This window comes from Microbacterium sp. NPDC089695, assembly GCF_044749085.1.
In the GTDB taxonomy this organism is placed as follows: domain Bacteria; phylum Actinomycetota; class Actinomycetes; order Actinomycetales; family Microbacteriaceae; genus Microbacterium.
Window position 1 is genome coordinate 2,564,933 of the sequence record NZ_JBIVHG010000001.1, and the last position, 112,786, is coordinate 2,677,718.

General features: G+C 69.3%; 107 protein-coding genes and 5 tRNA genes (2 of these 112 cut by a window edge). 51 read left to right on the forward strand and 61 right to left on the reverse strand.

The features are described from left to right. From ACIPYT_RS12340 to orn, 3 genes are all read right to left on the reverse strand, one after another. Window positions 1-1,220, reverse strand: partial view of a heavy metal translocating P-type ATPase gene (locus ACIPYT_RS12340; RefSeq protein WP_401074327.1) — the 5' portion only. It extends 841 nt beyond the left edge of the window; only the first 1,220 of its 2,061 coding nucleotides appear in the window; its start codon is at window positions 1,218-1,220; its stop codon lies beyond the left edge, outside the window. Window positions 1,221-1,318: 98 nt separating this feature from the next. Then, window positions 1,319-1,394, reverse strand: a tRNA-His gene (locus ACIPYT_RS12345). 36 nt (window positions 1,395-1,430) lie between these two features. Further along, window positions 1,431-2,057, reverse strand: coding sequence for an oligoribonuclease (gene orn, locus ACIPYT_RS12350; RefSeq protein ID WP_401074330.1), 627 nt, complete (start codon window positions 2,055-2,057; stop codon window positions 1,431-1,433). A gap of 61 nt (window positions 2,058-2,118) precedes the next feature. On the opposite strand from orn, the gene ACIPYT_RS12355 reads away from it, so the two are divergent. Continuing rightward, a tRNA-Arg gene (locus ACIPYT_RS12355) sits at window positions 2,119-2,191 on the forward strand. A gap of 43 nt (window positions 2,192-2,234) precedes the next feature. Here ACIPYT_RS12355 and ACIPYT_RS12360 read toward each other — a convergent pair. Beyond that, window positions 2,235-2,504, reverse strand: a complete 270-nt coding sequence (locus ACIPYT_RS12360; protein ID WP_401074333.1) for a hypothetical protein — start codon at window positions 2,502-2,504, stop codon at window positions 2,235-2,237. 205 nt (window positions 2,505-2,709) lie between these two features. On the opposite strand from ACIPYT_RS12360, the gene ACIPYT_RS12365 reads away from it, so the two are divergent. The 4 genes from ACIPYT_RS12365 (at window position 2,710) to ACIPYT_RS12380 (ending at window position 6,063) form a co-directional block, all read left to right on the forward strand. Beyond that, window positions 2,710-3,267 (forward strand): single-stranded DNA-binding protein, encoded by a 558-nt coding sequence (locus ACIPYT_RS12365; protein ID WP_401074336.1) that lies wholly within the window; start codon window positions 2,710-2,712, stop codon window positions 3,265-3,267. A gap of 64 nt (window positions 3,268-3,331) precedes the next feature. After that, entirely contained in the window at window positions 3,332-3,826 is a 495-nt protein-coding gene (locus ACIPYT_RS12370) for a DUF6993 domain-containing protein (protein ID WP_401074339.1), read from the forward strand. Window positions 3,827-3,889: 63 nt separating this feature from the next. Then, window positions 3,890-5,569, forward strand: a complete 1,680-nt coding sequence (gene ettA, locus ACIPYT_RS12375) for an energy-dependent translational throttle protein EttA (RefSeq protein ID WP_401074342.1) — start codon at window positions 3,890-3,892, stop codon at window positions 5,567-5,569. A 5-nt stretch (window positions 5,570-5,574) separates the two neighbouring features. Then, window positions 5,575-6,063, forward strand: coding sequence for an acyl-CoA thioesterase (locus ACIPYT_RS12380; RefSeq protein ID WP_401074345.1), 489 nt, complete (start codon window positions 5,575-5,577; stop codon window positions 6,061-6,063). Window positions 6,064-6,096: 33 nt separating this feature from the next. On the opposite strand, the gene ACIPYT_RS12385 is transcribed toward ACIPYT_RS12380, so the two are convergent. Next, complete coding sequence (locus tag ACIPYT_RS12385) at window positions 6,097-6,984, reverse strand: acyl-CoA thioesterase (RefSeq protein ID WP_401074348.1); 888 nt, start codon at window positions 6,982-6,984, stop codon at window positions 6,097-6,099. A gap of 50 nt (window positions 6,985-7,034) precedes the next feature. Between ACIPYT_RS12385 and ACIPYT_RS12390 the strand changes: the two genes are divergently transcribed. Further along, window positions 7,035-7,703 carry a hypothetical protein gene (locus tag ACIPYT_RS12390; protein ID WP_401074351.1) on the forward strand — a complete coding sequence of 223 codons (669 nt, stop codon included), beginning with the start codon at window positions 7,035-7,037 and terminating at the stop codon, window positions 7,701-7,703. A 12-nt stretch (window positions 7,704-7,715) separates the two neighbouring features. On the opposite strand, the gene ACIPYT_RS12395 is transcribed toward ACIPYT_RS12390, so the two are convergent. The 4 genes from ACIPYT_RS12395 to pepN all read right to left on the reverse strand — a co-directional run bounded on the left by ACIPYT_RS12395 (window position 7,716) and on the right by pepN (window position 13,544). Beyond that, a complete protein-coding gene (locus ACIPYT_RS12395) occupies window positions 7,716-9,374 on the reverse strand; it encodes an FAD-binding dehydrogenase (protein ID WP_401074354.1) in 1,659 nt (552 codons plus the stop codon). Beyond that, window positions 9,371-9,883 (reverse strand): globin, encoded by a 513-nt coding sequence (locus tag ACIPYT_RS12400; RefSeq protein WP_401074839.1) that lies wholly within the window; start codon window positions 9,881-9,883, stop codon window positions 9,371-9,373. Before ACIPYT_RS12400 ends, ACIPYT_RS12395 begins: the two co-directional genes overlap by 4 nt. Beyond that, a complete protein-coding gene (locus ACIPYT_RS12405) occupies window positions 9,835-10,911 on the reverse strand; it encodes a mechanosensitive ion channel family protein (protein ID WP_401074841.1) in 1,077 nt (358 codons plus the stop codon). Before ACIPYT_RS12405 ends, ACIPYT_RS12400 begins: the two co-directional genes overlap by 49 nt. An 80-nt stretch (window positions 10,912-10,991) precedes the next feature. Further along, window positions 10,992-13,544, reverse strand: coding sequence for an aminopeptidase N (pepN, locus tag ACIPYT_RS12410; RefSeq protein ID WP_401074357.1), 2,553 nt, complete (start codon window positions 13,542-13,544; stop codon window positions 10,992-10,994). Between the two features lie 124 nt (window positions 13,545-13,668). Here pepN and ACIPYT_RS12415 point away from each other — a divergent pair, with 124 nt between their 5' ends. The 5 genes from ACIPYT_RS12415 to ACIPYT_RS12435 are packed head-to-tail and all read left to right on the forward strand — an operon-like array spanning window position 13,669 to window position 18,533. Then, window positions 13,669-14,853, forward strand: coding sequence for a ferrochelatase (locus tag ACIPYT_RS12415; RefSeq protein ID WP_401074360.1), 1,185 nt, complete (start codon window positions 13,669-13,671; stop codon window positions 14,851-14,853). Window positions 14,854-14,889: 36 nt separating this feature from the next. Continuing rightward, on the forward strand, window positions 14,890-15,375 hold the full coding sequence (locus tag ACIPYT_RS12420; protein ID WP_401074363.1) for a ribose-5-phosphate isomerase: 486 nt from the start codon (window positions 14,890-14,892) through the stop codon (window positions 15,373-15,375). Between the two features lies 1 nt (window position 15,376). Beyond that, window positions 15,377-16,375 (forward strand): Fpg/Nei family DNA glycosylase, encoded by a 999-nt coding sequence (locus ACIPYT_RS12425; RefSeq protein WP_401074365.1) that lies wholly within the window; start codon window positions 15,377-15,379, stop codon window positions 16,373-16,375. 23 nt (window positions 16,376-16,398) lie between these two features. Continuing rightward, window positions 16,399-17,040 (forward strand): FMN-binding negative transcriptional regulator, encoded by a 642-nt coding sequence (locus ACIPYT_RS12430; protein WP_401074368.1) that lies wholly within the window; start codon window positions 16,399-16,401, stop codon window positions 17,038-17,040. Then, window positions 17,037-18,533: an amidohydrolase gene (locus ACIPYT_RS12435; protein WP_401074371.1), complete on the forward strand. Its 1,497-nt coding sequence runs from the start codon at window positions 17,037-17,039 to the stop codon at window positions 18,531-18,533. The genes ACIPYT_RS12430 and ACIPYT_RS12435 overlap by 4 nt, the downstream gene beginning before the upstream one ends. Window positions 18,534-18,600: 67 nt before the next feature. Here ACIPYT_RS12435 and ACIPYT_RS12440 read toward each other — a convergent pair whose 3' ends face one another. Continuing rightward, window positions 18,601-19,086: a Dps family protein gene (locus ACIPYT_RS12440; protein WP_401074373.1), complete on the reverse strand. Its 486-nt coding sequence runs from the start codon at window positions 19,084-19,086 to the stop codon at window positions 18,601-18,603. A gap of 140 nt (window positions 19,087-19,226) precedes the next feature. Between ACIPYT_RS12440 and ACIPYT_RS12445 the strand changes: the two genes are divergently transcribed. The 3 genes from ACIPYT_RS12445 (at window position 19,227) to ACIPYT_RS12455 (ending at window position 20,898) form a co-directional block, all read left to right on the forward strand. Beyond that, window positions 19,227-19,763, forward strand: a complete 537-nt coding sequence (locus ACIPYT_RS12445; protein ID WP_401074376.1) for a gamma carbonic anhydrase family protein — start codon at window positions 19,227-19,229, stop codon at window positions 19,761-19,763. A 30-nt stretch (window positions 19,764-19,793) separates the two neighbouring features. Next, a tRNA-Ile gene (locus tag ACIPYT_RS12450) sits at window positions 19,794-19,867 on the forward strand. An 83-nt stretch (window positions 19,868-19,950) separates the two neighbouring features. Then, the gene (locus ACIPYT_RS12455) at window positions 19,951-20,898 is read left to right on the forward strand and encodes a helix-turn-helix domain-containing protein (RefSeq protein WP_401074378.1); all 948 of its coding nucleotides are present in this window, start codon (window positions 19,951-19,953) and stop codon (window positions 20,896-20,898) included. 29 nt (window positions 20,899-20,927) lie between these two features. On the opposite strand, the gene ACIPYT_RS12460 is transcribed toward ACIPYT_RS12455, so the two are convergent. Beyond that, window positions 20,928-22,364 (reverse strand): aldehyde dehydrogenase family protein, encoded by a 1,437-nt coding sequence (locus tag ACIPYT_RS12460; RefSeq protein WP_401074381.1) that lies wholly within the window; start codon window positions 22,362-22,364, stop codon window positions 20,928-20,930. A gap of 184 nt (window positions 22,365-22,548) precedes the next feature. On the opposite strand from ACIPYT_RS12460, the gene ACIPYT_RS12465 reads away from it, so the two are divergent. Next, entirely contained in the window at window positions 22,549-24,567 is a 2,019-nt protein-coding gene (locus ACIPYT_RS12465) for a primary-amine oxidase (protein WP_401074383.1), read from the forward strand. Between the two features lie 72 nt (window positions 24,568-24,639). Here the strand turns inward: ACIPYT_RS12465 and ACIPYT_RS12470 are convergent, their stop codons facing one another. Then, window positions 24,640-26,157 (reverse strand): APC family permease, encoded by a 1,518-nt coding sequence (locus ACIPYT_RS12470; RefSeq protein ID WP_401074386.1) that lies wholly within the window; start codon window positions 26,155-26,157, stop codon window positions 24,640-24,642. Window positions 26,158-26,340: 183 nt separating this feature from the next. Here ACIPYT_RS12470 and ACIPYT_RS12475 point away from each other — a divergent pair, with 183 nt between their 5' ends. Both ACIPYT_RS12475 and ACIPYT_RS12480 read left to right on the forward strand, forming a co-directional pair. Beyond that, on the forward strand, window positions 26,341-26,859 hold the full coding sequence (locus ACIPYT_RS12475; protein WP_401074389.1) for a hypothetical protein: 519 nt from the start codon (window positions 26,341-26,343) through the stop codon (window positions 26,857-26,859). Between the two features lie 90 nt (window positions 26,860-26,949). After that, window positions 26,950-27,168 (forward strand): DUF6458 family protein, encoded by a 219-nt coding sequence (locus ACIPYT_RS12480; RefSeq protein ID WP_401074391.1) that lies wholly within the window; start codon window positions 26,950-26,952, stop codon window positions 27,166-27,168. A 32-nt stretch (window positions 27,169-27,200) separates the two neighbouring features. Here ACIPYT_RS12480 and ACIPYT_RS12485 read toward each other — a convergent pair whose 3' ends face one another. Beyond that, on the reverse strand, window positions 27,201-27,929 hold the full coding sequence (locus ACIPYT_RS12485; RefSeq protein ID WP_401074393.1) for an exonuclease domain-containing protein: 729 nt from the start codon (window positions 27,927-27,929) through the stop codon (window positions 27,201-27,203). Window positions 27,930-28,009: 80 nt separating this feature from the next. Between ACIPYT_RS12485 and ACIPYT_RS12490 the strand changes: the two genes are divergently transcribed. Next, complete coding sequence (locus ACIPYT_RS12490) at window positions 28,010-28,909, forward strand: alpha/beta fold hydrolase (protein WP_401074396.1); 900 nt, start codon at window positions 28,010-28,012, stop codon at window positions 28,907-28,909. Here ACIPYT_RS12490 and ACIPYT_RS12495 read toward each other — a convergent pair. After that, complete coding sequence (locus ACIPYT_RS12495) at window positions 28,881-29,354, reverse strand: Lrp/AsnC family transcriptional regulator (protein ID WP_401074398.1); 474 nt, start codon at window positions 29,352-29,354, stop codon at window positions 28,881-28,883. The two genes, ACIPYT_RS12490 and ACIPYT_RS12495, sit on opposite strands and share 29 nt — an antisense overlap. 169 nt (window positions 29,355-29,523) lie before the next feature. Between ACIPYT_RS12495 and pdhA the strand changes: the two genes are divergently transcribed. Genes pdhA through ACIPYT_RS12510 form a run of 3 tightly spaced genes read left to right on the forward strand, consistent with a single transcriptional unit; the run spans window position 29,524 to window position 32,991 of the window. Further along, window positions 29,524-30,636, forward strand: coding sequence for a pyruvate dehydrogenase (acetyl-transferring) E1 component subunit alpha (gene pdhA, locus ACIPYT_RS12500; RefSeq protein ID WP_401074844.1), 1,113 nt, complete (start codon window positions 29,524-29,526; stop codon window positions 30,634-30,636). A 1-nt stretch (window position 30,637) separates the two neighbouring features. Then, complete coding sequence (locus tag ACIPYT_RS12505) at window positions 30,638-31,648, forward strand: alpha-ketoacid dehydrogenase subunit beta (protein ID WP_401074401.1); 1,011 nt, start codon at window positions 30,638-30,640, stop codon at window positions 31,646-31,648. Further along, window positions 31,645-32,991, forward strand: coding sequence for a dihydrolipoamide acetyltransferase family protein (locus tag ACIPYT_RS12510; RefSeq protein WP_401074404.1), 1,347 nt, complete (start codon window positions 31,645-31,647; stop codon window positions 32,989-32,991). Before ACIPYT_RS12505 ends, ACIPYT_RS12510 begins: the two co-directional genes overlap by 4 nt. Here the strand turns inward: ACIPYT_RS12510 and ACIPYT_RS12515 are convergent. Further along, window positions 32,984-33,577 (reverse strand): TetR/AcrR family transcriptional regulator, encoded by a 594-nt coding sequence (locus ACIPYT_RS12515; RefSeq protein WP_401074406.1) that lies wholly within the window; start codon window positions 33,575-33,577, stop codon window positions 32,984-32,986. The two genes, ACIPYT_RS12510 and ACIPYT_RS12515, sit on opposite strands and share 8 nt — an antisense overlap. A 112-nt stretch (window positions 33,578-33,689) precedes the next feature. On the opposite strand from ACIPYT_RS12515, the gene ACIPYT_RS12520 reads away from it, so the two are divergent. Genes ACIPYT_RS12520 through ACIPYT_RS12540 form a run of 5 tightly spaced genes read left to right on the forward strand, consistent with a single transcriptional unit; the run spans window position 33,690 to window position 39,638 of the window. Further along, a complete protein-coding gene (locus ACIPYT_RS12520) occupies window positions 33,690-35,243 on the forward strand; it encodes a carboxyl transferase domain-containing protein (protein ID WP_401074409.1) in 1,554 nt (517 codons plus the stop codon). A gap of 4 nt (window positions 35,244-35,247) precedes the next feature. After that, a complete protein-coding gene (locus tag ACIPYT_RS12525) occupies window positions 35,248-37,155 on the forward strand; it encodes an acetyl/propionyl/methylcrotonyl-CoA carboxylase subunit alpha (protein WP_401074412.1) in 1,908 nt (635 codons plus the stop codon). Further along, window positions 37,152-38,303 (forward strand): acyl-CoA dehydrogenase family protein, encoded by a 1,152-nt coding sequence (locus ACIPYT_RS12530; protein WP_401074414.1) that lies wholly within the window; start codon window positions 37,152-37,154, stop codon window positions 38,301-38,303. The genes ACIPYT_RS12525 and ACIPYT_RS12530 overlap by 4 nt, the downstream gene beginning before the upstream one ends. Window positions 38,304-38,352: 49 nt before the next feature. Continuing rightward, complete coding sequence (locus ACIPYT_RS12535) at window positions 38,353-38,835, forward strand: MaoC family dehydratase (RefSeq protein ID WP_401074417.1); 483 nt, start codon at window positions 38,353-38,355, stop codon at window positions 38,833-38,835. Continuing rightward, window positions 38,832-39,638: an HpcH/HpaI aldolase/citrate lyase family protein gene (locus ACIPYT_RS12540; protein ID WP_401074420.1), complete on the forward strand. Its 807-nt coding sequence runs from the start codon at window positions 38,832-38,834 to the stop codon at window positions 39,636-39,638. The genes ACIPYT_RS12535 and ACIPYT_RS12540 overlap by 4 nt, the downstream gene beginning before the upstream one ends. A 12-nt stretch (window positions 39,639-39,650) precedes the next feature. On the opposite strand, the gene ACIPYT_RS12545 is transcribed toward ACIPYT_RS12540, so the two are convergent. Next, entirely contained in the window at window positions 39,651-40,238 is a 588-nt protein-coding gene (locus ACIPYT_RS12545) for a histidine phosphatase family protein (RefSeq protein ID WP_401074423.1), read from the reverse strand. Continuing rightward, window positions 40,235-41,074: a Sir2 family NAD-dependent protein deacetylase gene (locus ACIPYT_RS12550; protein WP_401074425.1), complete on the reverse strand. Its 840-nt coding sequence runs from the start codon at window positions 41,072-41,074 to the stop codon at window positions 40,235-40,237. The genes ACIPYT_RS12545 and ACIPYT_RS12550 overlap by 4 nt, the downstream gene beginning before the upstream one ends. Window positions 41,075-41,154: 80 nt before the next feature. Here ACIPYT_RS12550 and ACIPYT_RS12555 point away from each other — a divergent pair, with 80 nt between their 5' ends. Beyond that, window positions 41,155-41,958 carry a TrmH family RNA methyltransferase gene (locus ACIPYT_RS12555; RefSeq protein ID WP_401074428.1) on the forward strand — a complete coding sequence of 268 codons (804 nt, stop codon included), beginning with the start codon at window positions 41,155-41,157 and terminating at the stop codon, window positions 41,956-41,958. A 26-nt stretch (window positions 41,959-41,984) separates the two neighbouring features. On the opposite strand, the gene ACIPYT_RS12560 is transcribed toward ACIPYT_RS12555, so the two are convergent. Then, window positions 41,985-42,815 carry an SGNH/GDSL hydrolase family protein gene (locus tag ACIPYT_RS12560; protein ID WP_401074431.1) on the reverse strand — a complete coding sequence of 277 codons (831 nt, stop codon included), beginning with the start codon at window positions 42,813-42,815 and terminating at the stop codon, window positions 41,985-41,987. Window positions 42,816-42,940: 125 nt separating this feature from the next. Between ACIPYT_RS12560 and ACIPYT_RS12565 the strand changes: the two genes are divergently transcribed. Next, window positions 42,941-44,683 carry a DEAD/DEAH box helicase gene (locus ACIPYT_RS12565; protein WP_401074434.1) on the forward strand — a complete coding sequence of 581 codons (1,743 nt, stop codon included), beginning with the start codon at window positions 42,941-42,943 and terminating at the stop codon, window positions 44,681-44,683. 109 nt (window positions 44,684-44,792) lie between these two features. Continuing rightward, window positions 44,793-45,890, forward strand: coding sequence for a VIT1/CCC1 family protein (locus ACIPYT_RS12570; protein ID WP_401074437.1), 1,098 nt, complete (start codon window positions 44,793-44,795; stop codon window positions 45,888-45,890). 77 nt (window positions 45,891-45,967) lie between these two features. Here ACIPYT_RS12570 and ACIPYT_RS12575 read toward each other — a convergent pair. After that, window positions 45,968-46,050, reverse strand: a tRNA-Leu gene (locus ACIPYT_RS12575). A gap of 112 nt (window positions 46,051-46,162) precedes the next feature. Here ACIPYT_RS12575 and ACIPYT_RS12580 point away from each other — a divergent pair. Both ACIPYT_RS12580 and ACIPYT_RS12585 read left to right on the forward strand, forming a co-directional pair. Then, on the forward strand, window positions 46,163-47,458 hold the full coding sequence (locus tag ACIPYT_RS12580) for a M20/M25/M40 family metallo-hydrolase (RefSeq protein WP_401074440.1): 1,296 nt from the start codon (window positions 46,163-46,165) through the stop codon (window positions 47,456-47,458). Window positions 47,459-47,505: 47 nt separating this feature from the next. Beyond that, window positions 47,506-48,330, forward strand: a complete 825-nt coding sequence (locus tag ACIPYT_RS12585) for an undecaprenyl-diphosphate phosphatase (RefSeq protein ID WP_401074443.1) — start codon at window positions 47,506-47,508, stop codon at window positions 48,328-48,330. A gap of 15 nt (window positions 48,331-48,345) precedes the next feature. Here ACIPYT_RS12585 and ACIPYT_RS12590 read toward each other — a convergent pair whose 3' ends face one another. Continuing rightward, on the reverse strand, window positions 48,346-49,194 hold the full coding sequence (locus ACIPYT_RS12590) for a PAC2 family protein (RefSeq protein WP_401074447.1): 849 nt from the start codon (window positions 49,192-49,194) through the stop codon (window positions 48,346-48,348). Window positions 49,195-49,284: 90 nt separating this feature from the next. Between ACIPYT_RS12590 and ACIPYT_RS12595 the strand changes: the two genes are divergently transcribed. From ACIPYT_RS12595 to lnt, 9 genes are read left to right on the forward strand one after another with little or no spacing between them, the layout of a single operon-like run. Next, window positions 49,285-49,968, forward strand: coding sequence for an HAD family hydrolase (locus ACIPYT_RS12595; RefSeq protein ID WP_401074450.1), 684 nt, complete (start codon window positions 49,285-49,287; stop codon window positions 49,966-49,968). Next, a complete protein-coding gene (locus ACIPYT_RS12600) occupies window positions 49,965-50,984 on the forward strand; it encodes a tRNA (adenine-N1)-methyltransferase (protein ID WP_401074453.1) in 1,020 nt (339 codons plus the stop codon). Before ACIPYT_RS12595 ends, ACIPYT_RS12600 begins: the two co-directional genes overlap by 4 nt. 10 nt (window positions 50,985-50,994) lie before the next feature. Beyond that, on the forward strand, window positions 50,995-51,921 hold the full coding sequence (locus tag ACIPYT_RS12605; RefSeq protein ID WP_401074456.1) for a hypothetical protein: 927 nt from the start codon (window positions 50,995-50,997) through the stop codon (window positions 51,919-51,921). Next, window positions 51,921-52,910 carry a helix-turn-helix transcriptional regulator gene (locus tag ACIPYT_RS12610; RefSeq protein WP_401074459.1) on the forward strand — a complete coding sequence of 330 codons (990 nt, stop codon included), beginning with the start codon at window positions 51,921-51,923 and terminating at the stop codon, window positions 52,908-52,910. Before ACIPYT_RS12605 ends, ACIPYT_RS12610 begins: the two co-directional genes overlap by 1 nt. Beyond that, window positions 52,907-53,896, forward strand: a complete 990-nt coding sequence (locus ACIPYT_RS12615; RefSeq protein WP_401074461.1) for a helix-turn-helix transcriptional regulator — start codon at window positions 52,907-52,909, stop codon at window positions 53,894-53,896. The genes ACIPYT_RS12610 and ACIPYT_RS12615 overlap by 4 nt, the downstream gene beginning before the upstream one ends. A 26-nt stretch (window positions 53,897-53,922) precedes the next feature. Beyond that, window positions 53,923-54,183 carry a Sec-independent protein translocase subunit TatA gene (tatA, locus tag ACIPYT_RS12620; protein ID WP_401074463.1) on the forward strand — a complete coding sequence of 87 codons (261 nt, stop codon included), beginning with the start codon at window positions 53,923-53,925 and terminating at the stop codon, window positions 54,181-54,183. Window positions 54,184-54,237: 54 nt separating this feature from the next. After that, on the forward strand, window positions 54,238-54,996 hold the full coding sequence (gene tatC / locus ACIPYT_RS12625) for a twin-arginine translocase subunit TatC (protein ID WP_401074466.1): 759 nt from the start codon (window positions 54,238-54,240) through the stop codon (window positions 54,994-54,996). Then, window positions 54,993-57,467 carry a DEAD/DEAH box helicase gene (locus ACIPYT_RS12630; RefSeq protein ID WP_401074469.1) on the forward strand — a complete coding sequence of 825 codons (2,475 nt, stop codon included), beginning with the start codon at window positions 54,993-54,995 and terminating at the stop codon, window positions 57,465-57,467. The genes tatC and ACIPYT_RS12630 overlap by 4 nt, the downstream gene beginning before the upstream one ends. A gap of 11 nt (window positions 57,468-57,478) precedes the next feature. Further along, entirely contained in the window at window positions 57,479-59,008 is a 1,530-nt protein-coding gene (gene lnt, locus ACIPYT_RS12635; RefSeq protein WP_401074471.1) for an apolipoprotein N-acyltransferase, read from the forward strand. On the opposite strand, the gene ACIPYT_RS12640 is transcribed toward lnt, so the two are convergent. The 4 genes from ACIPYT_RS12640 to ACIPYT_RS12655 form a co-directional block, all read right to left on the reverse strand. Next, the gene (locus ACIPYT_RS12640) at window positions 59,009-59,392 is read right to left on the reverse strand and encodes an RNA polymerase-binding protein RbpA (RefSeq protein WP_050720988.1); all 384 of its coding nucleotides are present in this window, start codon (window positions 59,390-59,392) and stop codon (window positions 59,009-59,011) included. It abuts the gene before it with no gap. 122 nt (window positions 59,393-59,514) lie between these two features. After that, window positions 59,515-60,288 carry a glycerophosphodiester phosphodiesterase family protein gene (locus tag ACIPYT_RS12645; protein ID WP_401074474.1) on the reverse strand — a complete coding sequence of 258 codons (774 nt, stop codon included), beginning with the start codon at window positions 60,286-60,288 and terminating at the stop codon, window positions 59,515-59,517. Continuing rightward, complete coding sequence (locus tag ACIPYT_RS12650; RefSeq protein WP_401074477.1) at window positions 60,285-61,211, reverse strand: SPFH domain-containing protein; 927 nt, start codon at window positions 61,209-61,211, stop codon at window positions 60,285-60,287. The genes ACIPYT_RS12645 and ACIPYT_RS12650 overlap by 4 nt, the downstream gene beginning before the upstream one ends. A 23-nt stretch (window positions 61,212-61,234) precedes the next feature. Next, window positions 61,235-61,708, reverse strand: a complete 474-nt coding sequence (locus tag ACIPYT_RS12655; RefSeq protein WP_401074480.1) for an NfeD family protein — start codon at window positions 61,706-61,708, stop codon at window positions 61,235-61,237. A gap of 121 nt (window positions 61,709-61,829) precedes the next feature. Here ACIPYT_RS12655 and ACIPYT_RS12660 point away from each other — a divergent pair, with 121 nt between their 5' ends. Further along, window positions 61,830-62,594, forward strand: coding sequence for an SDR family oxidoreductase (locus ACIPYT_RS12660; RefSeq protein ID WP_401074483.1), 765 nt, complete (start codon window positions 61,830-61,832; stop codon window positions 62,592-62,594). An 89-nt stretch (window positions 62,595-62,683) separates the two neighbouring features. Here ACIPYT_RS12660 and ACIPYT_RS12665 read toward each other — a convergent pair whose 3' ends face one another. After that, complete coding sequence (locus tag ACIPYT_RS12665) at window positions 62,684-63,283, reverse strand: HdeD family acid-resistance protein (RefSeq protein WP_401074486.1); 600 nt, start codon at window positions 63,281-63,283, stop codon at window positions 62,684-62,686. Window positions 63,284-63,466: 183 nt separating this feature from the next. Between ACIPYT_RS12665 and ACIPYT_RS12670 the strand changes: the two genes are divergently transcribed. Genes ACIPYT_RS12670 through ACIPYT_RS12685 form a run of 4 tightly spaced genes read left to right on the forward strand, consistent with a single transcriptional unit; the run spans window position 63,467 to window position 67,337 of the window. Then, window positions 63,467-63,865 carry a helix-turn-helix transcriptional regulator gene (locus tag ACIPYT_RS12670; RefSeq protein WP_401074847.1) on the forward strand — a complete coding sequence of 133 codons (399 nt, stop codon included), beginning with the start codon at window positions 63,467-63,469 and terminating at the stop codon, window positions 63,863-63,865. 4 nt (window positions 63,866-63,869) lie between these two features. Further along, complete coding sequence (locus tag ACIPYT_RS12675; protein ID WP_401074490.1) at window positions 63,870-64,280, forward strand: VOC family protein; 411 nt, start codon at window positions 63,870-63,872, stop codon at window positions 64,278-64,280. Between the two features lie 24 nt (window positions 64,281-64,304). Beyond that, complete coding sequence (locus ACIPYT_RS12680) at window positions 64,305-66,653, forward strand: ATP-binding cassette domain-containing protein (protein WP_401074493.1); 2,349 nt, start codon at window positions 64,305-64,307, stop codon at window positions 66,651-66,653. Between the two features lie 27 nt (window positions 66,654-66,680). Continuing rightward, window positions 66,681-67,337, forward strand: coding sequence for a dihydrofolate reductase family protein (locus ACIPYT_RS12685; protein ID WP_401074496.1), 657 nt, complete (start codon window positions 66,681-66,683; stop codon window positions 67,335-67,337). Window positions 67,338-67,353: 16 nt separating this feature from the next. Here the strand turns inward: ACIPYT_RS12685 and ACIPYT_RS12690 are convergent, their stop codons facing one another. The 4 genes from ACIPYT_RS12690 to ACIPYT_RS12705 form a co-directional block, all read right to left on the reverse strand. Then, window positions 67,354-68,199 (reverse strand): class I SAM-dependent methyltransferase, encoded by an 846-nt coding sequence (locus ACIPYT_RS12690; protein ID WP_401074499.1) that lies wholly within the window; start codon window positions 68,197-68,199, stop codon window positions 67,354-67,356. A gap of 66 nt (window positions 68,200-68,265) precedes the next feature. After that, entirely contained in the window at window positions 68,266-68,778 is a 513-nt protein-coding gene (locus tag ACIPYT_RS12695) for an SRPBCC domain-containing protein (RefSeq protein WP_401074502.1), read from the reverse strand. Then, a complete protein-coding gene (locus ACIPYT_RS12700; protein ID WP_401074504.1) occupies window positions 68,775-69,167 on the reverse strand; it encodes an ArsR/SmtB family transcription factor in 393 nt (130 codons plus the stop codon). Before ACIPYT_RS12700 ends, ACIPYT_RS12695 begins: the two co-directional genes overlap by 4 nt. Before the next feature lie 63 nt (window positions 69,168-69,230). Next, window positions 69,231-69,599, reverse strand: a complete 369-nt coding sequence (locus tag ACIPYT_RS12705) for a VOC family protein (RefSeq protein ID WP_401074507.1) — start codon at window positions 69,597-69,599, stop codon at window positions 69,231-69,233. A 100-nt stretch (window positions 69,600-69,699) separates the two neighbouring features. On the opposite strand from ACIPYT_RS12705, the gene ACIPYT_RS12710 reads away from it, so the two are divergent. Then, window positions 69,700-71,025, forward strand: a complete 1,326-nt coding sequence (locus tag ACIPYT_RS12710; RefSeq protein ID WP_401074509.1) for a nitrate/nitrite transporter — start codon at window positions 69,700-69,702, stop codon at window positions 71,023-71,025. Between the two features lie 24 nt (window positions 71,026-71,049). Here the strand turns inward: ACIPYT_RS12710 and ACIPYT_RS12715 are convergent, their stop codons facing one another. The 7 genes from ACIPYT_RS12715 to polA all read right to left on the reverse strand — a co-directional run bounded on the left by ACIPYT_RS12715 (window position 71,050) and on the right by polA (window position 80,386). Further along, window positions 71,050-71,862 (reverse strand): arginase family protein, encoded by an 813-nt coding sequence (locus ACIPYT_RS12715; protein WP_401074512.1) that lies wholly within the window; start codon window positions 71,860-71,862, stop codon window positions 71,050-71,052. 47 nt (window positions 71,863-71,909) lie between these two features. Further along, on the reverse strand, window positions 71,910-72,665 hold the full coding sequence (locus ACIPYT_RS12720) for a formylglycine-generating enzyme family protein (RefSeq protein WP_401074514.1): 756 nt from the start codon (window positions 72,663-72,665) through the stop codon (window positions 71,910-71,912). Continuing rightward, window positions 72,662-73,420, reverse strand: a complete 759-nt coding sequence (locus tag ACIPYT_RS12725) for an SGNH/GDSL hydrolase family protein (RefSeq protein ID WP_401074516.1) — start codon at window positions 73,418-73,420, stop codon at window positions 72,662-72,664. The genes ACIPYT_RS12720 and ACIPYT_RS12725 overlap by 4 nt, the downstream gene beginning before the upstream one ends. Before the next feature lie 41 nt (window positions 73,421-73,461). After that, on the reverse strand, window positions 73,462-74,814 hold the full coding sequence (locus ACIPYT_RS12730; RefSeq protein ID WP_401074518.1) for an MFS transporter: 1,353 nt from the start codon (window positions 74,812-74,814) through the stop codon (window positions 73,462-73,464). Window positions 74,815-74,861: 47 nt separating this feature from the next. Continuing rightward, window positions 74,862-75,893 (reverse strand): LLM class flavin-dependent oxidoreductase, encoded by a 1,032-nt coding sequence (locus ACIPYT_RS12735; protein ID WP_401074521.1) that lies wholly within the window; start codon window positions 75,891-75,893, stop codon window positions 74,862-74,864. 54 nt (window positions 75,894-75,947) lie between these two features. After that, a complete protein-coding gene (locus ACIPYT_RS12740; RefSeq protein WP_401074523.1) occupies window positions 75,948-77,624 on the reverse strand; it encodes a DUF885 domain-containing protein in 1,677 nt (558 codons plus the stop codon). A gap of 131 nt (window positions 77,625-77,755) precedes the next feature. Further along, window positions 77,756-80,386 carry a DNA polymerase I gene (polA, locus tag ACIPYT_RS12745; protein WP_401074525.1) on the reverse strand — a complete coding sequence of 877 codons (2,631 nt, stop codon included), beginning with the start codon at window positions 80,384-80,386 and terminating at the stop codon, window positions 77,756-77,758. Between the two features lie 45 nt (window positions 80,387-80,431). Between polA and ACIPYT_RS12750 the strand changes: the two genes are divergently transcribed. Next, on the forward strand, window positions 80,432-80,854 hold the full coding sequence (locus ACIPYT_RS12750; RefSeq protein ID WP_401074528.1) for a hotdog fold thioesterase: 423 nt from the start codon (window positions 80,432-80,434) through the stop codon (window positions 80,852-80,854). A 59-nt stretch (window positions 80,855-80,913) separates the two neighbouring features. Here the strand turns inward: ACIPYT_RS12750 and ACIPYT_RS12755 are convergent, their stop codons facing one another. Next, the gene (locus ACIPYT_RS12755; RefSeq protein ID WP_141873184.1) at window positions 80,914-81,516 is read right to left on the reverse strand and encodes an ANTAR domain-containing response regulator; all 603 of its coding nucleotides are present in this window, start codon (window positions 81,514-81,516) and stop codon (window positions 80,914-80,916) included. Window positions 81,517-81,632: 116 nt separating this feature from the next. On the opposite strand from ACIPYT_RS12755, the gene ACIPYT_RS12760 reads away from it, so the two are divergent. The 4 genes from ACIPYT_RS12760 to ACIPYT_RS12775 all read left to right on the forward strand — a co-directional run bounded on the left by ACIPYT_RS12760 (window position 81,633) and on the right by ACIPYT_RS12775 (window position 84,714). Then, window positions 81,633-81,718: transfer RNA gene (locus tag ACIPYT_RS12760), tRNA-Leu, on the forward strand. Between the two features lie 49 nt (window positions 81,719-81,767). After that, window positions 81,768-82,721, forward strand: coding sequence for an RNA polymerase subunit sigma-70 (locus tag ACIPYT_RS12765; RefSeq protein ID WP_401074531.1), 954 nt, complete (start codon window positions 81,768-81,770; stop codon window positions 82,719-82,721). A gap of 71 nt (window positions 82,722-82,792) precedes the next feature. Continuing rightward, entirely contained in the window at window positions 82,793-83,404 is a 612-nt protein-coding gene (locus tag ACIPYT_RS12770; protein ID WP_401074534.1) for a dihydrofolate reductase family protein, read from the forward strand. 44 nt (window positions 83,405-83,448) lie between these two features. Further along, window positions 83,449-84,714 carry an alpha/beta fold hydrolase gene (locus ACIPYT_RS12775; protein ID WP_401074536.1) on the forward strand — a complete coding sequence of 422 codons (1,266 nt, stop codon included), beginning with the start codon at window positions 83,449-83,451 and terminating at the stop codon, window positions 84,712-84,714. 62 nt (window positions 84,715-84,776) lie between these two features. On the opposite strand, the gene pyk is transcribed toward ACIPYT_RS12775, so the two are convergent. The 24 genes from pyk to ACIPYT_RS12895 form a co-directional block, all read right to left on the reverse strand. After that, window positions 84,777-86,228: a pyruvate kinase gene (pyk, locus tag ACIPYT_RS12780; protein ID WP_401074539.1), complete on the reverse strand. Its 1,452-nt coding sequence runs from the start codon at window positions 86,226-86,228 to the stop codon at window positions 84,777-84,779. A gap of 66 nt (window positions 86,229-86,294) precedes the next feature. Then, on the reverse strand, window positions 86,295-87,752 hold the full coding sequence (locus ACIPYT_RS12785) for a glutamate synthase subunit beta (RefSeq protein ID WP_401074542.1): 1,458 nt from the start codon (window positions 87,750-87,752) through the stop codon (window positions 86,295-86,297). Next, a complete protein-coding gene (gene gltB, locus ACIPYT_RS12790; RefSeq protein WP_401074849.1) occupies window positions 87,745-92,268 on the reverse strand; it encodes a glutamate synthase large subunit in 4,524 nt (1,507 codons plus the stop codon). Before gltB ends, ACIPYT_RS12785 begins: the two co-directional genes overlap by 8 nt. 137 nt (window positions 92,269-92,405) lie before the next feature. Next, window positions 92,406-93,437 (reverse strand): prolipoprotein diacylglyceryl transferase, encoded by a 1,032-nt coding sequence (lgt, locus tag ACIPYT_RS12795; protein WP_401074545.1) that lies wholly within the window; start codon window positions 93,435-93,437, stop codon window positions 92,406-92,408. A 10-nt stretch (window positions 93,438-93,447) separates the two neighbouring features. Continuing rightward, window positions 93,448-94,251, reverse strand: coding sequence for a tryptophan synthase subunit alpha (gene trpA / locus ACIPYT_RS12800; RefSeq protein ID WP_401074548.1), 804 nt, complete (start codon window positions 94,249-94,251; stop codon window positions 93,448-93,450). Further along, window positions 94,248-95,516 (reverse strand): tryptophan synthase subunit beta, encoded by a 1,269-nt coding sequence (gene trpB / locus ACIPYT_RS12805; protein WP_401074550.1) that lies wholly within the window; start codon window positions 95,514-95,516, stop codon window positions 94,248-94,250. Before trpB ends, trpA begins: the two co-directional genes overlap by 4 nt. Then, entirely contained in the window at window positions 95,516-96,289 is a 774-nt protein-coding gene (gene trpC / locus ACIPYT_RS12810; protein WP_401074553.1) for an indole-3-glycerol phosphate synthase TrpC, read from the reverse strand. The genes trpB and trpC overlap by 1 nt, the downstream gene beginning before the upstream one ends. After that, window positions 96,289-96,534, reverse strand: a complete 246-nt coding sequence (locus ACIPYT_RS12815; RefSeq protein ID WP_401074556.1) for an HGxxPAAW family protein — start codon at window positions 96,532-96,534, stop codon at window positions 96,289-96,291. The genes trpC and ACIPYT_RS12815 overlap by 1 nt, the downstream gene beginning before the upstream one ends. A gap of 47 nt (window positions 96,535-96,581) precedes the next feature. Beyond that, window positions 96,582-97,172: a Trp biosynthesis-associated membrane protein gene (locus ACIPYT_RS12820; protein ID WP_401074559.1), complete on the reverse strand. Its 591-nt coding sequence runs from the start codon at window positions 97,170-97,172 to the stop codon at window positions 96,582-96,584. Next, window positions 97,169-97,528 (reverse strand): phosphoribosyl-AMP cyclohydrolase, encoded by a 360-nt coding sequence (hisI, locus tag ACIPYT_RS12825; RefSeq protein WP_401074562.1) that lies wholly within the window; start codon window positions 97,526-97,528, stop codon window positions 97,169-97,171. Before hisI ends, ACIPYT_RS12820 begins: the two co-directional genes overlap by 4 nt. Next, window positions 97,525-98,286: an imidazole glycerol phosphate synthase subunit HisF gene (gene hisF / locus ACIPYT_RS12830; RefSeq protein WP_401074565.1), complete on the reverse strand. Its 762-nt coding sequence runs from the start codon at window positions 98,284-98,286 to the stop codon at window positions 97,525-97,527. The genes hisI and hisF overlap by 4 nt, the downstream gene beginning before the upstream one ends. Then, window positions 98,286-99,128 (reverse strand): ATP phosphoribosyltransferase, encoded by an 843-nt coding sequence (hisG, locus tag ACIPYT_RS12835; RefSeq protein ID WP_401074567.1) that lies wholly within the window; start codon window positions 99,126-99,128, stop codon window positions 98,286-98,288. Before hisG ends, hisF begins: the two co-directional genes overlap by 1 nt. Window positions 99,129-99,167: 39 nt before the next feature. Next, the gene (locus ACIPYT_RS12840; RefSeq protein WP_401074569.1) at window positions 99,168-99,431 is read right to left on the reverse strand and encodes a phosphoribosyl-ATP diphosphatase; all 264 of its coding nucleotides are present in this window, start codon (window positions 99,429-99,431) and stop codon (window positions 99,168-99,170) included. After that, window positions 99,428-100,108 carry a ribulose-phosphate 3-epimerase gene (rpe, locus tag ACIPYT_RS12845; RefSeq protein WP_401074572.1) on the reverse strand — a complete coding sequence of 227 codons (681 nt, stop codon included), beginning with the start codon at window positions 100,106-100,108 and terminating at the stop codon, window positions 99,428-99,430. The genes ACIPYT_RS12840 and rpe overlap by 4 nt, the downstream gene beginning before the upstream one ends. A 27-nt stretch (window positions 100,109-100,135) precedes the next feature. Then, a complete protein-coding gene (locus ACIPYT_RS12850; protein ID WP_401074574.1) occupies window positions 100,136-101,560 on the reverse strand; it encodes an RsmB/NOP family class I SAM-dependent RNA methyltransferase in 1,425 nt (474 codons plus the stop codon). Further along, on the reverse strand, window positions 101,557-102,486 hold the full coding sequence (gene fmt / locus ACIPYT_RS12855; protein WP_401074577.1) for a methionyl-tRNA formyltransferase: 930 nt from the start codon (window positions 102,484-102,486) through the stop codon (window positions 101,557-101,559). Before fmt ends, ACIPYT_RS12850 begins: the two co-directional genes overlap by 4 nt. 51 nt (window positions 102,487-102,537) lie before the next feature. Then, complete coding sequence (locus ACIPYT_RS12860) at window positions 102,538-104,496, reverse strand: primosomal protein N' (RefSeq protein WP_401074579.1); 1,959 nt, start codon at window positions 104,494-104,496, stop codon at window positions 102,538-102,540. 7 nt (window positions 104,497-104,503) lie between these two features. Beyond that, window positions 104,504-105,697 carry a methionine adenosyltransferase gene (metK, locus tag ACIPYT_RS12865; protein ID WP_401074582.1) on the reverse strand — a complete coding sequence of 398 codons (1,194 nt, stop codon included), beginning with the start codon at window positions 105,695-105,697 and terminating at the stop codon, window positions 104,504-104,506. A gap of 91 nt (window positions 105,698-105,788) precedes the next feature. Next, complete coding sequence (rpoZ, locus tag ACIPYT_RS12870; RefSeq protein WP_091233318.1) at window positions 105,789-106,046, reverse strand: DNA-directed RNA polymerase subunit omega; 258 nt, start codon at window positions 106,044-106,046, stop codon at window positions 105,789-105,791. 66 nt (window positions 106,047-106,112) lie between these two features. Then, window positions 106,113-107,021, reverse strand: a complete 909-nt coding sequence (gene gmk, locus ACIPYT_RS12875; protein WP_401074586.1) for a guanylate kinase — start codon at window positions 107,019-107,021, stop codon at window positions 106,113-106,115. Next, on the reverse strand, window positions 107,014-107,859 hold the full coding sequence (pyrF, locus tag ACIPYT_RS12880; RefSeq protein ID WP_401074589.1) for an orotidine-5'-phosphate decarboxylase: 846 nt from the start codon (window positions 107,857-107,859) through the stop codon (window positions 107,014-107,016). Before pyrF ends, gmk begins: the two co-directional genes overlap by 8 nt. Next, window positions 107,856-111,143: a carbamoyl-phosphate synthase large subunit gene (carB, locus tag ACIPYT_RS12885; protein ID WP_401074592.1), complete on the reverse strand. Its 3,288-nt coding sequence runs from the start codon at window positions 111,141-111,143 to the stop codon at window positions 107,856-107,858. The genes pyrF and carB overlap by 4 nt, the downstream gene beginning before the upstream one ends. Next, window positions 111,143-112,288 carry a glutamine-hydrolyzing carbamoyl-phosphate synthase small subunit gene (gene carA, locus ACIPYT_RS12890; protein ID WP_401074595.1) on the reverse strand — a complete coding sequence of 382 codons (1,146 nt, stop codon included), beginning with the start codon at window positions 112,286-112,288 and terminating at the stop codon, window positions 111,143-111,145. Before carA ends, carB begins: the two co-directional genes overlap by 1 nt. Continuing rightward, window positions 112,285-112,786, reverse strand: partial view of a hypothetical protein gene (locus tag ACIPYT_RS12895; protein ID WP_401074598.1) — the 3' portion only. Its footprint extends 35 nt past the window's final position; only the last 502 of its 537 coding nucleotides appear in the window; the start codon falls outside the window, past its right edge — the gene reads right to left on this strand; it ends in the stop codon at window positions 112,285-112,287. The genes carA and ACIPYT_RS12895 overlap by 4 nt, the downstream gene beginning before the upstream one ends.

A 112,786-nucleotide genomic window follows, 5' to 3' on the forward strand; every position in this document is an offset into this window, starting at 1 on the left:
AGAGGGTGCTCGGAGTCGTTCTCCGCGGCAGCGGCGATCCGCAGCAGGTCATCAGGCGAGATGTCGCTCACCGCCTCGACGGCCGTGACCGCCGGCGCGCCGGTGGTGAGGGTGCCGGTCTTGTCGAACAGCACCGTGTCGACCGTGCGCATGGTCTCGAGCGCGAGTCGATCCTTCACGAGGATGCCGGTGCGCGCTGCGCGTTCCGTCGCGATCGACACGACCAGGGGGATGGCGAGGCCGAGCGCGTGCGGGCACGCGATCACGAGGACCGTGATGGTGCGGATCACGGCGTCGTCGGGGAGCCCGGCGGCGGTCCACACGACGGCGGTGACGACGGCCGCACCCAGCGCGAACCAGAAGAGCCAGGCCGCGGCCCGATCAGCGATGCGCTGCGCGCGGGACGACGACGCCTGCGCCTCCGTGACCAGCTTCTGGATGCCGGCGAGCGCCGTGTCCGATCCGATGGCCGTGATCTCCACGCGGATGGCAGAATCGGTCGACACGGTCCCGGCGACGACGGCGGCTCCGGTCGATCGGACGACGGGACGGGACTCGCCCGTGATCATCGATTCGTCGATGCTCGACGTGCCGTCCGTGATGCGTCCGTCGGCGGGGATGCGCCCGCCGGGGCGCACGAGAACGGTGTCGCCGACGCGGAGGTCTGCGGGGAGGACCACGGTGGTGCCGTGCGCATCGATGCGCTCTGCCTCATCCGGGAGCAGTGCGGCGAGCGAGTCGAGCGCCGATGTGGTCTGGGCGAGCGAGCGCATCTCGATCCAGTGCCCGAGGAGCATGATCACGATCAGCAGCGCGAGTTCCCACCAGAACTCCAGTTCATGGTGGAGGAGGCCGAGGGTCGCTCCCCACGAGGCGAGGAAGGCGACGGTGATGGCGAGCGCGATCAGGAGCATCATCCCGGGTCGGCGGGAACGCAGCTCGGACAGCGCGCCGGTGAGGAAGGGCGCTCCGCCCCACACGAACATGACCGTGCCGAGGACCGGTGCGAGCCACAGCAGGCTGCCGGGCACTGCATAGCCGAAGATCATCGCGAACATCGGCGATGAGAGGATGACCGGGATCGCGACGGCGAGCATGATCCAGAAGAGCCGCCGGAAACGTTCGGCGTGTCCGGTGTGGCCGCCATGCTCGGCGTGGTCGTGATGTTCAGGATTCTCCGGGGTGGAGTGGTGGCCCGCGGCGTGGTGATCGTGCGACATCGGTCTGCTCCGTTCTTTTCTGATCGAGTCAACGTAATACCCTTAGGGGGTATTCCTGCGGGTGTGAAAAAGGCCCGGATCTGAGATCCGGGCCTTCTTGGGGTGAGTAACGGGACTCGAACCCGCGACATCCGGCACCACAAGCCAGCGCTCTACCAGCTGAGCTATACCCACCATGTGCCGATCGGAATCGGCAACCAGACGAGTCTATTACATGTTCGGGGCGAACTCTGACACAGCCCGGGTCGCGATGTCTCGCGCATCGTCACTGGACGGGCCCGGCTCGTCGACGAAGACGGCCTCCCGGTAGTAGCGAAGCTCGCGGATCGACTCGAGGATGTCGGCGAGCGCGCGGTGGCCGCCGTCCTTCGAGGGAGCCTGGAAGAACACCCGCGGGTACCAGCGGCGTGAGAGCTCCTTAATGCTGGACACGTCGACGTTGCGGTAGTGCAGCCACTGATCGACGTCGGGCATGTACTTCGCGAGGAACATCCGGTCGGTGCCGATCGTGTTGCCGGCGAGGGGCGCTTTGCGCTCGACGGGAGCGAATCGCTTGATGTAGGCGAGGGTCTGCGCCTGCGCCTCGGCGAGGGTGACGCCGTCGGAGATCTCTGCGAGCAGCCCGGAGGTCTCGTGCATCGTCGTGACGAAGTCGTTCATGTGATCGAGGGCCGCGGCGCTCGGGCGGATGACCACCTGGAAGCCGGGGTCCACCGGATTGAGCTCGAAGTCGGTGATCACCACGGCGATCTCGACGAGTTCATCCACCGCGAGATCGAGACCTGTCATCTCGCAGTCGATCCAGACGAGACGGTCGTTCTCTGACGCAGATACCATGCCGACATCCTATCGACGGCTCCGACAACGGACTCCGGTGCGCTGTAGGCTAGGGGCACTCGCCTCCGTAGCTCAGGGGAAAGAGCAGGAGCCTTCTAATCTCTTGGTCGCAGGTTCGAATCCTGCCGGGGGCGCATATGAGTCCGGCAGGCATCGATTCCCGGACATCTTCGCGCGCTAGCCGTTCCTCAGTGCGGCGACGGCGTCGTCCGCGCGCCAGAAGTCGCCGACGAGTCGAAAGCTCGCCGTCGGCAGGTGCAGTCGTTCCGCGCGGTAGCGGATGCCCAGGGGGTCGGTGGCGACTCGGAGGTGGCCCAGTACGCGTCCCGTCGCGTCTTGGACCCGCCACAGGTGTGCCGACGCGCGCACGAGGTACTCGCGCTGGGAAGACAGTGGTGGGGTTGCGAACGGAACCTCGGGAGCGGTCAAGATCTGGGTGTCGGACATCGGTTTCTCCTCTCTCATTCGAACATATGACCGACCACCGACATTCCCGTCGCGAAGCCGTGAGGCGATCTGCCGATGCTCTCTGCACATCCGGCGATTGCGCGAACACTCTCCACGGACAGTGCGTTCGCGGTACCCGGAGGTCTGCCGGTGCGCGCAAGCTGAGTGCACCCGGGCGTCGGTCCCGGATCACAGAGGAGCAGACATGCAGGACATCGTGACGATCGTGGGCAATGTGGCGACGGACCCGACCCAGGGGAGGACCACGGGTGGAGCGCCCGTGACGAATTTCCGGCTCGCGAGCACGCACCGGCGATTCGATGACGCGACGCAGACGTGGATCGACGTGACCACCAATTGGTACTCGGTCGCCGCGTTCCGTGGACTCGCGGAGAACGTGACCGCGTCGTTGCGCGCGGGGGACAGTGTGATCGTCACGGGGCGGATCAAGATCCGGGCGTGGGAGAACAACGGCAAGCAAGGCACGAGCGTCGACATCGAAGCCGATGCGATCGGACGCGACCTCCGCTGGGGCACTTCGAACTATCGCCGCGCATCGCGAGCGTCCTCCGACGACGGCGCCCGTGGCCGCTCGGCCGCGCAGTCCGACGGATCCGAGCGCGACCGGACACAGGACGGCGCCGAGGCGGTTGTGGAGGAGGAGATGGACGTCGACATCGCGTGGGCGGATCCCGCGTTGTCCCGGGGCGGTGACGTGCCGTCGATGGCTCTCGCCGGCGAGGATGCGAGCGCATCGCGCTGACCACGATGTGGCGAGCGCATCGACTGCGCGCGCTCGGGAGCGGGTCGCCCCGTAGACTCGGGTCGTGCTTCGACGACCTGCCCCTCCCGTGACGCGCGCGGTCCTTGCAGCAGGCGCACTCGCCGCACTCCTGGCACTCGCCTCCTGCGCGCCCCAGGGCGACCAGTCGCCGTCGCCGAGTCCGGGAACACCCTCGCCGAGTGCGCCGGCAAGTCCGGAGGCGCCCGCGTACGTCGCCGACGGCAGCGCGGCGGACAACCTTCCGCTGTTCACTGCCGTGACCGCGCAGGTCTGGTCGTCGGATCAGCGCGGCGCCGGGCGGGCGTACATCGACGCGCTCATCGCGGCCGGGTTCGACCGAGCGGCGATGCAGGTCACGCAGGACGTCACGACCGTCGGCAACGCCGTCGAGAGTCTGCAGTTCTCCGTGGCGTGGGGCGAGGCCGAGTGCTTGATCGGGCAGGTCGGCCCCTCGACCGGTGAGCCCGTGACGCTCGTGATGCCGCAGCTCGACGGCGGACGCTGCCTCATCGGCACCACACGCGCGATCGACTGGTGACCCCGAGCGGGGCCGGTAGGCTGGGGTGTCGATCCTCGACGCCAACAGAAGGAGCGGTTTTCGGTGGCTGAGTACATCTACTCGATGGTTCGTGCACGCAAGGCGGTGGGCGAGAAGCTCATCCTCGACGATGTGACGATGTCGTTCCTGCCCGGTGCGAAGATCGGCATGGTCGGTCCGAACGGTGCCGGAAAGTCGACGATCCTCAAGATCATGGCGGGGCTCGACACCCCCTCGAACGGTGAGGCGAAGCTCACCCCGGGGTTCACCGTCGGCATCCTCATGCAGGAGCCTGAGCTGGACGAATCGAAGACCGTGCTCGAGAACATCCAGGACGGCATCGCCATCAAGGCCAAGCTCGACCGGTTCAACGAGATCTCGGCTCTCATGGCTGACCCCGACGCGGATTTCGACGCCCTGCTGGCCGAGATGGGGACGCTGCAGGAGGAGATCGACGCGGCCGACGGCTGGGACCTCGACTCGCAGCTCGACCAGGCGATGGACGCCCTGCGCACCCCGCCGGGTGACGCCGCGATCGCCCCGCTGTCGGGTGGCGAGAAGCGTCGTGTGGCACTTGCCAAGCTTCTGCTTCAGAAGCCCGACCTGCTGCTCCTCGACGAGCCCACCAACCACCTCGACGCCGAGAGCGTGCTCTGGCTCGAGCAGCACCTGCAGGCGTACAAGGGCGCAGTGATCGCGATCACCCACGACCGGTACTTCCTCGACCACGTGGCCGAGTGGATCGCCGAGGTCGATCGTGGTCGCCTCATCGGCTACGAGGGCAACTACTCGACCTACCTGGAGAAGAAGGGCGAGCGCCTGGAGATCCAGGGCAAGAAGGACGCGAAGCTCGCGAAGCGCCTCAAGGAGGAGCTCGAGTGGGTGCGCTCCAGCGCCAAGGGACGTCAGACGAAGTCGAAGGCGCGTCTGGCCCGCTACGAGGAGATGGCGGCGGAGGCGGAGCGGACGCGGAAGCTGGACTTCGAGGAGATCCAGATCCCCGCGGGTCCGCGTCTCGGCAACGTGGTGATCGAGGCCAAGAAGCTGCAGAAGGGCTTCGACGGTCGGTCGCTCATCGACGGTCTCAGCTTCAGCTTGCCGCCGAACGGCATCGTCGGCGTGATCGGCCCGAACGGCGTCGGCAAGACGACGCTCTTCAAGACGATCGTGGGGCTCGAGCCGCTCGACGGCGGCGACCTGAAGATCGGCGAGACGGTCAAGATCAGCTACGTCGACCAGTCCCGGGCGAGCATCGATCCCGACAAGACGCTGTGGGAGGTCGTGTCCGACGGGCTCGACTTCATCACGGTGGGCAAGACCGAGATCCCGTCGCGGGCCTACGTCTCGAAGTTCGGATTCAAGGGGCCCGACCAGCAGAAGAAGGCGGGTGTGCTCTCCGGCGGTGAGCGCAACCGTCTGAACCTGGCGCTCACGCTCAAGGAGGGCGGCAACCTGCTGCTCCTCGACGAGCCGACCAACGACCTCGACGTCGAGACCCTGAGCTCGCTCGAGAACGCGCTCCTCGAGTTCCCCGGCTGCGCTGTGGTGATCACCCACGACCGGTGGTTCCTCGACCGCATCGCCACGCACATCCTCGCCTATGAAGGCACCGATGAGAACCCCGACCGGTGGTACTGGTTCGAGGGCAACTTCGAGGCCTACGAGGAGAACAAGATCGAGCGTCTCGGCCCCGACGCCGCGAAGCCGCACCGCTCCACGCACCGCAAGCTGACGCGCGACTGATCGCGATGTCGGACGCCACCCCCGGATCACGCCTGCACATCCCCATCCAGTTGCGATGGGGGGACCTGGACGCCTTCAACCACGTCAACAACACCTCGATGCTCAAGCTTCTCGAGGAGGCGCGGGTGCGAGCGTTCTGGCGGGCTGGTCCGGGGGAGACCGCGCCCTCGACAGCCGTGCTCGACTCGGGCATCGAAGAGGGCATCCTCACGCTCATCGCGCGGCAGGAGATCGAGTACCTCGCACCGGTGCCGTACCAGCGTCGTCCTCTCGAGGTGCAGATGTGGTTCGGCAAGCTCGGCGGGTCGAGCGTCGAGGTCTGCTACGAGGTCCACAACGACCCCGCAGCCGAGCCGCGGGAGATCTATGCCCGCTCGACGGCGGTGATCGTGCTCGTCGATGCCGGAACGGGGCGTCCGACACGACTCACTCAGGAGATGCGCGACGCCTGGGCTCCGTACACAGGTCCGTCGATCGAGTACGCGCACCGCTGACGCGGCCTCGCAGGCCGGGCGCGACGCCGAACGTCAGGTCGTTTCGGGCACCCGGATCATGATCTCCTGGGCGACCGATGCGACGAGCTGACCCTCGCGCGTGTAGATCCGCCCCTGGGCGAGACCCCGTCCGCCCCGCGCGTTCGGCGATTCCTGCACGTACAGCAGCCAGTCGTCCACGCGTGCGGGGCGATGCCACCACATCGCGTGGTCGAGGCTCGCGACCTTGAGGCCGGGGAGCGCCCAGAAGACGCCGTGTGCGCGGAGGATGGACTCCTGGATCGTCATGTCACTGAGGTAGGCGAGCGCCGCGCGATGGATGCGCTGGTCGTCGGGGAGCGGAGCACGCATCCGCATCCATACACCCTGGTGGGCTACCCGTTCGTCATCGCTGGGCAGGAAGAGCGGAGTATCGACGTGTCGGATGTCTGCCGCCCGGTCCGCGAGCATCTTCGCCGTTCCGGGCGGGAGCCCGTCCACGCGCTCCTCATCGGGCAGCAGGGTCTCTGGTGCCGGTACGCCGTCGGGCATCGGCGTCGCGTGCTCGACGCCCGGATCCTCGTCCTGGAACGCGGCGATCATCGAGAAGATCGGCACACCGTTCTGGTAGGCCTGCGAGCGTCGCGTCGAGAAGGAGCGCCCGTCGTGGATGCGGTCGACGGCGATCGTGAGTCCCTGCGACGCATCGCCCGGTCGCAGGAAGTACCCGTGCATCGAATGCACCGCCCTGTCTTCGGGCAGAGTCCGCTCGGCCGCCAGGAGGGTCTGCGCGAGCACCTGGCCGCCGTAGATCCGGCCGGACGGCATCGGGTGCGAGCGCCCGGTGAAGATGTCCTCGGTGGTCCGCGCCTGCGTGGCGTCGAGATCGAGAACCGCCAGCAGCTGCTCGACGGTGCGGATCGCGTGGGCATCGGCGGTCATGGAGTCCTCCCCGCGGCTGGGCTGACCGCTGCGTTGATAGTTTAGATGCTGTGCCCCACCAGCTCGTCCTCGCCGATGCCCCGACGACCAAGGACGTGCTGACGTTCTTCGGACGCGCCGGCCGCATCTCCGACGAGGGCGTCCGTCTGCAGGCTGCGCGCGGGGTGCTCGCTCTCACGAGCGCGGCGCTCGCCCCGCGCGGGCTGTTCGACCACACGCCAACGGTTCTCGGGATGCGCGTGGTCAACGTCGACCCTGAGCTCGAGTGCGACGTGGTGGTCGCGTCACTCACCGAGACCTCTGACGCCCGCGTGCTCGATCTGCCCGAGACGGGGCTCTCGCCGGCCTGGGCGGGCATCGCACCGCCACGAGGGGAGTGGACGACGCTCGGGCAGCTGACGGCATCCGTCATCGCACAGCGCGCCCAGTGGGGGATCAGCGCCGTCGCGCGGGGTGCGACCGACGGGGCCGGCGAGGATGCCGTGCGCGCGCTGCGCGCAGGTATCTGGGGGGAGCCGGATCCTGACCTGCTCGATCTCCCTCGCGGCGTGGCGTTCGCCGCCGATGCGTTCGGCTTCATCTCGGGCGAGGAGGACGTCGCTGTGCTCCGATCGGGACGATGGACCCGCCTCGCGTTCCGTCGTGGACACGTGCTGACCCGCGGTCCGGCCGCGATCGGGATGACCGCGGTGCGCGGAACCGGCGCGACCGCCGACTGACCGGTACGCGGCTCAGCCCGCGGCGGCTCGCCCCGCCTGTCGCCCCGAGAACAGGCATCCTCCCAGGAACGTGCCCTCGAGCGCGCGATACCCGTGCACGCCGCCGCCGCCGAAGCCGCTCGCCTCACCCGCCGCGAACAGTCCGGGGATCGCGTCCCCGTGCGCGTCCAGTGCCCGCCCGTCGAGATCCGTGTTGATGCCGCCGAGCGATTTGCGAGTGAGCACGTGGAGCTTGACGGCGATCATCGGACCGGCCGCTGGGTCTTGCAGTCGGTGGGGAGCGGCCGTGCGGATCAGTCGGTCGCCGCGGTAGCCGCGCATCGACCGGAGCATCCCGATCTGCGCATCCTTGGAGAACTCGTTGTCCATCTCGAGGTCGCGCGCGACGATCTCGCGCCGCACATGGTCGATGTCGAGCAGTTCGCCGCCGTCGTGGCGCCGCATCTGTTCGAGGAGCGACTCGAGATCGTTCTCGACGATGAAGTCGGCGCCCTCGTCCAGGAAGGACTGCACCGGGCCCGTGGGACCCTTCGCGAGACGCGAGCGGAGGAGCAGCCCGATGTCCTTGCCGGTGAGGTCGGGGTTCTGCTCGCTCCCCGACAGCGCGAACTCCTTTTCGACGATCTGCCTCGAGGTGACGAACCAGGAGTGGTCGTGGCCTGTGGAGCGGAGATGGGCGAGCGTGCCGAGCGTGTCGAAGCCGGGGAAGAGCGGCACCGGGAGACGCCGTCCGGTGGCGTCGAGCCACAGCGACGAGGGACCGGGCAGGATGCGGATGCCGTGCGACGGCCACACCGGATCCCAATTGCGGATCCCTTCGACGTAGTGCCACATGCGATCGCCGTTTATGAGCCGAGCCCCCGCTGCGTCGCTGACCGCCTGCATCGAGCCGTCCACGTAGGCGGGCACGCCGGTCAGCATGTGCTCCGGAGGCGTGCCGAGCCGGGCCGGCCAGGCCGCCCGCACGAGGTCGTGATTGCCGCCGATCCCGCCCGAGGCGACGATCGTCGCCGATGCCGTGACGGTGAAGTCGCCGATCACCTCGCGGGATGACTCGACTCCGCGCTCGGCTCCGCTGGAGGCGAGTACCGATCCGCTCGCGCCCGTGACCGTTCCGTCGGTCACGGTCAGCGCGGTCACGCGATGCCGGGGGAGCACCGTCAGGCGCCCCTCGCGCTCGCCCTGCTCGACCGCCGCCTGGAACGGCGCGACGATACCGGGCCCGGTTCCCCAGGTGATGTGGAAACGCGGCACGGAGTTGCCCGGCCCCAGGGCGCCGTATCCGCCACGCTCTGCCCACCCGACCACGGGGAAGAACCCCACGCCGCGCTCGCGCAGCCAGGCGCGCTTCTCGCCGGCGGCGAACTGCAGGTACGCCTCGGCCCAACGGCGCGGCCAGTCGTCCTCCGGGCGATCGAAGCCCGCCGTACCGAACCAGTCCTGCGTCGCGAGCGCGAGCGAGTCGCGGATGCCCATGCGTCGCTGCTCGGGGGAGTCGATGAAGAACAGCCCGCCGAAGGACCACCAGGCCTGGCCGCCGAGGTTCGTGCGAGGCTCCTGGTCGACGAGGATCACCCGTCGTCCGGCATCCAGGGCTTCAGACGCCGCCACGAGCCCGGCCAGCCCCCATCCGATCACGAGGACGTCGGTCGACAGGGGCGTGGTCGTCATGGGGTCTCCGTTGATTCCTGACGGGGGGTCGCGGCTGGCTGAGAGCGGGTCTCGAGAGTGGGGCGACCACCCGCATCGGCGCCGATGCCGGTGGGCTCGAACGTGTTCACCATGGCATAGGCGGCTCGTTCGAGGTAGTCCCAGAGGGTGGATTCGTGCAATGGCGACAACTGCGCCTCGTCGACGGCCGTGCGCATGTGACGCAGCCAACGATCGCGGGCGTCGGGGTCGATGTGGAACGGCAGGTGGCGCATCCGCAGGCGAGGATGCCCTCGGGTCTCGCCGTACGTCGTGGGTCCGCCCCAGTACTGCTCCAGGAAGAGCAGCAGGCGTTCTTCGGCGGGCCCGAGGTCGTCTTCCGGGTACATCGGCTTCAGCACCGGATCGAGCGCGACCTCGCGATAGAACACCGACACGATCTTCGCGAAGGTCTCGCGGCCGCCCACCTCGTCGTAGAACGTCACTTCTGCGGGCTCCCGTCGTCGTTCTGCTGCTTCTTGCGCCGCCAGATACCGCGGTCGGGGATGACAGGGACCCCGGTGACGGCGTTCGGTCGCGTCTTCGGAGGGTTCGCGCCGCGCACGCGCCGAGCGCCGTCGAGGCCCGTGGGGACCACGGTCGCCATGCTGGGCAGCGCGACGTCGGCCTCGAGGAAGGCGGCGCGCAGGCGCTTGCGCAGCTCCTGCGCCACGTCGTCCTTCGCATTCGCCCGCGCCTTGATGACGATGCGCACCACGAGCGCGTCTCCGCCGATCGACTCGAGGCCCCAGAGCTCGGGCTTCTCGATGATGCGAGTGCGCCACTTCGGATCCTTGGCCAGCCCCTGCGCGGTCTCGAGCATGGTCTTCTCGACGAGATCGAGATCGACGTCGAGCGGCATGCCGAGGTCGATGATGGCGCGCGCCCAGCCCTGAGACATGTTGCCGATGCGCGTGACCTCGCCGTTGCGCACGTACCAGAGCGTGCCGTTCACGTCGCGCACCTGGGTGATGCGGACACTCACGTACTCGACCACGCCTGTGGCGAGACCGAGATCGACGACGTCGCCGATGCCGATCTGGTCTTCCGCGACGATGAACATGCCGTTCAGCACGTCCTTGACGATGTTCTGGGCGCCGAAGCCGAGCCCGGCACCGACCGCGGCGGTGAGCAGCGTGAGCGAGCCGAGGAGGCTGTTGTCGAGCGCGTTGACGATCAGCACGATCGCGATCACGACCAGCATGACGTTCACGATGTTCTGCAGGATCGTACCGAGAGTGCGGGTGCGCTGCACGAGCCGCATGTCGGCGAGCGGGCTGCGTTCGAGAGCCTGGGTGTCATCGACGGCGGCCTTGCTCTTGGCGGTGTCGACGATGCGGTGCACGACCCGCCGGATGACGACGCGGAGCACCAAGGCGATGAGTACGCACGACACGATGATGATCGCGACGTTGAGAGCGCGCAGCCCCACGACTCCGAGGACGTTGAGGATGTCGGTCCACCAGACCGGCGGGGCGACCTGTTCGGGCGGGGGAGTGACTTGGAACGGCAGCATCATCATCCCCTCCAGAGTAGCGATCAGGCCTCTGCGCGGGCTGGACGCACCGCGCAGAGGCCTGATCGGGACGGTGAGAGGTGTCAGTCCTCCGCGTCGCGCGACTGCGCGGCGAGGGAGCGCTCGACGTCGGCGAGGTTCTCGAGCACCAGGCGGCGCAGCGCCGCGGGGGCGTCCTGGTTCGCCGCGAGCCATCCGCGGGTCGCATCGCGCAGCGCGACGTCGGCGATCGCGGTCGGGAACAGCCCCACGACCAGGTACTGGGCGATCTGGTAGGTGCGCGACTCCCAGATCGGCAGCAGCATGTCGAAGTACGGCTGCACGAACTCCCGCAGCACCTCGGTGCCGGCGGGGTGCACGAACCCGAGAGCGGCGGAACGCACGATCGTGTTCGGTGCGTCGTCCCGCTCGATCAGCGACGCCCAGGCCGCCTTCTTCGACGCGAGGTCGGGAAGCGCGGCGCGCGCCTGCGCTGCGAACTCCCCGCCCTTGGCCGTGTTGTCGGCAGCGAGCGCTGCATCGATCGCCGCGGCGTCGGTCGCGCCGATCGTGGCGAGCCCCACGAGCAGCTGCCATCCGAGGTCGGCGTCGATCTCGAGACCGGGGAGCGTCTCCTCGCCCGACCGCAGACGCCCGACGATGCCGGCATGCTCGGCGGTGACGAGCGCCCCGGCGAACGCGGTGACGAACTGCAGCTGGCTGTCGCTGCCAGACTCGGCGCCCTCGGCGAGCGTCCACAGCCCGTCGGCGACCTTCTGACGCGCGGCGGCGCGGTCGGCCGGAGCGACGTACAGCGTCGCGGCCGTGCGCAGCTGCGCGAGCGTCGTGCGCACCGTGGTCGACTCGGTCTCACGGCCGATGTTGCCGAGGACGAGGTCGATGTAGTCGGACGCGGCGGTCTCGGCGTCCCGGGTCTGGTCCCACGCGGCACCCCACACGAGCGACCGCGCGAGCGGGTCGCTGATGTCGGCGAGATGGGCGATGGCCGTCTCGAGCGAGCGCTCGTCGAGGCGGATCTTCGCGTAGGCGAGGTCGTTGTCGTTCAGCAGCACCAGATCGGGGCGCTTGCGGCCGACCAGCTCGGGGATCTCGGTGCGGTCGCCGTCGACGTCGACCTCGACGTAGTGGCTGCGCACCAGTGCGCCGTCGGTCAGCGAGTAGAAGCCGATGCCGAGACGGTGCGGACGGATCGTCGAATAGTCGGCGGGCGCGGTCTGCGTGACCGCGAAGCGCGAGATCGTGCCGTCCGCGTCGTCGACGATGAACGGTTCGAGCGTGTTCACGCCGGCCGTCTCGAGCCACTTCTTCGACCACGTGCTGAGGTCGCGCCCGCTCGTGGCCTCGAGCTCGACGAGCAGGTCGCTCAGCTCGGTGTTGCCCCACGAGTGCTTCTGGAAGTACTGCGAGACGCCCGCGAAGAACTGCTCGATGCCCACCCAGGCGGCGAGCTGCTTGAGGACCGACCCGCCCTTCGCGTAGGTGATGCCGTCGAAGTTGACCTGCACGTCTTCCAGGTCGTTGATCTCGGCGACGATCGGGTGCGTCGACGGGAGCTGGTCCTGCCGGTACGCCCAGGTCTTCTCCATGGCGTTGAACGTCGTCCACGCCTCGGTCCACTCGGTGGCCTCGGCGGTCGCGATGGTCGACGCCCACTCGGCGAACGACTCGTTGAGCCAGAGGTCGTTCCACCACTTCATGGTGACGAGGTCGCCGAACCACATGTGCGCGAGCTCGTGGAGGATCGTGACGACGCGACGCTCCTTGACGGCATCCGTCACCTTGCTGCGGAAGACGTAGGTCTCGGTGAACGTCACCGCACCCGCGTTCTCCATCGCGCCGGCGTTGAACTCCGGCACGAAGAGCTGGTCGTACTTCGCGAACGGGTACGGGACGCCGAACTTCGCCTCGAAGTACGCGAAACCCTCGCGCGTCTTGTCGAAGATGTAATCGGCGTCGAGATGCTGCCACAGGCTCTTGCGTCCGTACACGCCCAGCGGGATGACGCGGCCGGAGGCGCTCGTGAGCTCGGAGAACGTCGACTCGTACGGGCCCGCGACGAGAGCGGTGATGTACGAGGAGATGCGCGGCGTCGGCTCGAAGCCCCACGTCGCGACCGTGCCGTCGTCGTGCACGATCGGCTCGGGCGTGGGGGAGTTGGAGACGACCTTCCACGCGGCGGGCGCCGTGACCGTGAACTGGAACGTCGCCTTGAGGTCGGGCTGCTCGAACACTGCGAACACGCGGCGGGAATCGGGCACCTCGAACTGCGAGTAGAGGTAGACCTCGCCGTCGACGGGGTCGACGAACCGATGCAGGCCCTCGCCGGTGTTCGTGTACTGGCAGTCGGCGTCGACCACGAGCACGTTCTCGGCCTGCAGGCCGGTCAGCGCGATGCGCGAGTCCGCGAAGACCTCGTCGGGGTCGAGCTGCTCGCCGTTGAGCGAGAGCTCGCGCACCTCGCGGGCGATCAGATCGATGAAGGTGAAGCTCTCGGGGGTCGCGGTGAAGCGGACGACGCTGCGGGAGCCGAAGACCTCGGCGCCCTTCGTGAGGTCGAGGGACACCTCGTAGGACTGCGTGTCGACGACGTCGCGGCGCTCCTGCGCTTCGATGCGGGTGAGGTTCTCTCCAGGCACAGGTGTACTCCCAGGGGTGAGGGGATGCTGCCGTAACCCGGCGCAGTCGGCACCCACGGCAACCATGACAGCCTACGCCAGCATCGCGGCCTGTCCCTCTCCGTGGAGGTGAAAGGATGGAGAGGTGACTGCGATCGAGCCGAACACCGTGCCCTTTGCCTCTCCCGCCGCCGCCTCCGGCGCCCCTTTCGTGACGACGCCGGTGGCCTATGACGGCATCCTGCTGGCGGGGTTCGGCGGACCGGAGGGACAGGACGACGTGATCCCGTTCCTGCGCAATGTCACCCGCGGCCGCGGAATTCCCGACGAGCGCCTCGAGGAGGTCGCCCACCACTACCGCCACTTCGGCGGCGTGAGCCCGATCAACGGACAGAACCGCATCCTGAAGGACGCGCTCGAGGCGGAACTCGCGCGGCGCGGCATCGACCTGCCCGTGTACTGGGGCAACCGCAACTGGAGCCCGTATCTGGAGGAGGTCGTCACCGAGGCCGCGGATGCCGGGCACACCACTCTCCTCGCCTTCGCGACCAGCGCGTACAGCTCCTTCTCGAGCTGTCGGCAGTACCGCGAGGACTTCGCGCGGGTGCTCACGGACACCGGGCTCGGCGACGTCGTCACGATCGACAAGATCCGCCCGTTCTACGACCACCCCGGATTCGTCGAGTCGTTCGAGACCGGTGTGCGCGAGGCGATCGAGGGCTTCCTCGGCCAGGGCATCGCCGCATCCGACATCCAGATCCTGTTCTCGACGCACAGCATCCCCACCGAGGACGCCGAGCGCTCGGGCGCCCGCGACATCGACTGGGGTGAAGGCGGCGCGTACGCCGCACAGCACCTGGCCGTCGCCGCCTGGGTCATGGATCGCGTGCGCGCCGACGTGCCCGCGGCAGCCGAGGTCTCGTGGGAGCTCGTGTACCAGTCGCGTTCGGGTCCTGCCTCGCAGCCCTGGCTCGAGCCCGATGTGTGCGACGTGATCGGCGAGCTGCCCGCGCGCGGACGCAAGGCTGTCGCGGTCGTGCCCGTCGGGTTCATGAGCGACCACATGGAGGTGCTGTGGGACCTCGACACCGAGGCCGCGGAGGCCGCCGAGGAGGCAGGGCTCGCGTTCACCCGCACGCCCACGCCGGGCGTCGCGCCGTCGTTCGTGGCCGGGATCGTCGATCTGATCCAGGAGCGCCTCGACGGGCGGCCGAACGACGAGCGTCCGCACGTCACGTCGCTCCCCGGCGGATTCGACGTCTGCCGCCCGGGATGCTGCGAGAACATCCGGGCGGGATTCAAGCCCGCAGCCGCGGGCGTCGCCCCGTGATGCCCGGTCGGCGGAGCCGCTCCTAGGATGGGAGCCATGCGCATCCACATCGCCACCGATCACGCCGGTCTCGACTTCTCGACGCAGCTCCAGGAGCATCTCCGCGCCGCGGGGCACGAGGTCGTCGACCACGGCCCGGTCGAGTACGACGCGCTCGACGACTACCCGGCGTTCTGCATCCGTGCCGCTCAGGCGGTCGTGTCGGATCAGGCTGCAGGCGTCGAGACCCTCGGCATCGTGTTCGGCGGCTCCGGCAACGGCGAGCAGATCGCGGCGAACAAGGTCGACGGGATCCGCGCGGCGCTGGTCTGGAACATCTCGACCGCCGAGCTCGCGCGCGAGCACAACGACGCGAACGTGATCTCGATCGGCGCCCGACAGCACACGTTCGACGAGGTCACCTCCTTCATCGACACGTTCATCGCGACGCCTTTCTCGGGCGAGGAGCGGCACGTGCGGCGCATAGCTCAGATCGCGGACTTCGAGCGCGACGGCTCGCTGCTCCCGGATCCGCGGGCCTGACATGCCCGAGGGGCATTCCGTCCACCGCATCGCGCGGCAGTTCGACCGCAACTTCGTCGGCAAGACGTTGAGCGCCTCGAGTCCTCAGGGTCGCTTCGCCGAGGGCGCCGCGGTTCTCGACGGTCGTGAGGCCGTGAGCGTGCAGGCCGTGGGCAAGCAGATGTTCCTGGAGGTCGAGGGTGCGCTCTGGCTGCGCGTGCACCTCGGGCTCTACGGGGCCTGGGACTTCGCGGGCGAGATCCTCGTCGACCCGACGATCGCCTCCGCGAACGGCCGCATGGGGCAGACCAACCAGCGCGGCACGGTGCTCGACGAGGAGATCCTCGACGACGCGGGGGAGAATTCGCTGGCATCGATCGGCGCCCCGCGTCGCACGCGCGTGCACGTGCGCATGTCGGAGCAGACGAAGGGGCTCGCGGACGAGAGCGTCGAGTGGCCGCCGCCCGTGGTCGGTCAGGTGCGGCTGCGCCTCATGACCGACATCACCGCCGCTGACCTGCGCGGCCCCACCGCGTGCGTGCTGCAGACGCCCGAGGAGATGCTCGCGACGGTCGCGAAGCTCGGCCCCGACCCTCTCGTGGGCGACCCCGTCGAGAACGAGGAGCGCTTCGTGCGCGCCGTGCGGAAGACGCAGACCGTGATCGCCCTGCTGCTCATGGACCAGTCCGTGGTGAGCGGCATCGGCAACGTCTACCGCGCCGAGATGCTCTACCGCCAGCGGCTCAACCCCCACACGCCGGGCAGACAGGTGCCGGAGGACGTCGTGCGCGCGCTGTGGCACGACTGGGTGCGGCTCCTGGCCATCGGCGTGGAGACCGGCCAGATGATGACGATGGACGACCTGTCGCCCGACGCGTATCGCGCGGCCATGGCCAGCCGTGACGACCGTCACTGGGTGTATCACCGGGCTGGTCTTCCCTGCCGCGTGTGCGGCACCGAGATCGCCCTCGAGGAGATCGGCGCCCGCAAGCTGTACTGGTGCCCGCGCTGCCAGGCCTGACCCCGCGGCCATAGGCTGGGAGGATGCGTCAGAATCCCAGCTTCACCCTCGCCGACGTCGCGGAGATGCGCCGCGTCATCGACATGCATCCGTGGGCGACGATCGTGAGCGATGCGGCGGACGGCCTGGTCGCCTCGCACTATGCGGTGCTGCTCGACGAGGACCGCGACGACCTCACCGTGGTGGCGCACGTGGGACGTCCCGACGACCTGATCCACGGGCTGGGGGAGCGCGAGCTCCTGATCGCCTTCCAGGGGCCCCACGGGTACATCTCGCCGGGCTGGTACGGCGACGTCGCGGCGGTGCCGACGTGGAACTACACCGCGGTGCATCTCGCCGGCATCCCCGAGATCCTCAGCGAGGAGGAGAACCTCGAGGTCCTCGATCGACTGGTAGCGCGATTCGAAGGGCGGATGCCGGAGCCCCGCCTCATGTGGGAGCGTCCGAACGACGACGCCTACGTGTCGCGGCTCGCAGCGGGGACGGTCGGGTTCCGTCTGACGCCGACGCGGGTCGTCGCCAAGCGCAAGTTGAGTCAGAACAAGCCCACCGAGACGATCGACACCGTGATCGCCGCGCTCGAGGAAGAGGGGCCGTACGCCCAGCCGGAGCTCGCACGTGAGATGCGTCGCGCGCAGGACGCCCGCACGGCGGCCGGCCGATGACGGGCGTGGGTGGCCGGATCGACACGATCACCGGGGTTCGTATCGCCGGTCCCGGGCGTGAGTTCCTCATGGACGACGAACCGGTAGACGTCTTCATCGAGGACGGACTGATCGCGGACATCGCTCCGACCGGGGCGCTTCCGGCTCGCGGCGCGGTGCTCGACGCCGCCGGCGGCTGGGCGGTGCCCGGCCTGTGGGACAACCACGTCCACACCGTGCAGTGGGCTCTGGCGGAGGAACGCGTCGATCTGGGCGGGGTGCGTTCGGCCGCCGAGGCTGCGGCGCTCATGGGCCGCGCTGCGCCCCTCCCGGACGGACGTCGCATCGGCAGCGGGTTCCGTGATGCGCTGTGGCCCGACGCTCCGGGCCTGGCGCTCTTGGACGCGGCGACGGGTGATGTGCCGACCTACCTCATCAACGCCGATGTCCACAGCACGTGGCTCAACTCCGCGGCTCTCCGGCGTGAAGGTTTCGCAAGCGCCGACGGGATGCTGCGTGAAGAAGACGCGTTCGAGATCTCGCGGCGCCTCAACGCTGTGGACCCGGAGCGCAGCGACCGCGCGGTGCGTGCGGCCGGCGACCGGGCGGCTGCTCGTGGCGTCACGGGCCTCGTCGACTTCGACATGGCCTGGAACGCGGATGCGTGGCCGCGCCGCATCGCGCAGGGGTTCGCCTCGCACCGCGTCGAGTTCGCCGTGTACCCGTTCGACCTCTCACGGGCGATCGGGGCCGGGCTCCGCACCGGCGAGTTGCATGAGGACCCGGACGCACCCGAGGCCGGGCGCGGTCTGATCCGGGTCGGCCCGCTCAAGATCATCAGCGACGGCTCGCTCGGCACCCGCACGGCCGCCTGCTCGCATGCGTATCCCGGCGACCCTGACAACTTCGGCGTGCTCACTGTGCCACCGGCCGCGTTGGCGGAGCTGCTCACGACCGCGACGGGCGCGGGGCTCGGCGTCGCCGTGCACGCGATCGGCGACCGCGCCGTGACCGCGGCCCTCGATGCCTTCACGGCCACCGGCGCGGTGGGCACGATCGAGCACGCGCAGCTCGTGCGCCACGCGGATCTCGCGCGCTTCGCGCGTCTCGGTGTGGTCGCGAGCGTGCAGCCGCAGCACGCCGTCGACGACCGCGACGTCGTCGGCACACACTGGGCTCTGCAGACGTCGATCGGGTATCCGTTGCGCGCCCTGCAGGATGCGGGCGTCGAGCTCCGTTTCGGATCGGATGCGCCCGTGGCGCCGCTCGATCCCTGGCAGGCGATCTCCGCAGCCGTCACGCGCACCGACGACGAGCGTGCGCCGTGGCATCCGGAAGAGATCCTCGGGAGAGACGACGCGCTGCGTGCGAGCGTACGGACCGCGCTGCGCCCCGGTGCGGTCGCCGACATCGCGGTGTGCGGCGCCGATCCGCGCGTCGCCGTGGGCGAGGCGTTGCGCAGGATGCCCGTGATCGCGACGCTGCTGGGCGGACACCTGACGCATCGCGCCTGAGCTGCCGCGACGACACGAAGGAGGGCACCGGGACGGATCCCGGTGCCCTCCTTCGTATGCGGTGTCGTTACGCGGCGATGTGCGAGACGAGGAACCAGCGGTCCTTCTCGAGGCCGCGCATGATCTCGATCGCGACGTCCTGGCTCGTCAGGTCGACCTCGTCGAGACCGTCGATCGCGGCCTTGACGTCGACGAGGATGGCGTCGATATCGGCGATCACGGCGCGCACGAGCTCATCCGACTGCGTGAAGCCGGCGGGGACAGCGGTCGAGCCGGCCTTGGCGGCGACGGTCGAGACGCGGGCGTCGATCGGGAGCCCGAGGGCGACGATGCGCTCCGCGGCGGTGTCGGCGAAGTCTCCGGCGTGGGCGACGATCGTGTCGAGGAGCTCGTGGACGCCGACGAAGTTCGCGCCGCGAACGTGCCAGTGGGCCTGCTTGCCGTCGATCGTGAGGGCCTGGAGGCCGAGGACGACGGGGGAGAGGAACTGGGCGGCGGCGGCCGCAACGGTCGGGTCGCTGGCGGTGGTGGAAACGGTCTGTGCCTTGCTCATCGTGACTCCTCCGGAGTGGTCATTTCGTACCTGTTGAAGACAACGCTACTCATCCTGATTCATTCCGCAAGCAAGTGAAGGCTCGGCTTAGTCCCGCGTAATCACGCGGATCTCCGGGCATGCGAGGGTAGGCTCGCCTCATGAGTGTCGCTTCAGGAGCATCCGTCCTCGCCCTCGCAGACAGGGTCCCGTCGATCGCCGAGGCGACGTTCGTCGCGGAGGGCGCGCGCATCATCGGCGACGTCCGGCTCGAGCCCGGGTCGAGCGTCTGGTACAACGCCGTCCTGCGGGCCGATTCCGCGTCGATCGTCGTGGGGCCGGGCAGCAACGTGCAGGACAACGTGTCGGTGCACGTCGACGCCGGGCATCCCGTGCGGATCGGCGCCAAGGTCTCGATCGGCCACAACGCCGTCGTGCACGGCTGCACGATCGGCGACGGCTCGCTGGTGGGCATGGGGGCGGTGGTCCTCAGTGGTGCCGTCGTCGGCGAGGGCTGCCTGATCGCGGGAGGCGCCGTCGTGCTCGCGGGCACCGACATCCCGGACGGATCGCTCGTGGCGGGTGTGCCTGCGAAGGTCCGTCGGGCCCTGTCCGATGACGAACGCGAGGGGCTCGTCGCCAACGCCGACATCTATCTCGGACACCTGCGCGCCCACGAGGACGCCTCGCCGATCTGATGGGCTCGGCCCCGATAGGCTGGTGCGCACGGGGCGGTGGCCAAGCTGGTTAAGGCAGTGGGCTCATAACCCAACGATCGCGGGTTCAAGTCCCGCCCGCCCTACCGTTGTCGCGTCCTCGGGTTCGAGGTAGGCTGACGTCAGCATCGTATACGATGACGATCCGCTTCGAAGGAGAGGTGGTCTCATGGTCCTCATCACCCGAGACGAGCGACCGGCCGGCGGCGAGGTCCTGGGCATCAGCGGCTTCCGCGCCGCCGTCAACGACTCGTTCGTGCCTCTGCAGGTGTCCAGCGATCGGCCGGACGTGTTCCGCGGTGCGATCCGCGGTGCGCAGGTCGACGAGCTCCACATCACGGACGTGCGCGCGACCGCGCACGCCGTCGAGCGGACCCCCGAGCTGATCGCACGCGGAGACAGCCCGTACTTCAAGGTGAGCATGATGCTCGCCGGCTCAGGGCTGCTCATCCAGGACGGCCGGGAGGCGCTGCTGGGGCCGGGGGATCTCGCCATCTACGACACCGACCGGCCGTACACGCTCGCCTTCGACGAGTCCTTCCGCACGATGGTGATGATGGTCCCGCGGCACGCGCTGTCGGTTCCGAGCGATGTCCTCGGTCAGCTCACGGCGGTGCGGATGTCGGGAAGCGACGGCGTCGGCGCACTCGTCGTGCCGTATCTCGGGCAACTCGCCGACAATCTCGACCAGCTCGTGGGGGCGACGGGAGCACGGCTGCTGAACAGTGCGGTCGACCTGCTGACGACCGTCTTCACGCGCGAACTCGGCCTCGAGGCCGCCAACGATCCGCACCGGGCGCTGGTGCAGCGCATCCACGCGCACATCGACCGCAATCTCGGCTCGCCGCACCTCGACCCGACCTCGATCGCCGCCGCGCACTTCATCTCCACCAGGCACCTGCACGCCCTGTTCCGCGAACAGGGCACGACGATCTCGACCTGGATCCGGATGCGCAGGCTGCAGCAGTGTCAGCGGACGCTCGTCGATCCCGCGTCGGCCAGCCGGCCCGTGGCCGCCATCGCCGCGCAGTGGGGATTCCCCGACGCCGCACACTTCAGCCGCGTCTTCAAGGCGACGTTCGGCGTCGCACCGAGCGAGTTCCGCGCGACGCACTGACGCGCCGCGCGGAACCGGTGCGCACGGGCTCAGCCGTTGACGACCTGGGGTACGGCGACGGACTTCAGCCCCTCGACCCCGAACTCGAGCCCGTAGCCCGAGCTCTTCACGCCGCCGAAGGGGATCATCGGGTGCACGCCGCCGTGCGAGTTGATCCACACCGTGCCGGCCTGGATGCGGGCGGCCACGGCGCGGGCTTCGTCGCGATCGCCCCACACCGACGCGCCGAGGCCGACGTCGAGACCGTTGGCGCTGCGCACGGCGTCGTCGACCTCGCTGTAGCGGATGATGGGGAGCGCCGGACCGAACTGCTCCTCGTCGACGAGCGGCGTACCGTCGGCGATGTCGGCCACGAGGGTGACGGGGTAGAACAGCTCACCCAGATCGGATGCCGGTGCTCCGCCGGTCACGATTCTGGCGCCCTGCCGACGGGCGTCGTCGACGAGACCCGCGACGATGTCGAACTGCGCCCGGTTCTGCAGGGGCCCGAGCACCGCATCCTCGTCGAGGCCGTTGCCCATCGGCATGGCCGCGGCGACCGCCGCGAGCGCGTCGACCACGGCGTCGTACAGCGAGTCGTGCACGTAGAGGCGCTTGAGCGCCGCGCACGTCTGACCCGTGTTGATGAACGCACCCCAGAAGAGGTCCTGTGCGATCGCCGCGGGGTCCGCGCTCGGCAGGACGATTCCCGCGTCGTTGCCGCCGAGCTCCAGTGTGAGGCGGGCGAGGTTCTGCGCCGAGCTCTCGACGATCCGTCGTCCCGTGGCCGTGGATCCCGTGAACATCACCTTGCCGACGTGCGGGTGCGAGCTCAGGCGCGACCCGAGTTCCCGGTCGCCGGAGACGCCGATCAGCACATCCGGAGGAAGCACGTCGTTCAGCACCGCGAGGAGGGCCAGCACACTGAGTGTCGTGTACTCGCTGGGCTTCACGACGGCGGTGTTGCCCATGCGCAGGGCGGCGGCGACCTGCCAGATCGTGATCATCAGCGGCCAGTTCCACGGGCCGATCGCGCCGACCACGCCGATCGCGCGGTAGCTGAGCTCGGCGTGCCCGGTCTCGTCGTCCAGCAGCACCTCGGTGTCGAGGACCGTGGATGCCGCCGTCCGCAGCCACGCGGCGCACGCGCCGACCTCGAAGCGCGCGTTGGGGCCGTTCAGGGGCTTGCCCTGCTCGCGGGACAGAAGTCGTGCGAGGGCTTCCGCGTTCTCCTCCACGGCGTCCGCGGCCGCGAGAAGAAGACGCGACCTCTCGGCGTGACCGAGACCTTCCCATGCCGGCTGTGCCGTGCGCGCGCGGGCGACGGCCTGGTCGAGCTCCGCGACACTCTGCACGGGAGCGTGTCCGATCGTCTCGCGCGTCGCGGCGTCGGGTACGGAGCGACCGTCGCCGCCGTCGGCGCCGATGCGTCGCAGAAGGGCCGCATCGGGCGTTTCTGCCTGCAGGACGGGGGTGTGCTTCGACATCGATGTCTCCTCTGCGCTCTGGCTGTCAGCGCACGGCCGGAGCCGCGCATCCGCCCCAGTCTGCGCGCCGATCGCAGGGGTCGTCTTGTCGCCGAGCGCGCGGTGGATGCGTCAGCGCGAACGGTCGTCCGCATCACGCGCGGAGCGCTTGTCCCGGCCGGGAGAGCCCTCTTAGCATCTGGGCATGACCCACCACCAGCATGCCGTGCAGCCGCACGAGAACGCCGACCTGATCCCGCTGCGGAGCTCGACGTCGGCGGGTCCGCGGCACCCCCTCGACCCGCTGACCGCCGAGGAGATCGCCGTGGCGCGCGACGTGCTCGTGGATGCCGGTCTGCTGGGCGATTCCGTGCGCGTACCGATGCTCCTTCCCGATGAGCCCACGAAGGAGGAGCTGGCGTCATGGTCGCCCGGCGACCCGATGGACCGGCGTGCGGACGTGACCCTGCTGGACACGGAGTCGGGCGCGGTCATCGAGGCGATCGTGTCGATGACTGCGCGCGAGGTGGTCGCGATGCGACCCCACGACCCGGCATCCGCTCCCTACGGACAGCCGCAGTACCTGTTCGAGGAGTACGAGCGCGCGGCCGAGATCGTGAAGGCCTCCCCGGAATGGCAGACGGCGATGCGCCGTCGCGGGCTCGCCGACCGCATGGAACTCGCTTTCTGCTCTCCGCTCGCTCCCGGCTTCGTCGGTCGCGCGAACGAGGTGGGCCGCCGCGTCATCCGCTCGCTGACCTTCCTGCGTGACAGCGAGCGCGACATCCCCTGGGCGCACCCCGTCGAGGGCCTCATCGTGCACGTCGATCTCATCGCGAACGCCGTGATCGGCATCGAGGACGACGGCGACACGCCCGTCCCCGCAGGTCACGGCGACTACACGCCCCACGCCGTGGGGCCGGCGCGCACGACGCTGAAGCCGATCGAGATCATCCAGCCGGAGGGGCCGAGCTTCCGGGTCGACGGCTCGGCCGTGGAATGGGAGAACTGGTCGATGCGGGTGGACTTCAACGCCCGCGAGGGGCTGGTGCTTCACGACGTGCGCTTCGACGGGCGTCCCGTGCTCACGCGAGCGAGCGTGCCGGAGATGGTCGTCCCTTACGGTGACACCTCGCCCACCCGGTTCTGGATCAGCTACTTCGACGCGGGGGAGTACCTGCTCGGAAAGAACGCCAACCACCTCGAGTTGGGATGCGACTGCCTCGGCGTGATCCACTACTTCGACGGGCACGTCGCCGACGATCACGGCAACCCCATGCGCATCCCGAACGTGGTGTGCATGCACGAGGAGGACATCGGCATCCTCTGGAAGCACACCGAGCCGGATCCGGTCGGGTCGCACGTGCGACGCTCACGACGTCTCGTCGTGTCGTACTTCTCGACGATCGGCAACTACGACTACGGCTTCTACTGGCACTTCACGCTCGACGGCACCATCCGCCTCGAGGCCAAGGCCACCGGCATCGTCTTCGCGGGCGCGGGCGAGCCCGGATCGACCGATCCGCACGCACCCGAGATCGCCCCGGGCGTCTTCGCCCCGGTGCATCAGCACCTGTTCAACGCCCGCCTGGACGTCGCGATCGACGGTGAGGACAATCATCTCGTCGAGGTCGACGCCGCGCGCATCCCGATGGGCGACGACAACCCCTTCGGCAACGCCTTCACGTGGACGGAGACGCCGTTGCGGTCGGAGAGTGAGGCGCAGCGGGTCGCCGACTCATCGGTCGCACGCGTGTGGGAGGTGCGGTCGGCGTCGCGCACGAACCGCCTGGGCAAGCCCACCGCCTATCACCTGGTGCCGCAGCCGACGGCGTTGCTCATGGCCGATCCGCAGTCCTCCGTGTCCGCGAGAGCAGCGTTCGCGACCAGGCATCTGTGGGGCACCGCGTACGACCGTGACGAGCGCTGGCCCGCGGGGCGCTATCCCAACGCCCACCAGGGCGGCGCCGGGCTCCCCGCGTACACGGCGGACGATCGGTCGATCGACGGCGAGGACATCGTGCTGTGGCACACCTTCGGGCTCACCCACATCCCGCGGCCCGAGGACTGGCCGGTCATGCCCGTCGACCACACCGGGTTCACGTTCAGCCCTTACGGGTTCCTCGACGCGAACCCCGCCCTCGACGTGCCCGAGTCCAGCCAGGCTCACGAGGTCGCCGCCGACGGCGGCTGCGGGCAGGGCGAGAACTGCACGTGCGGCTGATCCCGGCAGCGCGGTGACGCAGCGAGAGGGGCGGATGCCGCGGCATCCGCCCCTCTCCGTGTCGTCCGGGCCTCAGACGCCGTCGTCGTCGGCGCCCAGTGTCGGCGCATCGTCGAGGTCTGCGCCGTGGCCGATCCGCGCGTAGATCGCGGGCCTCGCGCGGCGCAGCCAGAGGCCCCACAGCACGGCGACGGCCGACGGCACGAGGATCACCGCGGGGAGGATGAACGACGTCGGCGTCGTCTCGGCCTGTCCGAGGAGGACGTCCCAGTTGGCGAGGATCAGGACCCACACGGTTCCCAGCGCGCCCAGCGAGACGACGGGCGCGAGGATGCGGCTGCCGACGCCGACGTCACGCGGATCCCGTCGGAAGAAGCCGATCACGGCGACGGAGACGAGCGCCATCAGCAGCACCAGGCCGAAGGCGCCGAGGTTCGTGAGCCAGGTGAACAGCGTGAGCACCGGGAACGGCCCGTTCTCGGGATCCCAGCCGATCTCGCCCACCGCGAAGGCGAGGATCACGACCACGGCGATCCCCGTCTGCAGCAGCGAGCCCGCCCACGGCGCCCCGCTCGCCCGTCGCACGGACGCGAGACCGCGCGGGAGCACGCCCTCACGACCGAGTGAGAACGCGTACCGCGCCACAGCGTTGTGGAAGCTCACCACAGCGGCGAACACGCTCGTGATGAAGAGCAGCGACATGATGTCGACCCAGATCGCGCCGAGGCGCGCGTACACGAAGTCGAAGAACAGCGGGGGACCGGCCTCGGCCGCGGTGATCCCGCTCGGGTCGAGGATCTTCTCCGGGCCGATCGCGAGAGCGAGAGCCCAGGCGGAGATCGTGTAGAAGACACCGATCACGCCGACCGCGAGGAAGGTCGCCCGCGGGATGGTCCGCTTCGGATCCTTCGACTCCTCGCCGTAGATCGCGGCGGACTCGAAGCCCATGAACGCGGCGATCCCGAACGCGAGGACCGCGCCGACCCCGGGGACGAACAGCGACGCCGGACTGATCGGCGCCGCCGACAGCTCCTCTGCCGGATTCCCGAAGGCGACGACGTCGAACACGATGACGACGAGGAACTCCAGAGCGACGAGCACGCCGAGCACCTTCGCGGAGAGGTCGACCCGGTTCACACCCATCACGGCGACCACGGCGATGCCGATCAGCACCCAGACCCACCACGGCGCGGTGAGTCCGGTCTTCTCCTCGACGAACAGCGAGACCTGGAAGCCGAACATGCCCCAGATGCCGACCTGCATCGCGTTGTAGGCGATCAACGCCAGCACCGAGGCGCCGATGCCGGCGGGGCGCCCGATGCCCTGCGACACATACGAGTAGAAGGCGCCCGCGTTCGTCACAAATCGGCTCATGGCGGCGTAGCCGACCGCGAACACCGCGAGCGCGGCGGCCAGCACGACGAAGCCGAACGGGACCCCGAGCACATGCGTGACGGAGAACGCGCTCGTCGATCCGCCGGCGATCACGGTGAGCGGGGCTGATGCGGCGACGATCATGAACGCCACCGCGGGCACACCGAGGCGACGATGCGCCTCGGTGCGTACCGTCGGCGGGGCGGATGTGGTCATGGCAGCTCCTTCGATACAGGACGGCACGTCGCCGTGCTCTCATCGTCGTCACTCCCCGCGCCTCGGGGTTGTCGTGGGGTGCACGGTGCTTGTCATGCGCGGCAGGTGTCGGCTGCGGAGTCGCTCGGCGCGGCACGCTGAGATGACGGACACAACGTCCGTGATCGGAGGCGGATGCCGGGTATGTGGCTGCACGCTGTCGCGGCGCTCCTCATGTGCGCTCATCTGCTGCTGCGCCTTCGCTCACGCGATCGCGATGCGGTGGCGATCGGAGGTGAGGTCGTCATGATGCTCGGGATGGCGGACATGGCGGCAGGTGGGGTCGTGTTGACGCCGGTCTCGTGGCTGGGCTTCTCGATAGTCTCGGCTCTCGCGATCGCCGCCTGTCGTTCGAGGGCGCCCGCTCGGCTCTCGCGATTCGCTGACCTGCGCGTACGCCGGGTGCACAGCTCCCTCGGCCTGATCCTCATGGGTCTCGCCCAGGTAGTCGCGACGCACCGCGGTGTCGTCTCCGTCGACCCGGGGCATGCTCATGCGGCGTCGCCGATCATGCTGCAGAGCGTCGTCCTCCTCGGACTCGGTCTTCTTGCCGCGTGGTGCGCTCTCACCGATTTCCGCGCCCACGGCAATCGTCTGAGAACACCGACCGTCCTGTCCGCGATCGCGGCACTCGCGATGGGAGCCGGGCTCATCGTCTCCTGACCTCGCGGAGATCGTTGTCAAGCCCCTTCCACGCTGTTCGCCCGCGCTGTCACCCTCGATGGCGCACCATTCATTCAGGGAGGAACCATCATGACCATCGGCTCCGGTGTCGTGCTGTTCGTGATCGGCGCGATCCTCGTGTTCGCGCTCAACGTGCAGCTCGATTGGATTGACCTCGACATGGTCGGCTACATCCTGATGGCGGCGGGTGTCGTCGCCTTCATCATCGGCGTGATCCTTCTCGTTGCCCGTCGTGGGCGTGGCGATCGCATCGTCCGAGACCGCATCGTCGAGGACGACAGGCTCTGAGACGCCGGGTCGGGCTGACGGCTCCCTCGCCGTCAGTCCGATCCGGTCTCGGCCCTCGAACGCACCGGCCAGGTGCCGTCGATCGCATCGTCGGGGTCGAGGCGGCCCACGCGGATGAAGTACTCGGTCAGGCTCGCGGCCTGCGATCGCGCCCAGCCGATCTGACGGTCGTGAAGCTCCGTGAGGGTCGGCGGCAGCACGAACCGTCGGGCCAGAGCCTGGGCGACCCGACCAGCGGCGACCGCGTCGGCGGCGGCCTCGTGAGCGTCGTCGAGGGGCACGGCATAGTGCTCGGCGACGACCTGCAGGGTGCGCTTGCCCGGCCGATAGCGGTCGTACGCCTTGTCGATCACGAGCGGATCGATCACGGGCGACGGGTTCTCGAGTGGTGCGATGCCGTGCCGCCGCGCCTCGTGCGCGAGGAGCGAGAAGTCGTAGGCCGCGTTGTAGGCGACCACGGGCACCCCCTGTGCCAGCAGCGATGCCAGCGCCGCAGTGACCTGAGCGACCACCTCCGCGGCGGGGCGCCCGAAGGCGCGGGCGTGAGCGGTGGTCACACCGTGCACGGCCGTCGCCCCTTCCGGAATCGCGACACCGGGGTCGGCCAGCCAGTTGCGTGCGGCGATCTCGTCGCCCCGCGCATCGAGGAGCCCGACGTGCGCCGTGACGACCCGGTCGATCTCGACGTCGATCCCTGTGGTCTCGAGATCGAACACCGCCACACGCGTGACCCACGACGGAAGCGGTGCATCTCGGAGCATGGGATCACCGTAATCCGCGGCGCCGACATCGCCGGTCAGGCGCACGGAAGACGCCCGAGCGCCGCACGTAGACTGGGGCGATGCCCGTGCCCTCTCCGTACGCCGACCGTCTGCGCAGACTGCCCGTGCAGCGCCACGAGATCGACGTGCGTGGAGCGCGGACCGCGTACTGGAGCTACGGCGACGCGGACGCGGCGACCACGATCATCGCGGTGCACGGGTTCCGCGGCGACCATCACGGTCTCGAGTCCGTGCTCGCGTTCCTCCCGGAGGCGCATGTCATCGCCCCCGACCTCCCGGGCTTCGGGGAGTCGTCACCCGCCCCCGATCGCCGATACGACCTCGACGAGTACGTCGCCTGGCTGCGGGAGTTCGCGGCGGCCGTCGCGCCGGGCGCTGTCATCCTCGGGCACTCGTTCGGATCCATCGTCACCTCTGCAGCCGTCGCCACCGGTCTCGAGACGCCGCGGCTCATTCTCATCAACCCGATCGGGGCGCCCGCGCTCGAAGGACCCAAGGGTGTCATGACCCGGCTCGCCGTGCTCTATTACGCGCTGGGCGCGCGTCTCCCGGAACACGTCGGCACCGCACTGCTGCGCAACCGCGTGATCGTCCGGATCATGAGCATCACGATGGCGAAGACCTCCGACCCGGTGCTGCGGCGGTTCATCCACGACCAGCACGACACGTACTTCTCGCTGTTCGCCGACCGCGACGTGCTGCGCGACGCCTTCGTGGCGAGTGTCTCCCACGACGTCAGCCAGTACGCGTCGTCGATCGACGTGCCGACCCTCCTGATCGCGGCGCAGCGCGACGACATCACGCCGATCGAGGTCGAACGCGAACTCGCGACACGGTTCTCCGACGCCGAGCTGGTGGAGATCGCGCACGTCGGGCACCTCATCCACTACGAGACCCCGGCCGAAGCCGCCGGGGCGATCCGCCGATTCCTCAGGATTCCCGTCGCGCGAGGCCGATGAGGCCGGCCACCCGGAAGGGGATGACCTCGCCCATCGCGAGTGACGTCTCGGTGCGTTCGACACCGTCGATCGACAGGATCCGCGCGTCCGTGTCGAACAGGTGACGCGCATCGCGGCACGCGACGCGGGCGAGCAGGTCGATCGATCCGCTGAGACCGTGCGCCTGCACGACCTCGGGGATGCGGGCGAGCTCGTTGATGATCCGCGGGAGCTCGGTCTGCCTGACGCCGATGCTCACGAACGCCTGCAGCGGGAAACCGAGCACATCGGTGGAGAACGCCCTCTCGTACGAGAGGAACACGCCGGTCTGCTCCAGCCGCGCCATCCGCGCCTGGATGGTGTTGCGCGACAGGCCGAGATTCTCGGCGAGAGCGACGACCGTGATGCGCGGATCATCGGCGAGCGCGGCGAGGAGTTCCAGATCGATGCGGTCGAGGCCAGCCATAGTGCCAAAGGGTAGCAGGGTCGGATGAGGCCGAATTGAGCAACATGCTCAAGCCGATCTTCATTGCTTGAGCGAGGTGATGAGCGGACGTACGCTCGAACCAGCCGGTGACGTCGCCGGCGGCCGCGTGCCGCGTCCCACGAGGACGCCACGAACGAGGAGGACGATGATGTCACCGCAGATCACCCCGATCGTCGACACCGCTCAGGATCTCGAGCTCGCCGAGCGCATCCTGACCCCTGATGGACAGCGCATCGCGAACCCCCGGCTCGACTCGTTCGTCGTCGACGTGGATGCCGATCAGCTGCGCGCGCTGCACCGCGACATGGTCGTGTTGCGACGCATCGACGCGGAGGGCGTCGCGCTTCAGCGTCAGGGCCAGCTCGGTCTCTGGGCCCCGTGCCAGGGGCAGGAGGCGACGCAGATCGGCACGGCCCGTGCGCTCGCTCCTCAGGACTACGTCTTCCCCAGCTATCGGGAGACCGGCGTGATCTACGCGCGCGGTGCTCAGCCCGGCGACTTCGTGCGCATGTGGCGCGGTGAGGAAGGTGCCGGCCACGATCCGGCCGCCCTGCGCGTCGCTCCGCTGCAGATCATCATCGGCGCGCAGTCGCTGCACGCGGTGGGGTACGCGCTCGGCATCCGCCACGACGAGGCCGACGAGGTGGCCGTCACGTACTTCGGAGACGGGGCGACGAGTCAGGGCGACGTCAACGAGGCCATGATCTTCGCGGCCTCGTACCAGGCGCCCGTCGTGTTCGTCTGCCAGAACAACCACTGGGCGATCTCCGAGCCGGTCGCGGTGCAGTCCCAGTATCCGATCGCGGGACGCGCGCCCGGGTTCGGCATCCCGAGCGTCCGGGTCGACGGCAACGACGTGCTCGCCTGCATGGCCGCGATGCGCTGGGCGCTCGCGCACGCCCGCGACGGCAAGGGGCCTGCGTACATCGAGGCCGTCACGTACCGCATGGGGCCGCACACCACGGCGGACGATCCGACCCGGTACCGGGATGCCGAGGAGCTCGAGTCATGGCGGCGCCGTGATCCGATCGCGCGGCTCGAGACGTATCTCCGCGGCCTCGGCGAGCTGTCCGAAGAGCACGTCGCCGCGGTGCAGACGGAGGCCGACGACGTGGCGCGGCGCATGCGCGCGGAGTGCCTCGGGATGGTGACGCGACCGCCCCTCGCGGTGTTCGACGGCGTGTACGCGGAGCCGCACTCGGGCCTCGCCCGCCAGCGCGACGAGTACGCCGCGTACCTCGCATCGTTCGAAGGGGCCTGACATGACGGAGATGACGCTCGGCAAGGCGCTCGGCGCCGGTCTGCGACAGGCGATGCGCGACGACGACAGGGTCGTGCTGCTCGGCGAGGACATCGGCAAGCTCGGCGGCGTGTTCCGCATCACGGACGGCCTGCTCGACGAGTTCGGCGCGAAGCGCGTGATCGACACCCCGCTCGCCGAGTCGGGGATCGTCGGCACGGCCGTGGGGCTGGCCTTCCGCGGCTATCGGCCGGTGGTGGAGATCCAGTTCGACGGGTTCGTGTACCCCGCGTTCGATCAGATCGTCGCGCAGGTGGCCAAGCTCCACTACCGCACGCAGGGGCGGGTGAAGATGCCGATCACGATCCGCATCCCGTGGGCGGGGGGCATCGGTGCGGCTGAGCACCACTCCGAGTCGCCGGAGGCGTACTTCGTGCACACGGCCGGTCTTCGTGTGATCGCGGTGTCGAACCCCGAAGACGCCTACCGCAGTCTTCGTCAGGCCATCGCGAGCGACGACCCGGTGATCTTCTTCGAGCCCAAACGGCTCTACCACCACAAGGGCGGGGTCGATCTGGACGCACCGCTCGCCGACGCGCCGCCCATGGGGCTCGCCCGCGTGGTGCGCGCCGGGACGGATGTGACGCTCATCACGTACGGCGCGATGGTGTCGACCGCGATGGAGGCCGCGCAGGCGGCCGATGACGAGGGCGTCTCGATCGAGGTCATCGACCTGCGGTCCCTCTCGCCTGTCGACTACGACTCGGTCGCGGCCTCGGTGCGCAAGACCGGACGGGTGGTCGTGACGCACGAGGCGTCCCGCGAGGCCGGTGTGGCCGCGGAGGTCATCGCGAGCATCACGGAGCGCTGCTTCGAGTACCTGGAGTCCGCGCCGCTGCGCGTCACCGGGCACGACGTCCCCTATCCGCCCGCCAAGCTCGAGAAGTACCACCTGCCCGATCTCGACAGGATCCTCGAGGCGGTCGATCGCGTGCTCGATCGGCCGAACAGCCTGACGGGAGCCGACGCATGATCACGGAGTTCCGACTTCCCGACCTCGGCGAGGGACTCACGGAGGCCGAGGTCGTCCAGTGGCTCGTCGCCCCGGGAGACGCGGTCGCCCTGAACCAGACCCTCGCCGAGGTCGAGACCGCCAAGGCGGTCGTCGAGCTGCCCTCGCCCTACGAGGGGACGGTCGCATCGCTGCACGCGGATGCCGGACAGACCGTCGCGGTCGGCGCTCCGCTCATCGCGTTCGACGTGGTGGGTGACGACGACACGACGGCTCCCGATGCCGGTGCCGCGGGGGAGAAGGCGCAGCCGAACCTCGTCGGCTACGGAGCCGCGCCTGCGGCCGCCGGTCGGCCCGCGCGTCGCGCTCGGCGCGCCGTCGCCGACCCCGTCGCGGATGTCGCCGTGCTCGAGGCGGCACCGCACGACGCACGGCCGACTGCGCACGTCGAGACGGTGGTCGAGCGCCCGCGTTCGACGCCGCCCGTGCGTGCGCACGCCAAACGACTCGGGGTCGACCTCGTGCTGGTCGCCGCTGAGATCGGCGACCGCGTGATCACCCGCGACGACGTCGACGCGTACGCGGCGCGCACGGGTGCCGCGTCTGTGGCGACGGCGGCCACCGCGACGCCGCACACCGTGCCGGTCGACGGCGGCCCGGCCGATCGCGAGGTGCGGATCCCGATCCGCGGCGTGCGCAAGCACACCGCCGCCGCCATGGTCGAGAGCGCCTTCACCGCGCCGCACGTGACGGTCTTCCACACGGTAGACGTCACCGCCACCATGGATCTGCTCGCATCGCTGCGCGACGACCGGAGCCTCGCCGAGCACCGGATCGGTCCGCTGGCGGTCATCGCGAAGGCCGTGTGCCTGGCGCTCGGGCGCACGCCCGGCCTCAACTCGCGGTGGGACGAGGCGGCGGGAGAGATCGTGCAGTTCGGCTACGTCGATCTCGGTATCGCTGCGGCCACCGACCGAGGTCTCATCGTGCCGAACATCCGTGAGGCCCAGACGCTGACCCTGCCCGCGCTCGCGGACGCGATCACCGAGCTCGCGGCGACGGCCAGGGCGGGTCGCACCTCGCCCGCAGAACTCGCCGGCGGCACCTTCTCGATCTCGAACATCGGTGTGTTCGGGGTGGATGCGGGGACGCCGATCCTGCCGCCGGGGCAGTCGGGCATCCTGGCGGTCGGCGCGGTGCGGAGGCAGCCGTGGGAGTACCGCGGCGAGATCGCCCTGCGTCAGATGCTGACGCTGAGCCTGTCGTTCGACCACCGGCTGGTGGACGGCGCCGAAGGCGCGCGGTTCCTCAAGGACGTCGCGGACGTGCTCGAGGAGCCCGGCCGGGCGATGCTCCTCAGATAGCGGCGCGCAACGCGGACTCCGCCATCGCGGCCAACACGGTCGCGGTGGCGGTCTGCTGTCGGATCGCCGCGCGCGTGCTGTGCGGTGTCGAGTTGATGAGTCCGAAGCACGCCTGCACGCGCAGCCTCAGTTCGTCGGAGCCGGCGTCGACGAGGGGTTCGAGGGTGCGGATCCACAGCTCGACGTACGCGCGCTGCAGCCGTCGGACGGCAGCGCGATCATCGTCCGCGAGCTGTGCGACGTCGCGGTCGTGCACTCGGATGACGTCGGCATGACCGAGCGCGAAGTCGACGTGGAAGGCGATCAATGCCCGCATCCGCATGACGTCGTCGTCCTCGTCGGCCGCGACGTCGGTGCCCCCGGCGACGAGATCCTCGCTCACGGCGACGAGAACGGCCCCGAGCAGCGCCTGTTTGCCGGCGAAGTGACGGTAGACGGCCGGGCCGGAGACGCCGACAGCCGTGCCGATGTCCTCGAGGCTGACGCCGTTGTAGCCGCGTTCGGCGAACAGGTGCGCGGCGGCGCGGAGGATCGCGTCGGAGCGTTCGGCCTTGGCGCGATCGCGCGCCGTGACGGGGCTTGTCATCTCAGTTAATCCTCGCTAACCTGATGTAACGGGTTAGTGAACACTAACCGAAAGCGGAGCGCGCGCACCAGATCGTTACCGAGGCGCGACGTGGGTCGAGGAGGACACACGAATGGCCGATACCCAGGAGTCGCTCGCCGCGGAGCTGCGGGAGCGCCTGGCCAGAGCGGCTCGCGGAGGACCGGAGGCCTCACGCGAACGCCACCTCTCGCGAGGCAAGCTTCTCCCGAGGGATCGCGTCACGCGTCTCCTGGACGAGGGGAGCCCGTTCATCGAGGTCGCCCCGCTCGCCGCCGACGGGCTCTATGACGGCGAGGCCCCGGCGGCCGGTGTGATCGCCGGCATCGGACTCGTGCACGGGCGCCACGTGATGGTCGTGTGCAACGACGCGACCGTGAAAGGCGGCACGTACTACCCGCTCACGGTCAAGAAGCACCTCCGGGCGCAGGAGATCGCACTCGAGAACCGCCTGCCGTGCCTGTACCTGGTCGACTCCGGGGGAGCGTTCCTCCCGAAGCAGGACGAGGTGTTCCCCGATCGCGAGCACTTCGGTCGCATCTTCTTCAACCAGGCGCGCATGTCGGCGGAGGGGATCCCGCAGATCGCGGCCGTGCTCGGGTCATGCACGGCCGGGGGTGCGTACGTGCCGGCCATGAGCGACGAGACCGTGATCGTGCGCGGTCAGGGCACCATCTTCCTGGGCGGACCCCCGCTCGTGAAGGCCGCGATCGGGGAGATCGTCTCGGCAGAGGACCTCGGAGGCGGCGAGCTGCATGCACGACGCAGCGGTGTGGTCGATCATCTCGCCGACGACGACGAGCACGCACTCGAGATCGTGCGCGACATCGTCGCCACCCTTCCGGCCCCCGCAGCACCGCCCTGGGACGTGATCGCGAGCGTTCCGCCCTCGGAGACGGGCTCGCTGTACGACGTGGTCCCCGTCGACGTCAACGCGTCGTACGACGTGCGCGTCGTGATCGACCGGCTCGTCGACGCCGACACGTTCCACGAGTTCAAGTCGCTGTACGGCACGACCCTCGTCACCGGGTTCGCGCGGCTGCACGGGCACCCCGTGGGCATCGTCGCCAACAACGGCGTCCTGTTCGGCGAATCCGCGCTCAAGGGCGCGCACTTCATCGAACTGTGCGATCAGCGCGGCATCCCCCTGCTGTTCCTGCAGAACATCACGGGATTCATGGTGGGGTCGGATGCCGAGGCCGGCGGCATCGCGAAGGACGGAGCCAAGATGGTGACCGCCGTGGCGACCACGAGAGTGCCGAAGCTCACGGTTATCATCGGCGGGTCCTTCGGCGCGGGCAACTACTCGATGTGCGGCCGCGCGTACTCGCCGCGCTTCCTGTGGACCTGGCCGGCGAGTCGGATCTCCGTGATGGGCGGTGCGCAGGCGGCATCCGTGCTCTCGACCGTGAAGGACGACCAGCTCGCATCGCGCGGCGAGACGTGGGACGCCGACGAACGATCGAGCTTCGAGGCACCGATCCGCGCGCAGTACGAGACGCAGGGCGAGCCGTACTACGCCACGGCGCGTCTGTGGGACGACGGGATCATCGACCCCGCCGAGACGCGCGATCGGCTCGGGCTCGCGCTCGATGTCGTCGCGCGCACCCCGCTTCCCGAGCCCCGCTTCGGCCTCTTCCGGATGTGATCCCATGAACACCCCACCCGCCTTCTCCACCGTCCTGGTCGCCAACCGCGGCGAGATCGCGCGACGCGTGATCCGCACGCTGCGCGCTCTCGGCATCCGCAGCGTGGCGGTCTACAGCGACGCCGACGCCGACGCCCCGCACGTTCGCGAGGCGGATGACGCCGTCCGCATCGGACCGCCGCCCGCCGCCGAGTCCTATCTCGACATCGACGCGGTCGTCGGCGCGGCGCGGCGCTCCGGCGCGCAGGCGATCCATCCCGGGTACGGCTTCCTCTCCGAGAGCGTGGGCCTCGCCGAGGCGTGCGCCGAGAGCGGCATCGTGTTCATCGGCCCCGGTGTCGAGGCCCTCCAGATCATGGGAGACAAGGCGAGGGCCCGCGACCACGTGATGCGCTCCGGTGTTCCGGTCGTGCCCGGGTTCGACGCCCGAGGCCTCTCGGATGCCGAGATCGCCGAGGAGGCTGCCGCGGTCGGCTACCCCCTCCTCGTGAAGCCCAGCGCGGGCGGCGGAGGCAAGGGCATGGAGGTCGTCTCCGACGCCGCGGCGCTCGGGTCGGCGCTGGCCTCGGCCCGCCGTGTCGCCAAGGCGGGATTCGGGGATGACGCGCTCATCCTCGAGCGTCTGATCCGTCGCCCGCGGCACATCGAGGTGCAGGTCTTCGGTGACGCGCACGGCACGGTCATCACACTCGGCGAGCGCGAGTGCACGCTGCAGCGCCGTCACCAGAAGGTGATCGAGGAGGCGCCGTCCGCCGGCATCCCCGACGCCACGCGGGAGCGCCTCCTGCGCGCCGCGGTGCAGGCCGCCGAGAGCGTCTCCTACGTCGGCGCCGGCACGGTCGAGTTCCTGATCGATGCGGACACCCCCGACGAGGTCTTCTTCATCGAGATGAACACACGGCTGCAGGTCGAGCATCCGGTCACGGAGGAGGTCACCGGCCTCGATCTCGTATCGCTGCAACTGCTCGTCGCGGCCGGCGGCCGCCTCGACAGCGGTCCGGAGCTCCGCGGCCACGCGATCGAGGCGCGCATCTACGCGGAGTCGCCCGAGCGGGGGTTCGTGCCCTCGACCGGTCGCGTGCTCCTCTTCGACCCTCCGCAGGGGGTGCGGGTCGATGCCGCGATCGAGACCGGGTCGGAGGTGACGGGCTTCTACGATCCGATGATCGCCAAGATCGTCGCGGTCGCCGACGACCGTCTCACGGCCCTGCGACGACTCGACGAGGCGCTCGGACGCACCGTCGTCCTCGGCGTCGACACGAACATCGCGTTCCTGCGCGCACTCTGCCGCGATGAGCGTGTGGTGAGGGGCGACCTCGACACCGGGATCATCGAGACGCTGCTGCCGGTCGCACCAATGCCGGTCTCCGCCGCCATGTTCCTCGCAGCGTCGGCACTCGTGCGCCGCGAGAGCGACGATCGCGCGATCGGACGCTCAGGTGCGGTGTGGCACGCGCTCAGCGACCGCTCGGCCGTCACGGTGTCGTTCCTCACCGACGGCGGAGAGGTCGTCGACGCTCCGTCCGGCGCGGATCCGCGCATCCACGACCACGTGAGCGCCGCGGTCGATGACGAGGGGGCCGTGTGGGTCGCGGAGTCCGGTCGCACGCTCCGTCTCCGCCCGCTCGACCGCCGCGCGCGGCTGCGGCACAGGATCGCCGGCCGGCGACATGAGACGGTCGCGGCCGAGCCCGAGGGACGAGCGCCGATGCCGGGGAGCGTGGTGGCCGTGCACGTCGGCGAGGGCGCGCTCGTCGAGGCAGGACAGCCTCTCGTGTCGATCGAGGCCATGAAGATGGAGCACCAGGTGGTCGCTCCGAGAGACGGGACGGTGCACCTGCTCGTCACCGTCGGAGACCAGGTACGGCGCGATCAGGCGGTCGCGCGCATCACGACGGAGGAGAGCGCATGAACGATCAGCTGACCGAGGAGGAGCGAGAGCTCGCATCGATGGTGCGGGAGTTCGCCGAGACCGTCGTCGCCCCGCAGTCGTACGAGGCCGACCGCACGCACACACTTCCCATGGATGTGGTGGCGGCGATGGGCGACCTCGGACTGTTCGGGTTGCCGTTCCCCGAGGAGTACGGCGGGCAGGGCGGCGACTACATGGCTCTCGGCATCGCGATCGAGGCGCTCGGCCGCGTCGACCAGTCGATCGCGATCACGCTGGAAGCCGGGGTGAGTCTCGGCGCCATGCCCGTCTTCCGGTTCGGCACCGAGGAGCAGAAGCGGGAGCTGCTGCCCGATCTGCTCGCGGGGCGCGCGCTGGCCGGCTTCGGCCTCACCGAACCCGAGGCCGGAAGCGACGCCGGCGCGACCCGCACGACCGCGCGACTCGAGGACGGCGAGTGGGTGATCGACGGTTCGAAGCAGTTCATCACGAATTCCGGCACGACCATCACGCGCTTCGTGACCGTCACGGCGGTCACGGGATCCGTGGACGGACGCAAGGAGATCTCCACCATCATCGTGCCCAACGGCACTCCGGGCTTCACGGTCGAGGCGCCGTACGACAAGGTCGGGTGGAACGCCTCCGACACGCATCCGCTGACGTTCGACGGCGTTCGCGTTCCCGAGGCGAACCTGCTGGGTGCGCGGGGGAGCGGGTTCCGCAACTTCCTCAGCATCCTCGACGAAGGGCGCATCGCGATCGCGGCCCTGTCCACCGGCGCGGCGGAGGGATGCCTGGAGGCGGCGGTCGACTACGCCAAGAGCCGCACGATCTTCGGTAATGCCCTGAGCACGAGGCAGAACGCCCAGTTCACGCTCGCGCGAATGCGCGCACGCGTGCACACCGCCCGACTCGCCTGGCACCACGCCGCACGCCTGCGCGACGCCGGACGACCCTTCGCCGAGCAGGCGGCGATCGCCAAGCTCGTCGCCGGCGAGGCCGCGATGGACAACGCGCGCGACGCGACCCAGATCTTCGGCGGCAACGGGTTCATGAACGAGTTCCCGGTCGCACGGCACTATCGCGACTCGAAGATCCTCGAGATCGGCGAAGGCACCACGGAGGTCCAACTGCTCGTGATCGCACGAGCCCTGGGTCTCGCCGGGTAGCGTGGCATCGAACGACACCGCCGATCGAGCCGAGGGAACGGAAGCGACAGTGAGAGAGATCGTGCAGCGCGGACTGTGGTTCGAAGAGTTCGAGGTCGGCACCCGATACCTCCATCGCCCGGGACGCACGGCGACCGAGGCCGACAACGTGCTCTTCACGACCCTGACGATGAACACGCAGGCGCTCCACCTGGATGCCGAGTTCGCCGACGCGCAGGAGCCGTTCGGCGCGCGACTCATCAACTCGATGTGGACGCTGTCGACGATGGTCGGCGCATCCGTCGCGCAGCTCACCCAGGGCACGCTCGTGGCGCAGCTCGGCCTCGGCGACGTGGAGTTCCCGCATCCGCTCTTCGCCGGTGACACGTTGTACACCGAGAGCACGGTGATCGAGAAGAGGCTGTCGAACTCCCGGCCGGGTCAGGGGATCGTGGGCATCGCTCACACCGGGCGCAATCAGCACGGTGCCGTGGTCGGCACGGCGACGCGCTCCGTGCTCGTCCGCTGCGCTCCCGCGGAGGCCGCGAGATGACGTTCGCACTCGGGCCGGCGCTGCTCTTCTGCCCGGCCGACCGCCCCGAACGGTTCCGCGGCGCGCTGGAGAAGGCGGATGCCGTGATCCTCGACCTCGAGGACGCGGTGCTGCCCGAGGCCAAGGCGACCGCGCGCGGGCACCTCATCGACGCCGACCTCGACCCCGACCGGGTCATCGTGCGGGTCAATCCGCCGGGAACCGCGGCGTTCATCTCCGACCTGTCGACGCTGTCGCAGACCGACTTCCGCAGGGTGATGGTGGCGAAGACCGAGGACCCGGAGTCGCTCTCGGCCTTCGACGAGCGCTTCGACCTGATCGCCCTGTGCGAGACCGCACGAGGCATCCACGCCGCCGACCGGATCGCGGCTCATCCCCGCGTCGTGGCTCTGATGTGGGGTGCGGAAGACCTCGTCGCCTCGCTCGGCGGCACGTCCAGCCGCTTGCCCTCCGGCCGCTATCGCGACGTCGCTCGCTACGCCCGTTCGCGCGTGCTGCTCGAGGCCGGTGCGCACGGCAAGCGCGCGATCGACGCCGTGCACATCGCGATCGACGACGTCGCCGGACTGCAGGACGAAGCCGAGGACGCCGCGGCGTCGGGATTCGCGGCGACCGCGTGCATCCATCCCCGCCAGGTGCCTGTGATCCGCGCCGCCTACGCCCCCGACGACGCGACGATCACCTGGGCACGTGACGTGCTGGAGGCCGCCGAGACCGAGCGCGGCGTGTTCCGCTTCCAGGGCCGCATGGTCGACGAGCCGGTGCTGCGCCACGCGCGTTCGGTGCTCGAACGCTCGAACTGACGCCGCGGGGACTCAGGTGAGGATCGCGTGCTCGAGCAGACGCAGCGATCCCGGAGAGGCCTCGAAGCGGTGCACGGACCCGTTCGGCAGCACATCGCCGACACGGGGGAGCGTGCCACCCGAGACGTGATCGATCAGCGAGCGGATCACCCCGCCGTGTGCGACGACGATCACCGATTCGGCCAGCGGCGCCGATCGGCGTCGTGAGTCGCGTGCGATCCCGTCGATCGCTGCGAGCGCGCGGTCGGCGACAGCGCCGAGCGTCTCAGCGCCGGGCACCGGGGCCACCCAGTCGCCGTACTGCTCGAGGTAGTCGGCGACGAGCATCCCCTCGCCCTCGCCGAACTCGCGCTCGCGCACATCGGCGACCAGCTGCGGTGCGGGCAAACCCAGTTCTGCGGCGATGATCTCCGCGGTCTCCCGGGCGCGCAGGAGCGGGCTGGCGTAGATCGCGTGATGCGTCGTGTCGGCCAGGAGGCCGGCGGCGGTCAGCGCATCGGCCCGGCCGGTCTCGTTCAGCGGGATGTCGGTGGAGCCCTGGATGCGGCGTGCGAGGTTCCAGTCGGTCTGGCCGTGTCGTACGAGGGTGATGAGGGTCATGTCAGCAGCTCCTGGAGGGCGGGGAGCACGTCGCTGGTGCCCGCGGCGATGGTGATATCGGCCCAGGCGTCCGCGCGGGTCGGCTCGCGGTTGATGATGACGAGGGGGATGCTCCGGCGCCGCGCGCGTTCGATCAGGCGGACCCCGGAGTTCACGACGAGAGAGGAGCCGGCGACGATGAGCGCGTCGCTCGAACGCAGCAGCGACTCGGCGGCCCGGAAGCGGTCCTGCGGCACGTACTCGCCGAAGAACACCACGTCGGGCTTGAGCATCCCTGCGCACACGGTGCACGTCGGCACCACGAAGCCCTCGGTGCTCTCGGGGAGCACGTCGCCGTCCGGGGCGAGCTTCACGTTCTCGGGGACGGTGATCCACGGATTGAGGTCTTCGATCTGCGTCGCGACGTCTCGGCGGTCGAACACCTGGCCGCAGTGCAGGCACAGCACGCGCCGCATCGTGCCGTGCACCTCGATCACGTGCGAGCTTCCGGCGCGCAGGTGCAGGCCGTCGACGTTCTGCGTGATGACGCCGGTGACGTGACCGGTCGACTCCATCGACGCGAGCGCGACGTGACCCGGGTTGGGTTCGGCGCGGGCGAACGCACGCCAGCCGAGATGGCCGCCGACCCAGTACCGGCGACGTGCGGCCTCGTCGCCGAGGTAGCGGTCGATCGTCATCGGGTCGCTGCGGGCGCGGGCGCCCTCGCCGCGGTAGGCCGGGATGCCGGAGTCCGTGGAGATGCCGGCGCCGGTGAGGAGCGCGATGCGTCGTCCGGCGAGGAGTTCGGCGGTGCGAGCGACCGTGGTCGACAGCTCGACCGGACTCGTTGCGCTCACAGGACCTCCTCCTGCGAGTCTACGGCGTGCGCCGACGAGCCGGATCCGCAGAGTGTCTCCCGGATGACAGAGTGGACGTCGTGGACCTGCAGCTCGTGACCGACCCCGATGACCCGAGACTCGACGACTACCGCGGACTCACCGACATGGCGCTGCGCCTGCGCTCGGAATCGGCCGACGGCCTGTACATCGCCGAGTCCGCGAAGGTCATCGAGCGCGCGGTGCACGCGGGGCACCGCCCTCGCTCGGTCATGGTGCAGCGACGGTGGGTCGACGGCATCCGAGACGTGCTGCGAGAGCACGACGTACCGGTCTACCAGGTGCCAGACGAGGTCGCGGAGGCGGTGGCCGGATTCGCGGTGCACCGTGGCGCTCTCGCGGCGATGCACCGGCCCGCACTCCCGGCGGTCTCCTCCGTCATCCGCGACGCCCGTCTCGTCGTGGTCCTCGCCGACATCGGCGACCACACCAACGTGGGCGCCGCCTTCCGCGCGGCTGCCGGTCTGGGAGCCGATGCCGTGCTGTTGTCGCCCCGCTGCGCGGACCCGCTGTACCGGCGCAGCGTGCGCGTGAGCATGGGCACGGTGTTCCAGGTGCCCTGGACGCGGATGCCGGACTGGAATGAGGCCGTCGAGGAGGTGCGCACGGCGGGGATCGAGCTCGCGGCACTCGCGCTGTCCGACGACGCCGTTTCGTTGCGCGCCTATGCGGCGAACCGCCCTGAGCGCGTGGCGCTCATCATGGGGGCGGAGGGCGACGGGCTCACGCCGGAGCAGATCGCGTCGGCAGACCGCGTGGTGACGATCCCGATGCGCGGCGGCGTTGACTCCCTCAACGTCGCATCGGCCGCCGCCGTCGCGCTCTACGCGCTCTCCGACGGCTGAGGTTCGCGGCCTGACGCCGAGCCGGCTCAATCCTCGCCGGGAAGCACGAGGTAGGGGCCCGCCTCCGGACGCTTCGCGGCCACGTGGTCGCCGGACGACTGGTGGCGAAGGCGGCGCAGCACCCAGGGCACCAGGTGCTCACGAGCCCAGCCGAGGTCTTCGCTCCGCGCCTCGCGCCACGTGCGCAGCGGGATCGTCTCCGGCTGCATCGACTCGAGGTCGTTCGGCACGTTCAGGGCTCTGAGCACCATCCGGGCGATCTCGTGGTGGCCGAGGGCGTTGTAGTGCAACCGGTCGTCGTCGAAGAAGCGCATGTCCTGCACGACCTTGAGCGCCCACTGGTCGGCGACGATGCAGTCGTGGCGGTCGGCGATCGCGCGCACGTTCTCGTTGTAGATCGCGACCTTGCCCCGGAACGGACGGAACACCGGCGTGAAGAGGGTATCGATGCCCGTGAACAGGATCACGGCCGCGCCGGTCGACGACAGGCGCGCGACGGCGTCTTCCAGCAGCTCCGAGATCGCATCGGGGTCGGTGCCGGGTCGGATGACGTCGTTGCCGCCCGCGCAGATCGAGATCAAGTCGGGGCGCAGCGCGACGGCCGGCTCGATCTGGTCCTCGGCGATCTGCGCGATGAGCTTTCCCCGCACCGCGAGGTTGGCGTACGCGAAGTCGTCGACGTCGCGAGAGAGCACCTCGGCGGTGCGGTCGGCCCACCCGCGGTTTCCTCCGGGGGCTGCGGGATCGGGATCGCCGATGCCCTCCGTGAACGAGTCGCCCACGGCGACGAACCGTCGCCACGGGTGCGGCGTCTCGTTGGCCACATACGGGGTCCGAGTCGAATCCTGGTCGGTCATCCAGCTCTCCTTCGCGAACACGCGCGGCGACATGGTGACCGTCGCGCAGTGACCGAGCCTACTCCGACCTCCGACATCGGCGGCGGCGCGCGCCGATGTCGGAGGGAGCGATTATCGTTGATCCGATGCTCTCTCCCTCCTTTCCCCAGCGCGCCCCGTGGGGAACCGCGAACAAGCTGCGCGCCTGGCAGCAGGAGGCGCTCGAGCAGTACTTCGCGGCGGATCAGCGCGACTTCCTCGTGGCGGCGACGCCCGGCGCCGGCAAGACGACCTTCGCACTCACTCTCGCGGTCGAACTGCTGCGACAGGGCGAAGTCAATCGCATCATCGTCGTCGCCCCGACCGAGCACCTGAAGACGCAGTGGGCCGATGCGGCCGCGCGCGTGCACATCCGCCTCGACCCGCAGTTCAAGAACAGCCACTGGGCTCCGGCCCGGCACTATCACGGCGCCGTGGTGACGTACGCGCAGGTCGCCGCGAAGTCCTCGGTGCATCGCCATCTCACCGAAGACGCCAAGACGCTCGTGATCCTCGACGAGGTGCATCACGGCGGCGACGCGCTGAGCTGGGGCGACGCGATCCGCGACGCGTACGGGCCGGCGAAACGCCGTCTGCTCCTGTCGGGCACGCCGTTCCGCAGCGATACCGCGCCGATCCCGTTCGTCGAGTACCACCCCGACGAGTCCGGGGCCCGCATATCCCGAACCGACTACAACTACGGCTACGGTCGCGCGCTGGCCGACGGCGTCGTGCGTCCGGTGCTGTTCCACATGTACGCGGGCAAGATGCGGTGGCGTACGAGCTCGGGCGACGAGCTCGAGACGCATCTGGGGCAGGACAACACGAAGGACGTCACCTCCCAGGCGTGGCGCACGGCGCTCGACCCCGAGGGGGAGTGGATGCCGGCCGTGCTGTCGGCGGCCGACCGGCGCCTCACCGAGGTTCGCCACCACGTGCCGGATGCCGGAGGTCTCGTGCTCGCGACCGATCAGACGGTCGCTCGCGCGTACGCCAAGATCCTGCACAGCATCACGCGTCAGCAGCCGACGATCGTGCTGTCCGATGACGCGACGGCCTCGGAGCGCATCGAGAAGTTCAGTGCGAGCGATGACCGCTGGATGGTCGCGGTGCGCATGGTGTCGGAGGGCGTCGATGTTCCGCGCCTCGCCGTCGGCGTGTACGCGACGTCGTCGTCGACACCGCTGTTCTTCGCCCAGGCGATCGGCCGCTTCGTGCGCGCTCGTCGTCGTGGTGAGGCCGCAAGCGTCTTCCTGCCGCAGGTGCCCGTGCTGATGGGCCTCGCGAACGAGATGGACAAGCAGCGCGATCATGCTCTCGATCGACAGTCGAAGGACGACGACGGTCTCGAGGACTCGCTGCTCGACAGCGCGAACCGCGAGGACGACGCATCGGATGCCCTGACGCAGGAGTTCAGCTACCAGGCGCTGTCGTCGGTCGCGCACTTCGACCGTCTGGTGTTCGAGGGTCAGGAGTTCGGCCAACTCGCCGAGCCCGGCACTCCGGAGGAGGAGGAGTTCATCGGATTCCCGGGCCTCCTCGAACCCGAGCACGTGCACGATCTGCTGATGCAGCGGCAGGCCCGTCAGTCCCGTCTGCGCGAGGCGCGCGAGGCGGCGGCCGGTCCGACCGAGACCACGACGCTCCCGGCGCCGTTGCATCGCACGCTGAAGGAGCAGCGGCAGTTGCTGAACAGCCTCGTCGGTCTCTACGCGCGGCAGAAGGGCGAGCCGCACGGGGCCGTGCACGCCGAGCTGCGCCGCATCTGCGGCGGTCCCGCGGTCGCGCAGGCCACTGTGACGCAGCTGCAGTCCCGGATCGATGTGCTCCGCAAGCGCGTCCGCTCCTGATCCCGCGCATCCTTCAGGCGACCGAAATCCTGGCAAAGACACTCTGACGGCTCGCCGGCATGCCCGACGGCGTTAGCGTGGGTTCGTCCGCACCCTCCGAGGAGACCGCATGACCACTCCCGCTCCCGCCCAGGCCACGGCAGCCGATCGCCGACGCTGGGCACGCTACCTGGTCGAGGAGCGCGCCGAGGGGCTGGTGTACCAGAAGCTCGCGCAGCGCCGTACGGGCGAGGAGCGCGAGATCCTGACGAGCCTGGCCGACGCCGAGCGGCGGCACGAGCAGCATTGGCTCGATCTGCTCGGCGGCGAACCCGCGCGACTGCCGCGACCCGGCATCCGCTCGCGACTGCTCGGCTGGATGGCCGGCCGCTTCGGCTCGATCTTCGTGCTGGCGCTCGCGCAGAGCGCCGAGGCCCGGTCGCCCTATGACGAGGAGCAGTACGCGACCCCGGCGATGCGGGCCGACGAGAAGGTGCACTACGAGGTCGTGCGCGGACTCGCCGCCCGGGGACGCCGCCGCCTGTCGGGATCGTTCCGCGCGGCCGTGTTCGGGGCGAACGACGGCCTGGTGAGCAACCTCGCGCTCGTACTCGGCATCGGGGCGACGGGCGTCAGCTCCGGTTTCGTTCTGTTCAGCGGCATCGCCGGTCTGCTCGCGGGCGCCCTGTCGATGGGCGCGGGGGAGTTCGTCTCCGTGCGCTCTCAGCGAGAGCTGCTGGCGGCGACGGAGGCCAACGAGGATGCCGCGGCGACCGCCGCCGACCTCGACATCGACGAGAACGAGCTCGCCCTGGTGTATCGCGCCCGAGGGATGGACCAGGAGGAGGCGCTCGCACGTGCACAGCGGATCGTCGCGGCTGCACGCGCGGGCGTCGAGCGCACGAGCACGAGCTCCGTGGCCGTTCAGAGCGGCGACGATCACGAGATCGTCGGGAGCGACTGGACGGCGGCGATCTCGTCGTTCCTGCTCTTCGCCTCCGGCGCGATCATCCCCGTGCTGCCGTGGATCTTCGGTCTGCAGGGTGCGACTGCCGTGATCGTCGCGCTCGTCCTGGTCGGCATCGCTCTGCTCTCGACCGGTGCGATGGTCGGCATCCTGTCGGGCGGACCGCCCCTGCGCCGCGCCCTGCGGCAACTGGCGATCGGATTCGGCGCAGCGGCGATCACGTACGTGCTCGGCCTCGTGTTCGGCGTGGGCGCGGCCTGATCCGCCCGCCCGTCATCGCCTGATGCCCGAGATGCAGGAAGGCCCCGGAGATCAGAAGATCTTCCGGGGCCTGTCTGTGCGCGGAGGGGGACTTGAACCCCCACGCCCTATCGGGCACTACGACCTCAACGTAGCGCGTCTACCATTCCGCCACCCGCGCAGGTGTTGGATGTTCGTTGCCGAACGAGGATTTACATTAGCACGGCGCGGAGCGCACCCCGAAACCGACGCCGTCGCCCGGGCGCGCCTCCCGGTGTCGATAGCCTGGACCCATGAACGACGAGTCCCTGCCCGAGGTCGTCCGCATCGCACGCGACCTGATCCGCTTCGACACGTCGAACTTCGGTGGGGGCGATGCCAAGGGCGAGCGCGAGGCCGCCGAATACGTCGGGCGGTACCTCGAGGATCTCGGGCTCGAGGTCGAGTACTACGAGCCCATCCCGCGGCGCACCAACGTCATGGCGCGCGTGCCCGGCAGGGATCGCAGCAAGCCCGCGCTCGTGGTGCACGGCCACCTCGATGTCGTCCCCGCCATGCCTGAGGACTGGACCGTCGACCCGTTCGCCGGCATCGTGCAGGACGACATGCTGTGGGGCCGCGGAGCGGTGGACATGAAGAACATGGACGCGATGATCCTCACGGCCGTCGCCGACATCCTGCGCGCGGGGGAGCAGCCCGAGCGCGACCTCGTGCTGGCGTTCTTCGCCGACGAGGAGAACGGCGGCGTGGAGGGATCCGCGCTCGTGGTGCAGAACTGCCCGGAGTGGTTCGAGGGGGCGACGGAGGCGATCAGCGAGGTCGGCGGCTACTCGATCTCGGTCGACGATCGTCGCGCATACCTCCTGCAGGTGGGGGAGAAGGCGCTGATCTGGATCCGTCTCGTCGCGAAGGGCCGAGCCGGTCACGGCAGCCGTCTGCACGATGAGAACGCGGTGACGCGGCTGGCCGAGGCGGTCGCGGCGATCGGGCGCACCCGCTGGCCCGTGCGCCTGACGGCGACCACGAAGGCTCTCCTCGACGGTCTCAGCGCGCTGAGCGGGCGCCCGGTGGACGATCCCGATGCGCTCGCGGCGACGGCAGGACCGGCTGAGGCGTTTCTCCGCTCGACCTTCCGCACCACGACGAACCCGACGGTGCTGAAGGCCGGGTACAAGCACAACGTCATCCCCGAGCGGGCGGAGGCGCTGATCGACGTCCGCGTGATCCCGGGGACGGAGGACGACGTGCTCGCTGAGCTGCAGCAGATCGTGGGCGACGACATCGTTATCCAGACCGTGGTGCGCGACATCGGCATGGAGACGCCGTTCGAGGGCGACCTGGTCGACGCGATGGTGGCGTCGCTGGGGCGCCACGACCCCGGCATCCCCGTGATCCCGTACCTTCTCGGCGCGGGCACCGACAACAAGGCGCTCGCGTATCTCGGCATCACGGGGTACGGCTTCGCGCCGCTGCGCCTTCCGGCCGACCTCGACTTCACAGGCATGTTCCACGGAGTCGACGAGCGTGTGCCCGTAGAATCGCTTGTCTTCGGTCAGCAGGTGCTGGCCGATCTTCTGCGCACGTACTGAGCGCTTCCGCGTCCGAGACGCGGTCACCGACCCCCGTAAGGCCCGCCATGCACCTGTTCGAAGCGCTCATCCTCGGCATCGTGCAGGGACTCACCGAGTTCCTGCCGATCTCCTCCAGCGCACATCTGCGCATCCTCGGCACGTTCCTGCCGTCCGGGGAGGACCCGGGCGCCGCGTTCACCGCGATCACGCAGATCGGCACGGAGGCCGCCGTCGTGGTCTTCTTCTGGCGCGACATCGTGCGGATCATCCGCCAGTGGTTCCGGTCGTTGATCGGCAAGACGCCGAAGAGCGACCCCGATGCGCGGATGGGCTGGATGATCATCATCGGCAGCATCCCGATCGTGCTGCTGGGGCTGCTGTTCCAGGATCAGATCGAGAGCGTGTTCCGATCGCTGTGGATCGTCGCGATCATGCTCATCGTGTTCGGCATCCTGCTCGGCATCGCGGATCACGTGGGCGCGAAGCGTCGCAAGCTCGACGATCTCACGTATCCGCACGGAATCGCCTACGGCTTCGCCCAGGCACTCGCACTGATCCCGGGAGTGTCGCGCTCGGGCGGCACGATCACGATGGGGCTCTTCCTCGGTTACGAGCGCGCGGCGGCCGCGCGGTACGCCTTCCTCCTGGCGATCCCCGCGGTGTTCGGCAGCGGCTTCTATCAGGTGTTCAAGAGCTGGGACGAGCCCGCGTTCTTCTCCTTCGGCGACACGCTCGCCGCGACCGGGATCGCCTTCGTCGTGGCCCTCGGTGTGATCGCGTTCTTCATGAACTACATCTCGAAGCGCAGCTTCCTGCCGTTCGTGATCTACCGCATCCTGCTCGGCACCGTGCTGCTGATCCTGCTCGGTACGGGTGTCATCGCCCCCTGACCGGAGCCCGGGCGTTCAGCCCTTGCGGTCGGCAGGGCCGTCGCCACGACGCTTCAGGTACCGCTCGAAGGCCTGGGCGATCGCGTCGCCCGAGGCATCGGGGGAGTCCCAGGTGTCGCGGGTGCGCTCCAACTGACGGATGTACTCCGTCATGTCCTCGTCGTCGGCGGCCGCGGCGTCGATCGACGCCTCCCATGCGGCGGCCTCGGTGCGCAGGTGGTCTCGCGTCACGTCGACGCCCGTGAGCTCCTCGAGACGGTCGAGCAGCGCGAGCGTGACCTTCGGAGAGGGAGAGGCCGAGGCCACATAGTGCGGCACGCTCGCCCACAGACTCGCGGTGGGGATGCCGGCGGACTCGGCGAAGTGCTCGAAGACGCTGAGGATGCCGACCGGCCCCTCGTACAGTGAGCGCTCGAGGCCGTGCGCCTCTCTGACCTGCTCGTTCTGACTCGACGCGAAGATCGAGATCGGGCGGGTGTGCGGAACGTCGGACAGCATGGCGCCGAGGGTCACGAGTCCGGTGATGTCGTCGCGCAGCGCCACGTCGATGAACTCCGAGGCGAACGCCTGCCAGGTGCGGGCGGGCTCGACACCCGTGAGCACCCAGAACTCCGGACCGGGACCGGGGTCGCGCGGACGCCACAGACCGGCTTCCGGCCAGGTGAGCTGACGACGCCCCTCGGCGTCCATCTTGGTGGCCGGGCGCGTGTACTGGTAGTCGAAGTACAACTCGGGGTCGATCGAGTGCACGAGTTCGTACTCGCTCATCTCGCGCAGCGCGGCGATCGCGCCGCTCGCCGCTTCACCCGCGTCGTTCCAGCCGTCGAAGGCGGCGATGATGATGCGCGAACCGAGGACATCCATCGTGGTCTCCCTTCGAGATTCCGGATCGGTATCCCTCCAGGCTAGTCCGCCCGCGCGGGGACCGCGCTGCGCCACGGCTAACATAGACCGGTGAGCAGACAGCCCCGCGCGATCCTCTGGGACATGGACGGAACCCTGGTCGACACCGAGCCGTATTGGATGGCTGCGGAGACGGCCCTCGTCGAGTCGTACGGCGGCACGTGGTCTCACGAGCAGGCTCTGCAGCTCGTCGGCAACGGTCTGATCGACAGTGCCGTGATCCTGCAGAACGCCGGAGTCGACATGGAGGCGGACGCGATCATCGGACTCCTCACCGATCGCGTCCAGCAGTCGCTGCGCACCCAGGGCGTACCCTTCCGGCCGGGCGCCCGCGAGCTGCTGCTCGATCTCAAGGCGGCGGGCATCCCGACGGGTCTCGTGACGATGTCGCTGCGACGGATGGCCATGAGCGTCGTCGATCTGATCGAGTTCGACGCGTTCGACGTCGTGGTCGCGGGAGACGATGTCTCGAATCCGAAGCCGCATCCGGAGCCGTATCTGACGGGCGCGGCGCTGCTCGACGTCGACGTCGCCGACACCGTGGTCATCGAGGACTCGCCGACCGGTCTCCGTGCCGGCCTCGCCGCGGGGGCGGTGGCGCTCGGGGTGCCGCACATCGTGCCCCTCGACCACGTCGGCGCGCACGAGCTGTGGCCCACTCTGCAAGACCGCACCGCCGCGGATCTCATCGATCTGTTCGACCGCAAGACGTCCATGACGGGAGCGACCCGATGACCACGACCAGCGCGCACCGCCCCAGCGGGCCGTTCCGCGAGGGCGACCGCGTCCAGCTGACCGGGCCGAAGGGTCGTCTGCACACTGTGACCCTCCGCGAAGACGGAGAGCTGCACACGCATCAGGGCGTGCTCCGTCACCGTGATCTGATCGGGCTTCCCGACGGCTCGGTGGTCGCCAACAGCTCGGGCCACGACTATCTCGCGCTACGACCGCTGCTGCGAGACTTCGCGATGTCGATGCCGCGCGGCGCGGCGATCGTCTACCCGAAGGATGCCGCGCAGATCGTCATGCAGGCCGATGTGTTCCCCGGATCCGTGGTGGTCGAGGCAGGCGTCGGCTCCGGCGCGCTGTCGCTGTCGCTGCTCCGAGCGATCGGACACGACGGTCGTCTGGTCTCGTTCGAGCGTCGCGAGGACTTCGCCGACGTGGCCCGGGCGAACGTGGAGACCTTCTTCGGCGAGACGCCGTCGACCTGGGACGTCGTGGTCGGCGACCTCGCCGAGCAGCTGCCGGCGCAGTTCGACGACGGCACGGTCGACCGCGTAGTGCTCGACATGCTCGCGCCCTGGGAGTGCATGGACGTCGTCGCCGACGCTTTGACCCCGGGCGGCGTCGTGCTCTGCTACGTCGCGACCGCGACCCAGCTGTCGCGCGTCGCGGAGTACATCCGCGGCACCGGGCTGTTCACCGATCCCGACGCCTCCGAGACCATGGTGCGCGGCTGGCACGTCGAGGGGCTGGCGGTGCGTCCCGACCACCGCATGGTCGCCCACACCGGCTTCCTGCTGACGGCGCGTCGACTCGCGCCCGGCGCGATCGCGCCCTCGGTCAAGCGCCGTGCGTCGAAGAGCAGCTACGGCGATGCGGATGTCGAGGCGTGGACGCCGGGCGCCGTGGGCGACAGGGAGATCACCGACAAGAACCTCCGCAAGCGCGCGCGGGAGGCCGCGAAGGCCGCCGAGGGCGCGCGGATGGCGAGCGCTTCGCGCGAATCGGAGCCCCCGACGGAATAGACTGGAGCGCGTGCGTAAAACGTCCGCCGTTCTGGCCACCCTCAGCCTCGCCGCCCTCGCTCTGAGCGGGTGCGCCGCCGCCCCGTCGTTCGCGGGCGACTCGTGCGATCGCGCGGGTTCCGGCGACGCCGTGTCGAACGCCGTCACCGTGACCGGCGATTTCGGAGCGAAGCCCGACGTCGAGGTCTTCGCCCCGGCCAAGTTCCCTGAGACGTCCTTCGAGGACGTCGTCGTGGGGACGGGGCTCCCGCTCATCGACGAGACGCAGGTGATGACCACCGAACTCTCGATCTACAGTGCAACGACAGGCGAGTTGGTCTTCCAGTCGCCCTACTCCGACGACTCCGAGAGTCTGTCGAACATCGCGACGCTGGCACCGCAGTTCCCTGGCCTCGCATCGGTGCTCGAGTGCGCGACGGGCGGTTCGCGGGTCATCGCCGGCGTGCCGGCCGACGGCGTGGCAGAGGACACGCGCAGTGGCCTCGGTCTCGAAGAGGGCGACGCCGCGATCGTGGTCGTCGATCTCCTCAAGGTCTACCCGTCGAAGGCGGAGGGTGCGCTCCAGTTCAACGACGCCCGCAATATGCCGACGGTCGTGCGCGCCCCTGACGGCACCCCCGGCGTGATCATCCCCGACACCGATGCACCGAAGAAGATCGTGACGCAGACGCTCATCAAGGGCGACGGCGCCGAGGTCGAGGCCGATCAGACCCCGCTCGTGAACCTCACGGTCGTGGGCTGGGACGATCACGAGGTCAAGACGACGACCTGGGGCGCCAACCCGAACCTCGACCTCGCGTCGACGTCGCCCGACGTCGCGAAGGAGCTCGTCGGCAAGACCGTCGGATCGCAGGTGCTCGTGGTGACGCCCGCATCCGACAGCGGCCCCGCGCTCGCCTACGTCATCGACATCCTGGGTGCAGTGACGGCTCGCTGATGGCGGCCCGGATTCCCGCGGAGGAGCGCCTGACGAATCTCGTCGTGGCGCTCATGGCCACGGAGATCGGGCTCACGAAGCAGCAGATCCTCGACAACGTCTCCGGCTACCGCCAGAGGGCGGATGCGGGAGCTCGACCGGATGCGCTCGAGAAGATGTTCGAGCGCGACAAGGACGAGCTGCGCACGCTCGGCGTCCCCGTCGAGACGCTCGGCGACCAGGCCGATCCGAACGACCTGCGCGAGGCCCGCTACCGTATTCCGCAGGCGGAATACGACCTCCCGGGTGACATCGAGTTCACCGCCGCCGAGCTTGCGGTCCTCCGCCTCGCGGGCAGCGTGTGGAGCGCCGAGTCCGCATCCGGCGATGCGCAGGCCGGCGTCCGCAAGATCCGGGCTCTCGGCATCGACGGCGACGAGCCCATCATCGGGTTCGCTCCTCGGATCACGGCACGCAGCGCGGCCTTCGCGCCGCTGCAGGATGCGATCGAGAAGAGCAGGGTGGTGTCGTTCGACTACCTGAAGCCGGGGGAGGACGCCCCGCGTCGACGCAGCATCCGTCCTCTCGCTCTCGTCGACTTCGAGGCCCGCTGGCACGTGTTCGGCGTGGACGTCGCGATCGACGAGGACCGCATGTTCCTCCTCAGCCGGATCGTGGGAGCCGTCACGGTCACGTCGACCGCGTTCGACCCGGCACTGCGCGATGGTGCGGGGGAGCGGGCGCTGGCGGGGCTCGAGCAGGTCGCCGCCGTGAATTCGGCGTTGCTCGAGGTCACTCCCGGCACCGAGGCGGCGCTCCGGCTCGGACGACGTGCCGAGCCGGCGACCCAGGGCATCCGCGTGCCCTTCGTCGACCTGCACATCCTCGCCGACGAACTGGCCTCGTACGGACCGGAGGTCCGGGTCGTGGAGCCCGCTCCGCTGCGGGATGCCGTGATCTCCCGCCTCCGTGCTGTCATCGCCGCCAACACCGACGAGGAGGCCCGATGAGCGCTCAGGCCAAGCCGCTGCTCGCGGCCGACCGAGTCCGGGTGTACCTGACGCTCGTCCCGTACCTGCTTGAGCACGGACAGGTGTCGCTCACGGAGGCGGCGAGCGAGTTCGGCGTCACGCCGCGCGAGATGCGTCAGATGGTCGAGAAGCTCACGGTGATCGGGCTCCCCGGGGACTCCGGCTACTGGCAGCAGCCGCAGGAGATGTTCGACATCAACTGGGACCTCCTCGAACAGGAGGACGTGATCGAGATCACGAACGACGTCGCGCTCCGCCGGGTCCCGCGCTTCACCGCTCGGGAGGCCGCCGCACTGCTCGCCGGGCTCCAGATGGTCGCCGCCGTGCCCGCGGTGTCGGACTCCGGGCTCGTGAGCGGACTCATCTCGAAGCTGTCGCGGGGTGCGGCCGACGCGCCCGCAGAGGTCGTCGTGGCGCCCAGCGCAGTCGACGAGGTGCGACAGGTCGTCTCCCGCGGGATCCAGGAGGGCGTCGCCGTCGCCTTCACCTACCAGGCGCCCGACTCGGCTCCGACCACGCGGACGGTCGACCCGGTGCAGGTGCTCATCACGAACGCTCAGTGGTACCTGCAGGGCTGGTGCCACCTGCGCCAGGCGATGCGTACGTTCCACCTCGACCGTGTGAGCGATGCACGCCTCACCGACATCCCGATCACGCACGCGGGAGATCACGTGCCGGAGGCCTTCGCGGCGGCGGCGGACGAGGGAGAGGTGCGCGTCAGGGTCCCCGAGCGGATCGCGCCGCTTTTGCGCGGCTTCGTCTCCGGCGACGACATGGAATCCGTCGGCGGAGTCGTGACAGCGCGCCTGCACCTCGCGGACCCCCGTGGCGTCAAGCGCCTCGCCGCGCGCTTCGGCGGCGTCATCGAGGTCGTCGACCCCGGAGTCGCCCGTGCTGCGACGCGCGACTGGGCCGCGGCGGGACTCGCCCTGTACCGGGACCCCGATACCGCGGACGCCGGTTAGACTGTCAGAAACGACGAAGGAGAATCATGGGCGCTTTCGGTTGGCCACATCTGCTGATCATCCTCGCCGTCATCCTGCTGCTTTTCGGCGCGGCCAAGCTGCCGGCGCTGGCCAAGAGCCTCGGTCAGTCCGCACGCGTCTTCAAGGGCGAGATGAAGGCCATGAAGAGCGACGACGCGACGGACGCACAGGGAACGACCACGGTCTCGCCTGCTCCGACGCCGTCGGCAACAGACACGACGGTCTCGCGCGACGCCGACCCGGGTCAGCCTCCTCGATCCGCGTAGGCCGTGTCCGCTCTCGATTCCGCTGATCAGGAGACCTCCGGTCGCGACAGGCGGATGTCTCTCGGTGCGCACCTGATCGAGCTGCGCAAGCGACTCGTCATCGCCGCCGCCGCTCTCGTGGTCGGCATGATCATCGCCTTCATCGTGACGGGGCCGATCATCGACCTGCTGTCGATCCCGATCCGTGCTATTGCGGCTGAAGAGGGGCGTGAGTACACCGGCCTCAACTTCACGACCGTGACGAGCGGGTTCGATCTGCGCATGCGCATCGCCTTCGCGATCGGTCTGCTCATCTCCGCACCTGCCTGGCTCTGGCAGCTCTGGGCCTTCATCATGCCGGGCCTGACCAAGAAGGAGACCCAGTACACCTGGGGCTTCCTCGGATCCGCCATCCCGTTGTTCTTCGGCGGTTGCACCGTGGCGTTCTTCGTTCTGCCGCACGTGATCGAGATCATGGCATCGTTCGTCCCCACGGGGATGGCCCAGTTCTACGACTATTCGGGGTACTACGACTTCGTCTTCAAGTTCCTCCTGGTCGTCGGCATCGCCTTCGTCCTCCCTGTCTTCCTCGTGGCGCTCAACGTCGCAGGCGTGATCTCGGGTCGCGAAATCCTGAAGGGATGGCGTGTCGCCATCCTCATCTGCACGATCTTCGCCGCGATCACCACCCCGCCCGCCGACGTGTTCTCGATGCTGCTGCTCATGGCATCGATGATCGTGCTGTACTTCGCGGCGACGCTGATCTCGATGCTGTTCGACCGGCGCAAGCGCAAGCGCGACGAAGCCGCCGGCGTCGGCACCGCGGCCGCATGAGTTCGCCCGCCGAGAGGTACGCCGCCGCCCGCGAGTCCTCCGCCCACCCGGAGACGACCGCGTTCGCCGCGCGCCAGAAGTTCGATCTCGATCCGTTCCAGGTCGAGGGGTGTCATGCGCTCGAGCGCGGCAACAGCGTTCTCGTCGCCGCTCCGACAGGGGCGGGCAAGACAATCGTGGGCGAGTTCGCGATCCACCTGGCGATGCGCACTCCACGCGACAAGGCTTTCTACACGACGCCGATGAAGGCACTGTCGAATCAGAAGTTCCGAGAGCTGGTCGACGTGTACGGCGCCGACCAGGTCGGACTCCTCACCGGCGACACGAACATCAACGGCAACGCTCGGATCGTCGTGATGACGACCGAGGTGCTCCGCAACATGATCTACGCCGATTCCGCGGCTCTGCGCGACCTGCGGTACGTGATCATGGACGAGGTGCACTATCTCGCCGACCGCTTCCGCGGTGCTGTGTGGGAAGAGGTCATCATCCATCTCCCGCCGCACGTGAGGCTCGTGTCGTTGAGCGCGACCGTGTCGAACGCCGAGGAGTTCGGCGACTGGCTCGACACGGTGCGCGGCGACACCGAGGTGATCGTCTCCGAGATCCGCCCGGTGCCTCTCGAGCAGCACGTCCTCGTGCGGGACGACCTCCTCCCGCTGTTCGACGATCGGGCCGGTCTCGCGACCTCGCGCGTGAACCAGGAGCTGATGCGCATCCGCTCGTTCACGGGTTCGCACTACGAGCAGAACCGCGAGGCGCAGTCGTACCGCAGCAACCGGCACGCCGGGCGGCAGGCCCAGAGGCCGCCGCGCGGCGGGCGCCGACCCGTGCGCTCGGCGAACGTCCGACGGATCGAGCGGATGGACCGCCCCGACGTCGTCCGACTTCTCGAACGCTCGAACCTCCTCCCGGCGATCTTCTTCATCTTCAGCCGCGTCGGTTGCGACGCTGCAGTGCAGCAGGTGCGTCGCTCCGGCCTGCGCTTGACGTCGGCGGAGGAGCGCGCGGAGATCCGGGCGATCGTGGAAGAGCGCACCCGCACGCTGCAGGACGAGGATCTCGGCGTCCTGGGCTACTTCGAGTGGTTGGACAATCTGGAGCGCGGCGTCGCTTCACACCACGCCGGTCTGCTGCCCGCGTTCAAAGAGGTCGTCGAAGAGCTCTTCCAGCGCAAGCTCGTGAAGGTCGTGTTCGCGACCGAGACCCTGGCGCTCGGCATCAACATGCCGGCGCGCACGGTCGTGCTCGAGAAGATGGAGAAGTTCAACGGCGAGGCCCGGGTCGCGATCACCTCGGGGGAGTACACCCAGCTCACCGGACGAGCCGGACGCCGCGGCATCGACGTCGAAGGCCACGCCGTGGTGCAGTGGACCGAGGGAATGGACCCGCAGGCCGTCGCCGCACTGGCGTCGCGCCGCACGTATCCGCTGAACTCGAGCTTCCGCCCGACGTACAACATGGCGGTCAACCTGATCGACCTGTTCGGCACGGCGAGAGCCCGGGAGGTGCTCGAGTCGTCGTTCGCGCAGTTCCAGGCCGACCGCGCGGTGGTGGGCCTGGCCCGCAAGGTGCGCGAGGCGGAGGAGTCGCTCGACGGCTACCGCTCGGCCATGAGCTGCGAGCACGGCGACTTCATGGAGTACGCGTCGATGCGGCGCGAGCTCAGCGACCTCGAGAAGAAGAACCGCCAGGACTCGAACGCCCCGCGTGCCGCACGTGACAAGCGCATGAAGCAGATCCAGGCCGTCCGCACGCGCATGCAGAGACACGGATGCCATCGTTGCCCCGATCGGGAGGCCCACGCACGGTGGGCCGAACGCTACTGGAAGCTCAAGCGCGAGACCGATCGCACGCGTCGGCAGATCGAGAACCGCACGGGCACCGTCGCGCGGGTGTTCGACCGCGTCGTGGAGGTGCTCGAGACACTCGACTACCTCCACCGGGACGGCGGCGAGGCGACGCTGACGGAAGCGGGGCGCACCATGCGCCGCATCTACGGCGATCGCGACCTCCTGGTCGCGGAGTCGCTCCGCCAGGGCCTCTGGACGGGTCTGGACGCTCCGTCGCTCGCGGCGATGGCCTGCTGCCTTGTGTACGAGCCGCGACGCGACGAGGCGAACGCGGGGGAGCGGGGGCTGCCCCGCGGCGCCTTCCGTGCGGCCTATGAGAAGACCACGACGCTGTGGGCGGAGCTCGACGACCTCGAGAAGGACCACAGCCTGCCCGGCACCGAACCGCTGGCGGCAGGGCTCGCCGGCGCGATGCACGCGTGGGCACGGGGCGGGACGCTCGACCGTGTGCTGATCGACGCCGACATGGCCGCGGGTGACTTCGTGCGATGGGCGAAGCAGACCATCGATCTGCTCGATCAGCTCTCGATCGTGGCCGAGGATGCCGTGATCGCCCGCAATGCGCGTGCGGCACTCGACGGCGTGCGTCGCGGCATCGTCGCGTACTCGTCGATGTGAGAAGGGGACCGATGTCAGAGTCTCGAGCGCGAGTGGATCCGGTGCGCCCGATCCTGCCCCTGTGGGCGGCGATCCTGAGCGCCGCGGGCGCGGCCCTTCTCATGGACCTCTCCTATCCGGACGCCGCGGTCTGGGTGCTCGCCTTCCCGGCGACCGCTCTGCTGCTGATCGCTCTGATCGGTCGGCGTGCGGGCTCAGCCCTGCTCGTCGGTGCGGTCTTCGGCATCCTGTTCTTCGCCATGCTGGTGTCGTGGACCTCCCGCTACCTCGGACCTGTCCCGTGGCTCGCTCTCGCCGTCGTCGAGGGCGTTCTCACCGCGTTGGCCCTGGTGCTCATCACGCTCGCCTACCGATGGATCCCGCGCGCGCTGCCGGGTGACTGGGCCCGGATCGTCGTGCTGCCCGCCGTCGTCGCCGCACTCTGGATCGGCCGCGAACTGTTCATCGGCTCGTGGCCGTACGGCGGGTTCCCCTGGGCACGTCTCGGAATGACACAGGACCAGAGCCCTCTGGCCCCTCTGGCCTCCTGGCTCGGTGTGTCCGGTCTGGGCTTCGTCATGGTGTTTCTCGTCGCCGTGGTGATCGAGATGGTGCGCCTGCGCCGCGGTCTTCCCCGAATGAGCCCGGCCGTGCCGGCGGCGCTGGTGCTGGTCCTGTTCCTGACGCCGCTCTTCCCGACGACGGCGACGGGGACCATGCGGATCGGTGCCGTGCAGGGCAACGGGCCTACGGGGTACTTCGACGAGCGGACCCCCTTCTCGGTCGTGGACGCACAGACCGAGGCGACCGAACCGCTGTACGGCGAGGACCTAGACCTGCTGGTGTGGCCGGAGGGTTCGCTCGACTACGACCCGTTCCAGACGCCTGATCTGGCCCGTCGCCTGAGTCTGATCAGCACTCGCGTCGACGCCCCGCTGCTCGCGAACGCCGCGACAGGCCGCAACGATCGGTACTACAACACGTCGATGCTGTGGCGTGATGGGGCAGCGGAGGCGATCCACGACAAGCGCCACCCCGTGCCCTTCGGCGAGTACGTGCCCGACCGGGCGTTCTACAACGCTCTCGCGCCCGACCTCATCGGCCTCATCCAGCGCGAGTACACGCCGGGGGAGAACAGCTCAGTGATCGACGTCGACGGCGTGCAGGTGGGTCTCGCGATCTGCTTCGACGTGATCTACGACGACGTGGTGGATCAGGGCGTCCGCGACGGCGCGGAGGTGCTCGTGTTCCAGACGAACAACGCTGACTTCCGCGGCACGGATGAGAACCTGCAGCAACTCGCCTTCGCGCGCATGCGCGCCATCGAGACCGGCCGCAGCGTCGTGAACGTATCGACCGTCGGGACGAGTCAGATCATCCGGCACGACGGCTCGACCGTGTCGAGCCTGGACGCGGATGAGGCCGGAGCGCTGCTCGAGGACGTCGAGCTGCGATCCGGCCTCACGGCGGGTGTGGTCCTGGGCCCCTGGATTCAGCAGATCCTGCTGTGGGGCGGAGTGGGCGCGCTCGTCATCGGGTGGTGGCGCGCCCGCCGGCGCTGATCAGGCGCCGATCTTCTCCCGCGTCGGGTCTTCGCCGGCGCCGCGGCGGGCACGGATGAAAGCGAGACGCTCTTCGAGCAGTTCCTCGAGCTCAGCGCGGGTGCGGCGCTCCATGAGCATGTCCCAGTGGGTACGTGCGGCCTTCTCGTCGGTCGCCTCGAGTGTGACGGCCTGGCCGTCGACGTTCAGTCGGGCCTCGGCGCCGCACGAACGGCATTCCCAGGTCTGCGGCGGCTCGGCGTCCGCCGCGAACATCAGGTTGGTGACGTGGCCGCACGCGTCACAGGTGTAGGTGGTCTCTCGGCGCTCCATGAAAACGACGCCCTCTTCGCTCTGTAGGCTCTGGGCGCCGAGTCGGATGCCGCGTAGGCTGCGATCTGCCATTGTGTGGTCCTCTCGTCGCTGTCAGGTATAACGTCCCAGCCTGTGGGCTTCATCCACGCGCGCGTCTTCTCGGCGCGATTCACAGCGGAATCCCAGCGCCACCGTCGACGGGCGGTCCCTGATCAGCGGTGCAGAGTCTCGACGGCGAGATCCGCGCGGTCCGACACGACACCGTCCACGCCGAGGTCGATCAGGCGACGCATGTCAGCGGGATCGTTCACGGTCCAGACGTGCACCTCGACACCGCGTCCATGAGCGGCTTTCAGAAGCGCCGGAGTCAGCACCTTCAGCGCCCCATGCCGTTCCGGGATCTGCAGGGCGTCGATGTCGCGAAGCGCACGCGCGGGGGAGACCCGCAGCGCGGTGAGCGCCCGTACCGCGGCGATCGTGCCGCTGCCGCCCGACGTCGCGGGGCGCAGGCCGGCGCCCGCCCGGAGAACCGCGGCGATCGTCGCTCGGCGGTTCGCGTCGGCGAAGCTGGTGACGAGCACGCGGTCGACGTGGTCGACGAGGACCGGGCCCAGCGGTTCGGCGGCCTCGCGCGTCTTGACGTCGATGTTGAAACGCGACGTGGGGAACGAGGCCAATGCGTCCGCCACGGTCAGGAGGCCGCCGTGATCGGCGAAGAGCGCCGAGAGCTCGCGTGTCGAGACGTCGCGCACGGCACGCGGGTCACCGGTGAGGCGGGTGAGCGTGGCGTCGTGGAACAGGACGACGTCGCCGTCTGCGGTCACCTGGCAGTCGGTCTCGATGTACTCGGCTCCGGCGGCGTGTGCGGCCGCGAAGGCCACGGCGGAGTTCTCCCAGACTCCCGAGGCTTCACCGGCCGCGGTCACGAGACCGCGGTGGGCGAAGATCCTCGGGTGCCCGGTCTTCTCGAAGAATGGGTGGGTCACGCGCCGGGCGCGCTCGTCGGTCCCGTCCCGGGCTTGGGCGTGAAGGCACTGCCGATGCCCTTGAGGGCCTCGGTGAGCTCGCTCGGGATGATCCAGAGCTTGCTCGACTCGCTCTCGCTGATCTTGGGCAGCATCTGCAGGTACTGGTACGCGAGCAGCTTGTCGTCGGGCTGTCCCTGGTGGATCGCGCTGAACACGTTCTGGATCGCCTCGGCCTCGCCCTGTGCGCGGAGCACAGCGGCCTGCTTGTCGCCCTCGGCCCGGAGGATCTCGGCCTGCCGGCGTCCCTCGGCCTCGAGGATCTGCGACTGCTTCGACCCCTCGGCGGTGAGGATCGCAGCGCGACGGTCGCGCTCGGCGCGCATCTGCTTCTCCATCGAGTCCTGGATCGAGACGGGCGGGTCGATCGCCTTGAGCTCGACGCGTCCCACGCGGATGCCCCACTTGCCGGTCGCCTCGTCCAGCACCACGCGGAGCTGCCCGTTGATGTTGTCGCGGCTGGTCAGAGCCTCTTCGAGGTTGAGACCGCCGACGACGTTGCGGAGAGTGGTGGTGGTCAGCTGCTCGACGGCGCCGAGGTAGTTGGCGATCTCGTACGTCGCCGCCCGGGCGTCCGTGACCTGGAAGTAGACGACCGTGTCGATGGAGACGACGAGGTTGTCCTCCGTGATCACCGGCTGTGGCGGGAACGAGACGACCTGCTCGCGCATGTCGATCAGCGGGCGCAGACGGTCGATGAACGGGACCAGGACGTTGAGCCCCGGCGTCAGCGTCTTGTGATACCGCCCGAGGCGCTCGACGACCCCGGCCGTGGCCTGCGGAATGATGCGGATGGATCGAGCCAGCGTGACCACCGCGAAGATGATGATCGCGATGACGAGGATCCACCCGATCGCGGCGGGGATGAACGAAGTGTCGTTCACGTGCTTCTCCTAGTCGTTCGGTGTCAGTCGTTGACGGGGCGGACGGTGGCGGTCGCGCCGTTGATGGCGGTGACCGCGACGGGGGAGCCCTGGGGGATGGCCATGGGAGTCGCCGTGCGCGCGGTCCAGGTGTCGCCGTTGCTGAGCTTGACCTGTCCGGAGATCTGCGTGATGTCCTGGAGGGCGGTGCCGCGGAGATCGACGAGCGCGTCGACGTTCGACTTCGTCGGGTCCTCACCTCGATGCAGCTTCTTGATGAGCGGCGGCCTCAGGAAGAGGATGAACAGCGCCGCGGCGGCAGCGGCGAGCAGCACCTGGACCCATACGGGAATTCCGATGAAATCGGTCACGAGACCGACGACGCTGCCGAAACTCAGCATGAGGAAGGTGAAGTCGAGAGTGAGCATCTCGATCACGAGGAAGAGGGCGATGAGGACCAGCCAGCCGACCCACGCCCACTGATCGATGAATTCGACGAATGTCGCGAAGTCGTTCATACTGCCTCCCTTTGCGGTCAACCTATCACGCAGGAGTGGCGCCTTCACGGCCTCCCGTCGGCCGGTTGGTAGTCTGGGAGCGCCGTGCGATCACGGCGTTCGACGCACTTGAGGAGTCACCGTGACCGACGTTCTTCCCGCAGGTTCTCTCGACGGCAAGGTGGCGCTCGTCACCGGCTCATCCCGCGGCATCGGTGCCGACACCGTGCGCTACCTCGCCGAGGCCGGCGCAGACGTCGTCATCAACTACCGCAACAAGGCCCCGCGCGCCGAGAAGCTCGCGACGCAGCTGCGTGAGCTGGGTCGTCGGGCGCTCGTTGTCGGCGCGGATCTCACCGACCCGACGTCGGTGGCAGAGATGCTCGACGCCGTGAAGGCCGAGTACGGCCGGCTCGACGTGCTCGTGCTCAACGCCTCCGGCGGCATGGAGTCGGGCATGGCCGAGGACTACGCACTGACGCTCAACCGCGACGCGCAGATCAATGTGCTCGAGGCGGCGACGCCGCTCCTGGGTGAGGGCTCGCGCGTCGTGTTCGTCACGAGTCACCAGGCGCACTTCATCCGCACCACGCCGACCATGCCGGAGTACGAGCCGGTCGCGCTCTCCAAGCGCGCGGGCGAGGACGCACTGCGCGAGCGCATCCCGGGTCTCGCGGAGAAGGGCATCGGGTTCACTGTCGTCTCCGGCGACATGATCGAAGGCACGATCACCGCGACACTGCTCGAGCGCGCGAACCCCGGTGCCATCGCGGAGCGTCGTGAGTCTGCCGGCAAGCTCTACAACGTGTCGGAGTTCGCCGCCGAGGTCGCCCGCGCGGCGATCGATCCGGTGCCGGCCGACAACACCCGCCTCGTGGGCGATGTGAGCGGCTTCGCCGCCGAGTGACACGTCCCTGCTGAGACATCGCAGGCAGACAGAGGAGGAGCCCCGTCCGACCAGGACGGGGCTCCTCTCGTATCGGCGGATCGGGCCGGTCAGACCGCGGGATCGGGCTGCGTCGCGGATGCGACGGTCTTCGCATCCCTGCCGATCGTGATCGCTCGGACGATCTGCACGATCCCGAGAACCACGAGCGAGATGCCGAGGAACAGCCAGAGCACCGCAGCCGCGTACAGGGGCGAGAACAGCACGATGATGCCCGCGATGATGCTCAGCAGCGCGTAGAGCAGTGTCCACACCCGCGAGCCGTCACTGCCGAGCAACGTGAGACTGACCACGCCGTCGACGATCCAGCTGATGCCGATGAAGATGACGACGACGAACGCGAGGGTCGCCGCGGCCACCCCGAGGTTCGCGAACGCGATGATGCCGGCGACGATGTACAGCAGGCCGAGTGCGATATGGCCGACGCGCGCCCAGCCGCCCTTCTTGCTGGAGAAGATGCCGAGCCCGATGTACACGAGACCGGCCACGACGAGGTACGCGGCGAAGATGCCGGTGACGATCACGGCGGATTTCACGGGCCAGACGAGGAGGACGATGCCCGCGATCAGAGCGAGCACGCCCGACACCGCGAGGGTGATGCGAATGGACTTGAAGAGCGATGATGCCTGTGTGGTGAGCGGATCAGACATGGTTGGGGACCCTTTCTGAGAAATCCCTGTGAGGGATGATGAACACAGGGTAGCGCTCCCATCGCCCGAGCGGGGGAGGCGTTCGGCGAGGCGTCGCGCACGGTCACACGGCGTCGTGCGGCGTCATGGCAGGATCGATCCGTGACCGCCGACGCCGAAGCCCGCATCCGCGAGCTCGTGATCATGCGCAAGGTGCGCGACCGGATCGACCGGGAGTACGCGCAGCCGCTCGACGTCGAGGCGCTCGCGCGCGGTGCGCACATGTCCGCGGGGCACCTGAGCCGGCGTTTCCGCGACGCGTACGGCGAGTCGCCGTACTCGTATCTGATGACCCGGCGCATCGAGCGCGCGATGGCACTGCTGCGGCGCGGCGACCTCTCGGTGACCGAGGTGTGCGGCGAAGTCGGCTGTTCGTCGTTGGGCACGTTCACCACGCGATTCACCGAGCTGGTGGGTGTCGCACCCGGGGTGTACCGTGAACGCGCCGCCAACGTCGACGGCATCCCCACCTTCCAGGCCAAGCACGTCATCAGACCGATCAGGAATCAAGAAGCGCCGCGCACCGACGCCCACCTAACGTGAACCCATGAACATCAGCATCCACTACGCCTTCCTCCCGCACACCGACGCCGAGGCCGCGCTCGGCTTCTACCGTGACGCCCTCGGCTTCGAGGTGCGGAACGACGTCGGCTACGACGGCCTCCGTTGGCTCACGGTCGGGCCCGAAGGGCAACCCGAGACCTCGATCGTCCTGCATCCGCCGGCGACCGACCCCGGCATCACCGAAGCCGAGCGCCAGACCATTCTCGAACTCATCGCGAAGGGCAGCTACACGGCGCTCACTCTCGCGAGCGACGACCTCGACGCCCTGTTCGAGCGGCTCGTCGAGAAGGGCGCCGATGTCGTGCAGGAGCCGATGGACCAGCCGTACGGCGTCCGCGACTGCGCCTTCCGCGATCCCGCGGGTAACCTGCTCCGTATCAACCAGGCCGGCTGACCGGCCCACACCACGAGGACTCCGATGACACACGTCGCCGACGGCCACGACCTGATCCGCGTCCAGGGCGCGCGCGAGAACAACCTCAAGGAGGTCAGCGTCGACATCCCGAAGCGCCGCCTCACCGTGTTCACGGGCGTCTCGGGATCCGGCAAGAGCTCCCTCGTGTTCGACACGATCGCGGCCGAGTCACGGCGCATGATCGACGAGACGTACAGCGCGTTCGTGCAGGGCTTCATGCCCTCGGTGCCGCGCCCCGACGTCGATGTGCTCGAAGGCCTGACGACGGCGATCATCGTCGACCAGGAGCGCCTGGGGGCCAACCCGCGGTCGACCGTGGGTACCGTGACCGACGCCAACGCCATGCTGCGCATCCTGTTCAGCAAGCTGGGGCAGCCCTATATCGGCGGCCCGACCGCGTTCTCGTTCAACATCCCCACTCAGAAGGCGAGCGGGGTGATGACGGGCCCCGGTGGCGAGAAGAAGATCGTCAAGGATGCGATCTACCTGGGCGGCATGTGCCCCCGCTGCGAGGGCAGGGGAGCGGTCTCCGACCTCGATCTCGCGCAGATCGTCGACGAGTCGAAGTCGCTCGACGAGGGGGCGATCATGGTTCCCGGATACACGGCCGACGGGTGGATGGTGAAGGGCTTCTCGCAGTCCGGCTTCTATCCGGGTGACAAGCCCATCGCCGAATTCACCGAGAAGCAGCGTCACCTGTTCCTGTACGGGGAGGTGACCAAGGTCAAGATCTCCGGCATCAACATGACCTACGAGGGCCTCATCCCGAAGATCACCAAGGCGATGCTGTCGAAAGACCTCGATGCGCTGCAGCCCCACATCCGCGCTTTCGTCGAGCGCGTCGCGACCTTCGCGGTCTGCCCCGAATGCGAGGGGTCGCGTCTGACGGAAGGTGCGCGTTCGTCGAAGATCGACGGCATCAGCATCGCCGACGCGTGCCGGATGCAGGTCACCGATCTGGCCGAGTGGGTGCGCGGCCTGGATCTGCCCGGCGCGGGGCCGTTGCTCGAGGCGCTGAGCGCCAACCTCGACGCGTTCGTGACGCTCGGATTGGGCTACCTGAGCCTCGATCGGCCCTCCGGTACACTCTCCGGCGGTGAAGCACAGCGCATCAAGATGCTCCGTCACCTCGGCTCCTCGCTCACCGACGTCACCTATGTGTTCGACGAGCCGACGATCGGCCTGCATCCGCACGACATCCAGCGCATGAACAGCCTCCTGTTGCGGCTGCGAGACAAGGGCAACACGGTGCTCGTCGTCGAGCACAAGCCCGAGACCATCGCGATCGGCGATCACGTGGTCGATCTGGGGCCCGGCGCCGGCAGCGCCGGCGGGGAGATCTGCTTCGAGGGCTCGGTCGACGGGCTCAAGGCGAGCGGCACCAAGACCGGTGCGCACCTCGACGACCGCGCTGAGCTCAAGCCGACGGTCCGCGCGCGCACGGGAGCGATCGAGATCCGCGGAGCGAAGGCGAACAATCTGCAGGACGTCGACGTCGACATCCCCACCGGAGTGCTCACGGTCGTCACCGGTGTGGCCGGATCGGGCAAGAGCTCGTTGATCCACGGCTCGGTGTCGAAGCGCGAAGGCGTCGTCGCGATCGACCAGGGAGCGATCAAGGGGTCGCGGCGCAGCAATCCCGCCACCTACACCGGCCTGCTCGAGCCGATCCGCAAAGCGTTCGCGAAGGCCAACGGCGTGAAGCCGGCTCTGTTCAGCGCGAACTCCGAGGGGGCGTGTCCCACGTGCAAGGGGGCCGGTGTGATCATCACCGAGCTGGGCTTCATGGACACGATCGAGACGCCGTGCGAGGACTGCGGCGGCAAGCGCTTCCAGGCGGCCGTGCTGGAGTACAAGCTCGCCGGCAAGGACATCACCGAGGTCCTCGACCTCCCGGTCTCCGAAGCCCGTGTGTTCTTCTCCGAGGGCGAGGCGAAGCTCCCCGCGGCGACGGCGATCCTCGGACGCCTCGACGACGTCGGGCTCGGATACCTGTCGCTCGGGCAGCCGTTGTCGACGCTGTCGGGCGGCGAGCGGCAGCGCATCAAGCTCGCGATCCAGATGGGGGAGAAGGGCGACGTGTACGTGCTCGACGAGCCCACCACGGGCCTTCACCTGGCGGATGTCCAGAACATCCTGGGCCTCTTGGACCGCCTCGTCGAGTCGGGGAAGACGGTCATCGTGATCGAGCATCACCAGGCCGTGATGGCCCATGCCGACTGGATCGTCGACATCGGTCCGGGTGCAGGCCACGACGGCGGACGCGTCGTGTTCGAGGGGAGCCCCTCCGATCTCGTGTCCCAGCGTTCGACCCTCACCGGAGAGCACCTCGCCGCGTACGTCGGCGCGTAGATCTCGACACCGTAAGAAGGAGCACCGATGCCTCTCGTCCGGGTTCACAACTTCACGATCTCCCTCGACGGGTTCGGCGCAGGGGAGGGGCAGACACTCGAGGCGCCGTTCGGCCACGCCGGAACGCGTCTGATGTCATGGGCGTTCGGCACGCGGACATTCCGGCAGATGGGGCTCCCCGGCGATGGACCGGGTTCGGACGGTGTCGATGACGCCTTCGCGCGCCGGTGGAACGACGGCATCGGTGTCGAGATCATGGGCCGGAACAAGTTCGGACCTCAACGCGGGCCGTGGACCGACGAGGAGTGGAAGGGCTGGTGGGGTGACGAACCGCCATTCCACACGCCCGTGGTCGTTCTCACGCACCATGCGCGTCCGCCGATCGAGATGGCCGGCGGGACGACGTTCCATTTCCTGGATGCCGATCCTGTCGAGGCGCTACGGCGCGCGCGCGAGCTGGCGGGGGAGAAGGACGTCCGGATAGGCGGGGGAGTCGACACCGTACGCCAGTTCCTCGCCGCCGACCTCATCGATCGACTCCACCTGGTGATCGTGCCGATCGTGCTCGGCCGTGGTGAGCGACTGTGGGACGGCCTCGAGGGCATCGAGGACCGCTTCGCGATCGAGGCGACACCGTCGCCGCAGGGCGTCACGCATCTCAGCCTCACGCGGCGGGCGCGCTGAGCCCGGCGTCAACCGCTCAGTCGCGTCGGGCGACGATCGTATAGGTGCAGGGGATCAGGTCGCGCTCCGCCTCGGGCCAGGCGAACCCACCCGGCACCTCGACCATGCGTGGGCTGAACCGCCAAGGCAGCGTCCGACCTTCGTCGAAGAGCGTGATGCGCAACCCGGCTTCCAGCAGCGCGCTGAGGATCTCGGAGAGAGGATGCGCCCATTCGTAGGTCCGCCCGTGCGCGACCTGCCCGTCTCCCGCGTAGGTCGACGTGTCGTCCCACTGCTGCGCGCGTCCATCGCCGAAGTACGGATAGCGCGTCACGAGACCGGAGGCGTCTTCGTCGAGAGCGTACAGCGCCGGATGACCGTCACGGATGAAGAACGTTCCACCGGGCCGAAGGAGCGCCCGCACCTGCTCGGCCCATCGGTTCAGGTCGGAGAGCCAGCAGATCGCCCCGATGCTGGTATAGACCACGTCGAAGTCTCCGGTGACGGCGCTCCGCGCATCGAGGACGTCGGTCTGCACCCAGGTCGCCTCGACGCTGCTGTCGGTCGCGAGTCGTGCCGCCGCTTCGAGTGCCGGAGCGGAGAAATCGACTCCCGTCACGGTCGCTCCGGCGCGGGCCAGCGAGATCGTGTCCGTGCCGATGTGGCACTGCAGGTGCACGAGGTCGACGCCGTCGAGCGTGCTCACGCCGAGCGCCCGCATGAGCACCGGCAGGTCGTCGCGCACGACGTCGCTGAGATGGTTCGAATCGGCGAACGCGTCGATGCCGTACGAATTCTGATGGATCGGTACGCGGTCGTCCCAGTTCGCCTGATTGGCCGACCTGGCCGCCTCCCAGTCGATCTCCACCGCATCACCGTTCACGGTGCGAGCCTAGCGAGTCCGAGCGCGGTGGACTCCGATGCGATATGCCCGATAATGCACATTATGTCAGACACAGTCAGGGCGACGTGCGTGGTCCTCTCCCTCCACGAGCGCCGCGAGGGCGGCAGTGACCGCTCCCCAGCCCTCGTGGAAGCCGAGTGCGTCATGCGTGTCCCGGTCGGCCGGCGAAGCGTGACGAACGATCGCGCGGTACCGGGTGCCGTCCTCATGATCCTCGAGGCGGACCTCCGCGGTCATCCCGACCGGCGTCGGAGCGGCAGGATGCCAGGAGCGATCGATCACGTTCGTGAAGACCAGGCGGCGAGGCGGCTCGACCACGAGGAAGATTCCGTCGGTGTGCGGCACGAACTCCCCTTCGCCGTCTTCGCTCATGCTGGTCACGAACGCGCCGCCGGGGACGACGTCCAGAGCGTCGACGCGGGTGCGCGACGGCGCGGGCACCCACCACTGCGCGAGTTCTTCAGGCTCGGTCCAGGCGCGCCAGATGCGCGATGCCGGGGCCTGGATGATGCGCTCGATGGTGAGGTCCAGGTGCGGGTCGATGCTCGGTGACTTCACGAGCGCTCCTCCCCCGATTGCACGGCCTCTCGCATGAGCGAAACGACAGGAGCGTCGACGGCGTCGGCAGCGTCTGTCGCGATGTGCACGACGAGGCGATCGGTCCGGCCTTCCCACAGCGCGCGCTCCTCGGCGAGCCACGCGCCCACGACCGACACCCGCTGACGATCGAGCACGCAGGTGCGCACACGGCCGCTCTTCGTCGTGCGAACCAACCCACTCTTCTCCAGGGCCCTGATGTGCTTGAGGAACGACGGCAGTGCCATGTCGAACGGGCGGGCCAACTCCCCCACGCTCGCGGGCCCGCTGCCGAGCGAGCGGATCACGGCGCGACGAGTCGGGTCCGCGAGTGCGAGGAAGACGTCGTTCAGATCGTCTTTGCTATCCATGCGGCTAACTATCGCAGGTCACCAACACTTAGCGCAAGATATAAGTGTCAGTGCGCCGCGGCTTCATCGCGACGACCACACGCCCAGTTCGTTCCCACTCGGATCCGTGAAGTGCAGGCGACGACCACCGGGGAACTCGTAGGGACCCTGCACGACGGCGCCGCCGGCCGCGGTGATGGCCTGATGCGTCGCATCGAGGTCGTCGGAGTACAGCAGCACGAGCGGTCCGCCAGGCGGGCGTCCCTGGTCAGAGAGCAGGAAGCCGCCGACTTCGGTGCCGTCGCCGTCGGGCGAGGCGATCCCCGTGTAGGCGGGGCCGTAGTCGACGAACGTCCATCCGAACGCCTCCCCGTAGAAGCGGCGGGCGGCGTCGAGGTCGGTGACGACGAGTTCGACGTAGTCGAGGGAGTGGTGCTTCGGTGCGGGAGTCATGGGAGCCACGGTAGTCAGGGCATCCGACATCCACCAGCATCGCTCGCGGAGAACGGACGCGCGCGCAGGTCGATCGTGCGCGCAGGAGTAGCGTGGAGGGGTGCGTCAGATCTCCCACTCCCCCGTGTCCGCTCCGGGGTGGCGGGCCTGGCTCATCTGGTCGGTGGGCGTCGCGGCCTACGTGCTCGCGATCACGAACCGCACCTCCCTCGGTGCGGTCGGCGTCGAGGCCGCCGACCGTTTCCAGGCCGATGCCTCGACGCTCGCGCTGTTCGCCGTGGTCCAGCTCGCTGTGTACGGCGGTATGCAGATCCCGATCGGGGTACTGCTCGATCGGTACGGATCCCGACCGATCATGACGGTCGGGATGCTGCTCATGGCGGCCGGTCAGCTCACGATGGCGTTCTCTCCCAGCATCGGCATCGCGTTGGTGGCCCGCATCCTGCTCGGCGCGGGCGACGCCGCGATCTTCCCCGCCGTCCTGCGGCTCGTCGCGACATGGTTCCCGGCCCAGCGTGGGCCACTGATGGTGCAGTTCACCGGCATCATCGGCCAGGGCGGCCAACTCATCGCGCTGGTCCCCCTCGCGGCGCTCCTGCACTCCACGAGCTGGACGGTGACGTTCGGCAGCATCGCCGGTCTCGGGGTGCTGTTCACGATCCTGGTTGCGCTCCTCATCCGCAACCACCCGGTCGAGCGCGGCGCCGACGTCTCGGTCGACACGGACACGGGCGTGATCCGTGTCGTGACGTCGGCGATCGACACGGGTGTCGGCATCCGCGCCGCATGGGCGCATCCCGGCACGCGACTCGCCTTCTGGTCGCACTTCACGTCGCCGTTCGCCGGCACCGCGTTCATCCTGCTCTGGGGGATGCCGTTCCTCACCGCCGCGCAGGGTCTCACCGCGGCGCACGCCGCCGGCATCATCTCCGTCTACGTCGTGGCGGGCATGGCCCTCGGGCCGGTGATCGGCGACCTCTCGCGGCGACTGCCGAACCATCGATCCTTCGCGCTCGTCCTCCCCGCCGTCGTCGTGCAGATGGTGGCGTGGATCACGGTGATCGCGCTCCCCGAGCCCGCGCCGACCTGGCTCCTCTACGTGCTCGCCGTCGCGCTCGCGACCGGCGGCCCCGCCAGCATGATCGCGTTCGACCACGCCCGGACGCACAACCCCTCGCATCGCCTGAGCACGGCCACGGGCGTCACGAACGCCGGCGGGTTCATCGCCGCCCTGATCGCGATCTTCCTGATCGGTCTCGCGCTCGACCTGCAGGGCGCCGGATCGCCGGACACCTACTCGCTCGAGGCGTTCCGCATCGCGTTCCTGATGCCGCTGCCCCTGTGGCTCCTGGGCACGACCTTCATCCTCATCGAGCGCAAGCGCACCCGCATCCGGATGGGGCTGGACCCCGACCGACGCGCCTGAGCGCGCGGGGCACCTCTCCCCCGTTCACCGTGCCAGGTGCTGGAACGTCTCGAGGACGAGCTCCAGGCTCACGCGTTCCGGAACGTCGGCGTCGCCCGCCTCGAACTCGGCGAACTCGACGCCCTTCACCGCATCCGCGGGCAACGCCGCGAAGATCGCGGCGATCTGATGCGGGAGCATGCCGTCGGCCACGCGGTATGCCGCGGGGATGTATCCCGGTTCCAGCACGTCCCAGTCGACGTGGATCCAGACAGGACGTCCGGCGACGAGCTCGGCCACGCGCTCTGCCGTACTCTCGGCCGGTGCGAGAACGGTGACGCCTGCGTCGCTCAGCAGCACTGCTTCGGCCGGATCGATGTCGCGCCCACCCACCACGATCACTCGACGAGGGTCGATGCCGGCACCGTGACCGCTGTCCCAGAGCCCGCATGCCGCGGCCAGCACCATGCCGCCGAGATACCCCGAATCGGTGGTCTGCGGAGTGTTGAAGTCGCCGTGAGCGTCGATCCAGAGCACGACCGCATCGGGATGACGCTGCGCGACGGTCGGGAGGGTGCCGAGGCTCGCGGCGCACGTGTTGGTCGCGAGAAGGGGCGTCAGGCCGCTGTCGATGGCAGCGCCGACAGCATCCCGGAGCCCGTGCAAGGTGGCCTCGGCCTCCGGGAGCGCGGCCGACCAGTCGTCCGTGACAGACCCGGTCGGGCTGCCGATGACCTGCGGCTCGGTGTCGAGCAGACGCGCGAGGGCGTCGCCCACGAGGCGGGCGCCGACGAGAGCGCCGTCGGTGCGGTCGGCGACGCGGCCCTGCGAGACGATGAGAGAGAAGCGAGAGGTCATCCTCTCAGCTTCCCACTCCCCCGCTGTGCGCTCCAAAACGTCCGAGGTCAGCGGGATCCGCGCTGCAGCGGCGTCCACCCGAACGGCACCGGCCCCTCCCACACCGCACGCTCCCGGTCGACGGAGGCCGACCATCCCTGCGCGTCGTCGGGGTCGTCGAACGACCCCCGCGCCACCCGCATTCCGACGTCGTCGTGATGCATCCGCGGCGCGCCGCCACGACGGACGCCGGCACGCACGTTCCACGCATCATCGGCGTAGCCTCCGCCCCGGAACACCCGGTAGTCGCCGTAGCGCGCCGGATCCAGGAGGTCCCAGCACCACTCCCACACGTTTCCGAGCGTGTCGAAGAGCCCGTGCAGATTCGGCAGCTTGCCACCGACGTCCTGCGGCGACGTGACGCCGTCCGCGCTCGTCCACGCGGCGTCGACGAGCGGTGCGTAGTGGGGCCCCACCGACCCGGCACGGCACGCGTACTCCCACTCGGCCTCGGTGGGAAGCCGATACCCGTCGGATGTCGCATCCCACGTCACCTCGTCGCCGTCGACGCGATACGCAGAATCGAGTCCTTCCCATTCCGAGGCGGCGTTGCAGAAGCGCACCGCCCGCAGCCAGCTCAGATCGCGCGCCGGTCGACGAGGGTGCCGCGACGGTATCGGGAGCACCTCCGCGAGCTGCTCCTCCGTGACCGGGAACACACCGATCTCGAACGGTTCGAGCTGCACCGTGCGCTGTGCAGACAGGCGTGCATCGTGCAGCGTGACCTCTCCGCCGGGCAGTCGGCGCATCTCGAGGTCGCTCACGCCTGAGGAGTCCGCTCCACCCAGTCCGCGTACTTCGCGATGCGGCCGTCGCCCGACGAGGTGCGGGTCACGCGACGCCGCACCCACGGACCGACGAACTCGCGGTAGTACGCGATGCCGGCAGGGCCCGCCGCGGTCGCCGCGGTCGGCGACCACCACGTCGGATCGGGCTCGAGGCCGAGGGCATGGAGCACCCGGGCTGCGACCCGGTGGTGACCGGCGGCGTTCATGTGCAGCCGGTCCTCCGACCAGTACGGTGAGCGCGCGAGCTCGCGATCGGGCCAGTTGAGCGCACGCACGACATCCGGACGATCCGCCACACGTCGCAGCACCGCCTCGGAGAGCTGGTCGCCGCGCTTCTGCACGAGCGACCCCATCGGCAGTTGTCCGCTGGGATTCGCGCCCGACAGCAGGATCAGCGTCACGCCTTCCTCGTCGCAGCGTCGCAGCACGCGGCTGAACGCGTCGGCGATGTGCTCGGGATCCGTTCGCGGGCGGAGCATGTCGTTGCCGCCGCCGTTGAACGACAGATGAGTCGGGCGCAGGGCGAGCGCGGGTTCGAGCTGCTGCTCGACGATCGGCCAAGCGAGCTTGCCGCGGATCGCGAGGTTCGCATAGGAGATCGCATGCCCGGATGCCGTGGCCCACCCCTGGGCGACGAGATCCGCCCATCCGCGCTCACGTCCGTCCGGGAGGACGTCGCCGACGCCCTCCGTGAAGGAGTCGCCGATGGCCACATAACGCACCTCTGCCATCACTCCAGCATATTGGAGTACTGCTGGAGCGCGGGCGCTGCTCAGCGATCGTCGAGTGCCATCCCGCGCCGATCCACCAGCCCCCAGGCCGCTGCGGCAGCCACGATGAAGCACGCGCCGAACACCGCGAAGAGCAGAGGCGCACCCCCGGCACCGAGCAGCACCGGAACCGTCAGCGGCGCCACGATGGACGCGATCCGGCCGATGCCCGCCGCCCACCCGGCGCCCGTGCCGCGCAGTGACGTCGGATAGAGCTCGGGCGTGACCGCGTACAGCGCTCCCCACGCGCCGAGGTTGAAGAACGAGAGAGCCATGCCTGACGCGATGATCGCGAACTCGCTCGTCGCGGTGCCGAAGAACACCGCGGCCACGGCCGACCCGAGGAGGAACACCGACAGCGTCACCCGACGCCCCCACACCTCGATGAGCCACGCGGCCACGGCGTACCCCGGCAACTGCGCCAGAGTGATGATCAGGGTGAATCCGAACGAGCGCACGAGGTCGAAACCGGCGTCGACGAGGATGCTGGGGATCCAGATGAAGGCGCCGTAATAAGAGAAGTTGACGCCCAGCCAGACGATCCAGAGGCACAGCGTGCGCACACGGAACTCGCCGCTCCACAGCGCACCGACACGGGCGCTGTTCGTGCGTGCAAGGACACGCGGTTCGGGCTCGCGCCGGATCGACGGCGACCGCTCCACGCGGGCATCCACCTCGAACGCGGAGACGATGCGGTCCGCCTCCGCGATCCGGCCGCGCGATGCCAACCAGCGCGGCGACTCCGGCAGACCCCAGCGCACGATGAGCGCGTAGACCGCGGGGACCGCGCCGATCGCGAACGCCCACCGCCATCCGTTCTCCGACGCCGGGATCACCAGGTAGCCGATGACGGCGGCCGCCGTCCACCCGACGGCCCAGAACGCCTCCAGCAGCACGATCAGCCTGCCGCGGATGCGTGCGGGAGCGAACTCGCTCACGTACGTCGACGCGACCGGCAGCTCGGCCCCGAGCCCCAGCCCGACGAGGAAGCGGAGCACGAGCAGGGCGGCGAGGCCGCCCACGAGCGCGCTCGCTCCGGTCGCGATGCCGTACACCAGCAGAGTGAGCGCGAACACCTGGCGTCGGCCGAGACGGTCGGCGAGCAGCCCGCCCAGCGTGGCGCCGAGCGCCATGCCGATGAATCCGATCGAGGCGATCCACCCGGCATCCGTCTTCGAGAGATCCCACTGCAGAGTGAGGGCCGCGAGGATGAAGGAGATCAGACCCACGTCCATCGCGTCGAGAGCCCACCCGATGCCGGATCCGGTGAGGATCTTCAGGTGACGACGTGTGAACGGCAGATCGTCGAGACGACCGGCGAGCGACTCACGGCTCGGCAGGACGGGTTGTGCCATCCCTCCATCGTAGGGTGGGCCCGTCCTGCCGAGCGCGTCGCGTGTCGTCAGTCGTCGGCGAGGAGGCGTCGCACGCGCGGGATGACCTCGGAGCCGTACAGCTCGATGCTCGACATCATCGACTCGTGCGACTGGGTTCCGGTGGCGTACTTGAGATCGAAGCGTCCGAGGCCGAGCGTGCGCACGGTGTCGGCGATCTTCGTCGCGACGCGGTCGGGCGAGCCGACGTACAGCGCTCCGGCGGGGCCGACATCGTTCTGGAAGCGCGCGCGGCTGTAGGGAGGCCAGCCTCGCTCACGGCCGATCGTGTTGTTCATCGCCTCGAACCCGGCGTACGCGGTCTCCCACGCCTCCTCATCCGTCGCGGCGATGTGGCCGGGCGAGTGCACCGAGATCGGATGCGACGTCGTGCCGTAGGCCGCGACCGAACGGTGATACAGGTCGACGAACGGCCGGAACCGGTCGGCCGGTCCGCCGATGATCGCGAGCATCAGCCCGAGGCCGTGCCGTGCGACGCGCACGACCGACTCGGGGCTTCCGCCGACGCCCACCCAGGTGCGCAGTCCGTTCGCCGTCTTCGGGAACACATCCGCGTTCTCGAGGGAGGCCCGCATCGTGCCCGACCACGTCACCGGCTTCTCCTTGAGGAGCTCGACGAACAGCTCGAGCTTCTGCTCGAACAGAGCCTCGTAGTCGCGAAGGTCGTAGCCGAACAGCGGGAACGACTCGATGAACGAGCCGCGCCCGAGAACGACCTCGGCGCGACCGTCGGAGACCGCATCGAGCGTCGCGAAACGCTCGAAGACGCGCACCGGATCGTCGGACGAGAGCACGGTGACGGCCGTTCCCAAGCGGATGCGGTCGGTACGCCCGGCGATCGTCGCGAGCACCATCTCGGGCGAGGAGACGGCGAACTCCGAGCGGTGGTGCTCCCCCACGCCGAAGAACTCGACGCCCACACGGTCGGCGAGCACTGCCTGCTCGACCACGTTGCGGATGGTCTCGGCTCCCGTGAGGAGCTCGCCGTCGGCGCCCTTGGTGATGTCGCCGAATGTGTCCAGCCCGAACTCGATGTCCATGTCAGCCCTTCCTATTCAGATGCATGAACAGTGGCAGGGCAGGGAGCATTCCCGTCAGCGGGCGAGCAGCGCGGAACGGAGCGTGTCCAGCCCCACTCCGCCCATGTCGAGCGCACGCTTGTGGAACTCCTTGATGTCGAAACCGTCTCCGCGTTCCGCCTGGTAGGCGTCACGGACCTGCTCCCAGATGCGCTGACCGACCTTGTACGACGGCGCCTGCCCGGGCCATCCGAGGTAGCGGTTCACCTCGAACTGCACGAACTGATCCGACATGTTGACGTTGCGTCGCATGAAGTCGAGCGCATACTCGGCGTCCCAGACCCCGGTGCCGTCGAGACGCGGCTTTCCGAGATGCACACCGATGTCGAGGACGACGCGGGCTGCGCGCATCCGCTGTCCGTCCAGCATCCCGAGGCGATCGGCGGGGTCGTCGAGATAGCCGAGCTGCTGCATCAGTCGCTCGGCGTAGAGAGCCCAGCCCTCGGCGTGTCCGGACGTGCCGGCGAGCAGACGGCGCCATGAGTTGAGTTCGGCACGGTTGTACACGGCCTGCGCGATCTGCAGGTGATGCCCGGGAACGCCCTCGTGGTAGACGGTGGTGAGTTCGCGCCAGGTGTCGAACTCCGTCACGCCCTCGGGGACCGACCACCACATGCGACCGGGGCGCGAGAAGTCGTCGGTCGGTCCGGTGTAGTAGATCCCGCCTTCCTGCGTCGGCGCGATCATGCACTCGAGCGTGCGGATCTCCTCGGGGATGTCGAAGTGCGTGGCGCCGAGCTCGGCGACTGCGCGGTCGCTCGTCTGCTGCATCCACTGCTGGAGCGCGTCGGTGCCGACGAGCTTGCGCGAGGCGTCGGCCTCCAGGTGCGCGACCGCGTCCTCGACGCTCGCGCCGGGCAGGATCTCGTTCGCGATCGCCGTCTGCTCGGCGACCATGCGCTCGAGCTCCTCGCGTCCCCACTCGTAGGTCTCGTCGAGGTCGATCGTCGCGCCGAGGAAGCGGCGGGAGTTGAGCGCGTAGAGTTCGCGGCCGACCGCGTCGTCCTCGGTCGCGGCCGGTGCGAGCTCCTCCGCGAGGAAGCGACGCAGAGCCCCGTAGGCGACGCGCGCCGCCGCGGAGTTCTCGTCGAGGGTACGGGCGAGGGATGCCGGCAGGTTCCCCTCCTCCGGGGCCGCGTGGGCCACGAAGGCGGCGAAGAAGCCGTCGTCCGCGATGTAGCGGTCGATCTGCGTGGCGACCTCGACGACCTGTCGACGCGCGGGCGTGACGCCCTCGGCGATCCCGGCGCGCAGCGTCTCGGTGTAGCCGCGCAGCGCCTCGGGCACGGCCGCGAGACGTGTGGCGATCACCGACCAGTCGTCAGCCGTCGCCGTGGGCATCAGGTCGAACGCCGAGCGCACGTCCTGAGCCGCCGAGGCGATGACGTTGAGGTCCCGCAGGTGCCACCGGGCGTCGTGCAGCTCGAGATCGAGGGAGAGCTCGGCGCTGAGGTCGGCCTTCGTCACCTCGTCGATCGCGTCGACGGGCTCGAGCGCCGACAGCGCGGTCAGCGTCGCCCTGGTCGCGTCCGCGATCTGCTCGTGTCCTTCGGGGCTCAGGTCGCCGAACCGGTCGTTGACCTCGTCGCGGCCGATGTACGTGCCGAGCGTCGGTGCGAGGACCGCGATGGTGTCCACCCAGTCGTCGGCGACCTTGTCGATGGCGGAGGGGGTTCGGGGCGAAGAGGTCATCCCTTCAGCGTAGCCCGGGAGCGCCCGGGCGGAAGGTGGATCTCGGCGTGCCCTCGATCACCGCGCGCCTCGCGCGCTCGACGCGCATGCGCCGGAGCGGCACCGACGACGCCGGTGCCGCTCCGTGACGGTCAGTGCGCGGCTTCGTTCCAGTCCTGCCCGCGCCCGACCTGCACGTCGAGAGGAACCGACAGCGACGCCGCGTCGCCCATGCGAGTCCGGACGATGCGCTCCGCAGCGTCCCACTCCCCCGGCGCCACCTCGACGACGAGTTCGTCGTGGATCTGCAGGAGCACCCGAGACGCGAGACCCTCGGAGCGGAGATCGCCGTGGATGTGGAAGAGCGCGATCTTCATGATGTCGGCCGCACTGCCCTGGATCGGCGCGTTGAGGGCGGCACGTTCGGCGTTCTCGCGCAGCACACGGTTCGGCGAGGCCAGGTCGGGGAACGGCCGACGCCGGCCGAAGATCGTCTCGGTGTAGCCGTCTTCCTTCGCCTGGAGCACGGAGGCACGCAGATAGTCGCGCACGGCGCCGAAGCGTGCGAAGTACTCGACCATCAGCTGCTTGGCCTCGGACTGCTCGATGCGCAGCTGCTTGGAGAGGCCGAAGGCCGACAGTCCGTAGACGAGACCGTACGACATGGCCTTGACCTTCGTGCGCATCGCGGCGGTCACATCGGCGGGATCGACGCCGAACACGCGCGCACCGACGAAGCGGTGCAGGTCTTCGCCGCTGTTGAACGCCTCGACCAGCCCCTCATCGCCCGAGAGATGGGCCATGATGCGCATCTCGATCTGCGAGTAGTCGGCGGTGAGGAGCGCCTCGTACTCGTCGCCGACCTGGAACGCGCTGCGGATGCGCCGAGACTCCTCGGTGCGCACCGGGATGTTCTGCAGGTTCGGGTCGGTGCTCGACAGTCGTCCTGTCTGGCTCCCCGTCTGCACGTACGTGGTGTGGATGCGGTGGTCAGCGCCGATCGCGGTGTCGAGGGACTCGATGATCTGTCGCAGCTTGGTGGCCTCGCGGTGCTGCAGCAGCAGCCCGAGGAACGGATGCGGGTTCGACTCCTGGAGGTCGGCGAGAACCGCCGCGTCGGTCGAGTACCCCGTCTTGGTCTTCCGTGTCTTGGGCAGCTGGAGGTCGTCGAAGAGCACCTCCTGCAGTTGCTTGGGCGATCCGAGATTGAACTCACGTCCGACCACGGAGAACGCCTCCTGCGCGAGCCCTTCGGCGCGTGAGGCGAGCTCACCGGAGAAGGTCGAGAGCACGTCGTGAGAGACCGCCACCCCGGCGACCTCCATGTCGGCGAGCGTGAGGAGAGTGGGGAGCTCGATGTCCGTGAGCACCGTGCCCACGGACTCGGGGATGTCCTCGCGCAGCGACTGCGCGACCCGCAGGGCGAACCAGGCCTCCTGAGAGGGTGTGGCGCCTTCGGTCTCGGGCACCAGTTGGGAGGGGTCTGCTTCGGGGAGCTTCTCCCCCAGGTACCGCTCGACCAGATCGGCGAGGGTCTTGTCGGGGAAGCTCGGACGCAGCAGCCAGCCCGCCAGGCTCGTGTCGTAGGCGAGCCCGTCGAGGCGGATGCCCTGCCGCAGCAGCGCCTTCACCTGCGGCTTCGCGTCGTGCAGCACTTTCGCGCGGTCGGACTCCAGCCACGGTCGCACGATGTCGATCACGCCGTCGTTCCAGTCGAACTCGCGAAGGGCGTCGACGGTGGCCGCGCCGACCCGCACCGGGACGCCGTTCTGCGTGACGACGCGCAGCGCGACCTCGTCTCGGGCGTCGGCCCAGGCGACGAAAGCTGCGGCGTCGACCTGTTCGGGGGTCGGCAGCTCGACGACAGCGGCCGGATCGTCGGCGACCTCGCCGGCACCGACGGCGTCGAACACCCTCGGGAGCAGCGTGCGGAACTCGAGGCGGGCGAAGATGTCGCGCACCGCCTGCGCGTCGATCGGCGCCACCGCGAGATCGTCGGGCGACACCGGCAGCTCGACGTCGCGCAGCAGACGGTTGAGCTTGCGATTGCGCCGGACGTCGTCGATGTGGTCGCGGAGGTTGCCCCCGACGACGCCCTTGATCTCGTCGGCGCGCGTGAGCAGCTCGTCGAGCGAGCCGAACTGCGTGAGCCACTTCACCGCCGTCTTCTCGCCGACCTTCGGCACACCGGGCAGGTTGTCGCTGGTCTCGCCGACGAGGGCCGCGATGTCGGGGTACTGCTCGGGGCGCACGCCGTACCGCTCCTGCACGGTGGCCGGGTCGTAGCGCTTGAGCTGGGAGACGCCCTGCACGTTCGGGTACAGCAGGGTGATGTCGTCGTTGACGAGCTGGATCGTGTCACGGTCTCCCGACACGACCAGCACGTCGTAGCCTTGCTCCGCTCCCTGGGTCGACAGGGTCGCGAGGATGTCATCGGCTTCGATGCCCTCCTTCGTGAGCACCCGGATCGACATCGCCTCGAGGCAGTCCTGAAGGAGCGGGATCTGTCCGCGGAACTCCTGGGGGGTCTCGGACCTGGTGGCCTTGTACTCGGGGTACTCATCGGTGCGGAAGGAATGCCGCGAGGTGTCGAACGCGATCGCGAGGTGCGTCGGCTGCTCGGCCTTGATGAGGTTGACCAGCATGGACAGGAAGCCGTAGATGGCGTTCGTGTGCTGGTTGTCCTTGGTCGTGAAGTTGTCGACCGGCAGCGCGAAGAAGGCGCGATAGGCGAGCGAATGGCCGTCGACGACCATGAGGGTAGGCTTTGCGGAGTCCGTCACCCTGTCAGCCTAACGAGGACCACGGACACCCGCTGAGGAGGAGTCATGAGCGAGACCGCGTCCGGCACCGGACTCGACTGGGCGACAGCGCGCGGCATGGGCGCCCTGGCCGAGAAGATGGGCATGGAGTTCCTCGAGTTCGCCACGGAGCGGTGCGTCGCGACCATGCCGGTCGAGGGCAACACCCAGCCGGTCGGTCTGATGCACGGCGGCGCGTACGTGGTGCTCGGCGAGTCTCTCGGGTCGATGGCGGCCAACCTGCACGCGGGACCGGGACGGCTCGCGGTCGGGGTCGACATCAACGCGACCCATACGCGATCGGCGACCTCGGGCCTGGTGACGGGAGTGTGCACACCCGTGCATCTCGGCCGGAGCGTCACGGTGCACGAGATCGTCGTCTCCGACGATCAGGGTCGCCGCTGCTCGACGATCCGTATCACGAACATGATCAAGGATCTCCCGGCCTGAGCCGCGTTCTCGCCATCCCGAGTCGCAGCACCTGCTCCTCGTCCGGCGGATGCGCGCGACTACTTCTTGGGCGCGAGCTGTTCGATGATCGCCTTGGCGACGTCCTGCATCGTCAGGCGACGGTCCATGGACGCCTTCTGGATCCAGCGGAACGCCTCGGGCTCGGAGAGGCCCATCTTCTCGTTGAGGAGGCCCTTCGCCCGATCGACCAGCTTGCGGGTCTCGAAGCGCTCGACCATGTCGGCGACCTCGGCCTCGAGCGTGATGATCTGCTCGTGCCGCGCGAGGGCGATCTCGATGGCAGGAAGCAGATCGTTCGGCGTGAAGGGCTTGACGACGTAGGCCAGCGCGCCGGCCTCGCTCGCGCGCTCGACGAGCTCCTTCTGGCTGAAAGCGGTGAGGAGCACCACCGGCGCGATGTTGCCCTTGTGCAGCTTCTCGGCCGCGCTGATGCCGTCGAGCTGCGGCATCTTGACATCCATGATGACCAGGTCGGGCCGCAGTTCGGTGGCGAGGGCCACAGCCGTCTCGCCGTCTCCCGCCTCGCCGACGACATCGAAGCCGTTGTCGCGCAGGATCTCGACGATGTCGAGACGGATCAGCGACTCGTCCTCGGCGACGACGACGCGTCGGGGTGCGGATGCCGTGGGCTGCTCAGCCAGTTCTTCCTCTGTCACCCCTCCATCCTAATAGAGAGTGCCCCGCGCGTCCGTGAAGGCGGCTCGACGCGCACATCCGTGCACGGCGGCTGCGCTACAGTCGTAGACGCGACACACAAGCCGGCGTGGCGGAATGGCAGACGCGGAGCACTCAAAATGCTCTGTCCGAAAGGGCGTGTGGGTTCGAGTCCCACCGCCGGCACCACAGTTCGTCCACCCTCCGCAGAGGCGCGACGTGCGGCATGATCGGACGCATGGATGACCTCGCAGCGGCGCAGGACGGCGACGGCGCGGCGTTCGATCGGCTCGTCGCCCCGCATCGCTCGGAGTTGATCATCCACGCCTACCGAGTGCTCGGGAGCCGTGCGGACGCCGAGGACGCCGTGCAGGACGCGATGCTCGCCGCCTGGCGCGGACTCGGCGGACTGCGCGCGCGCTCGGCGCTCCGCGCATGGCTGTACACGACGACGACACGCGCGGCGCTCCGCGCCGCCGAACGAGCCGGACCGCGACTGCTCTCCTGGGAAGCGGCGACGGCGGCCGATCCGGGCGCGGAGCTCGCCGATCCCGTGGACCGTCTCTGGATCGACCCGCTCCCGACACCGGCGGACCTCTCGCTCCGACGCGAGCACATCGAACTCGCCTGGCTCGCCGCGCTGCAGCGGCTCCCTCCCCTGCAGCGCGCCGCAGTTGTTCTCAAGGATGCACTGTCTTTCTCGTCCGTCGAGATCGCGGCGCTGCTCGACACATCCCGGCCTGCGGTCGACAGTGCGCTCCAACGCGCCCGATCGACCCTGAAGGGTCCTTCGCGTTCCCCGGCCTCGGGGCCGTCCGACGCCGATCGTGCCGTCGCCGCCGAGTTCGCCCGGGCGTTCGCCGAGGCCGACGTCGACGCAGTCGTCGCTCTTCTCGCCGACGACGTCCGGTTCACCATGCCGCCGCTGCCGGCATGGTTCGACGGGGTGAGCGACGTCGCATCCTTCCTCCGGCACCGCGTGCTCGCGACGCCCTGGCGTGTGTCGTGGATCGACGACGTGAACGGCCATCCGGCGCTGCTCGGCCATCAGCTCCACGAGGGATCCTGGCGCCGCGGTGCGATCATGGTGCTGCACATCGACGCCGGAGCCGTCCGCTGGATCGCCACGTTCATCGATCCGGATCTCGTCGCCCGATGGCCGATTCCTGGCGGATTCACGGTCGACCGATGAATCCGCGCGAGAGGACGTCTCTCATCAGGTGAGGGCCCCATCCACGGGGTCCCGCACACCAGGAGGACACCATGCGTCAGGTCATCGCCAACACCATCGCCTCACTCGACCGGTTCGTCGCGGACGCCGTCGGGAACCCGCTCGTGCTGCACATGGACGAGGCCTTCGATCGCATGAACCTCGAGGACATCGAGGGCGCGGACGTGGTGATGCTCGGTCGCACCTCCTTCGACGGCTTCAGCGCGTCCTGGCCGTTCATCGCCGACGCGCCGACCCCCGCCGACCCCGACTCGCCGGAGGGACGCGCCCTCGACGACACCAACCGTGCCATCAGCCGGGCGTTCAACGCCGTGGCCAAGGTCGTCGTGAGCGACAGCGGCGACATCGCACCCGACAACGCCTGGGCGTCGACGACGACACGAATCGCCCGCGACGACGCCCTCGAGTGGCTGCGCGCGGCTCGCGCAGACGGCGACGGGAGCATCCTGCTCTTCGCGAGCGGTGTGCTGCGCGACGCACTGCTCGCCGCCGGGCTGTTGGACGATCTCCACGTGATGGTCAGCCCCACGACTCTCGGCTCCGGCGTCCCGCTCCACACGACGCCCGCATCGCTCGCGCTGCAGGAGGCGCGCACGTTCGACGGATCGCCGAACGTGCAGCTGCGCTATCGCGTCGTGCGATGAGACCGGCGCTGTTCACCCCGGCGATCCTGCGCTAGACAGTCATCATGCATGCCCGTCCCGCCGCCGACATCTGGAGCCGCACCCGCCACCGCCGCCGCGTGTTCCTCGGCATCCTGGCGGTGATCGTCGTCGCCGCCGGCGTCTTCGCCGCGGACGCGATCCGTCGGCACGTCGAGGGCGAGGCGGATCTCGTCTCGGATGCCGGGTTCTATCGCGTACCGGAGCCCCTGCCCGCCGGGGATCCCGGTGCCGTGATCCGCTCCGAGGAGATCGACAGCGCTCCGCTCGGGTCGACCGCCTGGCGCGTGATCTATCACACACGGGACCTCGCGGGGAAGGACGTCGCCGCCTCCGCCGTCGTGATCGTGCCGGATGTTCCCGCGCCGGACACGGGGCGCGTGAGCATCGCCTCGGGGCACCCCACGACGGGGGCGGCGACACGATGTGCACCGTCGCTGGGGGTAGACCCGTTCCAGCTCATGGAAGGTGTGCACGAGTTCCTGCTCGCCGGATACGCGGTGGTCGCACCGGACTATCCGGGGCTCGGCGTCCCCGGCGACTCCTCGTACCTGCTCGGGGTACCGGAGTCCAACAGCGTCCTCGATGCCGTACGCGCCGCGCACAGCATCCGAGCGACGGGCATCGGCACGGATGTCGTCCTCTGGGGGCATTCGCAGGGTGGGCAGGCCGTGCTCTTCGCGGCCGAGCGCGCGGCGTCGTACGCCCCCGACCTCACCCTGCACGGGGTCGCGGTCGCGGCTCCGGCCGCCGACCTCACCCAGCTCATGAGCGACGACATCATCGACGTCTCGGGTGTGACGATCGCGTCGTACGCGATACCCGCCTACGAGACCGCCTATGGCGCCGACTACCCCGACGGAGCGCTGTCGTCGATCCTCACGACGGCGGGAGCGTCGGCGACACCGACGATGGCGTCGATGTGCCTGCTCTCCGAAGTCTCCGAGATCCACGAGATCGCAGATCCGCTCGTCGGGGGCTACGTCACGAGCGACCCGGCGACCACCGAGCCGTGGAAGACCCTGCTGAGCGAGAACAGCGCAGGCTCCTCCCCCATCGACGTGCCGATCTTCGTCGGGCAGGGCCTCGCCGACGAGCTCGTGCGACCGGCGGCGACGGAGGACTACGTCGCCCTGCTCTGCTCACAGGGCGCTGACGTCGACTTCCATCGCTATCGCGGCGTGAACCATGGGCTCGCCGCGTACGCCGCGCTCCCGGACATGCTCGTCTGGCTCGCCGACGTGACCGCCGGGCGTCCACCCGCGACGACCTGCGGCGCCTCCTGGCGCTGACACCGTGCACGACGAAGGGGAAGGAGCGTGCGCTCCTTCCCCTTCGTGACGGGCTGATCAGGTCAGACCGAGGCCTTCTGATAGATCGGCGCAGCACCGTTCACGGCATCCCCGACCTTGTGGACGCGGATGTCGTTGGTGGAGCCGACGATGCCGGGAGGGGATCCGGAGATCACGACGACCTTGTCGCCCTCGGCGGCGAGACCGTTCTTCAGCAGATAGTCGTCGACCTGCAGATACATCAGGTCGGTGTGCTGCACCATGTCGACGAGGCTCGACTGGATGCCCCAGGTGAGAGCCATGCGGCGACGGATGTCGGGCTCGGGCGTGAACGCCAGCATCGGGATGCGCGAGCGCAGGCGCGACAGGCGGCGTGCGGAATCACCGGACTGGGTGAACACGCAGAGGAACTTCGCCTCGACGAACTCCGCGACCTCGAGGGCGGCGAGGGTGATCGCTCCACCCTGCGTGCGCGGCTTCGTCGTCAGCTTCGCGATGCGCTCGAGTCCGTGCTCCTCGGTGGACTCGATGATGCGGGCCATGGTCTCGACGACGACGACCGGATAGTCGCCGACGCTGGTCTCGCCCGACAGCATCACGGCGTCGGCGCCGTCGAGCACGGCGTTCGCGACGTCCGACGTCTCGGCGCGGGTCGGCACCGGGCTGTTGATCATGGACTCGAGCATCTGAGTGGCCACGATGACGGGCTTCGCCATGCGGCGCGCCAGCTCCACCGCACGCTTCTGCACGATCGGGACGGCCTCCAGCGGCAGCTCGACGCCCAGGTCGCCACGGGCGACCATGATCGCGTCGAACGCGTCGACGATACCCTCGAGCGCATCGACCGCCTGGGGCTTCTCGACCTTGGCGATCACGGGGACGCGCACGCCCTCCTCGGCCATGATCTCGTGCACGCGGGTGACGTCCTCCGCGTTGCGCACGAACGACAGCGCGATGAGGTCGGCGCCGATGCGCAGGCCCCAGCGGAGGTCCTCCTCGTCCTTCTCGCTCAGCGCGGGGACGTTCACGGCGACGCCGGGAAGATTGATGCCCTTGTTGTTCGAGACCGCGCCGGCGACGACGACGCGGGTCGTGACGGTGACGCCGTCGGTCTCGACGACCTCCACGCGCACCTTGCCGTCGTCGATCAGGAGGAAGTCACCGGGCGAGACATCCTGCGGCAGACCCTTGAACGTGGTGCCCGAGATGTCCTTGTTGCCGATGATGTCTTCGGTCGTGATCTTGAAGATGTCGCCCTTGGCGAGTTCGTAGGGTCCGCCCTCGAACTTGCCGAGACGGATCTTCGGGCCCTGGAGGTCGACGAGGATCGCGACCGCACGGCCCGCATCGTCAGCGGCGCGGCGCACGTTCGCGTAGTTGTTCTCGTGCACGGAGTAGTCGCCGTGGCTGAGGTTGAGGCGTGCGACGTCCACACCGGCGTCGATCAGCGCGCGCACGGTCTCGTAGGTGGATGTAGCAGGGCCCAGGGTGGCGACGATTTTCGCGCGTCTCAACGGATTCTCCAGGGTAGAAGTGGGGGATGGAAATCAGGCGACGGTGCCGCGCTCAGCCTACGCGGGCTAGAGGGCGATCGCGACTTCATGCGGGCGCACCGGCTCCGGGAGCACGGTCTCGCCCATGAGGAAGCGATCGACGTTCGCCGCGGCCGCACGGCCCTCGGCGATCGCCCACACGATGAGCGACTGGCCACGACCGGCGTCGCCCGCGACGAACACGCCGGGAACCGTCGACTCATAGCTGTCGTCGCGGCGGAAGGCACCGCGATCGGTGACCTGCGGCAGCGTGTCGTCGGTGAAGCCGTCCTGCTCGGGACCCGTGAAGCCCATCGCGATGAGCACGAGGTCGGCGGGGATCTCGCGCTCGGTGCCGCTCTTGGGCACGCGACGGCCGTCGACGTACTCGGTCTCGGCCACGCGCAGCGCGCGGACCTCGCCGACGTCGTTCGACAGGAACTCGACCGTCGAGGCGAGGAAGACCCGCTCGCCGCCCTCTTCATGAGCGGAGGAGACCTCGAAGATCGTCGGCATCATCGGCCACGGCTGGTGCGCGGGACGCTCGGTTCCGGGCTGCATGCCGATCGCCAGGTTGGTGACGCTGAGGGCGCCCTGACGGTGTGCTGTGCCGATGCAGTCGGCTCCGGTGTCGCCGCCACCGATCACGATGACGTGCTTGCCCTCGGCGGTGATCTGCTCGGTGACCTTGTCACCCGCGACCGCGTGGTTCGACTCGACCAGGTACTCCATGGCGAAGTGCACGCCGTCGAGGTCGCGCCCCGGGATCGGGAGATCACGCGGAACCGTCGACCCGGTCGCGATCACGACCGCGTCGTAGCGTGCCCGGAGGTCGGCCCACGTGATGTCCTTGCCGATCTCGACGCCGGCACGGAACCGCGTGCCCTCTTCCTGCATCTGGCGCAGGCGCGCCTCCAGCTGCCCCTTCTCCATCTTGAAGTCGGGGATGCCGTACCGGAGCAGGCCGCCGATGCGGTCGTCGCGCTCGAACACGGCGACGGTGTGCCCGGCGCGGGTGAGCTGCTGCGCGGCGGCGAGGCCGGCGGGCCCCGAACCGACGACCGCGACGGTCTTGCCGGTCAGGCGAGCCGGCGGCTGGGGCTCGACCCAGCCCTTCGCGAACGCCTCGTCGATGATCGACTGCTCGATCTGCTTGATCGTGACGGCCGGCTGGTTGATGCCGAGCACGCACGAGCTCTCACAGGGAGCAGGGCACAGACGACCCGTGAACTCCGGGAAGTTGTTCGTGGCGTGCAGCCGGTCGATGGCCGCACGGCCCTCGCCGCGCCAGGTCAGATCGTTCCACTCGGGTATCAGGTTGCCGAGCGGGCAGCCCTGATGGCAGAACGGCACGCCGCAGTCCATGCAGCGCCCGGCCTGCCGCTTGAGCACGGCCTGGTCGCCGGCCTCGTAGACCTCTTTCCAGTCCATGATGCGCACCGGGACGGGGCGCCGGGCCGGGAGCTCGCGCTCCGTGACCTTCAGAAAACCTTTGGGATCAGCCACCGGTCACCTCCAGGATCCGGTTCCAGACGATGTCGCCGTCGGGGTCGATGCCCTCCGCGACGGCCTCCTCGCGCATGCTGCGCACGGCGGCGTAGTCGCGCGGGAGAACCTTGGTGAACTCGCTCGAGATCTCGTCGAACCGGGCGAGGATGTCGGAGCCCAGCGGCGACGCCGTGCGCTCCACGTGCTCGGCGATCAGACTGCGGAGCACTTCGAGGTCGGCACGGTCGAGCGGCTCGAGCAGGAGCTCGCCGCTGCCGAGCGACTGCGCATTGATCTTGCCGGTGTCGAGCGAGCGGATGTACGCCACACCGCCAGACATCCCCGCGCCGAGATTGCGGCCGGTGGTGCCGAGGATCACCGCGACACCGCCGGTCATGTACTCGAGCGCGTGGTCGCCCACGCCCTCGACGACGGCGGTCGCACCGGAGTTGCGCACCAGGAACCGCTCCCCCACGACGCCCGACAGGAACATCGTGCCCGCCGTCGCACCGTAGCCGATCACGTTGCCCGCGATCACGTTGTGCTGAGGAGCGATCGACGACCCACGCGGTGGGCGCACGGTGATGTCGCCACCGGAGAGCCCCTTGCCGACGTAGTCGTTCGCATCGCCTTCCAGGCGGAGCACGATGCCCGACGGCAGGAACGCTCCGAGCGACTGACCCGCCGTGCCGTGCAGCGTGACGTCGATCGTGCCGCGCGGCAGCCCGTTCGCGCCGTGGCGCGACGTGACCTGGTGCCCCAGCATGGTGCCGACCGCGCGCTCCGTGTTCGCGATGGGCAGCTCGACCACGACCGGCTCTCCGTTGAGGAGCGCCGACTTCGCGACGTCGATCAGCTGCACGTCGAAGTGCTTGTCGAGCTCGTGGTCCTGCGACCGACGGCTGCGCCGCGGCTCGCTGGCGGGGAACGCCGGCCCGTCGAGCACCGGGCTGAGATCGAGACCCTCGGCCTTCCAGTGTTCGACCGCCGCGTCGACCTCGATGAGCTCTGCGCGACCGATGATCTCGTCGAGCGAGCGGAAGCCGAGCTCTGCGAGCAGCTCGCGCACCTCTTCCGCGATGAACTCCATGAAGTTCACGACGAACTCGGGCTTGCCCGTGAAGCGCTCGCGCAGAATCGGGTTCTGCGTCGCGACGCCCACCGGGCAGGTGTCGAGGTGGCAGACGCGCATCATGATGCATCCGCTCACCACGAGCGGGGCGGTGGCGAAGCCGAACTCCTCAGCGCCCAGCAGAGCGCCGATCACGACGTCGCGGCCGGTCTTGAGCTGACCGTCGACCTGCACGACCACGCGGTCGCGCATACCGTTCAGCATGAGGGTCTGCTGGGTCTCGGCGAGCCCCAGCTCCCATGGCGTCCCGGCGTGCTTGAGCGAGTTCATCGGGCTCGCACCCGTGCCGCCGTCGTGTCCGGAGACGAGGATGACGTCGCTGAGCGCCTTCGCGACACCCGCCGACACCGCCCCGATGCCCGACTGGCTGACCAGCTTGGTGTGGATCCGCGCCTCAGGGTTCGCCCTCTTCAGATCGAAGATCAGCTGCTTCAGATCCTCGATCGAGTAGATGTCGTGGTGCGGCGGCGGCGAGATGAGTCCGACGCCGGGCGTGCCGCCGCGCGTGCGGGCGACCCAGGGGTACACCTTCTGCGGCGGCAGCTGACCGCCCTCGCCGGGCTTGGCGCCCTGCGCGAGCTTGATCTGGATGTCGTCCGCCTCGGTGAGGTAGAGGCTCGTGACGCCGAAGCGGCCGGACGCGACCTGCTTGATCGCGCTGCGCCGCTCGGGGTCGATCAGGCGGTCGGAGTCCTCGCCGCCCTCACCGGTGTTCGACTTGCCGCCGATGCGGTTCATGGCGATCGCGAGGGTCTCGTGCGCTTCCTTCGAGATCGAGCCGTAGCTCATCGCTCCCGTGGAGAAGCGCTTCACGATCGCGGAGACCGGCTCGACCTCGTCGAGCGGCACGGGCTTGCGCGTGCCGGTGCGGAGCGTGAACAGCCCGCGCAGCGTCTTGAGTTCGGACGCCTGATCGTCGACGAGACGCGTGTAGTCGCGGAAGATGTCGTAGCGGCGCTCGCGCGTCGCGTGCTGCAGCTTGAACACCGTCTCGGGGTTGAACAGGTGCGGCGAGCCGTCGCGGCGCCACTGGTACTCCCCGCCCGTCCACAGACGCTCGTGCGCGCGGGCCGCGGCGTCCTCGGGGTAGGCGTAGTCGTGACGGGCCTGGTTCTCGGCGAAGATCTCGGAGATCCCGATGCCGCCGAGCTTCGACTCGGTGCGCGTGAAGTACTTGTCGATGAACTCCTCGCTGAGGCCGACGGCCTCGAACACCTGCGCGCCCGCGTAGGACGCCACGGTCGAGATGCCCATCTTCGACATGATCTTCAGCACGCCCTTGCCGAGCGCGTAGATGAGGTTCTTGACCGCCTTCTCGGGGTTGATGCCGGTGATGTAGCCGGTGCGCACGAGGTGCTCGACCGTCTCCATGGCGAGGTACGGGTTGATGGCGGATGCGCCGTAGCCGATCAGCGTCGCGACGTGGTGCACCTCGCGCACATCGCCGGCTTCGACGATCAGACCGACCTTCATGCGGTTCTCACGGCGGATCAGGTGGTGATGCACCGCCGACACCATGAGCAGCGACGGGATCGGCGTGAGGTCCTTGTTCGAGTCGCGGTCGGACAGGATGATGAACTCCGCGCCGTCGGCGATCGCCTTGTCGACCTCGTCGCACATCTCCTCGAGACGCTTCTCGAGCGTGTTCGAGCCCACGTCGAAGTGGTAGAGCCCCTTCACCGTGACGGCGGAGCGGTCGGGAAGAGCCTTGTCGATGTGACGGATCTTCGCGAGCTCGTCGTTGTCGATCACCGGGAAGTCGAGCGACACCGTGCGCGTGTGGTCGGGCCCCCAGGTGAGCAGGTTGCTCTCGGGGCCGAGGCCGAGCTTCAGGCTCGTCACGACCTCTTCGCGGATCGAGTCGAGCGGCGGGTTGGTGACCTGCGCGAACTGCTGCGTGAAGTAGTCGAACAGCAGGCGCGGACGCTTGCTCAGCACCGCGATCGGCGTGTCGGACCCCATGGCGCCGAGCGGCTCGACTCCGGTCTGCCCCATCGGGGTCAGGAGGATGCGCACTTCTTCCTCGGTGTAGCCGAAGGTGCGCTGACGACGCGTGATCGATGCGGGCGGGTGCACGATGTGCTCGCGCTCCGGGAGGTCGGCGAGACGCACGGATCCGGCGTCCAACCACTCCTGCCACGGATGCATGGTCGCGAGGTCGCGCTTGATCTCCTCGTCCTCGATGATCCGCTGCTGGGCGGTGTCGACGAGGAACATCTTGCCGGGCTGCAGGCGGCCGCGGCGCTTGATGCGCTCGGGCTCGAAGGTGAGCACGCCGGTCTCCGAGCCGATCACGATCAGGCCGTCGGTGGTCTCGGTCCAGCGGCCGGGGCGCAGCCCGTTGCGGTCGAGCGTGGCTCCGACGAGGGTGCCGTCCGTGAAGATCAGGGCCGCCGGGCCGTCCCACGGCTCCATCTGGTTGGAGTGGTACTCGTAGAACGAGCGCAGCTCCGGGGTGATGTCGGCCTGCTTCTCGTAGGCCTCCGGCACCATCATCATGATCGCGTGCGGCAGGCTGCGACCCGTGAGCGTGAGCAGTTCGAGGACCTCGTCGAAGGACGCGGAGTCGCTCGCGCCGTCGGTGCAGATCGGCAGCAGCGGAGCCACGTCGCCGAGGAGCTCGGACTCGAGCTGCGACTGGCGCGCGCGCATCCAGTTGCGGTTGCCGCCGACCGTGTTGATCTCACCGTTGTGCGCGAGCATACGCAGCGGCTGCGCGAGCGGCCACGACGGGAACGTGTTGGTCGAGTACCGCGAGTGCACGACGGCGAGCTCCGACATGAAGCGCTCGTCCTGCAGGTCGGGGTAGAACGGCTCGAGCTGCAGGGTCGTGACCATGCCCTTGTAGCCCAGCGTCCGCGCGGACAGCGAGACGAAGTAGGCGCCGAGCTCGTGACCGGCGCGCTTGCGCAGGCGGTAGGCGACGCGGTCGAGCGCGATGCCGGTGAGAGGCGCGTCGGAGTGGCTCGCGCCGCCGGCGCTCACGAACAGCTGCTCGAAGGCCGGGCGCGCCTCGTCGGCGAGCTTTCCGAGGTGCTCGTTGACGGTCGGCACCTCGCGCCAGCCGAGCACACGGAGACCCTCGGAGCGGGCGATCTTCTCGATGCCCGCCTTCTGCTCCCGGCGCACGCTCGAATCGCGCGGCAGGAAGGCGAGGCCCGCGGCGTACTCGCCGACGGGCGGGAGCTCGAACTCCGTCACCTCGCGCAGGAACGCGTCGGGCATCTGCGTCAGGATGCCCGCACCGTCGCCGGTGCCGGCATCCGACCCGATCGCACCGCGGTGCTCCAGGTTGCGGAGGGCCTCGAGGGCCAACGCGATGATGTCGTGCCCGGCCTCGCCGCGCAGGGTGGCGACCATGGCCAGACCGCACGCGTCCTTCTCGAACGCGGGGTTGTACATGCCCTGCTTGGGCGGGTAGGCGCCGGACGCGCCGTACGGAGGCTGAAAGTACACCTGAACCGTCCTCAGATCTGCGGATGACCCGGGGACGTCATTGGCCGGGTGAATGCGATGGGTCCTCACGGACCGGTCGGCTGCTATCGGGAGCCGTCCGTGCCCGTGGGAGCGGTGCTTGTGGCGCTGGCTCCTGCGGCGACTTCTTCGGACGGAGGCTCACTCAGGTCCACGAAGTCGGAGGGATTGTCCTGCGAGTCTACATCAGCGGCCAGATCCTTCCGTCCGCGACCCGGCTGGTACGGCGACGGCTCGAGACCGGGGTGACGGCGCGACTGCACGACGAGGATCGCGAGGCCGACCAGGACGCCGATGATCGCGGCGAGGACGTTGCTCCGCAGGCCGAAGATGATCTCGCTCGGATCGATGCGGATCGACTCCCAGAGGATGCGCCCGGCGGAGTACCAGATCAGGTAGATCGCGAAGGTCCTCCCCCACTGCAGGCTCGTGACCTTGCGTGTGAGCCAGAGCAGCACGATGACGCCGAGTGTGTTCCAGATGACCTCGTACAGGAAGGTCGGGTGGAACAGCGTGCCCTCGGGCAGGCCCGGAGGGAACGCCGAGTTCGTGGACTCGATCTCGAGGCCCCACGGGAGATCCGTCGGGAGGCCGAAGAGCTCGTGGTTGAACCAGTTGCCGAAGCGCCCCATCGCCTGAGCCAGCAGCAGGCCGGGAGCGAGTGCGTCCGCGAAGGTCCAGAAGCGGATGCCGGTCCACCGGCATCCGAGGTAGGCGCCGATCGCTCCGCCGATCAGGGCGCCGAAGATCGCGATGCCGCCCTCCCAGATGGCCCAGACCGATCCGGGCTCGAAGGGGTTCCAGGTGTTGAGTCCCTCGCCGAAGTAGTCGTTCGGGTGGGTCACCACGTGGAAGATGCGCGCGCCGACGATCGCGAGCGGCACGGCGAGGATCGAGATGTCGATCACGACCCAGGGCTCCGCGCCTCGACGGGTCAGGCGGTGATTGGTCAGCAGGACCGCCGCGATGATGCCGGCGATGATGCACAGCGCGTAGAAGTGGATGCGGAGTCCCGGCCACACGTCGATGTAGGCGACGGGCGGGCTGGGGATGCTGGCGAGCACACCGGTGAGGCTGCTGGAGAGCGCGAGGGACATGAGTGCGATTCTAGTTCTCGTGTACGGGGCGTGCCGACGACGTGCCGGAGGCCAGGGTGCGGGTGACGTCGGCGAGGGCCGGAAGGCCGCCGTCGCGGAGGGCGCGGACGAGCGCGGTGCCGACGATCGCGCCGTCGGCGTATTCGGACACGCCGGCGATCTGCTCGGCCGTGGAGATGCCGATGCCGACGCAGGCGCGCGTGACGCCGTGATCGCGCAGGCGTCCCACCAACGTGCGGGCCGCGCGGTCGAGCTCGGCGCGTTCGCCGGTGATGCCCATGGTCGAGACGGTGTAGACGAATCCCGTCGACGACGCGACCACGAGGTCGAGTCGTTCGTCGGACGATGTCGGCGCCGCGAGGAAGACACGGTCGAGTCCGGTGCGCTCGCTGGCCGAGATCCACTCCCCTGCCGCCTCGGGAGTGATGTCGGGCGTGATGAGTCCTGCGCCGCCTGCCGCGAGCAGATCGTCGGCGTAACGGTCGACGCCGTACTGGAACACGGGGTTCCAGTACGTCATCACGAGCACGGGTACGTCGGTGGCCGCCGTGATCGCACGCACCGCCGTGAACAGGTCCTTCATCTTGAACCCGTTCGCGAGTGCCGCGGTCGTCGCCTCCTGGATCACCGCGCCGTCCATCACGGGGTCGCTGTAGGGCGGGCCCAGTTCGATGATGTCGACACCGTTCTCGGCGAGGGTGATCGCCGCCTGGATGCTCGTCTCGAGATCGGGGAATCCGACCGGCAGGTAGCCGACGAAGGCGCTGCGTCCGGCGGCGTGCGCGGCGGCGATGGCCTCTTCCACACGGCTCATAGCTGGGGCTCCCCCTTCGAGGTCGCATCCTCCGCCGCGCTCTCCTGCGCGACGTCGTGCTCCCGGGCCGACTCGTCGTAGAGATGGAAGTACCGCGCGGCGGTGTCCATGTCCTTGTCGCCGCGGCCCGACAGGCACACCGCGAGAACGGCATCCGGTCCCAGCTCCCGGCCGAGGCGCAGGGCGCCGGCGAGAGCGTGCGCGGACTCGATCGCGGGGATGATGCCCTCGGTGCGGCTGAGCAGGCGGAGAGCCTGCATCGCCTCGTCGTCGGTGGCGGGGATGTACTCCGCTCGGCCGATGTCGGCGAGCCAGGAGTGCTCCGGTCCGACGCCCGGGTAGTCGAGGCCCGCGGAGATCGAGTGCGACTCGACGGTCTGGCCGTCGTCGTCCTGGAGCACGTAGGTCTTCGCGCCGTGCAGCACACCGGGTCGGCCACGCTCGATCGAGGCCGCGTGCTTGGGAGTGTCCACGCCGTCGCCGGCCGCCTCGACCCCGTAGAGCTTCACGCTCTCGTCGTCGAGGAACGCGTCGAACATCCCGATCGCGTTCGACCCGCCGCCGACGCACGCGATCACGGCATCGGGCAGGCGACCGACCTCGGCGAGGAGCTGCTCGCGCGCCTCTTCGCCGATGACCTTCTGGAAATCGCGCACCATCGCCGGGAACGGGTGCGGGCCTGCGGCGGTGCCGAAGATGTAGTTCGTCGTCTCGACGGTCGCGACCCAGTCGCGGTACGCGTCGTTGATCGCGTCCTTCAGCGTGCGGGAGCCCGACGTCACCGGGATCACCTCGGCGCCCAGCAGTCGCATGCGCGCCACGTTGAGGGCCTGGCGCTCGGTGTCGACCTCGCCCATGTAGATCGTGCACTCGAGGCCGAACAGAGCCGCTGCCGTCGCCGTCGCGACGCCGTGCTGGCCCGCGCCGGTCTCGGCGATCACCCGGGTCTTGCCCAGGCGCTTGGTGAGCAGCGCCTGTCCCAGCACGTTGTTGATCTTGTGCGACCCGGTGTGGTTGAGGTCCTCGCGCTTCAGGAAGACGCGCGCGCCTCCGGCGTGCTCGGCGAACCGCGCGACCTCGGTGATCGGCGACGGGCGACCGGCGTAGGAACCCAGCAACCCAGCGAGCTCGGCCCGGAAGGCCGGGTCGGCGATCGCGGCGGCATACGCCTCGGTCAACTCGTCGATCGCGGCGATGAGCGACTCGGGCATGTACCTGCCGCCGTACTCGCCGAACAAGGGACCGTGCTGGTCACGCAGACTCATCACGCCTCCAGGAAGGTCTTGAGGGTGGAGACCGGGTCGCCGGTCACGAGCGCCTCGCCGATCAGCACGACATCGGCTCCTGCGGAGCGGTAGTGCACGACATCGGCGGGGGTGAGCACCGCCGACTCGGCGATCTTCACCGCAGTGTCGGGGATGCGCTCGACCAGGCGCCCGAACAGGTCGCGGTCGAGCTCCAGGGTCTTCAGGTCGCGGGCGTTGACGCCGATCAGCGGAGACCCGAGGTCGATCGCCGCCTCGAGCTCGTCGGCCGAGTGCGTCTCGACGAGCGGGGTCATGCCGAGGTCTCCGATGAAGCCGAAGAGGTCCCGCAGCACGGCCGGCTCGAGACCCGCCACGATGAGCAGCACGAGATCGGCCCCCGCCGCACGGGCTTCGAGCACCTGGTATCGCGTCGCGATGAAGTCCTTGCGGAGCACCGGGAGCGAGACCCGTGCCGTGACGGCCTCGAGGTCGGCCAGGCTGCCGCCGAATCGGCGCTCTTCCGTGAGGACGCTGATCGCGGACGCGCCGCCGGTCTCGTACAGCGAGGCCTGGTGGGCGGGATCGGGGATCTGGGCGAGGGCGCCGCGCGACGGGCTCGCACGCTTGACCTCGGCGATGATCTTGACCCGGTCGGCGGGTGCGAGGAACGACAGGGCGTCCTTCGCCGCGGGGCGCGCCAGCGCGTCGCGCTCGACCTCGGCCAGAGGCCGTGTGAGGGAGCGGCGTTCCGCGTCTGCGACTGCGCCGGCCGTGAGGTCGGCGAGGACCACTAGTGCGCCTTCGGCGAGTACTTGGGGCCCTTCACGCCGTAACCCGCTCGGGCGAGGACCCATCCCGCGATCGCACCGACGGGGACGAGCGCCGCGCCGATCCAGATCAGCGCGACCCAGAGCGGGCTGAACTCCGCGAAGCAGAAGCCGACCGTGCCGATCGTGAAGCCGACCAGCATGATGATGACGGCCGTCCAGGCTGCAGGCGAGTGTCCGTGGCCGGGGTCGGCGATCGGGTTGGTCATGGTCTCCTCCGGGGACGGCGTGCGGGATCGGATTCAGTCTATCGGGGTCAGCGCGTCGGATCGGTTCCGCGCGACAGGTCGTCCCACGAGTCGATCGCGTCGACGGGGCCGGTGCTCTCGGTTCCGTGCGGCGCGTCGGTGCGGTAGCGACGGCCACCGGACTTCCACCGACGCCACGTGAGGACCACGACGATCGAGGCGAAGACCAGCAGGATCCAGCCGACGAGCGCGATGACCGGCCACGCCGAGAGCGTGATGGAGCGGACCACGCCGGCGACCGCGGCATCGCCTGCGAGACCCGTCGTCTCGGTGACGGTGGTGCGCACGGCCGAGAGCGGCTCATCGAGGAACAGCTGCACCGTGGTCCATGCGAGGAACAGCGCGCTCGCGAGGCCCAGGACGCCGAAGACGAGGCGGAGCACATGTCCGACGATCGACATCGCGACGCCGAGGGCCAGCACCGCGAGGCTCAGCGGAGCGAGGAGCGGGAGCGCGGACGCCCCCGGCACGAGGATCGCCTCACCGGCATCCGCGCGCTCCACCGTGAGCCAGGTCTGGGTCGACGAGATGATGCCGATCGCGCCGGACAGGAGGAAGCCGAACACGCCGATCATGCGGCCGCGACGAGCGATGCTCATGCGATCGCGCTCCCGTCGACGGCATCCAGATCCGTCGTGTCGAAGCAGGTCCTGGTGCCGGTGTGGCAGGCGGGTCCGGTCTGGTCGACGCGCAGCAGCACGGCGTCGCCGTCGCAGTCGAGGCGCGCCTCGTGGACGACCTGGATGTGACCGGACGTGTCGCCCTTGCGCCAGTACTCCTGGCGCGACCGCGACCAGTAGACGGCCCGGCCCGTCGTGAGCGTGCGACGCAGCGCCTCGGCGTCCATCCACGCGAGCATGAGCACCTCGGACGTGTCCCACTGCTGCACGATGGCGGGCACGAGGCCGTCGGCGTTGAAGGCGACCTGCGCGATGCGCTCCTCGACCGTGGTCATCGGACGATCACCCCTTCGCCGCGCATCGCGTCCTTGACGTCGCCGACGGTGAGCGCGCCCGTGTGGAAGACGCTTGCGGCGAGCACGGCATCCGCGCCCGCTGCGATCGCCGGGGCGAAGTCCTCGGCCTTGCCCGCGCCGCCCGAGGCGATCACGGGGACCGAGGCGACCTCGCGCATGAGGAACACGAGCTCGAGGTCGAACCCGTCCCTGGTGCCGTCGGCATCGATCGAGTTCACGAGGAGCTCGCCGGCGCCGCGCTCGGCGGCCTCACGCGCCCACTCGAGCGCGTCGAGCGTGGTCTGCGTGCGTCCGCCGTGCGTCGTCACCACGAATCCGGAGGCGGTGCTGCCACCGCGCTTGACATCGAGCGACAGTACGAGCACCTGAGCGCCGAAGCGGTCGGCGATCTCGCCGATCAGGTCGGGTCGGGCGATCGCCGCGGAGTTCAGACCGACCTTGTCCGCCCCGACCGAGAGCAGCCGGGCGACATCCTCGACCGAGCGCACTCCCCCGCCGACGGTCAGCGGCACGAACACTTGCTCTGCCGTGCGCTGCACCACATCGTAGGTCGTCGCGCGCGCGTCGACGGTCGCCGTGACGTCGAGGAAGGTGATCTCGTCCGCCCCCTGGGCTGCATAGTGCCGTGCGAGCTCGACGGGGTCGCCCATGTCGCGGAGGTTCTCGAAGTTCACGCCCTTCACGACCCGGCCCTCGGCGACGTCGAGGCACGGGATGACACGGCTGGCGAGGGTCATCAGAGCCTCGCGTTGTGGATCGCCGTGACGAGGATCGCTCGGGCGCCGAGAGCGTAGAGCTCGTCCATCACGGGGTTGACCCGCGAGCGGGCGACCATGACGCGCACGGCCACCCATTCCGGGTCGCGCAGCGGCGACACGGTCGGCGACTCGATGCCGCCGGCCACCTTCACGGCGTCGTCGAGCAGCGCGACCGGCAGGTCGTAGTCGATCATCACGAACCGGCGGGCGACCATCACGCCGCGCAGGCGACGCAGGAGCGTCTCGGAGCCCTCGGCGTCGTGCGGACCTGCGATCAGCACGGCCTCGGACTCCAGGATGACCGGGCCGAACACGTCCAAGCCCGCCTGTCGCAGCGTCGTGCCGGTCTCGACCACGTCGGCGACCGCGTCCGCCACACCGAGACGCACGGCCGACTCGACGGCGCCGTCGAGCGGCACCAGGTCGACTGCGATGCCGCGCTCGTCGAGGAACGCGTCGACGAGCCCCGGATACGAGGTCGCGATGCGCAGTCCGTCGAGCTCGGACACGTCGGTGTAGCGACCCGACGGCGCCGCGAAGCGGAAGGTCGACCCGGCGAAGCCGAGCGCCTCGATCTCGCGCGCTCCGGGCATGCGGGCGTCCAGCAGCAGATCGCGGCCGGTGATCCCGACGTCGATCGCTCCGGATCCGACGTACGTCGCGATGTCCTTGGGACGGAGGAAGAAGAATTCGACGTCGTTCTCGGCGTCGATCACGTGCAGGGTCTTGGGGTCACGGCGTCCGGCGTAGCCGGCCTCCGCGAGCATCTCGGCGGCCGTCTCGGAGAGAGAGCCCTTGTTGGGGACAGCGATGCGCAGCATGGTGCAGCCTTCAGTTCGGAGTGAATGGGGCGGGGCGCATCACAGATGTCGGTAGACGTCCTGAAGGGTCAGACCCTTCGCGATCATCATCACCTGCACGTGGTAGAGCAGTTGCGAGATCTCCTCGGCCGCGGACTCGTCGGACTCGTACTCCGACGCCATCCACACCTCGGCGGCCTCTTCGACGATCTTCTTGCCGATCGTGTGCACGCCGCCGTCGAGCTCGGCGACCGTGCCCGAACCCTCGGGTCGGGTCTCGGCCTTGTGGCTGAGCTCGGCGAACAGCTCGTCGAAAGTCTTCACGATTCCAGGCTAGCGGCTCGCGCGCGGTCCCTGAGCCGGGTGACGGCCGCCTCGACATCGTCAGCGCCGTACACGGCAGAGCCTGCGACGAACGTGTCGGCGCCGGCAGCCGCCGCCTGCTCGATCGTCGCGTCCGAGATGCCACCGTCGACCTGCAGCCAGACGTCGGACCCGCGGCGCTTCGCCTCGTCGGCCAGCGCGCGCAGCTTCGGCATGGTCTCGGGCATGAAGCCCTGTCCGCCGAAACCGGGCTCGACGGTCATCACGAGGATCTGGTCGAATTCGTCCAGCACGGGATACAGGCCCTCGGCGGGAGTGTCGGGCTTGATCGCGACGCCGGCGCGTGCGCCCATGGCGCGCAGAGCGCGAGCGAGGGAGATCGGATCGGCCGCCGCTTCGAGATGGAACGTCACGCTCGCAGCCCCCAGCTCGGCGTACGCGGGCGCCCAGCGGTCGGGATCGGTGATCATCAGATGCACGTCGAGCGGGATCGGGCTCGTCGCCTGGATGCGCTCGACCATCTGCGGACCGAACGTGAGGTTCGGCACGAAATGGTTGTCCATGACGTCGACGTGCGCGAAGTCCGCGGTGGCGATGCGCGCGAGATCGCGCTGCATGTTCACGAAGTCGGCGGCGAGGATGCTGGGATTGATGCGAGGGGCGTCGGGAAGGTCCACGGGTCTAGTCTCTCTGATCGTCCGCGCTCACGCGGTTCCGGAGGCGGGATCGCGCTGGAGGAGCGCGAGGAACATCGCGTCGGTGCCGTGGCGGTGCGGCCACAGCTGCACGCGCCCCGATCCGTCCGTCGCCAGGTCGATCGGAGAGTCAGCGAGCTCGGCGACGATCGCGCGGGCGTCCAGCTCCGTGAGGTCCGCACGGGTGCGCAGGACCTCCTGGACGACGCCGGTCGTCTCGGCGAGATGGGGCGAGCAGGTCACGTAGGCGACGATGCCGCCCGGAGCGAGCGCCTCGACGGCGGCCGACAGCAGCTCCACCTGCAGCGGCACGAGTTCGGCGACGTCGGCGGGGGTCTTGCGCCACCGCGCCTCCGGACGGCGGCGCAGCGCCCCGAGTCCCGTGCACGGGGCGTCGACGAGGATCCGGTCGAACGCGCCGGGGCGCTCCGAGGCCAGGACGCGTCCGTCCTCCTCGTGCACCACGACGTCGCCGGGAACCGCGCGCAGCGCGTTGCGCACGAGTCCGGCCCGTGCGGGGACGACCTCGTTGGCCTCCAGGGCGACACCGTGCCGGTGGGCGATCGCGGCGAGCAGTGCGGTCTTGCCGCCGGGACCGGCGCACAGGTCGAGCCACCGCTCCCCCGCGCGGACCGGCGTCGCCTCGGCGAGGGCGAGAGCGACCAGCTGCGAACCTTCGTCCTGGACCCGCACCGTGCCGCGCGATGCTGCGACGATGCCATGAGGATCACCGCCCGGCGATCCGTAGGCGGTCGGCGCGTAGGGCCTCCGCGGCTCGCCCGGCTCGGCGAGACCCGGCAACGCGACCAGGGTGACCTCGGGCGAGGCGTTGTCGGCGTCGAGCAGCGCGTCGAGCTCGTCCACGCGGTCTTCTGCGGCGAGGGCGCGGCGCAGTGCGCGGATCACCCAGACGGGATGCGCGGTGCGCAACGCGAGGCGCTCGTCGTCGGAACGTGCCGACGACTCGATGCGCTCCTGCCACTGGCCCGGCGTCTCGCGGGCGATGCGACGAAGTACGGCGTTGGCGAAACCTGCCGCCCCACGCCCCTGCGCCGCCGCGATCAGGTTCACGGATTCGTTGACCGCCGCGTGCGAGGCGACGCGCGTCGCGAGCAGTTGATGGACGGCGAGGCGCAGCGCGTCGAGGACCGCGGGATCGATGTCGTCCGTCGAGCGGTCGGCCGCTGCGGAGATCACGGCGTCGTACGTGCCGCGGCGGCGGAGGGTCCCATAGGTGAGCTCGGTCGCGAGTGCCGCGTCTTGCGGCGAGAGTCCGGCGTCGGCGATCGCCGAGGGGAGCATGAGGTTCGCGTAGGCGTCGGCATCCGAGACCGCGCGCAGCACATCGAACGCCACGCGGCGCGCCGGCTGGACCCCGCGCTGCGGTACACGGGACGGTCGACGGCCCCCACGGCGCTCGTCACGTGCGCTCATGCGCCGAACCTCATCCCTTCGGCACCGCGCTGTCCGCGCCACCAGTCGACGGCGTTCATGGCTCCCTTGCCCGCCGGCTGCACCCGCGTGACGACCAGCGGAGCATCCGCCGTGCCGATCAGGAGTGAGGTCTTCGTCGCCGCCACCTCGCCGGGACCCAGCACCGGTGCATCCGTGCCGTCGGTTCCGAGCGCGGCCTCGATGATCTTGAGACGCTGGCCGTCGATCGTCGTGTGCGCGCCCGGCTCCGGCGTGACGCCGCGATAGCGCGCGAACACCCGATGACGCGGCGCCGTCCAGTCGAGGGCGCCGTCGTCGAGCGTGAGCTTCGGAGCGACGGTGACCTCACCCTCCTGCGCGACGGATCGGGCCGTGCCGTCGGCGATGCCGGACACGACCTCCGCCGTGAGGGCCGCACCGTCGACGGCGAGGATGTCGAGCGCCGTCGCGGCGGTCGCATCCGCGGGCACCTCCACCTCGCGCATCGCGAACACATCGCCCGCGTCGAGGGCCGGGACGAGTTGGAACACGCTCGCGCCGATCCGCGCGTCTCCGGCCATCAGCGCACGCTGCACGGGGGCAGCGCCGCGCCAGCGCGGCAGCAACGAGAAGTGCAGGTTGATCCATCCCGCGGTCGGGATCGAGAGGAGCGGTTCGCGCACGAGTCCGCCGTAGGCGACGATCACGCCGAGCTCCGGCTCCAGCAGTGAGATCCGCGCCGTCGCCTCCTCGTCGAGCCGGGCGGCCGGGATCACGGGGAGCCCCAGCTCGTGAGCGGCCTGTGCGACCGGCGACGGGGTGAGAACGCGCTTGCGCCCCAGAGGAGCATCGGGGCGGGTGACCACCGCCGCGATATCGTGCTCGGCCGCGAGACGGCGGAGGGTGGGGACGGCGGCGGCGGGAGTGCCGGCGAAGACGAGACGCATGAAGGTGCTCCGGAGGGATGCTGGTGAACGGGATGAGCGGCGACGGGCCGGTCAGAGCTCTGGATCGAGGATATCGAGACGGACCGAGAGTGTGCTGCGCGACGAACGCCCCTTGCCGCGGCGGGCGTTCATCGCCTCGGCGACGACCGCGGCACGCAGGGCCGACGAGACCCGTGCACCTGCTCCGTAGTCGAAGCGGACCAGAGCGCGGACGCGCGGCGGGACGTCATCGGTGTCGAGGGGAACGGGGCCCAGGATCGCGTCGGGGGGCAGCGACAGATCGCCGATCGCCGCGAGAGCCCGCCCCACGGCAGCCGCAGAGCCCTCGACGAGGGCGACCCGGGCCGCTGGCGGCATGTGCAGGGGGTCGCGTTCCGCGAGCTCGCCGCGCGCGTAGGCGGGCTGATTCCAGGTCGCGAGAGCTCGCGCGACAGCGCCGTCGACACCGACGAGGTGGATGGGCGCACCGGGAGCGGCCAGTGCCGCGGCATTCGACCACCAGCGCAGACACGACTCGCCGACGCGGAGGTCGGGCGCCTGCAGCATCCGCGGGCCGTCGAGCAGCACCACGGCCCGGTAGCCGCCGTCCGCGAGCGGTTCGGCTCCTCGGGTGGCGACGACGAGGGCTGGCTTGTCCGCGACCCGCTCGACGGGGTGCGCGGAGTCCGCCACGATCACGCGGATGCCGGGGACCGCCTTGCCGAGCTCGTCTGCCGTGCGCTCGCTGCCCGAAGAGGCCAGACGGAGCTTCGTCGACGAGCAGTGTGGGCAGGACCAGGCGCGCGCCCCACGGCCGCACCAGCCGCACACCGGCACCGCGCCGCGATGGGTCGCGCCGAGCGGACCTCCGCAGTGCGCGCATCGCGCCGGGGCCCGGCACTCCGCGCACACCAGCGACGGCGCGAAGCCTGGTCGGGAGACCTGCACGAGGACCGGACCCTCCGCGGCCGCCGCGCGAGCGGACAGGAACGCCGACGAGGGCAACCGCTGCGGCGTGGGCTGCTCCATGTCTTGCGGGGTGCTGAGCACCACGCGCGGCAGGACGCGGCGCGCGGCGCGGACGTCACGCAACCAGCCTCGCGCCACCAGCCGCTCCACGTCGGTCGTGCGGGTGTGGCCGACGAACAGGAGCGCCGACCCCTCCTGCTCCTGCCGCAGCAGTGCAGCGTCCCGCGCGTGGACGTAGGGCGCGAGGGGTTCGCCGAGGAGGGAGTCGCCGTCGTCCCAGATGGCCACCAGACCGGCCCGCACCGGTGAGTAGACGGCCGAGCGATTGCCGACCACGACGCACGGCGCATCCTCGAGTGTCCGAAGGAACGCCCGGTAGCGATCGGGGTTGCTCTGTCGCGAGTCGTGGCGGACGAGCGCTTCGGTCGGGATCAGGTCGACCAGGGCGTCGAGAAGCCGGTCGAGGTCGCGGTGATCGGGCACGATGAGGATGCTGGACTCCCCCGCCCCCAGCATCCGCGCTGCGGCCGAGGCCAGCAGCTCGGTCCACCCCTGATGTCCGTCGCTGGCGACCGGGATCGCCTCGACGGCTGCGCGCCCGCCCGTGTCGAGCACCTCGGCCAGCCCCTCGTACTGACCGACGACGTCTGCGGCGTGCGCCGCCGACTCGTCCGTCGGAGTCACGCCAGGGGAATCCGCCGTCCAGGCCTTCTCGACCCGCACCTGCCGCTTCGGGATGACCAGGCGCAGGATGTCGGATGCGGAGCCCGCCGCGCGATCCGCGACCTTGCGAGCGAGACGATAGAGCCGATCCGGCAGCACCGGGATCGCCGAGACGACGCTCTCGACCTCGGACAGCGCGCGGTCGGCATCGCTCTCGGTGTCGAGCTCGACGATGTACCCGTCGACCACGCGTCCTGCGGTGCGCAAGGGCACGCGCACACGCGTGCCCGGAACGACGTCGACGATCTCGTCGGGCAGCGCGTAGTCGAACAGCCGATCCAACTGCGGGAGCGGCGACTCGAGGAGCACGCGCGCGATGCGTCGGCTCTGCGTCACCATCGGGGGCTCAGAGGCCGGCGGCCGCCCGCAGCTCCTCGGCGCGGTCGGTCCGCTCCCAGGTGAACTCCGGGAGCTCGCGCCCGAAGTGGCCGTACGCGGCCGTGCGGGCGTAGATCGGACGCAGGAGGTCGAGCTGCTCGATGATCGCCTGCGGGCGCAGGTCGAACACATCGAGGATGGCCTTGGTGATGACCTCGTCGGACACCGCGCCGGTGCCGAATGTCTCGACGTAGAGGCCGACCGGACGCGCGACCCCGATCGCGTACGCCACCTGCACCTCGAGGCGGTCGGCGAGGCCGGCGGCGACCGCGTTCTTCGCGACCCAACGCGTGGCGTACGCACCCGAACGATCGACCTTCGACGGATCCTTGCCGCTGAACGCGCCGCCGCCATGCCTGGCCGCGCCGCCGTACGTGTCGATGATGATCTTGCGGCCGGTCAGACCCGCATCGCCCTTCGGGCCGCCCGTGACGAAGGGCCCGGCGGGGTTGATGTAGTACGTGACGTCGTCGAGGTCGAGCCCCGTCGTCGCGAGCACGGGGTCGATCACGTGCTCGCGCACCTGCGCCTTGATGTCGTCCTGCGAGATGTCGGGGTTGTGCTGCGTCGAGAGCACGACCGCGTCGACGGTCTTCGGCGTGAAGCCGTCGTAGCCCAGGGTGACCTGGGTCTTGCCGTCCGGTCGCAGGAACGGCAGCGCACCCGAGCGTCGCACCTCGGTGAGCCGCTCGGCGATGCGGTGAGCGGTCCACGCGGCCATCGGCATCAGCTGCGGCGTCTCGTTGGTGGCGAAACCGAACATGATGCCCTGGTCGCCGGCGCCGAGCCCGTCGAGCGGATCGACCGACGACCCGTCGCGATGCTCCTGCGCGCTGTCGACGCCGTGCGCGATGTCGGAGGACTGCTCGCCCACCGACACGCTGACACCGCACGAGTCGCCGTCGAAGCCGGTGTCGCTCGACGTGTAGCCGATGCCGTTCACGACCTGGCGCACGATCGTCGGGATGTCGACGTAGGCGTCGGTGCGGATCTCACCCGCGACGTGCACGAGACCCGTCGTGACGAGGGTCTCGACCGCGACGCGGGAGCCCGGGTCCTTGGCGATGAGCCCGTCGAGGATGCTGTCCGAGATCTGGTCGCAGATCTTGTCCGGGTGCCCTTCGGTGACGGACTCGGACGTGAACAGACGCAGGGCGCTCATCGGTGCTCCAGGACGGGATCGGACGGGTGACGGGGTGGACCCCATTGTGGACCGCGCCACCGACATCAGCGGGTGGCGCGGTCACGGGACGTCACTCGGCGTGACGCAGGCGGAGCTTGTCCTCGTTGATCTCGTGCAGGGCGATCGTCAGCGGCTTGTCCTCGACCGAGGAGTCGACGAGCGGACCGACGTTGTCGAAGAGGTTGCCCTCGTGCAGGTCGGAGTAGTAGTCGTTGATCTGACGCGCGCGCTTCGCAGCGTAGATGACGAGCTCGTACTTGGAGTCCACGCGGTCGAGCAGGTTGTCGATGGGGGGATCGATGATGCCGTTGTTGTGGTGTCCGGCCATGATGGGACCTCCTGATTCAGGCGACGGGATCGTCGCGAAGTCGGTGCTGCGGGCGCGCGAGAGGACTCAGCGCGCAGAGCTAGAAGACAATTCTACGACCTCCGCGGCCGCAGCGGCGACGTCCTCGTTCACGACGAGGTGATCGAACTCGTTCTGCGCCGCCAGTTCGACCTTCGCGGTGCGCAGCCGACGGGCACGCTCCTCGGCATCCTCCGTGCCGCGACCGACCAGTCTCTGGACCAGCTCGTCCCACGTCGGGGGCAGCAGGAACACGAGCGTCGCGCTCGGCTCCGCACGGCGCACCTGACGCGCGCCCTGGAGGTCGATCTCGAGCAGCACCGTCCTGCCCTCGGCCAGAGCCGTGTCGATCGGCGCACGCGGCGTGCCGTAGCGGGATTTGTTGTGCACGACCGCGTACTCGAGCAGCTCGTCATCCGCGATCAGCCGGTCGAACTCGGCGTCGTCCACGAAGTAGTAGTGCACGCCGTCGACCTCGCCGGGGCGCGGAGCGCGCGTCGTCGCGGAGACGGACAGGTGGATCTCGGGATTGTGCTCGCGGATGTGCGCCGCGACCGTGCCCTTGCCCACGGCCGTCGGGCCGGCCAGCACGAGCAGCCGGCTGCGGGCGCCGCGAGGGACGAGCACCGGGAAGCGCTCGTCGAGCCACCGCGACAGCGCGACGCGTTGACGCACACCGAGACCGCCGAGGCGTTTGACCGGCGAGATGCTCAGCTCTTCGAGGATGCGGTCGCGCTTGCCCGCGCCGATCGCCGGCAGCGCGAGCAGGAAATCCGTGATCCTCATCGACCCCTCGACGGAGTCGGGATCGGCGGTCGCCCGCTCGACCACGGTCTGCGGGGTGATGACGCGCATCGTGAGGTCGCGCTTGAGGGACGCGCGGGCGCGTCGACGCTCCACGGCCTTGCGCGCGGCGGCGGCGCGATCGACCTCGGGGACCGGGCGGGCTTCAGCCACGGTGTGCCTCCCTGTACTCGGCGACGCGTGCGTCGATGGCAGCGGCGACTCCCTCCGGACCTGCGGCGAGGATGCTGCGGCTCTCGCTGGCCACGACGGCGGCGCTCATGGATCCGAAACGGCGGTGGAGGTCGGCGGGAGTCGCCCCCTGGGCGCCGAAGCCCGGCGCGAGGATGGGCGCGGGCGGTGTGAACGCCGCGAGTCCGGCATCCGACCAGTCGACAGTGGCCCCGACGACGAACCCGATGCTCCCCCACTCCCCCGTACGTGTGCGCTCGGCATTGCGCGCGGAGACCACCGACACGATGTCGGCCGACACCGTGCGACCCGTGGACGACTCGGAGCGCTGGAGCGTCAGCGCCTCGGGGTTGCTCGTCGCGGCCAGCACGAACACGCCTTTGCCGTGCTCGTGCGCGAGGGCGAACGTGCCGTCCAGCGCCCCCACGCCGAGGAACGGGTTGACCGTGAGAGCGTCGGCTTCGAGGGGAGAACCGGGTGTGAGCCACGCAGCCGCGTAGGCGTCCATCGTCGTGCCGATGTCGCCGCGCTTGGCGTCGGCGATCACGAGCAGCCCGGCGGCGCGCGCGGCGGCGAGCACGTCTTCGAGTGCCTCGAACCCGGCGGATCCGAACCGCTCGAAGAACGACACCTGGGGCTTCACGATCCCGGCACGGCCGGCGGCGGCCGCCACCGTGCGCAGTCCGAACTCGCGGACGCCGCCGGCGTCCTGAGCGAGCCCCCAGGCGTCGAGCAGCGACGCATGGGGGTCGATGCCCACGCAGAGCGGGCCGTGCGCGTCGAGGACGCGACGGACCCGCTCGCCGAAGGAGCTGGTCACACCGCGGCCTTCCGGTCGAGCGCGTACTCCTGGAGGCTCTTCACCTGGAAGCCCTCGTGGGCCGCATCCATACCGCTCACGGCCGCACCGAGAACCGCCATGGTCGTGAACAGCGCCTTGTCGGCGGCGACCGCCGCCGCACGGATCTCGTAGCCGTCGGCCCGAGCCGCGCCGCCCGACGGGGTGTTCACGACGATGTCGATCGAGCCCTCGTTGATGAGGTCGACGATGTTCGTGGCGCCCGACTCCTGCGTGTCGCTGTACTTCTCGACCACGGTCACCGCGATGCCGTTGCGGGAGAGGATCTCGGCCGTGCCCTCGGTCGCCACGATCGTGAAGCCGAGCTGCTGCAGGCGGTGCGCCGGAAGGATCACCGCACGCTTGTCGGAGTCGGCGACCGAGATGAACACGGTGCCCGAGGTCGGCATCCCGCCGTAGGCCGCGGCCTGGCTCTTCGCGAACGCGGTCGGGAAGTCGCGGTCGATGCCCATGACCTCACCCGTCGAGCGCATCTCCGGGCCGAGGACCGAGTCGACGGTCTTGCCGTCGGCCGTACGGAAGCGCTTGAACGGCAGCACGGCCTCCTTGACCGACACGGGGGCGTCGAGCGGCACGCGCGAGCCGTCCTGCTCAGGGAGCATGCCCTCCGCGCGGAGCTCCGCGATCGTCGCACCCGCCATGACGCGGCTCGCGGCCTTGGCCATCGGAATCCCGAGCGCCTTGGACACGAAGGGCACCGTGCGGCTCGCACGGGGGTTGGCCTCGATCACATAGAGCACGCCGGCGCTGATCGCGAACTGCACGTTCAGCAGCCCGCGGACCCCGACGCCCTCGGCGATCGCGAGCGTCGCCTCCCGCACCCGATCGATGTCGGTGCGGCCGAGCGACACGGGCGGCAGCGTGCAGCTCGAGTCGCCGGAGTGGATGCCGGCCTCCTCCAGATGCTCCATGACCCCGCCGATGAACAGGTCGGTGCCGTCGTAGAGCGCATCGACGTCGAGCTCGATCGCGTCGTCGAGGAAGCGGTCGACGAGAAGCGGCTTGCCCTCCTCGATCACGACCTCTCCCGCGGTGCGCACGAAGTAGTCGCGCAGCGCCTCGGTGCCGTACACGATCTCCATGCCACGACCGCCGAGCACGAAGCTCGGACGCACCAGCACGGGGTAGCCGATCTCCTCGGCCACGGCCACCGCACCCTCGACGTCGACGGCCGTGCCGTGACGCGGGGCGAGGAGCCCCGCGGTGTCGAGGAGCTGCGAGAACAGCTCGCGCTCCTCCGCGATGTCGATCGCGGCGGGGCTCGTGCCGAGCACGGTGTACCCGGCCGCTTCGATGCCCTTGGCGAGGCCCAGCGGGGTCTGGCCGCCGAGCTGGCAGACGACACCCAGGATCGTTCCGCTCGCGGCCTCCGCGTCCAGCACCTCCAGGACGTCCTCGAGCGTCAGCGGCTCGAAGTACAGGCGGTCGGAGGTGTCGTAGTCGGTCGACACGGTCTCCGGGTTGCAGTTGACCATGACGGTCTCGAACCCGGCATCCGACAGCGCGAACGACGCGTGCACGCACGAGTAGTCGAACTCGACGCCCTGTCCGATGCGGTTCGGGCCGGAGCCGATGATGACGACCTTGGTGCGGTCGGACGGTGCGACCTCGGTCTCGGAGTCGTAGCTCGAGTAGTGGTACGGCGTGAGCGCGGGGAACTCGCCGGCGCACGTGTCGACCGTCTTGTAGACGGGACGGATGCCGAGGCCATGGCGCACGCCGCGGACCTCCTCTTCGCTCTCGCCGCGCAGCTGCGCCAGCTGCGCGTCGGAGAAGCCGTGCTCCTTGGCGTAGCGCAGCGTCGCGGCATCGAGCTCGGGAGCCGTGCGCACGAGCTCGGCGACCTCGTTGATCAGCACGATCTGGTCGAGGAACCACGGGTCCATCGCGGTCGCGTCGAAGGCCTGCTCGACCGTCGCGCCCTTGCGCAGCGCCTGCTGCAGGGTGACGATACGGCCGTCGGTCGGCGTCTTCGCGATCTCGAGCAGCTCCTCGACCGAGCGCTCCTCCGCGCCCCAGTGGAAGCTGGAGCCGCGCTTCTCGAGCGAGCGCAGCGCCTTCTGCAGCGCCGTCGCATAGTTGCGGCCGATCGCCATCGCCTCGCCGACCGACTTCATGGTCGTGGTGAGCGTCGCGTCCGCAGCCGGGAACTTCTCGAACGCGAAACGCGGAACCTTGACCACCACGTAGTCGAGAGTCGGCTCGAAGCTCGCGGGCGTGACGCCCGTGATGTCGTTCGGGATCTCGTCGAGGCGGTACCCCAGCGCGAGCTTCGCGGCGAGCTTCGCGATCGGGAAACCGGTCGCCTTCGACGCCAGCGCACTCGAGCGCGACACGCGAGGATTCATCTCGATCACGATGATGCGACCGTTCGTCGGGTCGACCGCGAACTGGATGTTGCAGCCGCCGGTGTCGACGCCCACGGCGCGGATGATGTCGATGCCGATGTCGCGCATCTTCTGGTACTCGCGGTCGGTCAGCGTCAGCGCCGGTGCCACCGTGATCGAGTCGCCGGTGTGGACGCCGACCGGATCGACGTTCTCGATCGAGCAGACGACGACCGTGTTGTCGGCCGTGTCGCGCATGAGCTCGAGCTCGTACTCCTTCCAGCCGAGGATCGACTCCTCCAGGAGAACCTCGGTCGTGGGAGAGTCGCGCAGGCCCGCACCTCCGATGCGGCGGAGGTCTTCTTCGTCGTAGGCGAATCCCGAGCCCAGGCCGCCCATCGTGAACGACGGACGCACTACGAGCGGGTAGCCGAGCTGCTCGGCGCCGGCGAGGAGGTCGTCCATCGTGTGGGCGATCACGCTCTTCGCGACGTCGGCGCCGGCCTCGATCACGAGCTCCTTGAAGACCTGGCGGTCCTCGCCCTTCTTGATCGCGTCGACCTTGGCGCCGATGAGCTCGACGCCGTACTTCTCGAGGATTCCCCGTTCGTCGAGGGTCATGGCCGCGTTGAGCGCGGTCTGACCGCCGAGGGTCGGCAGGATGGCGTCGGGCTTCTCCTTCGCGATGATCGTCTCGATGACCTCGGGGGTGATCGGCTCGATGTACGTCGCGTCGGCGAAGTCGGGGTCGGTCATGATCGTCGCGGGGTTCGAGTTCACGAGGATCACGCGCACGCCCTCCTCGCGGAGGACGCGGCACGCCTGGGTGCCGGAGTAGTCGAACTCGCAGGCCTGACCGATGACGATCGGGCCGGATCCGATGACGAGAACGGAGCTGATGTCGTCGCGCTTGGGCATTACTGTGCGTCCTTCTTGCTCGCGATGACCATGTCGCGGAACCGGTCGAAGAGGTAGTTGGCGTCGTGGGGGCCGGCCGCGGCCTCAGGGTGATACTGCACCGAGAACGCGGGGAGATCGAGGGCGCGCAGCCCCTCCACGACGTTGTCGTTGAGGCCGATGTGACTGACCTCGACCGCGCCGTAGCCGTGAGGGCTGTCGAAGGGGCCGTCGAGCGGGGCGTCGACCGCGAACCCGTGGTTGTGGGCCGTGATCTCGACCTTGCCGGTCGACTTGTCGAGCACCGGCTGGTTGATGCCGCGGTGACCGAACGTCAGCTTGTACGTGCCGAGCCCGAGGGCGCGGCCGAACAGCTGGTTGCCGAAGCAGATGCCGAAGTAGGGCAGCTTCGCGTCGAGCACCTCGCGCAGCACCGCCACCTGGCCGTCGGAGGCCGAGGGGTCGCCGGGTCCGTTCGAGTAGAAGGCGGCGACCGGGTCGATCGCCATGATGTCGGCGAAGCTCGACGACTGGGGCAGCACGTGCACCTCGAACCCGCGCGCGGCGAGGTTGTCGATGGTCGCCTGCTTGACGCCGAGGTCGAGCACCGCGAGGTTGCCGATCTTCTCACCCACGGCCTGCGTCACCGTGGCGACGTCGACCGAGACCTGGGCCGAAAGGTTCTGCCCCGCCATCTCGGGCGCCTCACGCACGAGGCGCAGCTGCTCCTCGGCATCCAGCCCTGCGGCCTCGCCGGAGAAGACGCCTCCGCGCATCGACCCCGCCGAGCGGATGTGGCGGGTGATCGCGCGCGTGTCGATGCCGCTGATGCCGACGATGCCGTCCTGCACGAGGATCTCGTCGAGCGAGGCGTTCGCTCGCCAGTTGGACACCACGCGCGAGGGGTCGCGCACGATGTAACCGGCAACCCAGATGCGACGCGACTCGGGGTCCTCGTCGTTCATGCCGGTGTTGCCGATGTGCGGGGCCGTCTGCAGGACGATCTGACCCGCGTACGACGGGTCGGTGAGCGTCTCCTGGTAGCCGGACATGCCGGTGGCGAAGACGACCTCGCCGAGGGTCGTGCCCAGTGCGCCGTATGCGCGTCCGGTGTTACGGGTGCCGTCCTCGAGGACCAGGACGGCGGGTTCGGGGAGGGAGGTCATGACTGTGCTCCTGTGTCGGGGGCAGCGAAGTCGTCCGCAGCACCGGAGGCGGGGACGAGCTGCTGCAGTGCAGAGATGAAGGTCTTCGGGTCGCCGTCGGTGAGACGGAGGTAGGAGTCGACCACGGTGTCGTCGGAGGCGTTCCACGCCACGCGGACGAGACCGCCCGACTCGACGACACGATCGATCGTGACGGTGGCGCGATCGACGCCGACCAGGCGGGACGAGGCGAGGAACACGGTCGGCGCACCGTCGAGGCAGAGCGCGAGACCGCGGTCGGTCACCGCGACCTCGCCACGCGCGCGATACGCGAGCGGCGACATGGTGAGGCGTTCGAGCGGCTGGTCGTGCCTGGTCGTCGAGACGTACAGGACCTCGTGCCGGTCGATCACCTCGGCGTGCTCGGGCACACCGAGCGGGGCCGCGAGCCCCGCGTCGCGTCGGAGACGTCGACGCCAGGCGAGCGCCATCGACAGCACGACGACCACGGCCAGGGCG

Bases quoted from the DNA above. Each gene is read 5' to 3' on its own strand.
- ACIPYT_RS12560 (WP_401074431.1), bottom strand. From the start codon at position 42,815: ATGACCGACCAGGATTCGACTCGGACCCCGTATGTGGCCAACGAGACG.
- ACIPYT_RS12435 (WP_401074371.1), top strand. From the start codon at position 17,037: ATGACGGGCGTGGGTGGCCGGATCGACACGATCACCGGGGTTCGTATC.
- hisF (WP_401074565.1), bottom strand. From the start codon at position 98,286: ATGACCCTCGCCAGCCGTGTCATCCCGTGCCTCGACGTCGCCGAGGGC.
- ACIPYT_RS12765 (WP_401074531.1), top strand. From the start codon at position 81,768: ATGGATGACCTCGCAGCGGCGCAGGACGGCGACGGCGCGGCGTTCGAT.
- trpB (WP_401074550.1), bottom strand. From the start codon at position 95,516: ATGAGTCTGCGTGACCAGCACGGTCCCTTGTTCGGCGAGTACGGCGGC.
- ACIPYT_RS12700 (WP_401074504.1), bottom strand. From the start codon at position 69,167: ATGGATAGCAAAGACGATCTGAACGACGTCTTCCTCGCACTCGCGGAC.
- ACIPYT_RS12445 (WP_401074376.1), top strand. From the start codon at position 19,227: ATGAGTGTCGCTTCAGGAGCATCCGTCCTCGCCCTCGCAGACAGGGTC.
- ACIPYT_RS12380 (WP_401074345.1), top strand. From the start codon at position 5,575: ATGTCGGACGCCACCCCCGGATCACGCCTGCACATCCCCATCCAGTTG.
- ACIPYT_RS12580 (WP_401074440.1), top strand. From the start codon at position 46,163: ATGAACGACGAGTCCCTGCCCGAGGTCGTCCGCATCGCACGCGACCTG.
- gltB (WP_401074849.1), bottom strand. From the start codon at position 92,268: ATGTACAACCCCGCGTTCGAGAAGGACGCGTGCGGTCTGGCCATGGTC.
- ACIPYT_RS12860 (WP_401074579.1), bottom strand. From the start codon at position 104,496: ATGGTGACGCAGAGCCGACGCATCGCGCGCGTGCTCCTCGAGTCGCCG.
- ACIPYT_RS12440 (WP_401074373.1), bottom strand. From the start codon at position 19,086: ATGAGCAAGGCACAGACCGTTTCCACCACCGCCAGCGACCCGACCGTT.
- ACIPYT_RS12525 (WP_401074412.1), top strand. From the start codon at position 35,248: ATGAACACCCCACCCGCCTTCTCCACCGTCCTGGTCGCCAACCGCGGC.
- ACIPYT_RS12715 (WP_401074512.1), bottom strand. From the start codon at position 71,862: ATGACCTCTCGCTTCTCTCTCATCGTCTCGCAGGGCCGCGTCGCCGAC.
- ACIPYT_RS12670 (WP_401074847.1), top strand. From the start codon at position 63,467: ATGCGCAAGGTGCGCGACCGGATCGACCGGGAGTACGCGCAGCCGCTC.
- ACIPYT_RS12675 (WP_401074490.1), top strand. From the start codon at position 63,870: ATGAACATCAGCATCCACTACGCCTTCCTCCCGCACACCGACGCCGAG.
- ACIPYT_RS12610 (WP_401074459.1), top strand. From the start codon at position 51,921: ATGGCGGCCCGGATTCCCGCGGAGGAGCGCCTGACGAATCTCGTCGTG.
- ACIPYT_RS12495 (WP_401074398.1), bottom strand. From the start codon at position 29,354: ATGGCTGGCCTCGACCGCATCGATCTGGAACTCCTCGCCGCGCTCGCC.
- carB (WP_401074592.1), bottom strand. From the start codon at position 111,143: ATGCCCAAGCGCGACGACATCAGCTCCGTTCTCGTCATCGGATCCGGC.
- trpA (WP_401074548.1), bottom strand. From the start codon at position 94,251: ATGAGCCGTGTGGAAGAGGCCATCGCCGCCGCGCACGCCGCCGGACGC.
- ACIPYT_RS12570 (WP_401074437.1), top strand. From the start codon at position 44,793: ATGACCACTCCCGCTCCCGCCCAGGCCACGGCAGCCGATCGCCGACGC.
- ACIPYT_RS12815 (WP_401074556.1), bottom strand. From the start codon at position 96,534: ATGACCAACCCGATCGCCGACCCCGGCCACGGACACTCGCCTGCAGCC.
- ACIPYT_RS12465 (WP_401074383.1), top strand. From the start codon at position 22,549: ATGACCCACCACCAGCATGCCGTGCAGCCGCACGAGAACGCCGACCTG.
- pdhA (WP_401074844.1), top strand. From the start codon at position 29,524: ATGTCACCGCAGATCACCCCGATCGTCGACACCGCTCAGGATCTCGAG.
- ACIPYT_RS12365 (WP_401074336.1), top strand. From the start codon at position 2,710: ATGCAGGACATCGTGACGATCGTGGGCAATGTGGCGACGGACCCGACC.
- ACIPYT_RS12485 (WP_401074393.1), bottom strand. From the start codon at position 27,929: ATGCTCCGAGATGCACCGCTTCCGTCGTGGGTCACGCGTGTGGCGGTG.
- ACIPYT_RS12360 (WP_401074333.1), bottom strand. From the start codon at position 2,504: ATGTCCGACACCCAGATCTTGACCGCTCCCGAGGTTCCGTTCGCAACC.
- ACIPYT_RS12685 (WP_401074496.1), top strand. From the start codon at position 66,681: ATGCCTCTCGTCCGGGTTCACAACTTCACGATCTCCCTCGACGGGTTC.
- ACIPYT_RS12420 (WP_401074363.1), top strand. From the start codon at position 14,890: ATGCGCATCCACATCGCCACCGATCACGCCGGTCTCGACTTCTCGACG.
- hisI (WP_401074562.1), bottom strand. From the start codon at position 97,528: ATGACCACGGTCGAGGAGCGCATCGCGCAGGTCGCCTTCAACGCCGAC.
- ACIPYT_RS12545 (WP_401074423.1), bottom strand. From the start codon at position 40,238: ATGACCCTCATCACCCTCGTACGACACGGCCAGACCGACTGGAACCTC.
- ACIPYT_RS12730 (WP_401074518.1), bottom strand. From the start codon at position 74,814: ATGGCACAACCCGTCCTGCCGAGCCGTGAGTCGCTCGCCGGTCGTCTC.
- ACIPYT_RS12770 (WP_401074534.1), top strand. From the start codon at position 82,793: ATGCGTCAGGTCATCGCCAACACCATCGCCTCACTCGACCGGTTCGTC.
- ACIPYT_RS12455 (WP_401074378.1), top strand. From the start codon at position 19,951: ATGGTCCTCATCACCCGAGACGAGCGACCGGCCGGCGGCGAGGTCCTG.
- ACIPYT_RS12735 (WP_401074521.1), bottom strand. From the start codon at position 75,893: ATGGACATCGAGTTCGGGCTGGACACATTCGGCGACATCACCAAGGGC.
- ACIPYT_RS12490 (WP_401074396.1), top strand. From the start codon at position 28,010: ATGCCCGTGCCCTCTCCGTACGCCGACCGTCTGCGCAGACTGCCCGTG.
- metK (WP_401074582.1), bottom strand. From the start codon at position 105,697: ATGAGCGCCCTGCGTCTGTTCACGTCCGAGTCCGTCACCGAAGGGCAC.
- ACIPYT_RS12590 (WP_401074447.1), bottom strand. From the start codon at position 49,194: ATGGATGTCCTCGGTTCGCGCATCATCATCGCCGCCTTCGACGGCTGG.
- ACIPYT_RS12600 (WP_401074453.1), top strand. From the start codon at position 49,965: ATGACCACGACCAGCGCGCACCGCCCCAGCGGGCCGTTCCGCGAGGGC.
- tatC (WP_401074466.1), top strand. From the start codon at position 54,238: ATGTCTCTCGGTGCGCACCTGATCGAGCTGCGCAAGCGACTCGTCATC.
- ACIPYT_RS12585 (WP_401074443.1), top strand. From the start codon at position 47,506: ATGCACCTGTTCGAAGCGCTCATCCTCGGCATCGTGCAGGGACTCACC.
- ACIPYT_RS12470 (WP_401074386.1), bottom strand. From the start codon at position 26,157: ATGACCACATCCGCCCCGCCGACGGTACGCACCGAGGCGCATCGTCGC.
- ACIPYT_RS12505 (WP_401074401.1), top strand. From the start codon at position 30,638: ATGACGGAGATGACGCTCGGCAAGGCGCTCGGCGCCGGTCTGCGACAG.
- ACIPYT_RS12680 (WP_401074493.1), top strand. From the start codon at position 64,305: ATGACACACGTCGCCGACGGCCACGACCTGATCCGCGTCCAGGGCGCG.
- ACIPYT_RS12725 (WP_401074516.1), bottom strand. From the start codon at position 73,420: ATGGCAGAGGTGCGTTATGTGGCCATCGGCGACTCCTTCACGGAGGGC.
- ACIPYT_RS12655 (WP_401074480.1), bottom strand. From the start codon at position 61,708: ATGAACGACTTCGCGACATTCGTCGAATTCATCGATCAGTGGGCGTGG.
- ACIPYT_RS12520 (WP_401074409.1), top strand. From the start codon at position 33,690: ATGGCCGATACCCAGGAGTCGCTCGCCGCGGAGCTGCGGGAGCGCCTG.
- hisG (WP_401074567.1), bottom strand. From the start codon at position 99,128: ATGCTGCGCATCGCTGTCCCCAACAAGGGCTCTCTCTCCGAGACGGCC.
- orn (WP_401074330.1), bottom strand. From the start codon at position 2,057: ATGGTATCTGCGTCAGAGAACGACCGTCTCGTCTGGATCGACTGCGAG.
- ACIPYT_RS12515 (WP_401074406.1), bottom strand. From the start codon at position 33,577: ATGACAAGCCCCGTCACGGCGCGCGATCGCGCCAAGGCCGAACGCTCC.
- ACIPYT_RS12630 (WP_401074469.1), top strand. From the start codon at position 54,993: ATGAGTTCGCCCGCCGAGAGGTACGCCGCCGCCCGCGAGTCCTCCGCC.
- ACIPYT_RS12510 (WP_401074404.1), top strand. From the start codon at position 31,645: ATGATCACGGAGTTCCGACTTCCCGACCTCGGCGAGGGACTCACGGAG.
- carA (WP_401074595.1), bottom strand. From the start codon at position 112,288: ATGACCTCCCTCCCCGAACCCGCCGTCCTGGTCCTCGAGGACGGCACC.
- ACIPYT_RS12615 (WP_401074461.1), top strand. From the start codon at position 52,907: ATGAGCGCTCAGGCCAAGCCGCTGCTCGCGGCCGACCGAGTCCGGGTG.
- ACIPYT_RS12705 (WP_401074507.1), bottom strand. From the start codon at position 69,599: ATGACTCCCGCACCGAAGCACCACTCCCTCGACTACGTCGAACTCGTC.
- lnt (WP_401074471.1), top strand. From the start codon at position 57,479: ATGTCAGAGTCTCGAGCGCGAGTGGATCCGGTGCGCCCGATCCTGCCC.
- ACIPYT_RS12385 (WP_401074348.1), bottom strand. From the start codon at position 6,984: ATGACCGCCGATGCCCACGCGATCCGCACCGTCGAGCAGCTGCTGGCG.
- ACIPYT_RS12775 (WP_401074536.1), top strand. From the start codon at position 83,449: ATGCATGCCCGTCCCGCCGCCGACATCTGGAGCCGCACCCGCCACCGC.
- tatA (WP_401074463.1), top strand. From the start codon at position 53,923: ATGGGCGCTTTCGGTTGGCCACATCTGCTGATCATCCTCGCCGTCATC.
- ACIPYT_RS12430 (WP_401074368.1), top strand. From the start codon at position 16,399: ATGCGTCAGAATCCCAGCTTCACCCTCGCCGACGTCGCGGAGATGCGC.
- fmt (WP_401074577.1), bottom strand. From the start codon at position 102,486: ATGCGTCTCGTCTTCGCCGGCACTCCCGCCGCCGCCGTCCCCACCCTC.
- rpoZ (WP_091233318.1), bottom strand. From the start codon at position 106,046: ATGGCCGGACACCACAACAACGGCATCATCGATCCCCCCATCGACAAC.
- ACIPYT_RS12820 (WP_401074559.1), bottom strand. From the start codon at position 97,172: ATGAGCATCGCTCGTCGCGGCCGCATGATCGGCGTGTTCGGCTTCCTC.
- ACIPYT_RS12460 (WP_401074381.1), bottom strand. From the start codon at position 22,364: ATGTCGAAGCACACCCCCGTCCTGCAGGCAGAAACGCCCGATGCGGCC.
- ACIPYT_RS12395 (WP_401074354.1), bottom strand. From the start codon at position 9,374: ATGACGACCACGCCCCTGTCGACCGACGTCCTCGTGATCGGATGGGGG.
- ACIPYT_RS12850 (WP_401074574.1), bottom strand. From the start codon at position 101,560: ATGAGCGCACGTGACGAGCGCCGTGGGGGCCGTCGACCGTCCCGTGTA.
- ACIPYT_RS12475 (WP_401074389.1), top strand. From the start codon at position 26,341: ATGTGGCTGCACGCTGTCGCGGCGCTCCTCATGTGCGCTCATCTGCTG.
- ACIPYT_RS12405 (WP_401074841.1), bottom strand. From the start codon at position 10,911: ATGATGCTGCCGTTCCAAGTCACTCCCCCGCCCGAACAGGTCGCCCCG.
- ACIPYT_RS12750 (WP_401074528.1), top strand. From the start codon at position 80,432: ATGAGCGAGACCGCGTCCGGCACCGGACTCGACTGGGCGACAGCGCGC.
- lgt (WP_401074545.1), bottom strand. From the start codon at position 93,437: ATGTCCCTCGCGCTCTCCAGCAGCCTCACCGGTGTGCTCGCCAGCATC.
- ACIPYT_RS12540 (WP_401074420.1), top strand. From the start codon at position 38,832: ATGACGTTCGCACTCGGGCCGGCGCTGCTCTTCTGCCCGGCCGACCGC.
- ACIPYT_RS12565 (WP_401074434.1), top strand. From the start codon at position 42,941: ATGCTCTCTCCCTCCTTTCCCCAGCGCGCCCCGTGGGGAACCGCGAAC.
- ACIPYT_RS12480 (WP_401074391.1), top strand. From the start codon at position 26,950: ATGACCATCGGCTCCGGTGTCGTGCTGTTCGTGATCGGCGCGATCCTC.
- ACIPYT_RS12665 (WP_401074486.1), bottom strand. From the start codon at position 63,283: ATGTCTGATCCGCTCACCACACAGGCATCATCGCTCTTCAAGTCCATT.
- ACIPYT_RS12640 (WP_050720988.1), bottom strand. From the start codon at position 59,392: ATGGCAGATCGCAGCCTACGCGGCATCCGACTCGGCGCCCAGAGCCTA.
- ACIPYT_RS12530 (WP_401074414.1), top strand. From the start codon at position 37,152: ATGAACGATCAGCTGACCGAGGAGGAGCGAGAGCTCGCATCGATGGTG.
- ACIPYT_RS12740 (WP_401074523.1), bottom strand. From the start codon at position 77,624: ATGACCTCTTCGCCCCGAACCCCCTCCGCCATCGACAAGGTCGCCGAC.
- ACIPYT_RS12425 (WP_401074365.1), top strand. From the start codon at position 15,377: ATGCCCGAGGGGCATTCCGTCCACCGCATCGCGCGGCAGTTCGACCGC.